We start from the raw sequence: 98116 nt of genomic DNA, 5'->3' as shown, positions 1-98116 counted from the left end.
GGGTGGGCTCTTGGGGGGGGCTTGTTTTTTTGTTGGGCTTGTTTTTGTTTTTGGGTCTACAACACTTGGCCGCGCACAGGCCGGCGGATGGTGTAACTCACGTGCAGCCAACGGGGGATGCGGGCGTCGCGGGGCTCGAGGATGAGTTGGTCGAAAGGCGTGTGAGTGCGCAGGAAGTCGAGATACTTGAGGGCTGTCTCCTCGTTGGGCACAAAGATGTCGGCAGCCTCGCCGAGCAGGTGTTGCGAGCGCGAGACACCGCCCACGGCCCTGTTGAGCGTCTCGCAGCGGTAGCCGCTGGTGATGCGGATGCAGCCGAAACGGCGGCGCAGAGGTTCGAGCACCTCCTCGCAAAGCAGGCGCAGGGCTTCAACGGCGATAGCGGGCGGACGGTTGTCGATGCGCAGGTCTACGGCCGTGGCAGAACGGACAAATTCGCCGAGGCGGAAATGGGGTGAGAGTGGTTGTGAGAGAAATTCTTCGTTGGTCATTCGTTTTTTAGTGGAAAGGTGGTTAATATAAATAATGTCATGGCCCGGGGAGACGAAGCTCCGAAAGCCATGACAAAATTACTGTTTATGCCTCGTTTCACCAAAAAAGTTTACTATACTTCGAAATGTAGACGGGCCGGCGAATGAACGCAGGCAAGCACCGGCGCAGGCAAGGGCAGGCCGATGTAGGCGAAGGAGGGAATCCTACGCCAACGGGGGAAGACCGGAGAAGAAGCGACGGAGGCCGTCAGCCGATGACAGTGACCACGAGACTGCGGGGGCCGCCGTGGTTGCGGAACTCGCAGAAGTAGATGCCCTGCCACGTGCCGAGGTTGAGATGGCCGTCGGTGATGGGGATGGAGAGACTCGCCCCCACAAGCACACTCTTCACATGAGAGGGCATGTCGTCGGGCCCTTCGAGGGTGTGGCGGTAGCGCGGGTCGTTCTCCTTGACGAGCGAGTCGAAGACCGTTTGCATGTCGGTGCGCACGTCGGGGTCGCAGTTTTCGTTGATGGCGAGTCCGCAGCCGGTGTGTTTCACAAAGATGTTGACCAGTCCCGTGCGGGGCAACGGGGGCATGAGCCGCATGAGGCGGGCCGTGACAAGGTGGAAGCCGCGGGGCATGGCGGGCAGGGTGATTTCAAACTGGGTGATAGTGGAATGCAAGGAGGAAAGGGAGTTAAGGGTTAGGAGTTAAGGGTTAGGAGTTAAAGGGAGTTAAGGAGTTAAAGGGAGTTAAGACAATAGCTTTATTGCTTGACTACTCTTGACAGGTGGAGGGGGTAGACTTTAATTTCCCAAAATTCTTTACCTCCTAAAGAGTTAAAACTGCTTTCTCCGCGCCTTTGTGCTCCAACACACTCAAGCCATAAAGCTATTGTCTTTTTTCGCTATCGCTCAAGGAACTTCTCCTAACGAGCGAAGCGAGTGCTAACTCCTTAACTCCCTTTAACTCCTAAAAGTTTCGCAAGCGACTCTTTCTCACCTTCTCGCCAACGGCGTATAGACATTCCGCTTGAGCGTGTTCTTGTAGGCCGGGCGGATGATGCGGCGGCCCTCGAAGTTGAGTTCCTCGATGCGGTGGGCCGTCCAGCCCACGATGCGGGCCATGGCAAAGATGGGCGTGGAAATTTCCTGCGGCAGTCCGATCATCTCATAGATGAAACCGCTGTAGAAGTCGAGGTTGGCACACACGGGCTTTTTCGACTTGCGGAAGTTCATGAGACACTTTTTGCCTTCCTGCTCGATGAGCTTCAAGAACTCGTATTCCTCTTCGCGGCCCTTCTCGCGGGCCAGTTCGCCGGCCAACCGCTTGAGTTCCTCGGCACGCGGATCGCTCATTGTGTAGACGGCGTGGCCGATGCCATAGATGAGTCCCGACTTGTCGTAGGCTTCCTTGGTGAGCATACGGTTGAGATAGGTGTCTATCTCGTCAATGTTTGTCCAGTCTTTTATCTGCTCCTTCAAGTGGTGGAACATGTTGATGGCCTTGATGTTGGCCCCACCGTGGAGCGGCCCTTTGAGCGACCCGATGCCGGCGGCGATGCTCGAATAGGTATCGGTGCGGGTGCTGGAAGTGACGCGCACGGTAAACGTGGAGTTGTTACCGCCGCCGTGCTCGGCCTGAATCACGAGCAGCAGGTCGAGCATACGGGCATCGAGCGAAGTGTAGTCGTCGTTCTTGAGCATGTAGAGAAAGTTCTCGGCCAGACTCAGGTCTTCGCGCGGATGGCCGATGTGCAGACTGCGGCCCTGCACGCTGTGGCGGTAGATGTTGTAGGCGTAGGCCACGATGGTGGGCAGTTTGGCGATGAGCTCGATGGACTGGCGCATGAGATTGTCGCGCGAGATGTCATCGGGGTTGGGGTCGAAGGTGTACATCTCCAGCACGCAGCGCGCCAGAATGTTCATGATGTTGGTGCCCTCAAGGTCGATGAGGTGGACGATGGTGCGGTGGTCGAGCGGCATGTTGTCGTTGAGGAGTTCGCGGAAGGCCGAGAGTTCCTCCTTGTCGGGCAGGTTGCCCGAGAGCAGGAGGTAGGCTATCTCCTCAAAGCCGAACCGCTTCTCTTCGAGCAGGGGCGAAACGAGGTCGTCGAGTTCGTAGCCACGGTAGAAGAGTTTGCCTTCCGTGGGCTGCAATTTGCCGTCGGCGTCGCGCTCGTAGCCCACCACATTGCCGATGTTGGTGAGGCCCACGAGCACACCGGAGCCGTCGTCGTTGCGCAGGCCGCGCTTCACGCCAAACTTGGTGAACTCTTCGGGATCGATCTTGCAGGTGCTCTTCACCGCGTCGCTTAACTTGTATATCAGATATTCTTTTTTCATAAATTATTAAAATTAAAAAAAAAAGCCTCCCCCGACCCCTCCGAAGGAGGGGAGGGCCTCGCGGGACATGGGCTGGTTAAATACTTAGCTTATAGACCCCCCTAAAGGGGGCCACATCCCTGCGAGCAAGTGGATGGCAAAGCCCCCTTTAGGGGGTTGGGGGTCCGTGGGCTGGTGGGGTCCGTGGGTTGGTGGGGTTGTTGGTGGGGTTGTTGGTTGGGTTGTTTGTTGGTTTGCTTCTGGCTGTTCAGCGCACTCCCCGCCTTAAACCACTCTATCTGGGCGGCATTGTAGGTGTGGGTGGCTGCAAGACGGTCTTCGGTGCCGTCGGCATGGCGCAGGATGACGGTGAGCGGGCAGCTGGGAGCGAACTCCGTGAGGCCGACGACCGAGAGAAGGTCGTCCTCGCGTACCTTATTATAATCGTCCTTGTCGGCAAAGGTCAGCGCGAGCATCCCCTGTTTCTTGAGGTTGGTCTCGTGAATGCGGGCGAAACTCTTGGCCAGAATCACCCTCACGCCCAAGAACCGCGGCTCCATGGCTGCATGTTCGCGGCTGCTACCCTCGCCGTAGTTGTCTTCGGCCACGACGATGCTCGACAGCCCCTCCTGCTTGTAGTGTTTGGCGGCGGCGGCGACGGCTTTGTAGTGGCCGTCCAACCGGTCTTTCACACTGCCCGACTCACCGTTGAACGCGTTGACCGCACCCATGAGCAGATTGTCGGAGATGTTTTCGAGGTGGCCGCGAAACTTGAGCCACGGCCCGGCCATCGAGATGTGATCGGTGGTACACTTGCCCTCCACCTTGATGAGCAGCGGCATGTCGAGGAGGTCGTGCCCGTCCCAAGGGGCGAAGGGCGCGAGCCGCTGCAGGCGGTCGGAACCCTCGGCGATGACCACCTCCACATCGCGCCCGTCGGTCGAGGCAGGCACGAAGAGGCCCTCCCGCTCCAAGTCGGCCACGATGCCCTCGGGCGAGGGATGGCCCGAGGCCGCAAACCCACGGGGTGGGAAGTCGAAGCCTTCGGGCTCGTCGAGCATCACGCTGCGCCCTTGGCTGTCGGTGAGCGTGTCGGTGGCGGGATTGAAGTCCAACCGGCCGGCAATGGCCAGTGCCGTGGTGAGCTCCGGACTGCCGATGAAGGCGTAGGTGTTGGGATTGCCGTCGGCCCGTCGGCGGAAGTTGCGGTTGAACGATGTCACGATGGCATTCTTGCGCTCGTTGTCATCGGTGTGCCGCTTCCATTGGCCTATGCAGGGCCCGCAGGCATTGGTCATGATGATGGCCCCCACGCGCTTGAAGTCGTCGAGCAATCCGTCGCGCTCGGCCGTGTAGCGTATCTGTTCCGACCCGGGATTGATGATGAGCTGCCCCTTCATCCCGATGCCCTTCTCCACCACCTGCCGGGCGACGGATGCCGCGCGGGCGAGGTCTTGGTAGCTCGAGTTGGTGCAGGAGCCTACGAGGCCCACCTCCACCGTCATGGGATAGTCGGAGGCCGGCCCCTTGGCCCTCATCTGGCTGATGGGCGTGGCCGCATCGGGCGTGAACGGCCCGTTGAGGTGGGGCTCCACCTGCGAGAGGTCTATCTCCACGAGCTGGTCGTAGAAAGTGGCGGGGTCGGCATATACCTCTCCGTCGGCCCGCAGCTCGTCGGCGTTGCGGGCCGCGAGGGCCGCCACCTCGGTGCGCCCCGTCTTGCGCAGATATTCGTCGGCCCGCTCGTCGTAGGCAAACAGGCTGCACGTGGCTCCCAGTTCGGCACCCATGTTGCAGATGGTGGCCTTGCCCGTGGCCGAGATGGTGGCCGTTCCCTCACCGAAATATTCGAGTATGGCGTTGGTGCCGCCCTTCACGGTGAGCCGGCCCAATATTTCGAGTATCACGTCTTTGGACGAGGCCCAACCCGAGAGCCGGCCCGTGAGATGCACGCCGATGAGCCGGGGCATCTTCAGTTCCCACGGCATACCCGTGAGCACATCCACGGCATCGGCACCGCCCACGCCCACAGCCACCATGCCCAGTCCGCCGGCATTGGGCGTGTGGGAGTCGGTGCCCACCATCATGCCGCCGGGGAACGCATAGTTTTCGAGCACCACCTGATGGATGATGCCGGCTCCGGGGGCCCAGAAGCCGATGCCGTATTTGCGCGACACCGACTGCAAGAAGTCGTACACCTCGCGGTTGGTCTCACGCGCCGCGGCCAGGTCGCGCCCGGCCCCCACATCGGCCCTTATCAGGTGGTCGCAATGCACGGATGCCGGCACGGCCACCTGCGACTTGCCTGCGTTCATAAACTGCAACAGCGCCATCTGCGCCGTGGCGTCTTGCATGGCCACGCGGTCGGGGCGGAAGTCGACATATTCTTCACCTCTTTTATATGGCCGCAGCTGTGCGGGATCGAAAAGGTGGGCCATGAGCACTTTCTCCGCATAGGTGAGCGGCCGCTTGAGCACTGCTCGCGCCTGCGCCACGCGGTCGGAATAGGAAGCATAGAAGCTTCGGATCATTTCAATGTCAAGAATCATCTTATTCACGCTTTTAATGTTTTATTGGGGAGGAGTTAAAAGGAGTTAGCACTCGCTCCGCTCGTTAGGAGAAGTTCCTTGAGCGATAGCGAAAAAAGACAATAGCTTAGCCCCTAAGAGCCCCCGGAAAAGCCTCTAAGAGACCCCCAACCCTCTAAAAGGGGGCTTTGCAAACCTGCTTAAGGGAAACTTTAGCAGGCTTTCTCCCACGAGGCCCTTCCCCTCTCACAGAGGGGGCCGGGGGGAGTCCTCAGTTGCAAAGATAATAATAAAAATTACAAATGCAATGTTTTCTTTCAAAAAAATCGCAATCTGACACCTAAATAGACCCCGAAGTTTGAAAATGACGCATATCTATGCGAAATGTTGTGCGCCTTAACAGTGGGCGGCGGATTTTTGGCGGGGCCGCGCCATTTGCCTTTATTCCGCAGGCAGCGCAGCGATTCGGGGAGCACTCGCAGACCGCATATACATGGAAGAAATCATCGGGCATTTGGAGGAAGACCTCGGGATGATTGTCAAACTATTTGTGCGTTTTCGGCCTTTCAGGCTGCGATATTTGCCACCGGCAGTCCGCTCGGGTGCAAATGGGCTGTTTTTGGTGACACCTACAAAACGCTGACAATCAACCGTTTGAATTTCGTTGACACGATTCCGGGCCCGAAAACAGACTTGAAAGGGCCCAAACGGCCATGAAAAAGGGCCACAGTTGCGCGACGACTGTGGCCCTTTCAGCCTTCAACTGTGGCTCTATTGCAAGTTCGAAGAGCCTGATCGAGAAAACCGCCGGACTTTTCCAGCCGTTTGAAGTCGGCTTCCCGGTGGTCTGAAGCCGCTTCTCCACTCTGGTTGGAGAATTTCTGCGGCTGCGATTTTGTTGATATTATTCGTCCTTACCGCCCCCCAACGAGACCTCCAGTTTCCAGAGTTCCTTGAAGAACCGTCGGCGGTAGAGGATGCCCGCAAGGGTGAGTCCGAAGGGGAAGGCGGCCCAGATGCCCACCAGTCCGAAGCCGCAGACGATGCCGAGCACATAGCCCAAGGGGAGGCACACGAGGAAGTAGGCCACAAAGGCGATGGTGACCATGGGCGAGACGCACGAGATGCCGCGCAGGGCGTTGGCGTAGGTGCATTGCAGGCCGTCGCCAAACTGATAGATGATGAGCGGAATGATGACCGTCGCCACCATGGCCTGCACTTCGGCACTGTCGGAAAACAGACCGCCCAACTGGTGGCGCAGCAGACCCACGGGCACGGTCATGCCAAGGGCGATGGCCGTGACGAGGCGGAAGCCGTCGCTCGTGTTGGCCCGCACGGCTGCCATGTCGTGTTGCCCCATGAAGTGGCTCACGCGGATCGACACGGCTGCCGCCATGCCGTAGTAGATCATGTAGAACAGTTGGGAGATGGTGATCATCACCTGATGGGCGGCCAGCGCCGTGGTGCTGATCCATCCCACCATCACGCTGCTCAGGCTGAAGGCTGCCGTCTCCATGCCCAGTTGCAGGGCCAGCGGCCAGCCCAAGCGGTTCAGTTGGCCGAGGTCGGCCCGGTTGACACGGCCTGCGGCAAAGCCTCTCCGCTGTTCGCGATAGTCACGCCCGGCGAGGGCCGCGCAGCAGAGACCGCCGGCCATGAGCACCCGCGAACCGAGTGTGGCCAGTCCGGCACCCAGAAGGCCCATTTCGGGAAACGGCCCCACGCCATAGATGAGCATCCAGTTGAAGAAGATGTTGAACACGTTGCCCGCTATCATCACCCACATGGGTGTCCGGGTGCGGGTGATACCGTCGAAAAACTGCTTCAGCGTGTTGAACACACCCACGAAGAATATCGAGACGAGGTTGACCAGAAAGTAGGGGCGGATGATGCCAAGCAACTCTTGCGGCTGCCCGATGCGGTGGAGGTTGAAGTAGAGCGCGGTCATCAAGGCCGTGAGCAGCAGTCCCACGAGCAGGTTGGCTGCGAGCGAGTTTTTCACCATGCGCCCTATGGCGGTGTGCTCTTCGCGCCCGTAGAGCCGGCCCACGAGGGGCGTGAGACCGTAGGAGAAACCGAGGTAGAAGAGCAGCACGAGCGCGAAGACGTTGTTCACCAGTCCGGCCGCGGCCAGTTCCTGCGTGCTGTGATGACCTATCATGAGCGTGTCGGCAAAGCCGAGAACGATGGTTCCCAGTTGTCCGATGATGATGGGCAGGCCCAGCGAGGCCAGTTCCCTGTAGTGCGATTGTTGTTCGATTGTTTGCATGTGGGCTGCAAAGGTACGCTTTTTTCTTCATACAAGCCACCTTTCGTCCCGAGTTTTTGCCGTTTCGTCGCCTGTAGCGGGTTTTTTGAAGCCCGCCCTCCGGGGTGGGCGCGGCCTCTGTCGGCAACCGGTCTCTACCCGCGGAAAGGCTGTTGGCAAATGTTAACAGGCTGCCCCTTTGGTTAATAATTACTTATATTCTGCCCGAAAGTATAGATAAATCCGCCGCTGTGAGTATCTTTGTCGACCCCTACCGGCCCCCAACCCCCTGAAGGGGGCTTTCCCATCCACCTGTCCGCAGGAATGCAGCCCCCTTCAGGGGTTGGGGGTCTCTTAGGGATTGGGAGTTGGAGGGCTTGATGAGCTTCTCTTGAGCCCTCTTTCGTTTGCCGTTAAGTAAGCCGAAACGCTGTTTCGGCCCTAACATCATCAATAACAAAACAAAAAACTATGACTGGAAAATGGATTCTGGGCCTTGCAGCCCTCTCCCTTGTGTGTACCACGGCGTGCAGCCGCAAGGGCACTACCGCCGGCCCGCAGGGCGGCGACACCGCCACCTCCGTGGCCGACACGGCCACAGCCGCGGCTCCCGACACGGCCTCAGGCCACGTGACCGAACTCTCGACCGCCCTCTTCAAGCAGCGCGTGAACGACTATGAGAGTCACCCCGGCAAGTGGGTGTTCAAAGGCGACAAGCCTGCCGTGATTGATTTCTACGCCACTTGGTGCAAGCCCTGCATGATGCTCGCACCCGTAGTGGAGTCGATAGCAGCCGAATATGGCGACAAGGTGGATTTCTATAAGGTGGACATCGACCGCGAGCCCGAACTGGCCCGCATCTTCAAGATAGACGCTATCCCCCTGCTGCTCTTCGTGCCCAAAAACGGCGAGCCCCGTCCTTACACGGGGGGGCAGGACAGGGCTTCGGTAGTCAAGATGCTGAAAAGTGTGATGTAACCCGCCGACGGAGACCGTATGCTACACATTGCCATCGTCGGAGGTGGGGCGGCCGGCTTCTTTGCGGCCATAGCGGCCAAGGAGGCCGCGCCCGATGCCTCGGTCACCATCTATGAAAAGGCGGGCCGCGTGCTGGCCAAAGTGGCGGTGTCAGGGGGCGGACGGTGCAACCTCACCAACTCGTTTGAAGGCGTGACCGACCTGCGGCAAGTCTATCCGCGCGGCCACCGGCTCATGAAGCGGCTCTTCCGCGTCTTCGGGCCGGATGATGCCCGGGCGTGGTTTGAGCGGCAGGGCGTGCCCCTCGTGGTGCAGGCCGACCATTGCATCTTCCCCGCCTCGCAAGACTCGCAGAGCGTCATCGATGCCCTCACGGGCCGCGCCCGCCGGCTCGGTGTGGAGGTGGTCACTTCCTGTGCCATGCGCTCCATCGCGCTGCTGCCCGATGATAGGCTGGAGGTGAGTTTCTCCGACGGCCGTGTGCGTACTTTCCACCGCGTGGCCGTCACCACGGGCGGCAGCCCGCGCATTGAAGGCCTGCGCCCGTTGGCCGACTTGGGACTTGAGCTGGAGGCTCCCGTGCCCTCGCTTTTCACGTTCAATATCGCCGATGCCGACTTCCGCAGCCTCATGGGTACGGTGGTCGAGCGCGCCTCGGTCTCCGTCCCCGGTACCAGATTCCGCGCCTCGGGCCCCCTGCTCGTCACCCATTGGGGAGCGAGCGGCCCCGCCGTGCTCCGCCTCTCGTCTCATGCCGCCCGCCATCTGGCCGAACGAGGCTATCGGGTGGCGATGGCCGTCAACTGGATGGGGGAGGGCACCGTGGCCGATGTGGAGGCTGCACTGGCCCGCCTGCTGGCCGACAACCACGCCAAACAGCTCTCGTCGGTGCACCCCGAGGGGCTTACCTCCCGTGTGTGGCTCTTCTTGTTGGGCCGCGCCGGACTGCCTGCCGACAAGCGTTGCGGCGAGGTGGGGCGCAAGCAACTTAACCGGCTGCTGGAGACGCTCACCAACGACCGCTATGCCGTGACGGGTAAGGGGTCCTTCCGCGACGAGTTTGTCACCTGCGGAGGCGTCGCCCTGTCCGGTGTCAACCTCAACACGCTTGAGAGCAAGAACGTGACGGGACTTTTCTTGGCCGGCGAGGTGCTCGATGTGGATGCCGTCACGGGTGGCTTCAACCTGCAGGCCGCATGGACCACGGGCTACGTGGCGGGCCGTAACATGGCACTGTCGGCCACGGATGGCGCTGCCCGAAAACAATAAACTACTGATGGACGAATCACAGACTATCCAACTGCTGGGCCGACACGGCGTGAAACCCACGGCCAACCGCATCGTCATCGCCAAGGCTTTGGCCGCGGCGCACAGTCCGCTGTCGCTCAAAGAACTGGAGGAGACCATTCTCACCATCGACAAGTCGGGCATCTACCGCACGCTCATGCTCTTCCGGGAGCACCATCTCGTGCATGTGCTCGAAGACGGTGACGGCGGCACGAAGTATGAACTCTGTTTCAGTCACGGCGGCGAAGTCGATGACGACGAGCACGTCCACTTCTTCTGCGAGCACTGCCACAAGACCTTCTGCCTCTCCGATACGCCCGTGCCTGCCGTGCCGCTGCCTCCCGGCTATGTCCCCCGCCACGCCACACTCATGGTGAAAGGGCTCTGCCCCGAGTGCGCCCGCAGGGAACGGAGAGGCAACGGGAGCGTGTGATAGCCGACAGAAACAGCTGTCTTGGAGCACGGTGGCGAGGCTATCCGCTTAGAAAGTCTTTTCCAACCAGTGCAGCCCCTTCTCGTCGCGAAGCACGATCTTACCGTCGGAGAAGCTGATGTCGGAATAAGGTTTCCCGAAATGACAAAGCCCCTTGCCGCTGTTGTCCACGATGTAGAAGTCGGGACTGTCTCCCCATTGCCCCAACACTTGGCAGTAGGGAGTGGACGGGCCTTTGTGGTAGAGAAGCATACGATTGTATTCCTTGACCACTTCGAGCCGTTTGTTCACCATGCACACGTTGCCGTCGGCAGCATAGAGCGGATAGGTTTCGCCGTCGGAGACGAGAGCGGTGAAGGTGGTGTCGGCAGCATCGAGCAGATAGAGCGTGTCGGGCACAAAGGTAAGCGACTTGCCCAATCGCTCTTCATCCCATTTCTCGGGCAGCATGTCGAAGGCTAATTGCCGGCCCGTAGTCTTGTCAAACCGGGCCATGAAAGGTTTGCCCGCTGCCGTGCGCCGTCCCCCTTTCAGTCCGTAGCCCTCGTTGAGCATGTAGAGTGTGTCGCCCCGGGTGAAGAGTTGGGCGTGGGCAGCCGTCTTGGCCGGGAAGTCGTAGTGCCACACCTCGTTGAGATGGTGGTCAAGGCAACTCAACTGGTTGCGGTCGGAGAAATAGTAATAGGCGCTGTCGCTCGCCACATTGGACGTGAGCGAAGTGATCACGTTGCCCGATGTGGGAATTATGGCCATCCCCGTGAAGGCCATGCTCAGCACAGCCAGTGCCCCCAGTGCTGCTCCCGTCTTCACATCGGTCACGGCTGTTTTCGACTCATAGTAGTTCAGGCCCCCCGTCTTGATATTGAGCAGGCAGAGGTTGTTGGCCGAGAAAAGCAAGTGGTCAGGGTCTGTGAGGCGGATGTTGTTCCACGTCTCGTTGTTGTGGTGGGGCAGCATCGTTTCCCACAGTTTCTCGCCTGTGGAGAGGCGGAAACACGTGAGCAACTTCGAGTTGAAGTTTTTGTAGCCCAGCATGATGTCGGCCTCAGAATTGATAAAGACAGGCATGGTCCACAGCTTGTATCGGTCTTCGCCTGTGTCAAGGGCATAGAGATGGGTCGTGAGGTGGTCCCATCCGGTTCCGTTGACAGTTTGCAGGATGCCCTTTTCAGAGAAATTGGCTGCGGTGTTTGCATACTTGATCTTCTTGCTCCACAGCGTGTTGCCCGTTCGGAGGTCTATCACGCCATACGTTCCATTGTTCTTGTAATATTTCTTGCCCCGCTCTCGCGTTTGGAAAAACACGTAGGGCCGGTCTTTCACGATATGATAGCGATAGAGGTTGGCCGGCAACGGGAGCGTGTGAGCGGTCTGTGCGCCCGTCTTCAAGGGGAGAAAAGCCGACAGGCAGAGCAGCATGGCGGCTGAAATCATCATTTGTTTCATCGTGTAAACATTGTTTTTGCTGTTTTCTGAAAGACGATGCAAAGTTATGGATATTCCTTCATATACGGGCATAAAGACGCTTTTTTCTATTAAGTTTCTGCCCTGCGTCCGCATAAAACCCTGCGTCCCTGTTGGCAGTCGGGCGGAAAGAACCAGTTATTCCGGCTTTCCGACAGCTCTCCGGGTCCCTGTTCTGTGTGCGTTTTCAGATGTCCCGGTGCTTGTATTCGTTGGGTGTGAGCCCCGTCATGCGCTTGAAATACTTGCAGAAGAAGCTCACGTTGGGGAAGTTCATCTCGTCTGCTATCTGGCGCACGAGGCGGTCGCTGTGTTTCAGTCTCACTTTGGCCCCCGTGACGATGGCATCGTCTATCCACTCCTTGGCGCTGCGCCCGCTCACCTCCTTGATGAGCCGGCCCATGTAGCGGGGCGAGAGACAGAGCGCGGAGGCGTAGAAGTCGATGGTGTGGTGGGTGGCAGCCTGCTCGTTGACCAGTGCGATAAACCGCGTGAAGAGTTGCTGCTCGCGCGAAAATCCTTGCTGCTCGCGCTGTTGTTGCTGCTGCCACAGGTTGTTCACATACCAGAGGAAGGCACTCGCGAGGTGGATCGTCACCTGCGCGTGGCATTCGGTGGTCCGGATGCTTTGGTAGATCAGGCGCAGCAGCTCCTCGGCATACGCCATCTGTCGGGCGTTGAGCCGTAGCCGGAAGTCGCGTTGCCTGCCGTCGAAGGCCGGTGGCAGATGGTCGCCCACGGTGAGATGGAAGAAGTCGTCGGTCATTGTGATGCCCTCCCCCTCAAGGTCGTCCGAAAGATTGTTGGCCTCCACGATGGAGTGGGGGGCGAAAAACATGAGTGTGCCGGCCTCGACGGAGTGCCTGAGCAGGTTGATGGTGGGTGAGGCTGTGCCCCTGCGCACCATGATGAGGCGCATCTCCGGCAGATAGAGCGGCGTGTGGGCGAAGCTGCCCAGCACCGCTTTCGTCACCTTCATTGTCACACCGAGGTTTTCGGTCAAGAGACTGTTCATCTTCGCCACATCGTTGCGGTCGATAATTTCCTTCAGTTGTCCGAGCGTCAAGTGCCGTAAGTTTTCAGTCATGTTGTCCATTTTGTTATATAAGGTGGCCCGTATGAAAAGCTGTCGTATGGCCGACTTCTGTTTGCAAAGATAATAAATTGGCGGCATATCGCCTTGGCGGTATGCCTTTTTTGTACAAAAAGGACATTATTTGGAGGCTATGGATAACGGCGGAATGGATATTTCGGACTATCTTTGCACCATCAACCGTAACAAACGAAATGGTATGAAAAAGGTAACAATCATGTTGGCCTGTTGCCTTGCGGGGCTTTCCGCCTCGGCACAGACGCTCGACGAGTGCCAGCGGGCCGCCGCCGGCAACTATCCGCTGGTGAAGAAATACGACCTCATCAGGCAGACCACCGACCTCACCGTGGCCGGTATCGGCAAGGACTGGCTGCCCCACGTCTCGGCCGAGGCCCGGGCCACGCTCCAGAGCGACGTGCCCACGCTGCCCGATGCGCTCACGCGGATGATGGCGCAGCAGGGCATCGCGACCCGCGGACTGGCAAACGACCAATATAGAATAGGTGTAGACATCAGGCAGACCGTGTATGACGGCGGACAAATCAAAAACCGGAAAGACATTGCGCGGCTGCAAGGCGAAATACAGCAGGCCGGGAACGATGTGGATATGTATGCACTGAGAAAGCGTGTCAATGACCTCTACTTTGGCATCTTGCTCGTAGACGAACAGCTGGCACTCAATGCCGACCTGCAGGCGTTGCTCCTCGCGAGCGAAGAGCGGTTGGCCGCTATGCTCAAAGGGGGTACGGCAGCCCGGAGCGACCTCGACAACGTGCGGGCCGAAAGACTCGGAGCCGTGGAGCAGGCCACCCTGCTCGCTGCCCGTCGGCAGACCCTCACAAGGATGCTTGCCCTCCTCACGGGTCTCGACATCGCCACCCCCGTGCGCCCCGAAGCCATCGCCCCGGCCACGGACAACCGCCGGCCCGAACTGCGGCTCATCGAACGCCGGTTGCAGTTGGCCGACCTTGAGGCGCGGTCGCTCGATGTGGCCCTGCGTCCGCGCCTCGGTCTCTTCGCCCAAGGCTTCTACGGCTATCCCGGCTACGACATGTTCCACGACATGATGAGCCGCCGCTTCTCCCCGGGCGGCATGGTGGGCGTGAGCCTCTCGTGGAACATCGGGGCTCTCTACACCCGCAAGACCGACCGTGCCCGGCTGCTCTGTCGGCGTGCCGACGACGAGAACAGCCGCGAGGTGTTCCTCTTCAACCGCCGGCTGGAGGTGGCCGAACATGACGAGCACATCGCCGCCTACCGCCGGCTGACGGCTGATGACGAGCGCATCGTGGCCCTGCGGAGGGCCGTGAGGGAGGCGGCGGAGTCGAAACTCGCCCATGGCATCATCGACGTGACGGCCCTCCTGAAGGAAATCAACGCCGAGAATGCCGCCCGCCTGCAACGCTCCACCCACGGCCTCGAACTGCTCAAGGCGATGTATGACAGAAGCTACACCACGGGCGGTGAATAGTCTGCCGCCCCCGACCGCCCTCCGGCATCGGCTGTCAGCGGCCCCATCCCTCCATCCAACATCAAAAAAATCATCACGACAATGAAAAAGACCATACGCTTACTGGCAGCAATCCTGCTGCTCACTGCCTGCACGGGCAACGAAAAAGACTACGACGCGACCGGCACCTTCGAGGCCACGGAGACCACCGTGAGCGCCGAGGAGACCGGCCCGTTGCTGCGCTTCGGCGTGAACGAAGGTGACACGCTGCACCAAGGCACCGAGGTGGGACTCATCGACACCACCCAACTCACCCTGCAACTGCGCCAGACGGGGGCCGCACGGGCCGTCTATGCCGCCCAACAGCCCGACATGGCGGCCCAGTTGGCGGCCACGGGCGAACAACTGGCCAAGGCCCGGCGCGAACTGCAACGCTACTCCGAACTCGTGGCCGACGGGGCGGTTCCGGCCAAGACCGCCGACGACGCCCGCAGCGAGGTGAGCGTGCTCGAAAAGCGCATGGCCGCCCTGCGCTCCACGCTGACCGTGCAGACGGCCACGCTCGCCCGCCAGCAGCACACCACCGACACGCAGGCGGCCCAGTTGCGCGACCGGCTGCGCAAGTGCCGCGTCAAGGCGCCGCTCTCGGGCACGGTGCTTGAGAAGTATGCCGAGCCCGGCGAGTTTGTCACCGTGGGCCGGCCGCTCTTCAAGATGGCCGACACGCAGCGCATGTTCCTGCGCGCCTATGTCACCTCGGCCCAACTGTCGAGGGTGAGGTTGGGCGCACGGGTGAAGGTGGTGGCCGACTACGGCGACGGCCACACCCGCAGCTACAATGGCACGGTGGCATGGATCAGTCAGGCGGGCGAGTTTACGCCCAAGACCATCCTCACCGACGACGAGCGTGCCGACCTCGTCTATGCCGTGAAGATAGCCCTCCGCAACGACGGACTGGTGAAGATAGGGATGTACGGCAAGGTGAAACTGACCGACTGACACGCCATGAACGAACAGAGAGACTATGCCGTAGAAGTGGTCGGGGCGGGCAAGCATTACGGCTCCGTGCAGGCCCTCGACGGGGTGAACTTCGCTGTGGAGCGGGGCGAGGTGTTCGGGCTGATAGGCCCCGACGGGTCGGGCAAGACCACCCTCTTCCGCCTCATGGCCACCCTGCTGAGCCCCGATGCCGGACGGGTGAGCATCGACGGGTTCGACACCGTGACCGCCCGGGCCGCCATCCGCCGCCGCGTGGGCTACATGCCGGGCCGCTTCTCCCTCTACCATGACCTCACCGTGGAGGAAAACCTCCGCTTCTTCGCCACCCTCTACGGCACCACCGTTGAGGCCGGCTACGACGGCATACGCGCCATCTACTCGCAGATAGAGCGGTTCAGAGACCGCCGGGCCGGTGCGCTCTCGGGCGGCATGAAGCAGAAGCTGGCCCTCAGCTGCGCCCTCATACACCGCCCGAGCGTGCTCCTGCTCGACGAGCCCACCACGGGCGTAGACCCCGTGAGCCGCAAGGAACTTTGGGACATGCTCGCCACGCTCAAGGAACGGGGCATCACCATCGTCGTTGCCACACCCTATCTCGACGAGGTGGGCCGCTGCGGGCGCGTGGCCTTCCTCCGCGAAGGGCGGCTGGCCGGCATCGGCACGCCCGGCGAGGTGCTCGCCCGTTTCCGCGACATCTTCTGTCCCGAGCCCCTTGCACCAGTGGCCCATGCCGATGAGGCCGACCGGCCGGTGATAGAGGTGGAGCATCTGGTGAAGGCTTTCGGCACGTTCAGGGCCGTCGACGACATCAGCTTCAGCGTGAGGCGGGGCGAGATATTCGGTTTTCTCGGGGCCAACGGCGCAGGAAAGACGACTGCCATGCACATCCTCACCGGACTGGACCGCCCCACGGCCGGCCGCGCCCGGGTGCTGGGCTACGACGTGGCCACCCACAGCGAGCAGGTGAAACGCCGCATCGGCTACATGAGCCAGCGTTTCTCGCTCTATGAAGACCTCACCGTGGCCGAGAACATACGCCTCTTCGGGGGCATCTACGGCATGACCGACCGTGCCATCGGCGAGAAGACCGACCGCCTGCTCACCCGTCTGGGCATGGCCGACCGCCGCGACACTGTGGTGAAGTCGCTGCCGCCGGGATGGAAACAGCGGCTCGCCTTCTCGGTGAGCATCTTCCACGAGCCCGGCATCGTGTTTCTCGACGAGCCCACGGGCGGCGTAGACCCTGCCACGCGCCGGCAGTTCTGGCAGCTCATCCACGACGCGGCGCAGCGCGGCATCACCGTCTTCGTGACCACCCACTACATGGATGAGGCCGAATATTGCGACCGCCTGTCGATCATGGTGGACGGCAGAATCACGGCTCTGGGCACGCCCGCCCAACTGAAGGCGCGCTACGGACTGCCCGACATGGACAGCGTGTTCACCCACTTGGCCCGCGAAGCCACGCGCGGCACCTGACCCTCAAAACGACCAACGACAACGATGAAGACCTTTCTATCCTTTGTAGGCAAAGAGACCCGCCACATCGTGCGCGACCGCCGCACGATGCTCATCCTCTTCGGGATGCCCGTGATGATGATGTTGCTGCTGGGTTTTGCCGTGCGCACAGATGTGAAGGAGGTGCGCACGGTGGTGGTCACGGCCTCGGCCGACCATCTCACGCGCCGGCTGGTGGCCGAACTGGCTGCCACGGAGCACTTCACCCTTGTGGGCACGGCCCCCACGGCGGCCTCGGCCGAGCGGCTCATACGCTGCCAACGGGCCGACATGGCCGTGGTGTTCTCGCCCTCGTTTGCCGCCCGTCTGGCCAAGGGCGAGGGGCGCGTGCAGCTCATCACCGACGGGGCCGACCCCAACATGGCGCGGCAATACACCAACTATGCCCGCAGCATCTTCATGCAGGCTCTCGCCGGCGGGCGCGCAGCCGGGGCCGGGGCGGGGCTGCCGGTGAGCGTGAAGATGCTCTACAACCCCGAGATGCAGTCGGCCTACAACTTCGTGCCGGGCATCATGGGCATGTTGCTGATGATAGTGTGCGCGCTGATGACAAGCGTGAGCATCGTTAGGGAGAAGGAGCGGGGCACGATGGAGCTGCTCCTCGTGAGTCCGGTGCGCCCGCTGACGGTGATTGTGGCCAAGGCCGTGCCCTACATGGTGCTCTCGCTGGTGGTGCTGACGGCCATCCTGCTCATGTCCCACTATGTGCTGGCCGTGCCCCTGTCGGGTTCGCTGTTTTGGATATTCGCCGTGTCGGCCCTCTACATCCTGCTTGCCCTCGTGCTCGGTCTGCTCATCAGCAACGTGGCCAAGACCCAGATCGAGGCACTGCTCGTGTCGGCCATGGTGCTGCTCATGCCCTGTCTGCTGCTCAGCGGCATGATTTTCCCCGTGGAGAGTATGCCGCCCGTGCTGCAATGGGTGGCCCACGCCGTGCCCACCACCTATTATATAAGGGCCATGCGCAAGCTGATGATCATGGGCGTGGGGGTGGAGAATGTGCTCACGGAGGTGGCCGTGCTGGCAGGGATGGTATTAGGCCTGGCGGCCCTAAACATCTACAGACCCCCCAACCCCCCTAAAGGGGGGCTCCATCCCTGCGAACAGGTGGATGGCAAAGCCCCCCTTTAGGGGGGATGGGGGGTCTGTGGGTGGCTGTGTGAGGTTTGTGCCCTATAGTCAGAAACTCATTTCAATTTCGAAAAAGCCTGACACGCCATTTCCCCCACATCCATCTCTCCGCGCAAAATGATTCGCCTTATTGGTCCCATCCGCCCCCTCAAAATTCTCAAATGGCCCGACCGACATTGCAAAACGGCCACAGTGAGAAGCTCAAAGAGGCCGAATAAGAAGCTCAAAGAGCCCCTTTCGCAAGGTTGGAAAGCCCCCTTTAGGGGGTTGGGGGTCTCTCATTAGGTGGTTTGGGGGTCTCTCGTTAGTCGGTTGGGGGTCTCTTTATAAAAAAAGGAAAACGCCCTCGCGCTTTCCTTGCTGATGCAAAGATACAACATTTTGCGGCCGATTGCAAATGTGACACGAAAAGAGTTTACGTTTCGGGGCTGTTGCAGGCCTCACAGACTGAAAATATATGGTGCTGAAATATCTTATACGCAAAGAACTGATACAGCTATGGCGCAACGGGTTTCTGCCGCGGTTGGTCGTCCTGTTTCCCGTGATGGTGATGGGCGTGATGCCGTGGATCATGACCATGGAGGTGAGAAACGTGCGCGTGAGCGTGGTAGACAACGACCGCTCCACGTTGAGCAGCCGTCTCGTACACAGCATCGAGGCCAGCCGCTACTTCGTGTTCCACGCCCGGCGGGCCTCCTATGCCGAGGCCCTGGCCGACATTGAGCGCAGCGCAGCCGATGTGGTGGTGAGCATTCCGCCCCACTACGGGCGCGACGTGGAGCGGGGCGGCCGGCCTCAGATACTCCTTGCAGCCAATGCGGCCAACGCCACCAAGGGGGCGATGGGCACGGCCTATCTCACACAGATGGTCACGGCACAGGCGGGTCCGGCTGCAGCGGATGCCGGAAAGTGGGTGAGCGAACTCTACCTCTACAACAAGCACCTCGACTACAAGGTGTTCATGATACCCGCGCTCATGGCGATGGTGCTCGTGATGATGTGCGGATTTCTGCCCGCGCTCAACATCGTGGGCGAGAAGGAGACGGGCACCATCGAGCAGATCAACGTCACACCCGTGAGCAAGTGGAGTTTTATCTTGGCCAAACTCATCCCCTACTGGGCCATCGCCCTGCTCGTGGTCACGCTCTGCTTCCTGCTCTCGTGGGCCGTCTACGGCATCACGTGCAGGGGCAACATCCTCTGGCTCTACGTGCTCACGGCGTTGCTGGCGCTGGTGATGAGTGGGATAGGGCTCACGGTGTCCAACTACAGCGACACGATGCAGCAGGCGGTGTTTGTGATGTGGTTTTGTGTGGTGTGCTTCATGCTGCTCAGCGGCCTCTACACGCCCGTGCGCTCCATGCCCGACTGGGCGCAGATGCTCGTCACGCTCAATCCGCTGCACTATTTCATCGACGCCATGCGTTCGGTCTTTGTGCGCGGCAGCGACTTCGGAGACATCCGCACCGAGGTGGCCGCGCTGGCCCTCTTTGCTCTCGTGGCGGATGCGTGGGCGGTGGCGAGCTATCGGAAGGTGAGGAGGTAGAAATTAGGAGTTAAAGGGAGATTTTTCTTAGGAGTTAAAGGGAGTTAAGGAGTTAAAGGGAGTTAAGACAATAGTTTTGTCGCTTATTAAATTGCCATTGTGCAAGCAATAAAGCCGCTGTCTTAACTCCCTTTAACTCCTTAACTCCCTTTAACTCCTAAAAAAATACTCCTAAAAAAAATACTCCTAAAATAATCTTCCCACCACGTGTCCCAGTAGCACGGCTGCAAAGCCCACGGCCAAGCTGCCCGTCACGTAGGCGATGGGCATGAGCAGGCTGTCGCCTTTGGCAAGGGTGGAAGTCTCGTTGATGAAGGTGGAAAAAGTGGTGAAGCCCCCGCAGAAGCCTGTGGTGAGCAGCAGACGGGTGGCGGGAGAGGCATGGGAGGCGATGGAAGGCATGGCTGTGAACAGGCCGATGAGGAAACAGCCGGCCACATTCACCACGAAAGTGCCCACGGGAAAAGCCCCCGGCAGCCATAGCAACATGAGTCTTGAAACGGCATAGCGCAGGCTTCCGCCGAAGAAGCTGCCTATGCCGACGGTGAGAAGTTCTTTCATCTGTCGGTGTCGGTAAGGTTCAGAGTATCACCGCCGTGCCGCTCACTGTCACCATAAGCATGGTGCCGCTCTGCCCCACGGTCTCATAGTCGATGTCGATGCCCACCACGGCATTGGCTCCGAGAGATTGCGCGCGCTCCGACATCTCCCTCATGGCGGTGTCTTTGGCCTCGCGCAGCACCTTCTCGTAGCTGTTGCTGCGACCGCCCACAAAGTCGCGGATGCCGGCAAAAAAGTCTTTCACGAAGTTGGCACCGATGATGGTTTCACCCGTCACCACGCCTTTATATTCTCTGATGGGATGACCCTCAAGGGTCGGAGTTGTACTGAGTATCATGCGTTTGATTCTTGATGGTTTGTCGTCCGCCGCCGTCGGTGGCTGCAGACCGGGTGCAATATTACGAATAAAAATCGGAAAAACGGCCGTCGGCAGGGCGGAAAATGCCGTTTCTGCATTTCTTGCTCCTCAACCTCCGAGAAACACCATGAGTCCGCCGAGCACGATGTACATCAGCGCGTAGGGGATGGCCGAGAGCATGATTTCGCCGTCTTTGCCCTGCATGTTGCACGAGGCCGTGGCAATGGCTATCGACTGGGGCGAAATCATCTTGCCACCCGTGGCCCCGGTGGTGTTGGAAGCCACCAGCCAGTTGGTCTGGCCGCCCTCCATGCCATAGAAAGAGCCTTGTCCGGTCATGCCCAACTGGTGGGCCACATTGGCCTGCAGCTTGGCAAAGAGGATGTTAGACGACGTGTCGGAGCCCGTCACAAACGTGCCGATGGCCCCGATGAGCGGGGCGAAAAGGGGATAGAAGGAGCCCGTGACAGCCACCAGACCCTCGGCGATGGCCCCTATCATGCCGCAATAGTTCATCACCGAAGCCAGCGAGATGAGCGACACGATGGTGACGATGGTGTTGCGCAGGTTGACGGTGGTGCGCGCCAAGATCGCCATCAGCCGCCCGAAGCCGAGCCCTTGGATGAGTCCGCCGATGGTCGCACCGAGGAAGAGCATCAGTCCGGCGTTGGAAATCCACCCGAACTTGAACGTAGACCCGATGACGGGCAGCGTCACCCTCGACACGAGGTGGCTCTTGAGAAAGTCGTTGACCGGCGGACAGAGAGCTCCGCTCAACAGGATGAAAAGTAGGATGAAGAGGTAGACGCTCCACGCCCGCAGCGTCTCGGAGAGCGTGAAAGAGTGGGAGGGAGCCGTCGTGCCGGCTACGGTCTGTCTGTCGTCGGTCACGGCTGTGGCAGCCTTTCTCCGTGCAAAGAGCCGGGCGTAGGCGATGATGGCCGCGATGGCGGCGATGCTTCCGATGATGGCCGGTGTCTCCGCCCCCAGATAGCGGGCGCAGAGATACTGCACGGAGAGCGACACAGTGCCCGTCCACACGGCCAGCGCGATGTTTTTGCCGATGGCCTTGCGGTCGGTGATCATGAGGATGACAAACGGCAGTAGGATGAACAGCGGCGAGAGCTGAATCACGGCAAAGGCCGAGGTTTCGCAGATGGCCTCCGCAGAGGCAGCCCCGCCCGGTGCCACCTCGTTGCAGAGCGTGGTCACGGGCACGCCCACGGCTCCGAATCCCGTGGCCACGGTGTTGCCGATGAGGGCCACGAGAGCCGAAAACATGGGCTTGAAACCGAGTCCGATGAGGATGGCTGCCGGAATGGCCACCGCCGTGCCGAAGCCCGCCATGCCCTCAAGCAGTCCGCCGAAGCCCCACACGAGCATGAGCACGAGGATGCCGCGGTCGTCGGTAAACGAGGTGAACTGGGCCTTGATGACCTCTATCTGTCTGCTCTCCACGAGTATGTTGTAGCTGTAGATGGCCATGAGGATGATGAGCAGGATGGGGAACACGGCCTTCAGCGCGCCCTCGACCACGCTCCACCCCACCACGGCCGCCGCGGACCCCGGATGGTGGGGCATCATGTCGAGAGCCGGAGCCGCCGTGAGCGCCAGCAGGATGGTGGCGATGAGGGTGACGAACGCGCTCTTGTGGCCGGCCATCTTCAGGCCGAGCATCAAAACGAAGAGCAGCAGAATGGGGATAATGGAGATAAGGGCACTCATGGGCTGTCAAGGTTTATGGATTGTTGTCGTTGGGTTGTTGTCTCTTGTTCATGGCGGTCTCCGGCCGGCCCGGTTTCTGTCCGCGCCGCCGAAGGTTTGTTGCAAATATACGATTAAATTCCGGAAACCGGCGTTTTTCTTCCTTGTTTTTTATGTCACCGATATGGAGAGAGGGGCGATTTCCGCTCCCAGCCTGCCCTGCCGCAAAGGCCAATGTTCCTCTGTTATTCTGTCTCTTGCCCCCATTTCGTTTCTTTTTTTCGTCTCCAACGCTTTCGTATATCAAAAATAATACGTATATTTGCAGGGTTTATGAACGGCCCGAAACGCTTAGAACGCAAATAAACGGCCTTAGACGCGATTTCAATAAAACAAAAGAGAATAAATTAAATGGATGAAAATCTGACGATCGATCACGATCGCATTCTTAAAATCAACATCGAGGAGGAGATGAAGTCCTCCTACATCGACTACTCCATGTCGGTGATTGTGGCCCGTGCCCTCCCCGATGTGCGCGACGGTTTCAAGCCCGTACACCGCCGCATACTCTACGGTATGCTCGGCATCGGCAACACCAGTGACAAACCCTACAAGAAGTGCGCGCGCGTTGTGGGTGAGGTGCTGGGTAAATACCACCCCCACGGCGACTCGTCGGTGTATGGGGCACTGGTGCGCATGGGGCAAGACTGGAACATGCGCTACACGCTTGTCGACGGACAGGGTAACTTCGGCTCCGTGGACGGCGACTCTCCGGCGGCCATGCGTTACACCGAGTGCCGCCTCTCGAAGATGGGAGAGCACGTGATGGACGACCTTGAGAAGGACACCGTGGACATGACCAACAACTTCGACGACACGCTCACGGAGCCGTCGGTGATGCCCACGAAGATACCCAACCTGCTGGTCAACGGCGGCAACGGCATCGCCGTGGGTATGGCCACCAACATGCCCACGCACAATCTGGGCGAGGTGATCGACGGCTGCTGCGCCTACATCGACAATCCCGAGATAGACTTGGAGGGCCTCATGCACTACATCAAGGCCCCCGACTTCCCCACGGGTGCATATATATATGGTATACAGGGCGTGAAAGACGCCTACGAGACGGGCCGTGGCCGCGTGGTGATGCGCGCCAAGGCAGAGATAGAGAGCGACGAGAGCCACGACAAGATCGTCATCACCGAGATACCCTACGGGGTGAACAAGGCCCAGCTCATTGAGTATATCGCCGAACTGGTGAAGGACGGCAAGATAGACGGCATCTCCAACGCCAACGACGAGAGCGGCCGGCAGGGTATGCGCATCGTGATAGACGTGAAGCGCGACGCCAACGCCAATGTCATCTTGAACAAGCTCTTCAAGATGACGGCCCTGCAAAGTGCCTTCTCGGTGAACAACATCGCGCTGGTCAACGGCCGCCCGCGGCTGCTCAGTCTCAAGGAGTGTGTGAAATACTTTGTGGAGCACCGCCACGACGTGACCATACGCCGCACCAAGTATGACCTCCGCAAGGCGCAGGAGCGGGCGCATATCCTCGAAGGGCTCATCATCGCCTGCGACAACATCGACGAGGTGGTGCACATCATCAGGGCGAGCAAGACACCGGCCGACGCGCAGCGCAACCTCGAAGAGCGTTTCAACCTCGACGAACTGCAATCGAAGGCCATCGTGGACATGCGTCTCTCGCAGCTCACGGGGCTGCGCATGGATCAGCTGCACGCCGAATACGAGGAGCTGGAGCGCATGATCGACTACTACAACCGCATACTCAACGACCCCGAGCTCTGCAAGCAGGTAATGAAAGACGAGTTGCAGGAAGTGAAGGAGAAGTATGGCGACCCACGCCGCACCGAAATCAAATACTCCTCGGAGGAGTTCAACCCCGAAGACTTCTATCCCAACGATCCGGTGGTGATCACCGTGAGCCACATGGGCTACATCAAGCGCACACCGCTCTCCGAGTTCCGCGAGCAGGCCCGCGGCGGAGTGGGCTCCAAGGGGGCCCGCCACCGCGAGCAGGACTTCACCGAGTATATCTATCCTGCCACCATGCACCAGACGATGCTCTTCTTCACCAAGAAAGGGCGCTGCTACTGGCTCAAGTGCTACGAGATACCCGAAGGCGACCGCAACTCCAAGGGCCGCGCCATACAGAACCTGCTCAATATCGAGGGCGATGATCAGGTGAATGCCTTCCTGCGGCTGCGCGGACTCGACGACGAGGAGTTCATCAACTCCCACTATGTGGTGTTCGCCACGAAGAACGGCACGGTGAAGAAAACATTGCTCGAAGCCTACTCCCGTCCGCGGGCCAACGGCGTGATAGCCATCAACATCGTTGAAGGCGACGAGGTGGTGGATGTGCGTCTCACCAACGGCAACAACGAACTCATCATCGCCAACCGCAACGGCAGGGCCGTGCGTTTCCACGAGAGCACCATCCGCACCATGGGCCGCGTGTCGACCGGTGTGCGCGGCATGCGCCTCGACGAGGGCGACGATGCCGTGGTGGGCATGATTGTGGTCAACGACTCGGAGACGGAAAACGTGATGGTGGTGAGCGAGAACGGCTACGGCAAACGCTCGCAGGTGGAAGACTACCGCATCACCAACCGAGGCGGAAAGGGCGTGAAGACGCTCGCCGTGACCGAGAAGACCGGAAGACTGGTGGCCATCAAGAACGTCACCGATGACAACGATCTCATGATCATCAACAAGAGCGGCGTGGTGATTCGCCTCGCCGTGGCCGACTGCCGCGTCATGGGGCGTGCCACGCAGGGCGTGAGACTCATCAATCTGGCCAAGAAAAACGATGTCATTGCCAGCGTGTGCAAGGTGATGAGCAGCGAACTCGAGGCCACCGTTGAGGAGGAAAGCCGTGCCCAGTGGGCCAAGAAGAGTGACGAAATCAGGCAGGATGCCACGGCCGACGGGTCCGGCGGCACTGCCGGAGAGGACGATCCGGACGAAGACGAGGGCAACGGGGGCGAAGCTCCGCTCGTAGACTTCGGCGGAGAAGATGACAACAATGAATAAACTGCACGGTTCCGGTGCCTTCCCCAACCTCGGGGAGGGGCACCGGAATGTGTTATCGGAAGAAAATCAATATAACTTTAAACTACAGAAAGATGAAAAAGTTAATGTTCGCTGCCATGATGATACTCAGTACATCGGCAGCATTTGCCGGAGACAGCGATGCCTTGAAGGCTATCATGAAGGCCAAAACCTATGCAGAAGCCGATGCGCTGCTCAAGCAGAATCTCAGCGCGCTGGCTACTGACGCCGAGCGCGCCAAAGCCTACAACAAGCTCGTTGACCTCGCCTTGGAGAAGTACAACAAGGAGTCTACCGTCCTCACCCAAAACCAGATGAACGCCCAGATGGGCATCAAGGGCAAAGACCAGGCCTTCGACACGCTGGGCATGTACAATGCCGCCACCGAGGCCCTGCAGGCCGGACTGGAGTGTGACAAGTACGACCAGAAGCCCGATGCCAAGGGCAAGGTGAAGCCCCGCTTCGCCGCAGCCAACAACACCCGTCTGTGGGGCGTGCGCGCGCAGCTCGTCAACGCCGGACAGGAGGCTGCCCAGAAGGGCAAGGATGCCGACGTGCTGAAGTATTGGGGCACCTTCCTCGACACCAACGACGCTCCGCTCTTTGCCTCGCAGGACAAGAGTTCGCAGAAAGAATACTTCGGACAGGTGGCCCTTTTCACCGCCCAGTATGCCTTCCAGGCCAAGGACAAGGAGCGTGCCGGCCGCTATTGCGACCTCGCCATGAAAGATCCCGAGCAGGCCGACCGTGCGCTGGGCATCAAGTTGCTCGTGATGCGCGACGGACTGAAGACGAAGGCCGACTCCGTGAAGTTCGTTGACGAGCTCAAGGCACTCTATGCACAGAAGCCCGACAACGGTGTGGTGCTCGAGTCGCTGGCCAACCTCTATTCGGCCATGGGCCAGAAAGACGCGCAAGTTCAGCTCCTCGATGAGGCCATCGCCAAGAATCCGAAAAACTTCGTGGCCCTCTTCCTCAAGGGACAGAATGCCATCACGGCCAACAATGCCAACGAAGCCATCAAATATCTCAAGCAGGCTGCCGAGCTCCAGCCCGAAAACGCCCTCGTGCTCACCTATCTCGGTGCTTGTCTCAACGTGAAGGCTGCCGACCAGCAGGATCCCAATGGCCGCAAGGTGGTCTACACCGAGGCACTGAAATATCTCGACAAGGCCAAGCAGCTCGACCCGCAGCGCAATCAGGCCAACTGGGCCTACAACCGCTATCAGGCCTGCTACGGTCTTTATGGGGCCGACGCTCCCGAAACCAAGGCTGCCGAAGCCGAGAGCAAGAACTAAGGCGGATGCTTGAACCGCCGCCCTGCGCGGCGACACCGCCACCGGACTGACGGCGCGGGCGTGGCCTATCCTCCATGTCCGCCCACTGTCTCCTCTTTATATAAAAGCCATGCGGGGCGTCAATGAGAGACGCCGGCATGGCTTTTCGCGTATAAACCCTTTGGGTTGGGGTAGGGAGGAGGCACGGGAGAGGCGGTGTTTTGGCAAATTGTCAGCTGCATTTCAGTAAAAAGATAAAAGTATTTCGGCAGGATTACGCTAATATCTCGGCGAGTTGACAGCAGTCTCCTGCCCCCGTCTTTGCCTCTTTGGAACTGTCCGATTTTTTCCTCATCGATTTGCATTTCGCCGATTTTGGTTGTATCTTTGCAGTAGCAAGGGGAGCGCGCAAGTGCTCCCTTTTTTTAGGCCACCACTCACCAAAAAGTCCCCAAACCAGCCCCAAACCACCTAACGAGATACCCCCAACCCCCTAAAGGGGGCTTTTCAACCTTGCAAAAGGGGCTCTTTGAGCTTCTCGTTCGGCCTCTTTTGGCTTTTCACTACGGCTCTTTTGCGCGGTCGTTTGGGCCGAGTGAGAAAATTCGTAGGCCGGATGTGGCGAATAAAACGGATAATATGGAGTGGATAGCGGAGCGGGAAGAAATGCCGTGTAAGGCTTTTTCTCGACCTTGGTAAGTTTTGTGCTATATGCTGACAAGCGGCAAGTGAGACCAAATAGATCTGCTTAGTACGAATGTAGGTTGTGAGAAAAAATTCGCTTCATTCGAAAAATTCGCCGACAAAGATATTCCTCGGCGAATTATCCGAATGATGCGAATGTCGGGTGTGAAAGGAAATTCGCTTCATCCGCTTCTTTCACCGCCCCGGAATATCCGCCTACGGATGAGCCGACATTGCCCGAAATTATTCCAGTTTGTAATTTTTCCGATTTCTTGCGGCAATAGCAAAAAATAATTTTTATATTTGCACCATGACAATCTATATTTATGAAAGCCTATGAACAATTTTAATGCAGAAAAGCCCCTTGCCCCGGCGCAGCAAGGGAGCGGCGGTGACGACTCACGTTTTGACCGCCAGCGCCGCATCATCGGAGCCATCTTCGGCCCCATCTGCGCCATCCTCGTGTGGATTACTCCCATTGCCGGCCTCTCGCCGGAGGCCCACAAGTTGCTCGCCATCATCACCCTCGTGGGCCTGTGGTGGATCACCGAGCCCGTGCCCATCCCCGTGACCTCGCTCATCGGGCCCACGCTGTGCGTGGTGTTTGGCGTGGTGAAGATGAAAGAAGCCTTCGCCCCCTTCGCCAACCCCATGATATTCCTCTTCATGGGCGGTTTCATGATAGCCAAGGCCATGATGGTGAACGGGCTCGACAAGCGCATCGCCTACGGCATCATGTCGATGAAGTGGGTGGGCGACAGTCCGCGACGCATCTTTCTGGCCGTCGGACTGGCCTGCGCCCTGTGCTCGGGCTGGATCAGCAACACGGCCACGGCGGCCATGATGTTTCCCATAGCACTGGGACTGCTCGAAGCCATCAGCGAGATGATGGCCGCCAACGGCAAGCCCATCAACCTCAAAACCTACAAGTATGCCACGGGGCTGATGCTCATGACGGCCTACGCCTGCTCCATAGGCGGTGTGCTCACGCCCATAGGTACGCCCCCGAACATCATCATGCTCGGATTCCTCAGTGAGCTGGCCGATGTCCATGTCTCCTTCTTCCAATGGATGGTGTGGGGCTTCGTGGCCATGGTGGCTTATTTCATCATCGCCTACGTGATTCTGGTGAGGATGTTCCCCGCCGATGTAGACCACATTGAGGGTGCGCAGAAGTTTATCGGCGAGAAGAAAAAAGGGCTGGGCCGATGGACGCGTGCACAGAAGAACACGCTCTTCGCTTTCCTCGTGGCCGTGACGCTGTGGGTCATGCCGGGCATCCTGAGCATCGCTTTGGGCACCGATAGCGAGATACTCAACAACTACAACCGCCTCTTCCCCGAGGCCGTGGCTGCCATGGTGGGGGCCCTGTTGCTCTTCCTCATCCCCGTGGACACCAAGCAGCACAAGATGACGCTCGACTGGAAAGACGCCGTGGCCGGCGTGGAGTGGGGCACACTGTTGCTCTTCGGCGGCGGACTGGCTATCGGCGGCATGATGTATGCCACCGGTCTCTCGGGATGGATAGGCGACCAGATAATCAACTTCATGGGCGGCAAACCCTCCGAACTGCTGCTCGTGGCGGTGTTCTGTGTGATGTCGCTGCTGCTCTCCGAACTCACTTCCCACACGGCTGCCACCAACATGATAGGTCCGTTGGCCATCGGCGCGGCCGTCACGGCAGGTTTCAGTCCCATTCCCGTGGCTGTGGGTGTGGCCCTCTCGGCTTCGTTGGGCTTCATGCTCCCTGTGTCCACGCCGCCCAACGCCATCGTCTATGCGAGCGGCTACATTCCCATCACCAAGATGATCAAGACCGGTGTCTACATCGACTTCATCGGCATTGCCATCGTCACCATCCCCGTAGCCCTTTATCTCGTAGGGCTGATAGTTAGGTGATAGGTGATAGGTGTTAGGTGATGGGTGGTGGGTGATGGGTGTTAATGAAATCCTGCGAGGTAAAGACGGTTGTTCCTACCGCAGCTGAAGTTCTCCACAGTCCCCCTCTAAGGATTTCATTAACACCCACCACCTAACACCTATCACCTAACACCCATCACCTTTTCTTCCTAATCTTTTGATTATTACGGTCTTTTTTCTTACCTTTGTGCGCTGAAAGTATTAACAATCAAAAAATAGGATAAAGCAATGAAAGCATTTGTATTCCCGGGACAGGGATCGCAGTTCGTGGGCATGGGTAAGGACCTCTACGAAAACAACGCATTGGCGAAGGAACTGTTTGACAAGGCCGACGAGATACTCGGTTTCAAGATCACCGACATCATGTTTGCCGGTACCGACGAGCAGCTCAAGCAGACCAATGTCACGCAGCCTGCCGTGTTCCTCCACAGTGTGATCTCCGCACTCTGTCTGGGCGATGACTTCAAGCCCGCTATGGTGGCCGGCCACTCGCTGGGCGAGTTCTCCGCCCTCGTGGCCGCCGGCGCACTGAGCTTTGAAGACGGATTGAAGCTGGTGGCCGCCCGTGCCAACGCCATGCAGAAGGCCTGTGAGGCCAACCCCGGAACGATGGCTGCCATTATCGGCCTGAGCGACGAGAAGGTGGAGGAAGTGTGCAGTGAGGTGTCTGCCAACGGCCAAATCGTGGTGGCAGCCAACTACAACTGCCCCGGTCAGCTCGTCATCTCGGGCAACGTGGAGGCCGTCAATGCCGCTTGCGAAAAATTGAAAGAGGCCGGTGCCAAGCGTGCGCTGCCGCTGAAGGTGGGCGGTGCGTTCCACTCTCCGCTCATGCAGCCGGCCAAGGACGAGCTGCAAGCCGCTATCGAGCAGACCGAGTTTGCCGCTCCGAGCTGCCCCGTCTATCAGAATGTGGATGCCAAGGCCCACACCGATGCAGCCGAAATCAAGGCCAATCTCACCGCGCAGCTCACCAGCCCCGTGCGCTGGACAGCCAGTGTGCAGGCCATGATAGCCGACGGTGCCGACGATTTCACCGAGTGCGGACCGGGCAAAGCCCTGCAAGGCATGATTGGCCGCATCGACAAGAATGTAGCGGTGAAGGGAATCTAAGTTGACGAGTTGACGAGTGGACAAGTAGACGAGTTGCTTGCTCTGAAAGGGAGGGGCGGCTCGTCGACTTGTCTATTTGTCTGCTTTCCGCAACTGATAACTTGTTTACTTGTCTACTTGTCTACTTGTTCACTCGTCAACTCGACCGACCGTTCACCCGTCAACTAAACTCGACTTAACTCATGATTATTTATCAGATACTCACCCGCCTGTTCGGCAATCGCAACACCACCCGCAAGGCGTGGGGCACGATGGCCGAGAACGGCAGTGGGAAGATGAACAACTTTGATGCCGCCACCCTCAAGCGCATCCGCCGGCAGGGAGTGACCCACGTGTGGTTTACGGGCATCATCCGCCACGCCTCACAGACTGACTATTCGGCCTGCGGCATCCCCCGGCAGCACGCCCGGGTGGTGAAAGGCCGGGCCGGTTCACCCTATGCCATAACAGACTATTATGATGTGGACCCCGACTTGGCCACCGATGTGCCCCGGCGCATGGAAGAGTGGGAGGCCCTCGTCGACCGCGTACACAAGGCCGACATGAAAGTGATTCTCGACTTTGTGCCCAACCACGTGGCCCGCGAATACCGCTCGGTGTGCCGGCCGCAGGGCGTGCGCGACCTCGGAGAGGACGACGACCAAAACATGCACTTCTCTCCGCGCAACAACTTCTACTACTGTTGGGGGCGGCCGTTGTGCCTCGACGGCATCAATTCCGGTTCCGGCGACGATGCCGAACCCTATACCGAGGTGCCCGCCAAGGCCACGGGCAACGACCTCTTCGACAACCATCCGGGACAGAACGACTGGTATGAGACCGTGAAACTCAACTACGGCGTTGACTATTGCGACGCCGGAGGCCGCTCGGAACATTTCGACCCCGTGCCCGACACGTGGCTGAAGATGGCCGACATACTGCTTTTCTGGGCCGCAAAGGGTGTCGACGGCTTCCGTTGCGACATGGCCGAGATGGTGCCCACGGCTTTCTGGACTTATGTCACGGCCCGTCTGAAGGCCGCCCATCCCGGACTTGTCTTCATCGGCGAGGTCTACGACCCCACGCAATACCGGGCCTACATCGCCTCGGGCTTCGACTATCTCTACGACAAGGTGGGCATGTACGACTGCCTGCGCGACATCATCTGTGGTCGCCGGCCCACGACCGACATCACCGCCCAGTGGCAGTCGACCGACGACATACGCGACCACATGCTCTATTTCCTCGAAAACCACGACGAGCAGCGCATCGCCTCAGATTTCTTCGCCGGCGATGCCCGCAAGGGATTGCCGGCCCACATCGTGAGCTGCTTGCTGCAAACCAATCCCTACATGCTCTATGCCGGACAGGAGTTTGGCGAGCGGGGTATGGACAGCGAGGGCTTCAGCGGGCGCGACGGGCGCACCACCATCTTCGACTATTGGAGTCTCGACACGCTCAACCACGGCTTTTACGACTCCCGGCAGCTCTCTCGCGACGAGCGGGAACTGAACGCCGCCTACACCGCCGTGATGCGTATGGCCGGTGAGGAGCGCGCCGCCCGCGAGGGAAAAACCTTCGACCTGATGTATGTCAACCCCTCGTTGGCCGACAACCGCTTTGCCTTCTTGCGCAAGGCCGGCAACGAACTGCTCTTTGTGGCGGTCAACTTCGGCGACAGCATGTCCTCCTGCGCCGTGCGGATTCCCGCCCACGCCTTCGACTTCATGGAATTGTCAGAGGGCGAATGGGAGGCCGAAGAACTGCTCACCCGTCATCACCGCCGGCTCGTCTTCAAGCGCGAAGGGGCTGTGGAGGTGGATGTGCCGGCCCACGGAGGTGTCATCTATAAAATTATAATATCCGATAAAGACATGAACGAAGACTTGATTCTCAACGGGCACAACAAGGATGAGTTCCCTCCCGCCCACACGGCCGAGCATCTGCTCAACCGGCTGATGATGCGCATGTTCGGTTGCGAGCGTTCGCGCAATGCTCACATCGAGCGCAAGAAGAGCAAAATCAGCTATGTGCTCGACCACAAGCCCACCCGCAAGGAGGAGAAAGCCATCGCCGACGAGATGAACCGGCTCATCGCTGAAGATCTCCCCGTGACCTACGAGATGGTGGATCGTGACCATATTCCCGAAGGGGTGACGCTCGACCGCCTGCCCGACACGGCCGGCGAAAAGCTCCGGTTGGTGCGCATCGGCGACTACGATGTGTGCCCCTGCATTGGCAAGCACGTGCGCTCCACCGGTCAGATAGGCCGCTTCGAGCTGCTCGGCACCAACTGGGATCAAGACACGATGACCTTCCGCATCCGTTTCAAGATAGTATGATGGGGGAGAGGAGTTATTTTGGGAGTTAAAGGGAGTTAAGGAGTGAAAGGGAGTTAAGACAATAGCTTTATTGCCGATGACATGCGGGAAGACATAAACTATAAAACTGTTGTCTTAACTCCCTTTCACTCCTTAACTCCCCAAAGAATCTCCCATTAACTTCCATCTTCTCGTATGGACTTGGCAATAAAGCTGTTGTCTTAACTCCCTTTAACTCCTTAACTCCCTTTAACTCCTAAAAAACATGTACAGACCTTCCCCAAACGACTACGACCACTACCGTGTGGACGAAAAGGCACCGCTGCTGGAGTGGTTGCTCGCCAACGTCAAAGGCGAGAGCCGGTCTAAAATCAAGGCTACGCTCAAGGGGCGCGGCATCAAGGTGAACGGCAAGCAGACCACCCGCTTCGACTATCCGCTCGAACCGGGCATGAAAATCAGCGTGAGCAGGAACAAGCGCAACGACACGTTCCGAAGCCGCTATGTGCGACTGGTCTATGAAGACCGCCACATTGTGGTGTTGGAAAAGGCCGTGGGCATCCTCTCGATGGCTGCCGGCCACTCGTCGCTCAACGTGAAAAAAGTGCTTGACGACTACTTCAAGAAGACGCGCCAAAAGTGTACGGCCCATGTGGTTCACCGCCTCGACCGCGACACCAGCGGCCTGATGATCTACGCCAAGAGCAAGGAGATAGAGCAGATGCTCGAACACGACTGGCATCATGTGGTCTACGACCGCCGCTATGTGGCAGTCGTCTCGGGCGAGGTGTACGACGACGAAGGCACCATCGCCAACTGGCTGAAAGACAACAAGGCCTACGTCACCTATTCGTCGCCCGTGGACAACGGCGGGAAGTATGCCGTCACCCACTTTCATGTGCTCCGCCGCACCACCGACCACAGTCTGGTGGAATACCGGCTCGAGACGGGCCGCAAGAATCAGATACGCGTCCACTCGGCCGACATGGGCCACCCCGTGTGCGGCGACATCAAATATGGCAATGGCGACGACCCGCTCCACCGCCTCTGTCTCCACGCCTACGTGCTCTGTTTCTACCATCCCGTGACCCACGAGCGCATGGAGTTTGACACGCCCGTGCCCTCTGCCTTCCTCTCGCTCTTCAAATAGGGCGGGGCGGGGGTGGGGCGGTTGCACCCGCCAATGCCCCTCGACATCCATTCATATCACTTCCATGACATCCAATTTCGCCTATTACACCTTTGCCCTCGTCGCTCTGATTGTGGGCTTTTTCATCATCAAGAAAGTCACCACCTGTCTCTTCAAGACCCTTGTGGCCCTCATCGTGCTGGCCGTTCTCGCCGCCGTCTACTGGCTGTATTTCACGTGACAACCCCGTTTTTACCCCATTCAGATGATAAAAACGGGCGAGAACGTGCGATTGTCGAATATTTTTCGTATGTTTGTAGCCGGATAGCTTGGCGGCAGACATGCCTGCAAGCTGTCGCCATGTATAAATGGATAATGTATCACATAGAATGGAGAAGGAAAACGACATACAGCAGCCGCCGCAGCCGGCAGAGGCCGCCGCTTCCCGATACAGCGACTACACCGTGCTCACTTCGCGCGGCATCCACCGTTTTGTGAAGTGTCGCAAGGGCGACCGGTGGGTGGTGCTCAAGGGGCTGAAGCCCGAATACAGGGAGAAACCGCAGTGCGTCGCCCTGTTGAAGAAGGAATACAAGACAGCCCACGCGCTCGACCACGCGGGGCTGGTGAAATATCAGGCACTGGTAGACGACGACCGCTACGGGCCGTGTATCGAACTCGAATGCGTCGATGGGCGTTCGCTGGCCGACTATCTGCGCGAGGCCCACACCACCGAAGAGAAGTTGGCCGTGGTGCAGGAGCTGGCCGATGTACTCTCCTACGTGCATGGCCGCGGTGTGGTACACCTCGGTCTGAAACCCTCCAACATCTATATCACCAAGCAGGGCAACCACGTCAAGCTCAGCGACTTTCGGATTGTTGCCGCCGACAGCTTGAAAGAACCCGTCGGTGTGTTGAAGTACATGGCACCCGAGGTGAAAGACGGCACGATGACCGTGGATGCCCGGGCCGACATCTATTCGCTCGGCATGTTGCTGCGCGACTTCGCCCTACCTGCCGACTATGCCCCCGTGGCCGACAAGTGTTGCAGCTTCGGGCGCAACGAACGCTACATGGATGCCGCTTCCGTGGTGGAAGCCCTTTACAGCGACCGGAGCCACGGCGGTTCGAAAAAGATCGTGGGCATCGTCGCAGCCATCGCGGTGGTCATCGGCCTGCTAGTTTTCGTGTTTTTCACCGGCCGCGGCAGTCACAGCGACAGTGCCAATCCGGCATCCGTGACGAGCGTGGCCGACAGTGCGCAATCTCCCTCCGAGTCCCCCGCCGGTCCCTCCACAACCTCTGCCGAGGCTTCTGCCCGGACGGAAAATGCCGCCCCCGTGGCCGTCGCCAACAAGTTCGGATTCCTCGAACAGTTGAAGCCGGCCCTCTACCGCGACCTCGACAAGCTGTTCCAACCCTGCCTCGACCGCAAGGCCGAAGGGGCCGATGAAGCCGAGATGCAGCAGGCCAAGGCCCGGTTGCAGGGCAGGATAAAGCGTTACTACAAAGGACTGGTGGGTACGCTCGGCCGTCTCGACAGCGAGCAGCGGGCAGCTTTCGACAAGACATTCGCCGACTACGTGGCCCGGAAGAAAGCCGAACTTTAGCGGCTTGCCGCCACCACTCGCCCCGACAACACAGCGGGCGGACACCGATGCAAGGTGTCCGCCCGCTTTTTTTGACCATTTATTTTGTCTTTCGAGCTATTTATTGTACTTTTGCAGCTAAAGACTAAGCACTTATATAATTATGTACAGAACAAAGACATGCGGAGAGCTGCGCCTCTCCGACGCCGGCACGGAAGTGACCTTGGCCGGCTGGGTTCAGCGTTCGCGCAAGATGGGCGGCATGACGTTCGTCGACCTGCGCGACCGTTACGGCATCACACAGCTCGTGTTCAACGAAGCCGACAACCGGGCACTCTGTGAAGAGGCCAACAAGTTGGGCCGCGAATACTGCGTTCAGGTCAAGGGCCGTGTGAGCGAGCGGCAGAGCAAAAACCCGAATATGGACACGGGCGACATCGAGATAATCGTCTCCGCGCTCACGGTGCTCTCGCCGAGTCTCACCCCCCCGTTCACCATCGAAGACAATACCGACGGCGGAGACGACATCCGCATGAAATACCGCTACCTCGACATTCGCCGCGCCGCCGTGCGCAAGAATCTCGAGCTGCGCCACCGCATGACCATCCTCATACGCAACTTCCTCGACTCGCGCCAGTTCATGGAGGTGGAGACCCCCATCCTCATCGGCAGCACGCCCGAAGGGGCCCGCGATTTCGTGGTGCCTTCGCGCATGAATCCCGGCCAGTTCTATGCCCTGCCGCAGAGTCCGCAGACCCTCAAGCAGCTCCTCATGGTGGCCGGCGTGGACCGTTACTTCCAGATAGCCAAGTGTTTCCGCGACGAAGACCTGCGGGCCGACCGCCAGCCCGAGTTCACACAGATAGACTGCGAAATGTCGTTTGTGGAGCAGGAAGACGTGCTCAACATCTTCGAAGACATGGCCCGCCATCTCTTCAAGGAGATTCGCGGCGTGGAATTGCCCCCGTTGGAGCGCATGAAGTGGCACGATGCCATGCGCCGCTATGGTTCTGACAAACCCGACGTGCGCTTCGGCATGGAGTTTGTCGAGTTGAAGGAGGCTTTTGCCGGCAAGGGAGCGTTCTCCGTGTTCGACGAGGCAGCCTACATCGGCGGCATCTGCGTGCCCGGTTGTGCCGATTACAGCCGCAAGCAGCTCAACGAGCTCACCGACTTCGTGAAGCGTCCGCAGGTGGGTGCCAAGGGACTGGTGTTCATCAAGTATCAGGCCGACGGCACGGTGAAGAGCTCCATCGACAAGTTCTATTCGCCCGAGGTGCTGGCCGAAATCAAACAGACCATGGGAGCCAAAGACGGCGATCTCGTGCTCATCCTCTCCGGCGACAATGCCAACAAGACCCGTGTGCAGCTCTGCTCGCTCCGCTTGGAGATGGGCGACCGCTTGGGGTTGCGTGACAAGAATGTGTTCAAGTGTCTGTGGATAGTCGACTTCCCCCTCTTCGAGTGGAGCGACGAGGAGCAGCGCCTCATGGCCACGCACCATCCGTTCACCATGCCCAACCCCGACGACCTGCCGTTGCTCGACGAGCATCCCGAGCAGGTGCGCGCCGTGGCCTACGACTTTGTGTGCAACGGCATCGAGGTGGGCGGCGGTTCGCTCCGTATCCACGACACCCGCTTGCAGGAGAAGATGTTTGAGGTGCTCGGTTTCACGCCGGAGCGTGCCGAGGCCCAGTTCGGTTTCCTGATGAACGCCTTTAAGTATGGCGCACCGCCCCATGCCGGCCTGGCCTTCGGTCTCGACCGTTTCGTGAGCATCTTGGCCGGTCTCGACTCCATCCGCGACTGCATCGCCTTCCCGAAAAACAACTCCGGCCGCGATGTGATGCTCGATGCCCCCGGCCCCATCGACCAGAAGCAGCTCGACGAGTTGCAGCTGAAGCTGGTGGAAAGCCCCCTAAGTTAGGGGGGGTGGGGGTCTGAACAAGAGGACAATATCCACTCCTCCCCCCAGCTTTCCAAGCGCGAAATATTGGAGTGAGGGGGGAGACTCTATAATCTACAATAGGGACAGTGCCTTGATGCGCTGTCCCTATTTTTTTGTTTTCTGTAGAATAAGAATGGGCGTATTTCCCCATCCGTCGTGCCTTTTCGGAGGTGCTGCAAGCGGCAGACCGCGAGAAGCCACAAAAGGCTCGTGGCTTCCCTGTCCCAGCTGTCAGTTGGCCCACGTGACAGAGGTGTAGGGCGACAGGTCGGGAAGGTCGGGGAGGGAGATCCAAGTTTTGTCGGCCCCGTTGTATTCGGCGACAGAGGCTTTCCCGTTTGTGATGGTGAGCACGGTGAAACGACCGGGACGGTCGGTGCGGCAGGTGATGGAAACCACCTTGCCGGGCTGGGTGGCAAACGGCTCCTGCAGGTGTGGAGACTCCTTGTCGAGCAGGCAGAAGCGGCTGCCACCTTTGGCCGACGGGGAAGAAATGACATAGCCTGCCAGCCTTGGTTGCGACTTGCCACCGGGCACGCTGAAGGAGAACGGGATGAGGGCTTCGGCCTCGATTTCGTCGAGCACGCGGAATCCTTTGCGGATGTGGAACAGTACGGGCACCCATTTCCCCGCGCCTTTGTCGGCAGAGAGGAAGACGGTCCCGCTTTCGGGGTCGAACACGCCGGCGTAGGTGCCGAACTGTCGCGCGGATAGCCCGGCCGGCAACTCAAAGGCCCGCAGCTTTTCCACAACCGACGTGCGTGTGGCGTAATTGCTCTGCTCCGGTTGCCTGAGAGAAGTGCTCAAATTATATTTGCCCGGTGCTTTCTCCTGAATGGAGACGAAGTATCCTGTGTTGGTCACCGCCAATGATAGCGTATTAAAGGAGGGATTGAGAGGGCTCCATTCACCGGTGCAGAAGTCGAAGAAGAACGGCTGTTGCACGCCATCGGCCTTGGCCAGACCGCACAGCCCGTAAGTTTTTTCGAGGTTGATGATGGAGTGGAAGTCCGGATGCGCGCTCATGTCCCATTTCGTCGCGGCATTCCCCTTGCCCTGCGTCCATACCGTCTCTATCGTGTTGCGACCGGGATTGACGCCATACAGTCTGAAGTCTTTGGGTGTCTGTCCGTCGGCCACCAGCAGTTCGCCCAAGGTCATTCTGTCGGCTGCTCTCTGCAAGATGATCCTGACGCGGGACTCCGGCTTGCGGTAGGGCATCAGGAAGCTGATGCCATTCGGCTTTGCTTCGATGATTTTTGCATAATTGTTCATGCCGGAACCTTCGGGAAATGACGGGTCGCCCGTGTCCCAACGGAAGTCAAGCGTCACGTAATCGCCGGTTTGGAATCCCTCGCCATAGAGGTGTATCGTGTCTCCCGGGTTCACTTTCCGGCCCGCTTCCCTCACTCCGGCGTTGGTCACCAGTTGCTTCTCTGCCGGCTCGTACTCTTCCTTGTGGCTGCAAGCGTTCAAGGCAAGAAGAAGCGGTGTCGCGATTAGAAAAAACAGTCTATTCTTCATCATATCAGGTATATATATAAAGAGGTGAAAGGGTAAAGGGGTGAGATGTCTGCAAAAATAGTGAAATGGGCTGGAAAATGCAAGCGTTTTCGCGGAAAAATGCAAGGGAAATGGTAAAATATGGGGATGGTTTCGGCGGAATCTTAGCCGTCGGCGAGGAAAACTTCTCCGTGTGGGAATCCTTTCCGCACCCGCCACTTGGGGGCGTTTCGCTTCGCGGGGTCGGCCCGATTGTCGGCCGTCGTGCCGTGTGAGGTTTTGTGCGGGATGTCTGCACCACCCGTGCAGAGGCTTTGCACGCCGCGTGCAACAGCCATGCAAGGCCGGTGCAGCGGCCATGCACCGGTCCGTCGGCAAAGGGGTGGGAGGGCGGTCGGGCCGACAAGCCATACCGCCTTCGGCCATCGGAGCAGGAGAAAATTAAATTCCACTTTGTTGATAAATAATTTTGCAGTTCGCCCGAATAATGCTAACTTTGCCCATATTTTATATAAAATAGACTAATAATGGAATATCAAGAGACGGAAATCAAGGGTGTCTGGATCATGACGCCCAAGGTATTCGAGGATCGGCGCGGTTACTTCTTCGAGGCATGGAAGAAGGCCGAGTTTGAAGAACATGTGGGCAAGGTGGATTTCATTCAGGACAACGAGTCGAAGTCGAGCTTCGGCGTGTTGCGCGGCCTTCACTATCAGACGGGCGACTACGCGCAGGCCAAGCTTGTGCGGGTGATCAAAGGTCGGGTGCTCGATGTGGCCGTGGATCTGCGCAAGAGCAGTCCCACGTTTGGCCGTCATGTGGCTGTGGAGCTCTCCGAGGAAAACAAGCGTCAATTTTTCATTCCCCGCGGTTTCGCCCACGGTTTCTTGGTGCTCAGCGAGGAGGCCGTCTTCACTTACAAGGTGGACAATGCCTATGCTCCGCAGCACGAAGCCGGCATACGTTGGGACGACGAGCAGGTGGCCATCAAGTGGCCCATCGACCCGGGCGACGTGGTGACGAGCGATAAAGACCTCAAGGCCCCGGCCCTCAAAGATGCCGAGGTGTTTGAATAAAGAGCGTGTTTGAACGACGAGAGTGTTTTTTGAAAATAATCCTAACTGAACTTTCGCGTGTTTAGTAGGAGTTGAAGAAACGAGGGGAAACCTCGTGACAGACAGAGAAAAAGAATCGGACTTGGGGCATGATGTCCCAATACCTTTAGGCAATGAAGCCGCTGTCTCTACCTCCTAACGAGCGGAGCGAGTGCTAACTCTTTTTTTTCGCCATCGCTCAAGGAAACTTCTCCCTTAACTCCTAAAATATCATTCTTGCGAAACTTAAACATTATAATAAGATGAATATAGCAGTAGTAGGCACCGGATATGTGGGCCTCGTGTCGGGCACATGTTTTGCCGACACCGGTGTCAACGTGACATGCGTCGATGTAGACAGTAAGAAAATCGAGCGGCTCGAACAGGGTGACATCCCCATCTACGAGCCCGGACTCGACGAACTGGTGATGAAAAACGTGAAGGCCGGCCGCCTGAAGTTCACCACTTCGCTGGCCGACATCATCAACGAACAAGACATCGTGTTCTCAGCCGTGGGCACGCCTCCCGACGAAGACGGCAGCGCCGACCTGCGCTACGTGTTGCAGGTGGCCAAGACGATAGGCGAAAACCTCAATAGATATCTTGTGGTGGTCACCAAGAGTACCGTGCCCGTGGGCACGGCCCGCAAGGTGAAGGCGGCCATACAGGCCGAACTCGACCGCCGCGGAGTCGACGTGAAGTTCGATGTGGCCAGCAATCCCGAGTTTCTCAAGGAGGGCAACGCCATCAAAGACTTCATGAGCCCCGACCGCGTGGTGGTGGGCGTGGAGAGCGAGCGGGCGCAGAAGATGCTCACAAGGCTCTACAAACCCTTCCTGCTCAACAACTTCCGGGTGATTTTCATGGACATTCCTTCGGCCGAGATGACCAAGTATGCCGCCAACTCGATGCTGGCCACACGCATCTCGTTCATGAACGACATAGCCAATCTCTGCGAGCGCGTGGGCGCCGATGTGAGCATGGTGCGCGCGGGCATAGGCAGCGACACACGCATAGGGCGCAAGTTCCTCTATGCCGGTTGCGGCTATGGCGGCAGCTGTTTCCCGAAAGACGTGAAGGCCCTCATCAAGACAGCCGACGACAGCGGCTACTCCATGGAGGTGCTCAAGGCCGTGGAGCGCGTCAACGAGCGGCAGAAGAGCGTCCTCTTCGACAAACTCGTGAAGGCTCTCGGCGGCCTGCAGGCCCTTGAAGGCAAGCACATCGCCCTGTGGGGCCTCTCCTTCAAGCCCGAGACCGACGACATGCGCGAGTCCACCGCTCTGGTGATGATCGACCGGCTCCTCGCCGCCGGCTGCCGGCTGCGCGTCTACGACCCCGTGGCCATGGACGAGTGCCGCCGGCGCATGGCCCTCAAAGCCGCCGCGGGTGAGGAGGAACGCCGGCGCGTGGAGCGCATCGTCTATGCCAAAGACATGTATGATGCCACGCTCGACGCCGACGCACTGCTGCTCCTCACCGAGTGGAAAGAGTTCAGACTGCCCAGTTGGGATGTCATTGGCAAGGCCATGACCGGCCGGCTGGTGATAGATGGTCGCAACATCTTCGATGCCGACGAACTTGAAGAAGCCGGTTTCGAATATCACTGCATAGGGCGATGACACGTTTCAGACTCGGTTTCGTCCTCTTGTCCGTCCTCCTCGTGGCAGTCCTTGTGGGGTGCCGCCGGACGGCTGGCGGTAAGGCCTCCTTGCCGCAAGAGGATCTCAGGGCCAAGCAGATGCTGCAAGGCATCTGGCTGAACGATGCCGAGGGCGATGTCTCCTTTATGGCCAAGGGCGACACCATCTTCTATCCCGACTCCACCAGCCAGCCGGTGCGCTTTGCCATCTATGGCGACACGCTGGTGCTGAGCGCGGCCGGCGAGTCGAAATACCCCATCGTGAAGCAGGCTCCCCACCTGTTTGTGTTCAAAAACCAAAATGGCGATGTGGTGAAACTCGTCAAGAGCGAAGACCCCGACGACCGTTATGCCTTTGAGGAGCGGCGGCCCGTGGCCCTCAACCAGAACCGGCTCATCAAGCGCGACACCGTGGTCACGCTCGGCGGCGAGAAATATCACAGCTACACGCAGGTGAACCCGACGACCTATAAGGTGGTCAAGTCGTCTTACAACGACGATGGCGTGGCCGTGGACAATGTTTATCACGACAACATCGTGCACGTGAGCGTGTTCAACGGTGCGCGCAAGGTCTACTCCGGCGATTTCCGCAAGCAGGCTTTCGTCCGCCTTGTGCCTGCCGACTATCTTTCGCAAAGCGTGTTGAGCGACATCACCTTCACCCGCATCGATGCCTCCGGCCTCCACTATGCGGCCACGCTCTGCATCCCCGACAGTCCCAGCAGCTTCGTCGTCGAACTGCTCATCTCGCCCGCCGGCCGGCTCACCATGCGCGTGGCCGACAACTGAAACCGGGCCGCCCCCGCCATCACCCATATCGGAAAAGCCATATCCTGCCTCGCCAACGAGGCAGGATATGGCTTTTTTAGGGTGCTGCGGTTGACCGGAATCGGCTTCCGCAGGGGGGCGGGAAAGACCGATCGGCACGTGTCTATTTGAAAAGCTGCGGGGCAAAGATGAGCAGATACTGCCGCCAGTTGCTCCACAAGTGGCCGCGTGAAGACTCGTGGTATTCGTATTTGGTGCCGGCCTTGTCGAGGCATTTCATAAGGTCGAGGTTGAACGGATAGAGGCGGTCGGCTTTACCCATCCCTATCCAGTAGAGCTTGACCCCTTGTTTGTACTGCTCTGCCAACTTCCGGTCTAAGTCGCGGTAGACGGGGATATTCCAGTTGATGCCCTTGAAATCGACACCGGCAGAGAACAAGCCGATGTAGTCGAAGAGCTCCGGGAAATTGGCCGAAATCATCATCGTGTAGAATCCTCCCATAGACAGGCCGGCCAAGGCTCGGTGAGCTTTGTCGGGCAGGGTGCGGTAGTGGTTGTCAACGTAGTTCACGATTTGCGGAAAGGTGGCTTCAAACTTGCCGGCCTTGTAGTCGGGCAGCGTGTTGGTCATCACGGGCATGTAGCTCAGGTTCTCACTCGTCTCTCCGGCCTCGGCCTGTTTGCTCGGGTTGCCATTGGGCATCACCACGATCATCGGCTCCACCTTGCCCTCTGCAATGAGGTTGTCCATCACGCGATTGACAAATCCCAGGTCGCTCCATGCCATCTCGTCACCACCGCTACCATGCATGAGATAGAGCACGGGGTAGTTTTTGTTATCCTTGTCGTAGGATGGCGGGAGATAGATCACCATGCGCCGGTTGTTCTGGTACAGCCCTTGACATTGATACCAGACAGTCTGCATTGTGCCATGAGGGACATCATGCACCTGATAGTAATCGGCAGGCCCGTGGCCAACGAAAAAGATGCTGAACACATTGCCTACATCACGGCGGGTGAACGGGTTGTGCGGGTCGAGGCCGATGACCCCGTCAATGTCGAAGCGATAGGTGTACATCTCCGAGGGGAGCACCGGAGTGGTGTACTCCCAGAGGCCCTCTTTGCCTTTTTTCATGGTTCCCACACCGTCATTGGCCTCCCAGTCGCCCTTCACGCTGACGCTCTTTGCCTTGGGCGCATTGAGACGGAAAGTCACGGTGTTGTCACTGTTCACTTGTGGAGAGATGATTTTCTCTGCCCTGAATCCGATGTTTTGTTGTGCCTGGGCGATGATTGCCACAGTGCAGAACACGACTGCTAAAATACTTTTGAGTTTCATATTGCGATGGTTTAAGAAGTGATTAAAATCTGATGGTTGCCGAGAGCATGGTCTGGAACGGCAGGATGTAGTTGCCCGTCAGCATGTAGCCTGCAAACTGGGAGCCGTCTTCGACCGTGTCGGAACTTGGGATTACGCCCTGCGCTCCGGTCTGTCCGAGGAAGTTGGTCATGTTGGCCGTGAAGGTCACATGGTCGTTGAGCACATAGCTTGCGCCGGCAAACGTTTCCCACCGTCCGTTGAAATAGATGGAGTTGGCCACATTGACATACTGCTTGCTGTAATAGCGCAGGTTGGCCCACACTGCGAACTTCCCGAAACTGTATCTCGGATCGAACTCGACAATGACTTTCGACTGCTTGGTGACCATCGAGTTGTCGAAACTGTAGCTCTTGTTGAAAGCGGTGAAACTGTAGCCGGTGTACTTTGGCGATTGCAGGGTGAAGCGGCCATGAAGCGTGAATCCCTTGACAGGATGGAACATGGCATCGGTGGTCCAGCCGATAGTTCGTATGCCACCGGAGAAGTTTACCATTTCCGGAGTCTGTGACAAGTCGTCGTTATTGGTCACCACAATTCGCCCGTAGTCATGTCCTCGCATGGCGTAGGTGAAGGCCGAGACGAGTTCCATCCATGGCCGGTTATAGAAGATGCCCGCTTGGCCCACGATGTAAGGCCGGTGAGTGTAGTGGGGAACGCCCGTACCCGAATATCCTTCCAAGTGGCGGTATTGGGTGAGGAAGTTGGCTTCAGCTGTCAATCCGAAATCGGAAGTGATATTGTATTTCGGGGCGATAGAGACCGCATAGTTGAGTCCGTCGGTCGTATGGTTTTCAGTGGCTACGGTCTTGCCGGCGGCATTTTGTGCACCGATATAGAAGCCGTTGAAGCGGGCGAAGGGAATCAAGTCTACGTTGGCGTGAAAGTATTCCAGGCGGAGCCCGTAGACCATGCGGAACCGGTCAGATGGTGTCCATGTGTCCATGATGTAGGCGGCCAGTTTGTTCTCTGTGCCTTTGTCGTATTCCGAACTGCCGTTGAAATTTTCGTAGGCGGAACTGTTCTTTCCGTAAATCAGTTTGCGCGGGTTGGGAGCCACCTCATGATAATAGGTAGTGGTGCTTCGGGCATAGTCGATATAGGTGTACCACTCGTTGAGGCCCAATGCCCAGTCGTGCTTCAATGTCTTCTTGATGAGTTCGCCCGTGAAGAAAGCGTCGGTGACGCGGGAATCATTCAATTGTGCCACTCGCTTCTGCACGGCTCCCGTGTATTTTTCGCCTGTGTCGGCATATCGTGCATCTATGTTGTCCTTTGCCGTGATGATGCCGTTGGCCGTCTGGTCGCCCGTCCCCAAATCGGCCGTAGACACTTTGGCGCGGAGCGACAGGCTCATACCGTCCGCCAATGGCTTCGTGAAGCTGATGCAGCCTTCATGGACATAGGAGCCGTAAGCACTGTATAAGCCCACTTGCTTGTGTTCTCCCGTTCTTACATCAAGATATTCCATCGTGCCGTCGACGGGCAAGTAGGAATCGCGGCCAATGCGAAAGCCGGGAACATTCTTCACGCCCCCCTTTCCGTCCCAGATGAACGGGGCGTAGTTGGCTGCTATCGTGAGGTTGTGGACATCGGTAAACTTGTAAAGGAAAGAAAGTTGAGAGCCGTCGTTCCAGCGTTTTGTCAGGCCACCGGTGTAGAATTGTGCCCGGTCGCTATACTTGGTAAAGCGGAGCGAGAAACTACCCGGGTCGAAGTTGTTGTATGCACTTAATGTGTAATACCAGCCCTTGCCCAATGGTCCGGATAGATTGAGGTCGAAATTCTGTGCGCCGAAAGTGTTGACACCATAGTTGACTTTGCCCTTGAACTTGTCTCCGCCCAGTTCCGGCCATGAATCCACGCCGTAGCCGATTTCTCCATCCTTGACAGCCACTTGCGGCATGGTCATCAGTCCTCTTTTGGCCAGAAGCTGCTCGTTGCGCCAATGGTTGCTTGTCGTGTTGGGCCAATAGTAGTACACGGCAGGAAGACCGTTGAAGGAGACGGCCGTATAATTCATGGGAAGTCCGATCTCGATTTGTCTTGGCTCTGTCGTGCTTTTGGCATTGAGCATCACACCACGGTCAGAAGATTCAGCAATGGAGTCTTTTTTGTTCTGTGCAGTGAGCGTAACGGTAGAAAGGAGAAAGGCCGTGCATATCAATGCGTTTCTCTCTAAGTGAAATTTAATTTCCATCTTACTTCAAGTTTTTAGTTATAACGGTTGTTGATTGAGTTCCGAATGCAAAATTAGCGGATATTGTCGGGAGCTACAACCGATATACTTCAAAAAACAGTTTTGAAAAATGGAAGTGCCTGTGTGTCAAGTTCTTGCAGAGTGATGGATATACTTGGAATATACTGTCATATACCCTTTGTGCTCCGGCAGGAAGCCTTTCCCAGCAGGGATTTCCTCTACAAAGAAGGCTACATGTCGTTTGGGGTGGCCGACCTGGAATAGTGAATGGCCTTGATTCTGGCATAGATCGTATCCTTCTCCAAGTCGGAGATGTTAAACAGGATGTTCTTGTATCGTTTCACGGTGTTCACCGAATAGCCGAGACACTGCGCAATATCCGTGTTCCGGTCTATGCCCAATCGGATCAGGGCCACGATGCGCATTTCGGGAGTCAAGGTTTCGGGTGCCGGAGGCTGCTGGCGGGCATCTGTCTTGAGGAGCGCATTAAACTGGGTGACAAAATCAGGAAACAGTGTGAGCACAATCTTGTCAAATTGTGTATGTGCTCCGATGCTACTTGCCTTCTCGTCATTTACTATCATCTTGATGCCGAGATAGTCATGTGAGGCGAGTTTGTACCTTATCAGCTTCTTCATCTTGGCGATGTCCGTGCGTATGTCTGCCGTGTTCATGATGACTTGTCCGAGGATGGCCGCCTTGATGGTATTTGCCTCGCGCAGTTCTTCGTTGATGACGGATATTTTGAGGTTGGTGTCTACCAACTGTTCATTCTGCCGTATGATGACTTCCGATTTCTCATTCATCTCCTCGTTCTGCTCGACGATGATTCTATTCTTTTCATGCAGCCGGCGATTTTGTTTCCGGATGTAGACTTGCAGGCCAATCATCACGATGATGCTGACCGATAGTAGGATAAGCGCCATGGTCAGAATCTTTCGCTGATAGCTGATTTCCTCGTGCTGAATCTGATTGATGTGAGGGTAGAATTTCGAACTCTCCGAAATGCGGTATCTGGAGCCGAAGGCTTGGGCGTTTTGCATACTGATGGAACTGTATCTGTAGGCATGTTTGGGATGCCCCATAAACAGGAGCATCTCTGCCAGTTTCCGCAGTGCCGGATATTCATAGGACCCTTGCCTGATCTCGAGAATAGCAGACAGACAGATGTCGTTGGCAGCCTTTTCAAATTCTCCGGCCCCCATCTCCATGAACCCCAGATTGCCCAGATGGTAAGCGTATTCTTCCGATTGGGGATGCAGCTTGGTCAACAACAATGCCGCGTAGCCCATCGCCTCCTTATATCGTTTGCAGTGGAAGGCATATTCCATGTAAAACTTGATTCTGGTGGGATCAGAGACGGGAAGATGCCCTTCCGCCCATTCTATGACCTTTTTCATCCTTTGCGAATACGGGTCGTTGTCACTGATGTCGTACAGCCGGTTGTAGAGCCCTTCTTCAAACGCCAAGTCGAGCTCCTGTTCCTGATATAGCGTATAAGCGTAAAGATGCAGGTTGCCGGAGCGGATGGCTGCAAGCTGGTCTTCACTTTCCTTGAAAAATCCTCCTTTCATGCAGATTCTTGCCTGTGCTAGCATGGCCAATGCCCGATGTCTGTCGTTGCCCGTGTGCTGAGATTCGTTGAGTGCGCGGCTGGCGTAGGCGTAGCAGGAGTCTATGCTGATGATGGAATATTTATCCTGTAGCTGCATATAGAGCGCGTAGCGTCTATGAGGGGTCTTGCAGGAGCTTAGTTTTGCTTTCAGCGCCTCAATCTGCCTCAACCTTTTTTGATGATAAGCGTCGGCTTTCTCCAACTCATTGTCAAGGGCCATCAGTTTCGGTTTCATGTTCTGCCACACGATTTCTTTGTTGGGAGTTTTATCCCAAGCCTCCTGTGCCCACGTGTTGTTATAGGACGCAAGTGTGGCTATCGGACACCATAGTGCGATGAACGATAAGAGAATATGGCGGTTTCGTTTCATGTGCGGGTAATGGAAATTAGAAGTTGTCTACAAGATTGCGGCCGGTGAGTAGAAGTTCTGATGGCTTATACTTCCCTAATTGGTAGAATGAAAGGTATCGTATGATGCACGGAAAACACAGTCAGGTGGCAGCAACGATTTTACAAACCAGTGTGAAATGCCATGGATCAACTGCTCTCTGCCATGATTGCAAAATTATGAAAAATCCTAATATCTTCCAAACAATCCTCTCTTTTTTAAACAGCCGGACTGCTGAAGAGGGGCTTTCCGGGTTCTGCCTTTCCGGCCCTATCAATATATTGTGGAGAGATGTTCGGACAGAATATTTTGTTAAACCATTTTTTCGTTTTCGGCCTCTGTGCTTGCGATATTTGCAGCCGACAACCCGCTCGGGTGCAAATACGCGATTTTAGCGGCTTTTTCAAAACGCTGATAATCAGCCGTTTGAATTTTACTGACACATATTGAAGGCCGAAAACGGGGCTGAAAGGGCCCAAACGAGCTTGCGAAATGGCCACAGTTGCAGCACAACTGTGGCCATTTCGGTTTCCAACTGTGGCTCTTTTGTCTTTTCCTGATTTCACTTGTCAGATTTCATTCTGTTTTACTGTTCAACTTGTCAAAATTATCTCTTCCTTACAGATTTGCTTGACATGACTTTGCTGTCTGTACAGTCTGACTTGTCAGGCCTCATTTCCATCCCCCAAGATGGAACATGATGGAACCGGGCCCACCATCCACAGGCCAAAGGTAGCAGTTTTCTTCCAATTCGTCAAGTTTCACCTGTCTTTCTTCCAGAGATTCCTTCCGGGATCTTCTCCACGGTAGACCTCCATGGGCCTCTTCATGCCGATGCTCATGTGCGGCCTCAAGGTGTTGTGGAACTCTATGGCGTTGCCTATTTCCAGTTTGGCCCTCCCGTAGTCCTGATACATGTCCTGTAGGCAGATATGCTCGTTCTTGAGTATTCCGTTCTGCCTCTCGGCCACGGCGTTGTCCGTCGGTGCATGGCTCTCTGTCATGCTGATCCGTATATGGTGTTCCATGAGCGTGCTGACATACAGCAGGCAGGCATACTGGGAGCCCCTGTCCGAATGGTGTATCGTGCCGCACAGGTTGCCTCCCCCGGCCGTCCGTATAGCCATCAGAAGGGCCTTTGTGGCATTGGCCGCCTCCATGTTCTCAGACAGGCACCAGCCTATGATGGCGTGGGAGTACACGTCTGATACAAGATGCAGGTAGAGCACGTCCCCTTTGATCCAAACGTATGTGATGTCAGACACCCACACCTGGTTGACACGCCCCACCTGAAGGCCTTTCATAAGATTGGGATACTTCCTGTAGGGGTGGGCCGAGTCGGTCGTCCTCCTCCGCTTGGGGCGGGCCAGTGTCAGGCCTTCCGCTGCGAGGAACCGCAGGAAGGAGTCGCGCCCGCGCGTCACCTCCGGCCCCAGTTCGGCCTTCAGGATGACATGGAGTTTTACGCCCCCAAGGCGCGGCCATCTCCATCGGTAGTACTCCACGCAGGACACAAGCAGCTTGCGGCGCTGACGCTCCGAGACGACTCTGCCATGACGCGCATAGTACCATTGGCGGTTCTTGCCAAACAGTCCGCAGAGGAGCCCGACATTCAACCGGGGGAACTCCTCCCGCAGCGCCTCTACTGTCTGGCACCACCTTTTTTTAATATCGAGATGCCCTCCTCCTGCTCGGCAATCTGTATCATCTTCTCGAAGGCACGGCTGCGCAGCTTCTCCAGCTCCAGCGCGCGCTCCAGATCGGAGATGCGGTTCCGGAGGATTTCCTCATTGCTCAGCTTCGTCTCTTGATGCTCCATACGGTAGGATGAAATCACTTCCGAGGGCAAAGATAATGCTTTTGAGTCGACCGGCCAACGTTTGAGCCATTGGTGGATGGAATTCCCGTCAACATTCCATTTACGGCCCATGGCGGCCTGGCTGCCCCCATGAGTGTAATAATCACTAAGAACCTGAAGCTTGAAAACTTCACTGTAAACTCTTGGACTTTTACGTTTTGTCATATTTCTTTGATTTAAAAGGTGGATGAAATATGACAAGCTAAAGCCGGTTAAGACATTTCGCAAGTTCGATGGGCCTGAATGAGAAAGGCAGTGGGCTTTTCCGGCGGTTTAAGGCCGACTTTTCACCCTGGTTGGAGAGTTTTTGTGGAGGTGATTTTGTTAATACGATTCGCCACCATCCGGCATCGGGAATTGGTTGTATATTCACAAAAACAAGTGTGCATCAGGACTCAGGTCTTGATGCACGCTTGTTTCTGTGGCGTGTGCCTGCGTTCTTAAGTCCGGAGATTCCGCTTTCTTGCGTTCGGCGGAAATGGACACACACCTTGTTTAGGAAGTTATCTGTTCGCGCAGAGGTCTGCGCTGTCTGTTGTCGGGGTTTCCCCGTGGGGGGATTTCCTGTCCGGCAGCTTACTTGCCGCTGAACATGTTGTTGTTCACATTGATGGCCTGAGCGGCTACTGCTACAACTACTGCCAATACAATCATCATCGTTACCATAATCTTTTTACCTTTTGTGAGGGCTCAATCCCTCGTTACTTCATCTGTTATCCTTTGTTTTACGATGCAAAGATACTGTTGTTTGCGCACACGGGCAAATCTTTTCCCCTCTTTTGTTCATTCTCTGCGTTTTCCTTGTCCTATATCAAGAATGCAGGAGTAGAGCGGGGGCGGATATGAAGTTCCTGCGATCCGGTAAGCCGAAATAGCGTTTCGGCCCTTCCCCTCTGTCTTTACTCTTTACCTTCCCCTCTGTCAAAAAACATGCGATATTTTTTGCAAGTAAGAAATATTTATGTATCTTTGCACATAAATAAGTGGCAGAAGGGCATTTCTTCTTGTCCACAATGATATTACGACCATCAGAAAGCACTGCGAGCATCACGGAGGCTAATGAGAAATTAAAAGGATTATTGCCGGCTTCGGCTACCGGCATTGCCACGTAAACATGTTGATCGTTGACCTTTGTCATCCATCGCGGCAGTGTCGTTTCATCCCATCTTTTTTCTCTTGCATCGTGCTCAGAAGTGGAGGCTATCCGTTGTCGGTCACACCGCTGAAAGCGCATCAGCTTGCAGCGGAGGGCGAGTTGTCTTCTCTTGTCTTGTGTGGAAACCGACTGGCGGAAAAGTCCCCTTGTTTTTCCCTTTAACTGCAAGTAGAATGGCGAAAAAGAAAAAGTCACCTATGATCAATCTGTCCGATTTCTTCGACACTCTCGGTTTTAGAATGTCGGAAAGTGAGGAAGAGAGTCCGGGTGTGCCGAAAATACTTCCCGCAGTGGGCAAAACAAAGAAATTTTCCATAGCTTCGGAAAAGGGACTTTGGCAGAAAATGGAAACCTGTCTGGACAAGTTGCCTGAAATTTATAGTGACGATGAGGGGAGATCGTATGAACTGCCCCCTCTCCTTGACAACACCCGGCAGCCCTCTCTCTATGTGCTTTATATCACTATCGAGGGGTGTCCCGTCAAGACATGGCGTCGCCTGCAAGTGCCTTCTACGATCCGTCTCATCCATTTGGCCCATATCATCATCCGTGCGTTTGGTTGGGCGGGGTACCATCTTTATCAGTTCACCAAGGGCTCGAACTTCTATAAGTTGCCCTATCGTCTGTCTGATGCCCCAGTGGATGCCGATGACCCATTCTTAGCCACCATGCAACCCTATCTTCGTAAGGAGTATGACATGTGTCATGTCACCCTCGGCGAAGTGCTTGCAGCTAAAGGTGAAAAAATGAAATTTGAATATGATTTCGGTGACAGTTGGATCCATCAAGTCAGCCTGTCGTCCATATCGTCTGCCCCTGATGCCCCCTTGTCCATAAGAGTGATTTCCGGCAAAGGCCCCTGTCCTCCCGAAGACTGTGGCGGCGTGTGGGGCTATGCCGAACTGCTTGAAAATCCTACCGGTGAACTCGCCCAATACCACGTTTTTGCCCCCACCGAAACCTTCAACCTCGAAGATGCCGACTTCTTCGTCCAAGAATATTTGGAGGAGGTGGAGGAAGGAAAGGTGTAAGAGCAATGTTTTTGATGCCTATAATATGGGCCTTTATATGATTAAAATACATGATTGAAAACAAGCGAATCGCAAAAAATACACTTCTTCTTTATTTTCAGATGACACTGGTGATGCTCGTGGGTTTGTACACATCTCGTGTCATTTTGCGAGTGTTGGGAGCTTCCGATTATGGCCTTTATAATGTTGTTGGAGGAGTTGTAACAATGTTTGCTTTCCTGAATGGCTCTTTATCTGCAGGAACGACCCGTTTTATTGCTTATGAATTGGGGAGAAAAGATGTAGAACAGTTAAAAAAGGTTTTCAATGTGACTTTTGTCTCCCACCTTGTTGTTTCATTCATTGCATTTCTTTTGGCAGAGACGATCGGACTATGGTTTTTGAACACCCAGATGTCTTTTCCTGCTGATAGGACTTTTGCTGTGAATGTTGTTTATCAATTTTCTATTTTCTCATTAATATTGCTACTAACGCAGACTCCTTTTGATGCAGATATAATGGCACATGAAAAAATGAATGTTTATGCTTATGTCAGCGTTATTGGTGCCGGTCTTAAACTATTAATGGTATTGTTGCTCGTACTTAATTCCACTTTAGATAATTTAGTCCTTTATAGCATTCTTACATTCCTGACAGGGATGATAACACTGATAGTCACTAGAAGTTATTGTTACAAGCATTTTGAAGAATCAGGATGGCAATTTTGTAGAGATATAAAACTTTACAGAGAAATATTATCTTTTTCCGGTTGGAATATAATTGGTGGTACTACAATGATTTTTCAAGGGCAAGGGGTAAACATTCTCTTGAATATATTTTTTGGTCCTGTGGTTAATGCGGCTAGGGCAATTAGCTATCAACTACAGGGAATTTTTTCTCAGTTGAGCAATAATTTTATGTCGGCAGTAACACCTCAAATAACTAAGAGTTATGCTGTTAAAGAATATAGGGATATGCTATATCTCATGACAGAAAGCTCAAAAATGTCCTTTTTCCTACTGCTTGTTTTTTTATTGCCAATGATGTTTAAGATCAATTATGTTTTAAAGCTATGGCTTTCTAATGTACCGGAACAAGCAGATACTTTCGCTGTATTAGTTCTTGCGACACTACTTGTCCGGGCAACCTCGACCTCTGTCGTTATGGGAATCCGTGCAACGGGTAATATTAAGCGATTAAATCTTTACGCCAATGGTTTGGGGTTGCTTTCAATTTTGCTTATTTTCATTCTTTTCAAAATGTCTTTTCCTGCTATCACTGCCTTTTGGATGCTTTTGGCTTTTGCTATTATTACCAATATCGCGGAATTGATAGTATTGAAGATAGAGTTGCCGATATTTCAAATATATAACTATTTAGTGTCTGTATTCGGGCGTTGTTTTTTCATTTGCCTGATTGCTGTTCCACTCAATTATCTTTTGTTCTCCGTCTGCCGTGACAGTTTAGGCTATTTTTTGCTTTATTATAGTGCAGCAGTTCTTATAAACGGGTTGGTTGTTTTCTATGGAGGATATAATAAAACTTTTCGAGAAAAGATATTTGCAGCAGTGGTAGGTAAAATCAAAAACTATTTATAATATGCGCATAGGTATTATTACTTTTCATGCTTCACATAACTATGGTTCAAATTTGCAGGCTTGGGCACTGCAGACTTATCTTGAAAAGCGGGGGCATCAAGTCGAAATAATTAACTATCGTTCGTTTATACAAAAGTCAATATATTTCAAGCCATTTGATTTCAGCAGCCGTTATTGGTATAAGTATTCATTGCTGTCAAGCATGAAACGCTTGCTGTTATACCCTTCGAGTTTTAAAGGTATAACTAAAAAATGGAATCTTTTTGAAGATTTCCTTAAAAAAGAATTAAATTTGACTTGTGAGTATAATACCCGGGAACAACTCTGCAATGCTTCTTTTAATTATGACTTAGTAATAGCAGGGAGTGACCAGATATGGAATTATACCAATGAAACGTCATCCGTCTTTTTTTTAGACTTCTTGGATCCGGCCATTAAGCGGATATCTTATGCACCATCGCTAGGCCCTACTCCAGAGCGTGTGCCGATTGACTACCTGAAGAGGTATCTGTGTGGTTTTAATGCAGTGTCTGTAAGAGAGGAGAGATCTAAAGAATACCTTATAAGTAATCAGATTATAGATAATTGTGAGGTGGTCTGCGATCCTACATTTTTGCTTGATGCAGAAGATTATGAATCGCTCATTAGTGATGAACCTCTAATAAAAGAGCCTTATATTTTTTTCTATTCACCGACTAACTTGAAACCTTCTTATTTTGAAATAGCCAATAAACTGGGAAAGGATATGGGGTTACCTGTCTATACGGATAGGGCCTATTATCCTAAGGATATTAATAAATATCCATATATCCGCAATTCCTTTGAAGTCGGACCTAAAGAATTTCTTAATCTTGTGAAGAATGCTGTTTGTACAATTGGCAGTTCTTTTCATTTAGCAGCTTTTTCTATATTATTAAAAAAAGACTTTTATACGATAAATGGTGATAAAGATAGTCGGACAAATAATTTGTTGTCTAAATTGGGATTGCTAAATAGAGTTATCAGTCTTTCTAAACCAACTTTGTATGAACATAAATCTATAAATTATTCAGTTGGAATTGTTGAACAAGTAGGATCTTATCGAAAAAAATCATTAGAGTTTATTCATAAATATGTGTAAGAAAGAGCAGGGTAGCCAAATCCGAATTGATTCTATCCGTATCCCATGGTTGGATAATGCTAAAGGGCTTGGAATATTGTGTGTGATGTTTTGCCATGTAAGTTGGGGAGTTTTAGATAACCCTAATAACCTAATAGAACATTTTATCAATACTTTTTTCATGTATCTGTTTTTCATGGTTAGTGGATATGTGTCTTATCATTCGTTTTTTCGCTTAAACACTTGGGGACAATTACTTAGGTTGAAAAATTATTCTCTTCTCTTCCCCTTATTCTTTATAGGTATTCCTAAGATAATTTTACAAGATTATTATGAGCAAGGCGTTTTACAGCGGAATCCATTTGTAACGATGATAGTCGATCCAATGATGCGAGGTTATTGGTTCCTTTGGTATTTATTTATCATTCGACTCTTAGGAAAAATATTTAAACTTGTGATTGAATATGCACAAATTCATTTGTCTCGAACAATGAGAATTATTTTATATATTCTTCTTACATGTATTGGTCTGGTATTGATTAAATATTTCCAATATTATCCATTATTCTTTTTAATCGGATTTCTATTGCACCATAAAGATTATCTGAATGTACTAAAAACGAGTGATAATATTGTTGGCACTGCTTTTATGTTTTTTCTAATAGGCTTCATTATATGCGAAATATCTGATATGCAGATTTGGTTTGTCAGAAAATTTTTATTAGGATTGCTTTTTACCCCAATTGTATTTATATGGGCTTCGCATACAGGAACTGATAGTATGCTTGAAAAGGTTTTTAATTTATTGGGACGCTATAGTTTAGAAATATATGTTTTACATTATTTCTTTTTGATTGGATTATTAGACTCTTCTTTAATTCAAAATTTAAATATGCCAGAGCAAGGATTCTTATTAAATTTATTGTTCTATTTAATGATTAGTATTGCTTTAATCGTTTTTTCACTCTCTGTCGCAAGAGTAATTCATTATAACAAGCTATTAGAATTACTGTTGTTTGGTAAAGTTAAATAAATTATTTAATACAATTTTCATATATTATGATATCTAAAATTATACATTATACGTGGTTCAGTGGCGAGGAAATGCCTTCTGATGTCAAACGTTGTATGGAATCTTGGCGAAAGATTATGCCGGAATATGAGTTGCGGAAATGGGATATGGAGTCATTAAAGGAAATAGATTCTGTATTCTTAAAAGAAGCATTACAAGAACGAAAATGGGCATACGCTGCTGATTTTGTGCGGCTATATGCAGTTTATCATTATGGTGGCATCTATTTAGATACAGATGTGCAGGTGTATAAACCTTTTGATAGATTTCTTCAAGATAAGGCCTTTATCGGAAAAGAATCGTCCATCCACTTTGGTAAAATAGGTTCCTATCAAGGGCTCTCATCCCATTGTTTTGGTGCCGAGAAAGGTCATCCATTTATTAAAAGTTGTCTTGATTATTACCAAGATAGGCATTTTATCACTTCTTCAGTCAAAGAATTACCGAATGAATTGAGGCAAAATATTGTAACATTGCCGTTTATTCAAGCATTGATTGGAAACCAGATAGGGTATAATTGGAATCCTTCTTTTCAGCAGGAGCAAAGTTTAGAACATGGACTAAAAATCTATCCAGCTTATTTCTTTGATCCTTTCCAGGGAAAGACTGTAAACAGGTCGAAGTCTTATTGTTTGCATCTTGCAGTGGGAAGTTGGAGAGAAAACTATTCATGTGGAAAAACGAAAAACACCCTTGTGGAAAGGCTTATTATAAGAGTGTTAGGGAGCATTTTTCATAGAATGCATTACTGCCTGATAAAATTTAGTTGAGATTGTTTTGTATGTTTACCTATAATCTACCAAATGAAGATATTTCTTGTTTGTAACTCTCTTGGCGAAGGAGGGGCAGAAAGAGTCCATGTAAACCTGGCCAATGGTTTTGTTCAGCGAGGGCATGAAGTGTGGCTTGTTGTTGATTTAACGAAAAAGGCCACTTATCCGGTTGACGAACGTGTGCGGTTGTTGCAACTCTTCCCACCGAAAAATAATAAAATATTAAAGTGGGGAGGTGCTATTTTTAAATTGAGAAAATATTTAAGGAAGTATAAGCCGGATGTCGTTATTGGAAACATGAGAGCTTGTTCTTTGCTATCAATGTTTTCGGCCATTGGACTTAATGTACCTGTGGTGATGACAATTCATCATGCTTTAGAGAGCATGACTTACAAATTAAGTAGAATAGATTATATTTTAGACAGATTTACCCCATGTCTTTATGCAGCAACAACTCTTCTTACAGAACCGGATAGAGAATTGATGTTTCACAAATATCATAATACGAAGAAAATTTATGTAATACCTAACCCTTTAAGTTTTGCTCCATTAAAAGATCGTATCGTTTCAAAAGAAAATTTTGTATTAGCAGCAGGAAGAATAGATCAATGGCAATGTAAGGGTTGGGATATTTTAATTCGGGCGTGGGGAAAGGTTTGCCAATCTCTGGAATTAAAGGAAAATACTAATCAAACAATCACTGATAGAGCGAAAAAGGAAGAGAGGCAAGTTGAGTGGAGATTAAAAATAGCCGGTAACGGAAGTCAGAATACATTTGACATGCTTAGAAATATGGCCAGAGAAAATGGTGTAGAAGATAAAATAGATTTCCTTGGCTATCAATCAGACATGCTTAGTTTGTATCAAAAAGCAGCGATTTTTTGCCTAAGTAGTAGGAGTGAGGGACTCCCAATGGTGTTAATTGAAGCCATGAGCCAAGGGTGTGCACCAGTAGCGACAGACTTTAAAGGAAGGACTCAGAGCATAATTACCAATGAAAGTCAGGGGTTCTTGTGCAAACCAGAAGATGTGGAAGACTTGGCTCTTAAGTTAATTAAAATGATATGTGATGATGTTATGCGTAAAGAAATACAGCAATGCGCTTTAAAGCGAGCATCTTTTTATGAAACTAAAAATATCATAATGATGTGGGAACAGTTGTTTAAAGAAATATCTTAACAATGTCATTTGTTACTGCCCTAACATTATTTATTGGTTTATATCTCTTTTCCGGTTTTCTAGACCGGGTAAGAGGGGTGCGGCAATTGGGAATATTGCTCATTCTCTTTTTGATTTTCACATTAATGGTGGGAAGTCGGAATCCGGTATATTGGATAGACTCTTATGCTTATGCCTATTCGTTTCATGAAACGACAAATACATTAAGTACTTTTTCGTTTAATGATAAATTTTATGCTTATTCAGAAAAAGGATATTATCTTCTCTGTGTAATAGCAAAAACGATTGCGGACGACACTTTTTTCTATTTTACATTTATTGCGGCTTTATCACTTTTCTTCGTTTTTTACTCTTTAAAAAAATACTCATTGTTCCCAGTTTTGGGGCTATGTATTTATACGGCTCGATTTATGATGGCAAGAGATATGAATCAAATGCGTGCCGGTCTTGCCATTGCAATTATTATTGCTGCAACTACTTTTATAGCCAAGAAAGAGTATTTGAAATATATCATAATTTGCATACTGGCCTCCTACATACATACTAGTATTTTAATAGCAATCCCTTTGATCTTGTTTAATATGCTGCCAATACGGAAAATTCATATCTTATGCGGTCTTGCCCTTGCTTTCTTAGCCGCAGGTTTCTTGGGAGGTACCATTAAACAGGTTATTTCTAATTTTGATTTTGTACAGGAATTGGCAAAAGATTATATTACAGAGGGAAGCGAAAATGCATGGAGTAATGATTTGTCTAACCCTATGATTTATTATCAAACCATAATATTATTGATATTTACTTATGGAGAGAAAACATTCGTGAGGTTAACGAAGTATTATTATACGATAAGGAATGCTTATTTTTATAGTACGTTATTGCTGATTGTGCTTTGCGTTTATGGAACAGTTGCCGGGAGAACTTCAACTATTTTTGCGACTTACGAGATAGTAATTTTACCTTTAATTATTAGAGCTACAAAAAAAGAATATAGGGTTATACCATCGTTATTGGTTTTAGGGATATTGATTGTATTCTTTATTAGGAATTTCAATTGATTGAGGAAGTAATTGCTTATGAGTACGTTTACAATATTGACAACGACCTATAATAGGGCTAACTTCTTGGAGAGGTTATATAGGTCTTTATCGGAACAGACATTTAAGGATTTTGTTTGGCTAATTATAGACGATGGATCTATAGATGAAACATATAATTATATATGTTCATTGGTGCAGAAACCTTTTGGTACTTTTTCCGAGAAGGGCGAATTTCTTGGTAAATGCGATGCCGGATTTATGATAGAATACCATTATCAGGAAAATGCGGGCAAGACCAGAGCACTTAAATATGGTTTTGAAATAATACAGACTCCATATATGGTGGATATTGACGATGATGATGAAATGACACCTAATTGTTTGGAGACTTTCTATGAAGAATGGATTAAGATAAAGAGGCTGAATATCTCTAATATAGTGGCAATTAGGGCATTGGCAATAGATATAATGGGCAATGTGTCTGGAAAGTATAATCCTCAAAGCGATGTGGGGTATATTGATTCGAATTTTCTCGAAATGGAATGGTGCAGAAATAAGCACTTTGAGAATATAACATGTAGAGATATGGGGTTAGTGAATCAAGTAAAGATGTTTAATGATGATGGTAAATGGTTATATGATAAAGTTAAACTTGTACATGAATCCTTGTTTTGGAATAGGTTGGCAAGGCAATATGACACCAGATATGTTTTTATCCCTCTAAGAATCTATCACTCCGATAGTGGTAATTACACAAAGGCCGTTTTTACCAAACAAAAGTGTATAAACTATGTTTTTTCCATATATAATATAATAAATGAGCTTGACGAACTCCAGTATAAGAATTTCTATAGGTTTTTAATCTTGATATGCGAGTATATGACATGCGGTTTTGCATTGGGGATTAGAATTAATCAATTGTTAAATGCTTTGCATAGGAGAAGTAATAGGTTCTTTTGTGTGCTGGTTATGGTACCGGCTTGGTTAGTCAGCTTAAAAATAAGAAGCGGGTTTCATAAACTCTGAGGAACTCGTATAGTTAAAAGGAACGCTTATCAATGAGAATATCTTTTATTACTTCTACTTTACATTCCGGAGGGAGTGAAAGAGTCATGTCGTTGTTGGCTAATTCTTTTGCCAATCGTGGAAATGAGGTGGAGATCATCTGTCTGAACAAACATCTGGTCTTCTATCCCATAGACGAAAAAGTCAAAGTATGGTTTGCAGAGGAAGAGACCCGGAGCCGGTCTATCATGAAGAAGATGGTTTGGCTGCGCAGGCATGTCAAGGAGCGGAAGCCCGATGTAGTGATAGCTTTCATGCTTGAGGTGTTCTGCGCCACGCTGGCCTCTTTGATAGGCATGAGGGTGCCGGTAGTCTCGTCGGAGCGAATAGACCCTCATTTCTTCGGAAAGGCAAAAGGTTTCTTGAGATGGGTGCTTCTGCGCAGGACGGCACACTTGGTGGTACAGACTGAGCGCATCAAGGAGTTTTACTCTCCCCGTTTGCAGGCAAGGACCACCATCATTCGGAATCCGGTTACCGGTAAAGTCTTTTCACTTCCGGAAGTGGACAAGGAGAACAGAATTATCGCTGTAGGACGATTGGCATACCAGAAAAACTATCCGATGATGTTTCGTGCTTTCCGGAAGGTTTCGGAGCATTTCCCTCAATACAAACTATGCGTATATGGCGATGGTCCCCAACGTTCAGAGATAGAGGCCGGGATAGCAGCTATCGGGATGGAAGACAAGATAGTGTTGGCAGGGAAGTCGGATAAGATTATTGAGGAAATGAACCGCTCGAAGCTTTTTGTCATGTCAAGCGACTATGAAGGTATGAGCAATGCCCTGTTGGAAGCCATTTGCGTGGGACTACCGGTCATATCCACCGATGTGTCGGGTGCAAGCGATTTGATAGAACAAGGCATAAACGGCTTTGTCACACCGATTGGAGACGAGGAAGCGTTTTCTCTCGCACTCGAAAAGCTGTTGGGCGATGAAAAACTGATGTACACAATGGGTGAGAATAACCGCCGGAAAGCCGGCGACTTTAGAGAAGACCGCATTGTCGATCAATGGGCTTCATTAATAACACATGTAGTGGAAGGAGGAGAGAGAGTATGACAATATCTGTATTGATGTCCGTTTACAAGTCGGAAAGGCCGGAGTTCCTTGCCCAAGCCTTAAAAAGCGTCTGGGAAGAACAAACTTGCAAGCCGGCACAGATCGTGCTGATAGAAGACGGCCCTTTGACGGCTGGTCTTTATACTGTCATCGACCGCTATAAGGATATTCTCGGTGACAGAATGTGCATCTGCCGGAATGAAACCAACCAAGGACTGACCAAGTCGCTTAATATTGGGCTGCGGCAGGTTACCTCAGAGCTGGTGGCCCGCATGGACAGCGACGACAGGGCTGCACCGAGGCGGTTTGAAAGGCAGGCGGCCTTTCTGGAGCAGCATCCTGATATCGACATTGTGGGAGGTTTTTTGCAGGAGTTTGACACACAGCACGAGTGTCTGAATGTCCGTCACTATCCTTTGACACCTCAAGAGGCCCGGAAGTATATTGTCAAGGCCTCGCCACTGGCTCATCCTGCTGTGATGATGCGTCGGCGCATTTTCCAAAGCGGACTGAAATATGACGAGCGTTATCCGACCAGTCAGGACATACAGCTCTGGTTTGACGCGCTCATGGCCGGCTACCAAATAGCCAATATCCCCCAGGTGGTGTTGTATTTCCGTAGGGAAGGAGATGTGTTCAAACGGCGGAGCAGAGCAAAAGCCAAAAATGAGTTTAAAATCTATATGAAAGGCATCTATCGGATGAAAGGACTTATGACGTTGTCATATAAATATCCCATTGCACGATACGTGTTTCGAAATCTGCCTACTGCCTGGGTCAAGTGCATCTATGGCAGCCGGTTGAGAAACAGGGTGCTGGAACAAAAACAATGAGAGTATGTGTGGAATTTGCGGCTATATAGACGAAAAACTGTCTCTGGAGACGACTACGGAGATGGTGGCCATGATGAAGCATCGGGGGCCCGACCATCAGGAAGCCAGAAACTATCCCCGAAACGACTGTAGCTTGGGACACGCCCGGCTGTCGATTATCGACCTTTCCGATGCAGCCAACCAACCCATGGAATATGCAGGATTGGCCATTGTCTTCAATGGGGAAGTGTACAATTTTAAGGACATCAGGCATGAACTGGAGAAGTGCGGACATCATTTCCTGTTGGATTCAGACACCGAGGTCATCCTCCATGCCTATAAAGAGTGGGGAGATAAATGTGTGGACAAGTTTGTCGGCATGTTTGCTTTCGCTATCTTGGACACAGCCTCTAATGAGTTAACCCTTTTCAGGGACAGGGCCGGCGTGAAGCCCCTTTATTATTATGTGAAAGATGGTGTTTTCCTCTTCGCGAGCGAACTGAAAGCGTTTTACAAATATCCGGCTTTTGTCAAGTCCCTTGACCATCATGCTGCCGCATTGTATTTTAAATACGGTTATGTGCCGGCCCCCTACGCCATCTTCAAGAACACATTTAAGCTACGAGCCGGTCATATTCTCAAATATAACATTTCGGATCGGACATTCCGAATAACCAAATATTGGGATGTGCTGGACTACTACCAGCAACCGCGACTGGACATTTCTTACGAGACGGCAAAAGAAGAGATGGAGAGGATCCTACGCTCGGCATTCAACTATCGCATGATATCTGATGTGCCCGTGGGTATCTTCTTGAGCGGGGGATATGACAGCACCGGTTTGGCGGCCATCTTACAGGCAGATCGCACGGAGAGGCTGAAAACCTTTACCATAGGTTTTCCCACCGGTACCAATGAAGCACCTGCGGCCCGGGAAATCGCGGCACTGCTGGGTACGGAACACACGGAATATATTTGCACGGAAAAGGAGTGTAAGGAGATTATTCCCGAGCTGCCCTTCTTCTTTGATGAACCCTTTGCCGACAATTCGGCTGTACCCACGATTTTAGTTAGCCGGGTAGCCGGGGAAAAAGTGAAAGTGGCATTGTCGGCCGATGGTGGGGATGAGACCTTTGCGGGATATAACAGATATGCCGGTCTGGCAAGTGTCATGAAATATATGAGATTGCTTAAAGGCCTTAGAGGTAACGGCATGTCTCATGTCGTCAATACCTTGACCGAAGCATTAGCCCGTCCTTACTCTTTCTTGCACGAAAAAGGCGAGACGCTGGCCGCTATCCTACGTACTCCGCAGGCTTTCAGGACGGCCGTGGCCACCGAAGGAGGTTCTTATAGTACATTGGCCAAATCGGTCTACGGAGAGTTGTTGAGGCTGCCTTATCCTATTCCGGTTTTCATGCCGGATGAGCGTATGTTTGGCGATGCCATATCGGTGGCGATGGCAATGGATTATATCAACTACATGGCTGATGACATTTTGGTGAAAGTCGATAGGGCGGCCATGTCCGTCTCGCTCGAAAGCAGGGAGCCGCTTATCGATCACCGAATCATAGAGTTTGCAGCACGCCTGCCCTTGAACTATAAATTTAAGGATGGTGTACAGAAACGTATCTACCGCGACATTGTCTACAAATATATTCCCAAACGAATGCTCGACCGGCCCAAGACCGGATTTATGATGCCTGTCGACGGTTGGTTGCGCTCCGACTTGAAATATTTGATAGAGGAGCATATCAATGACCGAGCACTTGACATGGAGATTTTCAATGCAACGAATGTGCTGAAGATCAAAGATCTGTTTTATGACAGCAAACTCGGTCATGAGAATAAAGTGATATGGCGATTATTGATGTTTCAAATGTGGAAAGAAAAAAACATGTAGCATTGTCTTTGTAATGCTTATATCGGAAAAACTAAAAAGCACAGGAAGATATGTAAATGACACTTCGATTATGAGGTGCGATTTTTCCAACAAATAAAAGTTATTTAGAGAAAATATGTGTGGTATTATTGGATATATAGACAAAGCTCCTTCCGTTGAATTAGGATTACAAATGGCTAAAGCACTGAAGCATCGTGGGCCTGATCATCAAGGCGCAAAATTATATGCTCAGAATCATTGTTGCTTAGCTCATGCACGGCTTTCTATTATTGATTTACGAGCGGCAGCTAATCAACCGATGGAATATGGTAATCTGGCTATTGTGTTCAATGGTGAGATTTATAATTTTAAAGAAATAAAAGAAGAACTTAAGAGGCTTGGCCATCAGTTCATGTTAGATTCCGATACGGAGGTTATTCTTCATGCTTATGAAGAATGGGGAACTTCTTGTGTTAATCATTTTATCGGGATGTTTGCTTTTGCAATTTTAGATCAAGAAGCTAATGAGTTGATTCTTTTTAGGGATAGGGCAGGGGTAAAGCCACTGTATTATTATGAACACGAAAACTGTTTCATGTTTGCAAGTGAGCTAAAGGCATTATATCCCCATCCTGATTTTCACAAGGAGCTTGACCTTGAAGGCGTAGCATTGTATTTTAAGTTTGGTTATATTCCTACTCCTTTTTCCATTTTTAAAGGTGTTAAAAAGTTGCCACCGGGCACTTACTTAAAATATTCTATTTCGACTCGCACTTGTGAGATATTTAATTATTGGAATGTGCTTGACTATTATACACTTCCTAAATTGACATTAACTTATGAAGAAGCAAAAGAACAATTGGAAACAATATTGAAGTCTGCTTGTAATTATAGAATGGTATCCGATGTTCCTGTAGGTGTTTTTTTAAGTGGAGGATATGATAGTGTAGGTGTAACAGCTCTATTACAAAATGAGCGGACAGAAAGGTTGAAAACGTTTACTATTGGTTTCCCTATTGGTAATAATGAAGCACCTATAGCAAAAGAGATTGCTCACTTGTTAGGGACTGACCATACTGAATATATTTGTACTCCAGATGATTGTAAAGGTATAATTCCAGATTTACCATATTTTTATGATGAACCTTTTGCTGACAACTCTGCTATACCTACGATTTTAGTGAGCAAGTTGGCAAGGAGGCAAGTCAAAGTAGCTTTGTCAGCAGATGCAGGAGATGAGATTTTTGCAGGATATAATAGTTATACGTCTTTAGAAAAACAGCTAAAATATTTAAAGACTGTAGTTAAAAGTGATTTGTTGTCTAACTTGTTTATGCAAATAAGTAAAATAACAAACCCATATTCGTTTTTGAGGGAGAAAAGCGAATGTTTTGCCAAACTTTTTAAATATGAAGATTATCATCGTATTTCTGTTGCATTTGAGGGAGGGGGCTCTCTTATGCAATCACTTTTTTCTAAGATAATAAATCTTCCTTATCCATCTCCATCATTTTTGCAAGATGAACGTTTAATAAAAGAGCCAATTTCTATAGCACAAGTTATTGACTATTTGAATTATCTTCCTAACAATATATTGGTAAAGGTAGACCGAGCCACGATGTCTGTTTCTCTTGAAGGCAGAGAGCCTCTCCTTGATCATCGTATCATAGAATTTGCGGCACAATTGCCAGAGGAATATAAATATTTGGATGGAAACAAAAAGAGGATATTTAAAGATGTAGTTAATAAATATGTCCCTAAAGAGATTATGGATCGACCTAAAACAGGTTTTAGTATGCCCATAAATAATTGGCTTAAAGATGATTTAAGGTTCTTGGTTGAAGATAATTTAAATGATTCTATGGATAAATCATTCTTTAATACTCGCTTTATTTCACAGTTGAAAGAATTATTTTATGCTGGTAAATTGGGCCATGAAGAAAAAACGATATGGAGATTGATAGAATTCCAGTTATGGCATAAGCAAAACATGTCAAATTGATAATTAAGTAAAGTGGATTATCGATTAAAGTAGAATGCGAGATACATTGATAGCAGGAGTGACCATACAAAAACAATTCACACTACTGATACGGTGTGGATTGTGGGAGTCTATACCTAAGCTATGTGATTTTAAGGATAATGTAGATTGGAACCGCATTGTGGATTTGGCCCGTCAACAGACGATGGTAGGTGTCATGACCGAGGCAATGGTTAAGTTGCCCCCTGCTTTGCGCCCGCCGAAGCCCATCTATTTCAATGTCATAGCAACCACTTCGGAGATAGAGAAGGAGAACAAGCGGATGAATGCGTTTGCCTCGTTGCTCATGGGGGAGTTGCGGAAGAAAGGGATCGACTCTTTGTTGCTGAAAGGGCAGGGAGTGGGACAATGCTATCCCAATCCGCTCCATCGCCAGTCGGGCGATATAGATTTGCTGATTACCGATTACGAACAGTATCGGCAGGCAAAGCAGCTCATGGCAAAGGTGGCCGAAGACGGCGGCGAGGCGGCAACGAGGTTGCACTCGGTGTACACGACAAATGGAATGGTGATAGAGTTGCATGGCAACTTCCGTTTTTCTATCTGTCCGCGCTGTTCCCGTCATCTGCAAGCTTGGACAGACGAACGGCTTAGCCGGCCCGGCCGACCTCTGTCGATAGGGGATGGTGAAACGATACAGGTGCCCCCCGTACAATTCGATGCTGTCTTCATTTTTGGCCACATGCTGCAACACTATATGACCGGTGGGGTGGGGCTGCGTCAAATCGTAGACTGGATGCTCTTCGTGTCAAGTCATGTTTCGGATACAGGGAAAGGAGATGAAGGTCTTCTTATTGATGTAGAAGTGCTGAAAAGCGATCTTGAGTTTCTCGGTCTGATGAAATTCTGGAAATACTTTGCCGCCTTGGCTGTAGACTTCTTAGGGTGTCCGAAAGAGCGTATGCCGTTTTATGAGGATAATCTCAGGAAGAAAGGCGAACTGCTGCTGGACAGTATTTTCAAGACCGGAAATTTCGGAACATTGCAGAAGGAAAAGCAAATGTCTATGGGCTCCAACAAATGGGTTAAGAAAATCGACACGGCCATGGGGCAGCTGCCGGTTTATTGGAGAGCAGGAAAGCTGTTTCCCAAAGAGTCTGTGTATTGTTTCCTTCGCTATGCGAGAGATACGTTAAAAGGTGGATAAACAAAAACTCGGATATGGACGAACTACAAAAAACTTTCTGTCAGTTGTTTGGCGAAACGGGAAAAACCTTTCGCGTTTTTGCCCCTTACCGTGTGTGTCCCCTTGGTGCCCATGTCGACCACCAACACGGATTAGTGAGCGGATTTGCCATCAATTCGGGGATAGATTTCCTCCTTGCCCCCACCGATACGGGTAGAATAGAAATGGCCTCGCTCTCTTTTTCCGGTTTGATGACGTTTGCCGCCGATCGGCCGATCGGTTTGGACGACCGGCAAGGCAACTGGGGAGACTATCTGCGGGGGGCTGTCTATGCCCTTCAGGCAGATTTCACCTTGAGGCGAGGGCTCCGCGGTGTCATCAAGGGTTCGATGCCCATAGGCGGTGTGTCAAGTTCGGCCGCCCTGCTTTGCGGTATGGTGATGGCTTTGGCCGAGGTTAATGAGCTCTCGCTCAGCAAGATGCAGGTCATCAACTATGCCTCTGTTGCAGAGAGAATGTTTGTCGGCCTGAACAATGGCATTCTGGATCAAGCCTGTGTCGTGTTGTGTGAAAAAGACAAACTGTTGTTTTTAGATACCGAGACTTCCGACTACAAGCTGATTCCATATACCGGCTGTCGACAGTTTAAAGTGGCTGTCATCTTTTCCGGTGTGACCCGAAAGCTGACGGGAACGGACTATAATCTTCGGGTATCGGAATGCAGAACGGCGGCATGGATAGCCCAAGCCTATAATGGAGACCGGCTGAAAGAGCTGCAAGACACCCGGTTGCGCGACTTGCCTCAAGCGATATTCCACCAATATGACGGGAATATGCCCGAGCGTTTTGCCCGGCGGGCAAGACATTTTTACTCGGAATGTGAGCGTGTGGAGCGAGGAGTTGAAGCGTGGAAACGGGGTGATATCGAAAGTTTCGGGCAGCTGATGTTCGAGTCATGCGACAGTTCGCGCTATCAGTATGAGTGTGGCTCCGAAGAGTTGTGCGCGTTGGAAGATATTGCCCGGGAGACAGACGGCATCTATGGCGGCCGGTTTTCCGGTGCCGGTTTCAAGGGAGCCTTCATTGCATTGGCAGACCCGGCCAAGACCGAGTCGATACGCGGGCATGTTGCCGAGAAATATCTGGCTCGTTTCCCGAAATATAGGGATTCGTTTGCGATGTTCTTCTGCGACACATGCGATGGAGTGTCTGTTGCCGAGATAGCTCCAAACAATCAATAGCAACTTAAATAACTTATTATCATCAGATGAAGATATTAGTAACGGGAGCCGCAGGATTTATCGGTTCCAAAACAGCAATGATGCTGGCCGAAAGAGGCGATGAAGTGATTGGCATTGACAATGTCAATGAGTATTATGATGTGCGGCTTAAATATGGCCGACTGAGCCACCTGTTGGGCATCTGCCATGACACGGGCGAACCCTACACCGACCTTCCCTTCGGTGTGTATTACCATAGCAGGCGCTTTCCCAATTTCAAATTCTTGCGAATGGGCATCGACGACCGCACGGCGATGGAAAACCTCTTCAATGAGGAGAAATTCGACAAGGTGATGAATCTGGCTGCCCAGGCCGGCGTCAGATATTCCATACAGAATCCTTACAGTTATATGAATTCCAACATGGTGGGATTTATGAACGTCTTGGAGTGTTGCCGCAATTACCATGTAAGATACTTGGTCTTTGCGTCTTCCAGTTCGGTGTATGGCCTGAACACCAAAGTCCCCTTCTCCGAAACCGACAGTGTGGGTACTCCTGTGAGTCTCTATGCCGCCAGCAAGCGGGCCAATGAATTGATGGCCCATGCCTATTGCAAACTCTACGGACTGAAGGCGACAGGACTTCGCTACTTCACTGTCTATGGCCCATGGGGACGGCCGGACATGGCTCCCATCAAGTTTACCAAACTCATCATGAGCGGCTCTTCCATCGATGTGTATAACAACGGCAATCTGAGCCGTGATTTCACCTATATCGATGACATCGTGAACGGAACGCTTCAAGTGATAGACAAAGAGCCCGTGGCCGAAGCGTGCCCGAACGGGATTCCTTTCACCTTATATAATATTGGGTGCTCCCATCCCGTGAAGCTCATGGATTTCATCAACGAAATAGAGCAGGCCATCGGCATCGAGGCACGCAAAAACTTCTTGCCCATGCAGCCCGGTGACGTGTATCAGACATACGCCGACACCACACGCCTCGAAACGGAAGTGGGCTACAAACCTTCCGTGTCGCTTCACAAGGGCATCGGACTGTTGGCAGAGTGGTACATGAGTGACCTCAATCCGCTTAAATAAACACTTTAATCAATCTGATGAAGACCATCATTGTTGCAGCCGGATATGCCACGCGTCTCTATCCGCTCACAGAGAATTTTCCTAAACCGCTGCTCAAAATAGGCGACAATACCATCCTTGGCAGACTTCTTGACGATGTGGACCGCATTGACGGTCTGTCCGGACATGTCATCGTGACCAATCATAAGTTTGCCGCAGCCTTTGAAGAGTGGCGGGCCACAACCCATTACAGGAAACCTATCACCATTGTAGACGACGGCACGCTGACCAACGATACCCGCCTTGGAGCGGTGAACGACCTGTTGTTGGCCATCGACCGGTGCGACATAGACGAAGATATCATGGTGCTGGCAGCTGACAACATCTTGGAATTCAGCCTTCAGGGATTCGTGGATTTCTTTAAGGAGAAAGATTCGTCGGTCATCATGTGCCATTACGAGCCCAGTATCGAGCGCCTGCAACGCACGGGTGTCATCACTGTAGATGCCGACATGCGCGTGATTGAGATGCAGGAGAAGCCGCGAGTGCCCGTCAGCCATTGGGCAGTCCCGCCATTCTACATTTATAGAAAAGAAGACTTGCCGCTTATCCGTGACAGCATCAACTGCGGTTGCGGATGTGACGCTCCCGGCAATCTTGCCCATTATCTCGTAGACAAGACCACTGTCCATGCATGGCAGATGCCCGGCCGGCGCGTGGACATCGGCTCGCTCGACTCGTTGCAGGAAGCCCGAGAGCGGTATGAAGTCCAAAAGAAGGGGTGATATATCCTCGGAGTCATCTCTTTTCGCCCGCCACATAGCCCACGATGCCGGCCACGATGAGCAGCAGTGAGAGGGCGAGCAGCCAGTTGTGGCCATCGAGACTGAAGGCCACGTATGCCACTTCCAGTGCCACCCCCAGATATACAAGTGGGAGACCGGCGCGGCCCAAGAGTCTTTTCATATTGACTTTCATGACAGGTGAAAACTTTGTTGCAGGCAAAAGTAGGAAAAATATTTGGCTGAACCAAAAAAAAGTGGTACTTTTGCACCGCATTTGTCGGAAGAGGCTTCAGACCGTCGACCGCCGGTGCAACGAATTTTTTAATTATCATTATTTATTAGTAGTATGAATCAATACGAAACCGTTTTCATTTTGACTCCCGTTTTGTCTGATGAACAGATGAAGGAAACGGTCGCTAAGTTCAAGAAGCTGCTCACCGACAATGGTGCTGAGCTCGTGAGCGAGGAGACCTGGGGGCTGAAGAAGTTGGCCTACAACATTCAGAAGAAGACTTCGGGCTTCTACTGCCTGTTCGAGTTCAAGGCCGAACCCTCCGTCATCGAGAAACTCGAGACCGGCTTCCGCCGCGAAGAGAAAGTGATCCGTTACATGACAGTTAAACTTGACAAGTATTCAGTTGCGTATGCCGAGAAGCGCCGCGCTAAGTACGCTAAACTACAGGAGGCTTAATCATGGCAGAGCAGAAGAAACCGGAAGTTCGTTATCTCAACGCACCTTCCATCGACACCAAGAAGAAGAAGTATTGCCGTTTCAAGAAGAGCGGCATCAAGTATATCGACTACAAGGATCCCGAGTTCCTCAAGAAGTTCTTGAACGAGCAGGGCAAGATCCTTCCCCGTCGTATCACCGGAACATCTCTGAAGTATCAGCGTCGTGTGGCACAGGCCGTTAAGCGTGCCCGCCAGATAGCACTGCTTCCTTATGTAGCCGATTTGATGAAATAATTAAAGAGGAGGATACACAATGGAATTAATACTGAAAGAAGATATCATCGGTCTTGGATACAAGAACGATATTGTGAATGTCAAGAGCGGCTACGGTCGTAACTATCTCATCCCCCAAGGCAAGGCTATCATCGCCTCTGCAAGCAACAAGAAAGTGCTTGCTGAGAACCTGAAGCAGCAGGCCCACAAGTTGGCCGCCCTCAAGGCTGCCGCCGAAGAGCGTGGCAAGGCCCTTGAAAATGTTGCTCTTGAGATTGAGGCTAAGGTGAGTGCCACCGGCCAGCTCTATGGCTCTGTGAATGCGGCTACCGTTGCTGCCGAACTCGCCAAGAAGGGCATTGAGGTGGACCGCAAGATCATCACCATGCACGACATCAAGAAGGTGGGCGACTTCGAGGCTGTGGTTCACTTCCACAAGGAGGTTGAGGTGAGGATTCCCGTTCGGGTCGTTGCCGAAAACGTTCCCGTGGCTGCCCCCGTTGAGGAGGCTCCGGTAGAAGCTCCCGCTGCCGCAGAGGTGGTAGAGGAAGAGGCTCCCGCCGCAGAGTAAATCTACAAAAGACAAGATTTTCGCACTGTAAAGCAAATCTATGATAAAGTCCCGGATGCCGGAAACGGTGTCTGGGCTTTATGTTTTTGGCCCCACCATCTAAAGGGAGCCGTCTTCCTGTTGTGGAAAGTCAATGTGCTTTGATAGTGCGGATAGTAAGTGGGGGAGACATTTAAAAATAGCCATGGAAACAATAAAGGTAGATGCAGATGGCCACCACCAAGACACTGATGATGGTAAGTATTGCCATCAACATGCTTTTGCCCTTTTTGATTAGTCTCTTTTTTCTCTGCACTCTGTGAAAATATTTTGGAAGTCTCCAAATGTTTTCGGCTTAAATTTTTAATTTATGGGAATCTGTTCTCTGATTTATCTTCAACCATATAGGCCATTGGCATGGTTGGGCATATTGAGCTCTTGTTCGGGGATGCCGGTTTTGTCGTTTATTGGCATTGGAGGGAGGATGGACACCCTTCCGCAATGAAGATGGGGCGGGAGGCCATGGTGAAGAGATAGGCAACCGTCAGCAGCCGATTCGTGGCAAGGGGCGGGCCGCATGAGCCTTCGATGGGGTGTTGGAGGGCCGCCTCATAAGTGTAAAACTATTTGCCCGGTTTCGCGCCTTGTGCTTGCGATATTTTCCAGCAATGATTCTGCGGCTGCCTGTACACGAATTTCAGCGAAGCACCTAATCCCCTGTCGTTCAGTGGTTTGAGTTTTCTTGACATCCCGATGGGGCTTGATGAGGATGCCAAACGGGCCGTTCGGGCCGTTAAAAGGGGCTGTTCGGGCGACTTGTTCGGGCTCTGTGGCATTCTTGTTTGGCCTATTTGGGCGTGTGACTGTAGCCCTTTTGCACGCTTGAAGAGCCCAAACTATAAAACCGGTAGGTTTTTTCAGTGGTCTGGAGTCGACTTGCCACTTTGGTTGGAGCTTTTCGGCAGATGCGTTTTTGTTGATATTATTCGCAACGATGCAACATTTTGCGGAGCCCCCTTTCCTCTATTTCATATAGGCGTGTGACCAAATGCATGTATTCATTTCCCTGTCAAATACCGATAGTCCCATAAAGGCACTCCTTCCACTGGAGGGCCGTGAGACTTCCTCTCCCCCTCCCACACCATCTTCAAGAATAAAAAAAGAAAAAATATACCAACGTATCAGTATTTTTGTGTATATTTGTAGCCATAGTATTTATTGTTTCATTATCTATTTTTTTATTCGTATGAGAAAATCTATACTCTTGGCCTTTGCCACATTCCTGACGCTTGCAGTGCAAGCGCAAACGGCAGAAATTATCAGTCTTACGGCTGAAGTAGACGGCAAGACACGCACGCTTGGTTTCGGCAGCGGTTCGATAGCTCCCAACACCGTGTCCATCGACTGGGGAGACGGAACCGTTGTGGAGGGGAAAACCATCATGGCCACCTACGACGGTTATAACGCTACCGAGATCACCGGTACGCCCACGGGCGGCGGACATATCAAGGTGTATGCCACAGGGCCCATTGTCTTCTTCGACTGCATTTCGAGAATCGATGCTGCGGGTGTCACAGAACTTGATGTGACCCGGGCCACTGACTTGGAGGAGCTGAATGCCAACGGCAATAAGTTGACCACGCTTGACTTGTCGAAGAACACCAAGATGACCAAAGCCCTGCTCAACAACAATGCGTTGACAAGTGTCGTTTTGCAGCCGGCACTGACCAATCTTAATCTGCAGAACAACAAGCTCACAAGTTTTGACGGTACACAGGTGCCCAATCTCAAAACGCTCTATTTGAGCAATAACAGCATCAGTACGCTCGACTTGTCTCACAACACATCTCTTGCCAGCGTTTATCTGCTCAACATGGGATTGACAAGTATCAACCTCGGGGCCAACAAGACATCGAAATTGTATTTGAGTGTGAACAACAATAAACTGACCACGCTCGACTTGACCGAACTCACCGGTTTGGAGCAGGGCCGACTTTTTGCCATGAACAATGAGTTGAGGGAAGTGAAATACACCGCCATCGGTACGGCCAATCTGAGTAAAAACCGACTGACACTGGCCACCATCCCCACGGAGAATATCAAAACCCTTACCTACGCTCCACAGAAGGAGATGGAAATAAGCGACATCGACAAGACCATCGATCTCTCTGCGCAGAACAATATCAAGGGATTGGCCGCCACCCCTCAGACCACTACCTATACGTGGATGAGCGAGGAGGGCAACCGGCTCACAGCAGGCACCGACTATACCGAAGAGGACGGCAAATTCACGTTTATCAAAGAGCAGGCCACGCCGGTGTATTGCATGATGACTTCGCAGGCTTTTCCCAAGTTTACGGGGACTAATGTGTTCAGGACCAAGGCTGTGAAGGTATTGGCCGCCACGGGCATCAGTGCCGCCCATGCAGCCGCCCATGCAGCCAAGGCCGATGTCTACGCTCTTGACGGCCGGCTTCTCGAGAAGAATGCCGATGTCAACTCGTTGACCCAAGGCACCTATATCGTGCGGCAAGGCGACAAGGTGATGAAAATCGTAGTGAAATAGTTTTTAGGAGCAGTTTGGGGAGTTAAGGGGGGAATGCTCTCTCCTTAACTTCTAAAATAAAGAGACTTAAATTGACTTCAATGAAGATAAGAAGCTTTGCCCTCTCGGCTTTTCTGCTGTTGGGCATGGGCACGGTGAGCGCACAGCTCATAGCCCCCGATGCAGCCAAATATAAAACCAGTGTGGAACCCATGCTGAAAACCACTTGGGGGCAGGGCGCACCCTATAACAGCCTGTGTCCCACCAAGGTGAACAAAATCACGAAAAAGGAGCAGCATTGCCCCGTAGGTTGCGTGGCTTTGGCCTTGGGGCAAATCATGTATTATCATGCCTATCCCAAGATGGGCAAGGGCCGGAATGCCTACAAGTCGTTTTTCGACAAAGACAGTGTCATCGCCGAATTTGGAAAGACGGAATATAAATGGGAGAAAATGTTGACCGCCTATCCTTTCAACTACACCGGTGAGAGCGTGAAAGCTGTAGCCACCTTGCTCTTTCACTGCGGTGTGGCTGTGGGCATGATCTATCAGCTCGGTGGGAGTTCGGCTTTTGCCTACAGCAATATTCCCCGCGACATGATTGATTATTTCCGTTACGAGCCTGACGGAATACGCTATCTGAGCCGCCAAAACTACACCAAGGTGGAGTGGATGGAGCTTATCTACAATGAACTTTCCAACGGCCGCCCCATTTTCTATTCCGGCAACAGCGACTCGCAGGGTGGGCACGCTTGGGTGCTTGACGGATATAATGAGAAGGGCGAGGTACACATCAACTGGGGATGGAAGGGAAAAGACAACGGCTATTTCGATCCCGACCTCGATGTGGATGACAAGACGCTTGACTTCAAGCATCATCAGGCGATGATCATTGGCATCAAACCGCCGTCTGCCACTGCCATCACTGCTCCCACTGTCCAAAAGTCTGCTTCCTCCGGTGAGGGTGAAATCATTGGCATTTACGGCATTGACGGGACGCGCCGGCCACAACTCGGCAAGGGTGTTAATATCATCAGGTATGCTGACGGAAGTGTTAGGAAGGTGAGAAAGTAGAGAAAAGCCTCACCCCCGGCCCCTCTCTAAGGGGGAAGGGAGTGATGTGCCCATAAACGGTGACCGTGTCGTATGGAAGGTTTATGGGAAATGGACTTGTTTTTGTTTCTATGTTGCTTTTTATTGGGGCAACATAGAAATATAAAGTATAGGAAAAAGCAGAAAAGAGTAGGGGCAGTGCTTTATGCCTGCCCGCACATTTCATGGAAACGTTCCCAGTTCTCATGCCTTTGCCGGAATCATGGTTTGGGATACGATTTTTCAAATCGTGCGGACAGGCATGAAGCACTGCCCCTGTATTTTTCTTTTGTGTTGTTTCTTACCTTTTTATGACTTTGCGCGTCTTGTCTCCTTCTTTCACGATGTAGACTCCTTTGGGCAGACGGCTTGTAGCCTTGTTGTTGCCCAGTAATTGCCCATTTACACTGTAGACCTCGGTCTTTATGCCGGCTTTGTTGGTCGCGGGGGTGGTGATGCCCGTTGTCTCCTGCTTGGGAGTCGTCACCTTGATGCCGTGGATGTAGATGGTGTCGCGGGTGCCCGACTGGAACCAGATGTAGATGGGTTTGTCCGACTGGATGGTCGTGGCGTCGCTGCCATTGTTCAGTTTCTCGATGCCCGTCCACTGCTGATGGCCTTTGGGCAAGCGTTTAAATACGCTCATATACTTTGCTGAGATCACTTTCCAACCGTCGGCAGATGATAAGTCATAAGAGGCGGCTACTTTATTCATGTCTGCCAGTGGATTGGTGGTGGCCACGATGCGAGCCATCACCTTGCTGCTGCAGGAATAGTCTATGGACAGTGTGGAGCACGAAGGCAGGCATATCACGAAGCCGCCGCCATTGGGTACGGAGTTTGCACTGGAGGGCTGCAGCACAATGGCTCCCTTGCGGAAACCGGCAGAGCCTGTCTCACCGTCAGTTCCTACACCCACAATGTCGGCATCAACTACCGTTGGGGGATAGTCCGGTGTTTGATCGGCATAGACCATCTGCACCAATTTGGCTTCTTGCCCCTGCATCACTTTATAAGGTGTCTCGTCGATCAGGCCCACAAAGCGTGCGTTGCTGTCTTGATTGTCAAACCACAACCATCCGTCTGCTGTCGGGAAAAGGTTGTATTCTGCGGCGTATGCTCCTGTGAAAGAGGCCAATGCCAGTACGAAAGTAAAAATCTTCTTCATTGTTGATATGGTTATTGTTTAATGGAGTTAAAGGAGTTGTCGGAAATTGGGGGAAGGAGTTGAAGGCAACAACACGATGGCTTGAACCTTTGGGGAGTTAAAGGGAAAATCCCTTTAACTCCTAAAGTCTTTACACCTCTTTCCATCCCGGATTCTGATCAATCCCCTGATATTTGATTTCGCTCCAAGGAATGGGGAAGTAATATTCCTTCGCATCAAACACTCTGATGCGTCCGGGGAAACGATTGAGATTGCTGATGGTGTATTTCGTCACACCCTTGTTCACGTCGATGCGCATAGCCTTCAGCGGATTCTTGGAACCGTTGAGCTTGGTTTCTGCGTTGCCCCAGCGGAAGTGGTCCCAGTAGCTCGTTTCCTCGAAAGCCAACTCCACCCTGCGCTCGTTCACAATCTGCTCCCACGTGATGCCGGTGTAAGCGTCCATGTGTACGCGCATTCTCACTTGGTTGACCAACTGTAGGGCCTTCTGCTCATCGCCCAAGCGGAAAGCCACCTCGGCTCTGTCGAGCAAGGCCTCGGCATAACGCCAGATGATGTAATTCTGCTTGCTGGCGTAGGTTCCGTTGTCGTCGATGGACTGCGTCTCGTCCACGAACTTACCCAGATAGTAGCCCGTGCGGCTGTAGGCGGCTGAGGTAGATGTGCCGTAAGGTTTCAGGTCTGCTCCCGCCACCTTGTCGGTATAGTGCAAGTCCATGACATGCTTGTGGTAAGTGCAACCGTCGTAGAGAATATTGGCATAGAAGCGGTAGTCGCGGTTTTCGTAGGGCTTGGTTGCGTCGTAGGTGGCCCCGTCTCTCATGCCATATTCGTCCACGTGGTTTTGAGTGGGCGTATAGGCAGCCGTCGTGCCGGTGAACGAAGGAGCTGCCGCATCGCGGTCGAGTTTGTGGCCGAACTTGTTGGCGTAGTCGCCATCGTTGGAGTGCTGCACTTCGAGGATAGATTCTTGGCTGTTCTTCGTTAGGAAAATCTTCCGGTACTCGTCCTTGATGTCGGCCTGAGTGGTTGCCGCGATGGGAATGAGTGAATAGGCGTTCAGTGCGAAAAGCGCATCATAGGCCGCTTGGGCTTTCTGCAACATCTCCTTGCTTGCGTCGCCGGTGAATCCCAGATAGCCTTTGTCCTTGTTTTGGAACACTTCGCTTGAGGCCCAAAGATAGGTCTTGGCTTTCAGCATGAGGGCAGCGCCTTTGGTGATGCGCCCGCTCTCACTCAAGGCGTATGTCGTGGGAAGCAGCTCGGCCGCCTTGTCGGCGTCGGCTACGATGAAGTCCACCATCTGCTCATACGATGCCCGGGGAAATACCTCTTTCTGCTGAAGCGGGTCGTAGGGGTGGTCTATGAGCAACACGCCCCCGAATCGTCGCCAAAGCATGTAGTAATAGTAGGCTCTGAAGAAATGAGCCTCACCCTCCAGTCGCTGCTTCTGCGCGGCATCGGGCACTTTGTCCTTGTTGACCAGAAAGGTGTTGATGTACTGCAACTGTGTGTAGTAGGCTGCCCATCGGTTGGCGGCATACCGCGTGATGCTTTCCTCGTTGCCTTTCAAAATGTCTCCGTAGCCGGCATTGAACCAATCGGATTTGCCCACCGTCAGCTGGTCGCCAAACCATGGGAGGTAGTAGCGTGAGACACTTTTGAGCAGTGTCGAACTGGGCACGTAGATGCTGAAACCACTGCTCATCTCCCGATACCAAGTGTTGGCATACTCGTCGACCAGCTGGCTGTTGGTCCAAGTCGCCTCGTCGGAAATCTTGTCCAGGGGTGCGTCGTCAAACAGACTGTTGCAAGCCGTCAGTGAGAGCGAAGCCACGGCCCCCAATATCCATATTTTAATCTTCATCATGGGTAGTCTTGATTTAGAATCCTAAGTTTAGTGTTACGCCGTATGACCGTTGGATGGGATAGCCGCGAAGCGATTCGGGATCCATATCCTCCAGATTGCTGATGGTAAAGAGGTTGCTGGCCTGCACGGCTATGCTGGCTGTTGAGAGGCCTATGTGTTTCAGCATGGCAGCCGGGAAAGCATAGCCCACGTTGAGCATCTTCAGGCGCATGAAGTTGCAATCCTGTATCCAGAAGGTGGAAGCCTTGCGGTTGTTGTCATTGGTGGTGGCAAACTTGATGCGTGGATAGCGGGCGTTGGGGGTGTCTTCTGTCCATGTCTCCGTGAGGTGATATTGCTGGAATTTCTGCAACGTGCCATTGTCGAGCGTGTAATACTCATTGATGTTCTGCTTATAGCCGAACTCGCCCTGAAACAGCACGTTGAGGAAAAAGCCCTTGTAGGAGGTTCCGAGTCTGAGTGCGAAGTCCATGTCGGGATACGATGAGTTTTTCACATAGATGCGGTCTTTGGAGTCGAGCACGTGGTCGCCGTTTTGGTCTACATATTTAATGTCGCCCGGTTCCAGTGTGGCGTTGCCCTGTCCGTCTTGGTCCACATCGTGGTGGTCTATTTCTTCCTGGCTCTTGAAGATGCCGGCTGCCTGATACATCGTCCACACCATGCTACTGGTACCCTTGCGGCGCAGGTTGGGCAACTGTTTGCTCTCGTCTCCGAAGTCCAGATACTTGTCGGCCGACTTGCTCAGTGTGATGCCCACATTATATTTCAGTTTGCCCACAGTGTTCTTGTGGTTCACCGTGAGGTCCCATCCCCAGGCCTTGAGCTTGGCGAAGTTGACACTGGGCACATTGCCTTCCACACCCGTAGAAGGGGGATAGAGGTAGTTGGGAGCCGACGTAATCTTGTCGGTCTCATAGCGGAGGAAGGTTTCGAACGTGATGCCTATCCTGCCGTCCCACAGTCCGATGTCGGTGCCGACGTTCCAGTCGTGCGTCTTGCCCCAAGTGAGGTTGGGATTAGGGTAGCCGCCGGTGGTCAGGCCGATGCCCGGCGTGAAGTTGCCGCCGATGTCATAGCCCCGGTTGGGCGACTCCATGTAGGTTTTCAGGTAGGAGTAGCTGTTCACCAATCCGTCGTTGCCCAGCCATCCGGTCGATGCACGGAACTTCAGATTGGAGATGGCATTCTGTTTCCAACTGCGGAAGAAGCCCTCATTGCTCACCACCCATGCTCCGGAGAGTGAGGGGAAGAAGCCCCAACGCTTGCCCGGCCGGAAGTTGTTGGAACCGTCGACACGGAAACTGAATTCCGCGAAATATTTGTTGGCGTAACCATATTTGGCGCGTCCGATGACCGAGGCCCGCTGATTGCGGAACTCGTTGCCCACGAGGTTTGCTTTCTGTGCGGTGCCCATGGTTTCGGGGAAGATACTTTTGTCGAGATTGACGCCGTTCATAAACTGGTTATGCGTGCGCTGGTAGTTGGCAATGAGCGTCCCCTCGACATCGTGTTTGGCCGAAAACGTGTGATTGTAGTTGAGTCCTGCCTCGTAGAGTTGGCTCTCGAAGAACCCGTCGTTTTGTCTCAGTGTCACCTTGGCCGTGGGATACACGGTGTTAGGGTCGGTGGTGTAGGTGTCTTTGTCGGCATCGTAGGTATAGAGAGTCACGGGCTTGTTGAAAGTCGACTCCACGGTGTTGTTGTCGTCGAAAGTGCTCCGCACGTAGGCCGACAGTCCTTTCACCCACGGCAATTCCCAGTTCAGATTCACCGTGATGGTGTTCATCTTGGTCTTGTCTGTGATGTAGCCGCCCAGTCCGTTGATATTGATAAGCGGGTTGCCGCCATTGATGCTGGCCAGTTGTCCGTTGGTGAAACGTGTCACCTGCAAGGGCGAATAGGCGTAGGCCGAGTTCAGTGTGGTGTAGCTGCTGTTCTTGGAGTTGGTGCGCGTGCCGCTCATGTCTACCGCCAGTGTGAGCCGCTTCGAGAGTTTGGCATCCAATTTGGCCATGTAGTTCAGACGTCGGCGGCCCACACCGCTGTAGAGTCCCTTCGAGTCGGCATAACCGAAAGACAGATAGTAGTTCAAACCGTCGTTGCCGCCGCTGGCCGAGAGGCTGTGGGTCATCGTGTGGCCGTGTGTCTTGAGGTGGCTCAGCAGGTCTTCGTCACCATATACATTCGGGTTGGAGTGGTTTTTGATTTGCTCCAACTGTTCGTCGGTGTACTTTTCGACAGTCGTTCCCGGTGTGTTGTCCACGGCCCGGTTACGCAGCAGGGCAAACTCGTAGCCGTTGAGGAACTTAGGCAGATGGGTGGCCTCCTGCATGTTGCTCTGTCCGCGATAGCTGATGCGCACTTTTTTGTTGCCGGTGGCGCGTTTGGTCTTTACCAATATCACACCGTTGGCAGCGCGTGAGCCATAGACGGCGGCCGCAGCGGCATCTTTCAAGATGGTCACGCTCTCAATGTCGTCGGGGCTGAGATCGGAGAGGCGCATTTCGCCGTCGGAGGTGTTGGTGCCAAACCGGGGCACACCATCGATGACCAGCAGTGGCGCACTGTTGATACCGCGGATGTGGATGGATGCCTCTTTGGCCGTGCTGGGGTCGCCGGTGGTTTGCATCACCTGTAGACCGGCCACCTGTCCGGTGATCGACTGGTCGAGGTTGGCCGTGGGTATCATCAGGATGTCTTCGGCCTTGATGGCCTCCACGGAGCCTGTGATGGCTGCCTTTTTCTGAAGACCGTAGCCCACGACCACGATCTCGTCAAGATTCTGAGCGTCGTCGCTCATGCTGATGCTGATGTTTGTCTGGTCTTTGCCCACCTTGGTTTCCTTCGACTTGTAGCCGATGTAGGAAACCACCAGCACGGGCGAAGCGGCATCTCGACGGATGGAAAACTCGCCGTTGATATCAGTCACGGTCATGATCTTGGTGCCCTTCCAGCAAATTTGGGCACCGATGAGAGCTTCGCCGCCGGCATCAAGCACCCGGCCTTTGACGACATCGGCCCGGGCCGGCGTTGTGGTCTGCGCCCAAGCAGTGCTTGCCGATAGCAGCACTGCAAAGAGTAGATACAGAAAAAGTCTCTTGCTCATGTTGGTATGGTTGTTTTGTTTGTTGTTTTATAAAGATTTGGCGGGACTTCCCGGAAGCCGGGGGAGTTGCGAAAAACAGCCTTATAGCCTGAGTCTGGCCGGCAGCGAGGGTTGGACGATTGCCTTTTTCCGCTTCCCCCGGGAAACTTTCTCCTTTAAATTCCCACTCCTTTAATTCTTCTCGCCTTTCAGTCCTTGGCCAAAGCCTTCTCTATTTGCAATATCTGATAGGCGTAGAAGTCGCGTGTGAGTCCCACAGCTGTGCGCTGATAGACGCGATACTTTCGCAGCACCTCTTTCAGTCGGCCCAGCATCACGGCTCCCATTTCGGTTTTTGTGAGTGTGGAGGTGCCTATGTTTATCCGGAAGAAGCTGTCGTCTCCCACGTGGCAGAAGTCTTCTGCCGCGTCATCGCATGCTGCAAACGTCTTGCTGCCCTTGGCTGCTGCGTCTGCGCCAAGTCCCGAACTCTTGAGCATCTGGGCAATGGCCGCACTTTCGAGTTGTTGCTCGGCATGCGACAACCGGCCCTGCTTGGGGGCGATGAACAGCCCGTTGGTGAGATCGTTGAGATAGTCTTCCAGCCGGTAGTTGGCCACTGCATCGAAGCGTCCGCCTTCGCGCACCCGATAGAGCACCGCGGCATTCATGATGGAGGAGACGATCTGTGAGCGCAACTTCTCGTTGATGTTGAGATCCACCTGCAGTTTCTGTATAAGACTCTTGGGGGTAAGCCAGGCATCGTAGGTGCGAAGCTGGTTGAGAAGCCAGTTCAGCGCAGCCTTCTGCCGGGCTTTGCTAACGTATATTTTGGCTGCGGGCCGGTTGTCTCCCTGCCGAATCTCCTTGTATTTGATGCCCCCGATGTAAGGCACCACATGTTTCAGGTAGCGGCCATACTGCTTGGTCACCTCCATATAGGTCTTCTCCATCTGGTCGTAGCGTTCGCCTTTTTCCATCGTCCAGTCCTCAAAATGCTTCATGAGCAGTTTCAGGTTGCTGATGCCGTAGCTGCCGGCCTTGAGGTGGTCGTTGCCCAAATCTTCGGTCAGGCAGGTGGGGTCTATGATGGAGAATAGCTGTTGTGCACCGAATTCATACATCGGGTCGGCCGCCTTCTCCTCTATCCATCGGTCGAGGGTTGGCTTTTCGGCCTCGGGAGTCTTGGCATCCTTGATGAGGCGATACCCCCAGTTGATGGCATAGATGTCGTAAACGCCGAGGTCGGGCGGTGTCAGCTTCACGCCGCGCTCCATGTCGCCGGGCTGTGCCACATAGTTGTTGCGGGCGTAGTCCATGATGCTGGGTGTGGTGCCATACTTTTGGGTGAAGGCCGGGTCGCGCAACTTCTCCACGGGGTAGGAGTAGCTGGCCCCCATGTTGTGCATCAGTCCGAGCGTGTGGCCCACCTCATGGGAGGCCGCATAGCGTATGGACTCGCGCATCACATCGTCGTCAAACTTGGCCCGGCGCACCCGCGGATCCACGGCCCCGGTCTGCACAAAACGCCAGTTGTGCAGCAGCGACACGATGTTGTGATACCAGATGACATCGGCCGAAAGTATTTCTCCCGTGCGCGGGTCCACATAACTGGGCCCCATGGCGTTGGCCGTCTCCGTGGCCACGTAGCGGAAGCAGTTGTAGCGCATGTCGTCGGGATTGAACGTGGAGTCGTTTTTGGGATAGTCGAGTGCCCGGACGACATTTTTGAAGCCGGCCGCTTCAAAGGCTTTGTTCCACACCAGGATGCCCTCCTTGATGGTTTCGCGCCACTTGTCGGGGAAAGCCGAGTCTACATAGAATACGATGGGCTTTTCCGGTTCCACCAGTTCCCCGGCAAAATAGCGGTCCATGTCTTCCTTTTTGGGCAGAATGCGCCAGCGGTTGATGATGGTCCGTTCCTCGATGCGATCTTTGTCGGAGGAGAATATGTTTTTGTCGTTGTAGAAGAAGCCCACGCGGTTGTCTTTATAGCGTATGGGCATGGCAGAGGCCTCGGGCAAGGCAAAGAGCGAGCGGTGGACAATGACCGAGTAGGGTTTCTGTATCACGCCCGTCGTCTGGTAGCTCAAGAGACTTTCTATCTCGATGTTCATGGGGAACGACTGGGCCGAGACAAATCCCGAGGCTTCCGCCTGGAACGTGCCCTTGATGCCATCCGTGCCTCCCATCAGCTTGGCTATGGGCGAAGTCTCCTTGAGCGGGGAGATGCTGCGCTCATTACTGCAGAAAAATTTGCTCACGTTGATGAGCACCCTTTTGCCTTCTTGGGCCACAATCTTGAAACCTGCCAACACGGGATCGAGGTTGTTGCGGTTGAAGGCGGGCACTATCGGGTCGGTGGGACTGACTGAGTTGAAGGTCATCACCTTTTTCATATATACGTTGCGCCCGTCAGAAGAAAAGCTGATGGGGAAGGGCTGCACGTTCATCTGTCCGGCCACATAGTCTCTGCCGTCGCTCGTCGAGGCTATGCGGCTGGCCAGCATGTAGGTCTTGTCAAAGACACTGTCGGGCAACTCGAAGTAGAGTTCGCCCTTGGCCTTGTTGAAATAAAGGGTGAAAAGCCCCGGATGTTTCTTACAGCCTTTCACCATCTTCTTGATGGTGTTAGCAGAGTCGGCGCTATGCACGGGCAAAGAAATCTTAGGTGTCTTCTTCTTTGCCGGCACGGGCATAGCTGTGGTCAGCAGCACTAATGAAACTGCGAGAACCTTGCTGTGGTAATGGTGAGTCATGTATGTTAAGTCTCGTTTGTCTTAAAATGGAGTGGAGGAGCAACCGCCCGTAGACGGGGCCTTTTTCGTTCTCCTGTGCGCCCGCACTTTGCAAAGTTATATAAAAATCACGAATTTTTAAAAACTTACCATAATATTATTGCAAATATAAGCATAAATTCCCACTCTGCAAGTTTTTTATGTGTTTTTTGTTACTGATATTGGGCACTTTCGCCCTCCCAAACACTTAAAGTTTGTAAAAAAATAACGTTATACTAAACTTTATCCTTAAATTTGCATCAGATTCAGTAGAGTCTTTTTCCCGCACGCAAGTGGGCGGCCGTGACAAGCGGTCGGGGCACGGATGCGGCGGAAAGGCTAAGTAACAGAAAAAGAATCCCGGAAAAAACGAAAGAAAAACAAACTAAATGTAGGAGAAAATGACAATGAAGAAAATAATGCTGGCCCTGACGCTGCTCATCGCTGTGGCAGCCACGGCATCGGCTCAGGCCGAAATCAAGTTTGACAAGCTCACGCACAACTTCGGTACATTCAACGAAGCTGACCCGAGTCAGAAGGCTGTCTTCACGTTCACCAACGTGGGCGACCAACCGCTGGTCATCAATCAGGCGGTGGCCAGTTGCGGTTGCACGGTGCCCAACTACACCAAGCAGCCCATCGCCCCGGGACAGAAGGGGCAAATCAGCATCACCTACGATGGTAAGGGACGCTTCCCCGGTCACTTCAAAAAGACCGTCACCGTGCGCACCAATGGTAAGGTGGAACTCACCCGCCTCTATGTGGAGGGCGTGATGGAGGAGAAGAAGTAAAAAGCCTCACTCCTCCCGGTATCTCTCCGAGAGAGGGGAGGGGGATATGCCATGGGCGGATGGTGGCGAATGATATTGACAAAAACACCTCCGCCAAAATTCTTCAACCAGCATGGGAAGCCGGCTTAAAGTAACCGAAAAAGTCTGCAGATTTCCCTATTCGGGTTCTTCGAATGTGTGAAAGAGCCACACCGGAGAGACAAAAGGGCCGCAGTTGCATCGCAACTGCGGCCCTTTTGCAAGCCCGTTTGGGCTTTTTCAGACCTGTTTTTGACTCCGGTTTTGTGTTGGTAAAATTCAAACGGCTGATTGTCAGCACTTTGCAGATGCCGCCAAAATCGCGCATTTGTGCCCGGATGGGCTGTCCGTTGCGAATATCGCAAGCAGAGAGCCCGAAAAGAGACAATTAGTTTGACATTCTCTTATTGCTTCAGAAGAGGCTGCCTATCTGGTAGACGGCAGCCGACACCACCCATGCCAGCACGGTGGTGTAGCCGGCGGCGAAGAGTGCCCACCGCCAGCTGCCCGTCTCGCCCTTGATGGCTGCGATGGTGGCGATGCAGGGGAAGTAGAGCAGCACGAAGAGCAGGAAGGCGTAGGCCGAGAGCGGCGTGATGCCGTCGGCGAGCATCTTGCGGCGCAAGATGGTGTATTTCTCCGAGTCGGAAGCCTCGAAGCTGTCGTCGTCGGAGAAGCTGTCGTCGTGGCTGTAGAGCACGCCCATCGTGGAAGCCACGATCTCTTTCGCCCCCACGCCGGCCACGAGTCCCACGTCGAGTTTCCAGTCGAAGCCCTGCGGACGGAACACCGGTTCGATGGCCTTGCCTATGCGCCCGATGTAGCTCTGCTCCTGCTGGGCCTGCGAGTCGAGCCGGGAGTCGTGGGGGAAGTAGCCCAGCGCCCACACGATGATGCTCGCCACGAGGATGATGCCGCCCATCTTCTTGAGATATTGCTTGCCTTTCTCCCACGTGTGGCGGCCGATGGCTTTCCAGGTGGGGAAGCGGTAGGGCGGCAGTTCCATGACAAAGGGCGTGTCTTCGCCCCTGACCACAAACGTGGTGAACAGCCGGCTCATCACCACGGCCATGAGGATGCCTATGAGATAGAGCGAAATCATCACCGTGGAGCGGTATTGTGCCGAGAAGAACGTGCCGATGATCATGATGTAGATGGGCAGCCGGGCCGAACAACTCATGAGCGGCAGGATGAGCATTGTGACCAGTCGGCTGCGCCGGCTCTCGATGGTGCGCGTGGCCATCACGGCCGGCACGTTGCAGCCGAAGCCCATGATGAGGGGGATGAACGACTTGCCGTGGAGCCCCATCTTGTGCATCAGCTTGTCCATGATGAAGGCTGCGCGGGCCATGTAGCCCGAGTCTTCCATGAAAGAGATGAAGGCGTAGAGGATGAGTATCTGCGGCAGGAACACGATCACGGCTCCCACACCACCTATCACGCCATCGGCGAGCATGTCTTTGAGCGGTCCGTCGGGCAGTGTGGCACTCACCATGCGGCCCACCCAGCCCACGCCGGCCTCTATCCAGTCCATGGGATACTGGCCCACGGAGAATGTCACCTCGAACATGAGCCATATCAGGGCGATGAATATAGGAAATCCGAGATACTTGTTGGTGATGATGCGGTCGAGAAGATGGGTGGTCTGGTAGGTGTCCTTCTTCTGCCCCGTGGCATATTCCGCCTCTTGCAACGCCCCATGTATGAAGCCGTATTTGGCATCCATGATGGCCGTCTCGCAGTCTTCGCCCGTCTCCTCCTTCACGCGCCCGGCCGCCTTGTCGCGCTCGGCCATGATGGCGGCCGCGGTGGGCAGGGTGGCGATGTAGGCCTCCGCGTCGCGGTCGTTCTCGAGCAGTTTGATGGCCAGATAGCGGGTGGAGTATCGCTGCCGCAGGTTGGCGTCGGTCTTGAGATAGTGCTGTATGCCGGCGATGCCGTCTTCTATCTCGTGTCCGTGGTTGATGTGTATGTGGCGGTAGTGCGGGGCCTCGTCCTCGTTGGCCTCGTAGAGGTCTATCACCGCGCGGAACAGCTCTTCCACGCCGCGCCCCGAGGTGAACACCGTGGGCACCATCGGCACCCCGAAGAGGCTGCTCAGCTTGTTGTAGTCCACGTTGTCGCCCCGCTCCTCGGTCTCGTCAAACATGTTCAGGGCGCACACCATGCGCAGGTGCATGTCGATGAGCTGCGTGGTGAGGTAGAGGTTGCGCTCGAGGTTGGACGTGTCTATCACGTTGATTACCACGTCGGGTGTCTTCTCGATGATTTGCTTGCGCACGTAGAGTTCCTCGGGCGAGTAGGCCGAGAGCGAGTAAGTGCCCGGCAGGTCCACGAGGTTGAACGTGTAGCCGTGGTATTCAGCGTGACCCTCCTTTGCGTCCACGGTCACACCCGAGTAGTTGCCCACCCGTTCGTGCGCCCCGGAGACGAAGTTGAAGAGCGAAGTCTTTCCGCAGTTGGGGTTGCCCACCAGTGCCACGTTGATTATATGCTGCTTGCGCAGTGCTGCGTCTTTCAGCAGGCGTTCGCTCACGGGGCCGTCGTCGGGCACGGCGTGCGGCAGTTTCTCCTTCTTGCCGTCGGCCTTTTCCGCCCCTTGCTCCATGTTTCTCGCCTCCTCGGGTGTCACCACCTCTATCTGTTCGGCTTCGCTGTGGCGCAGCGAAACCTCATATCCCATGATTTTGTATTTCACGGGATCTTGCAGCGGTGCGTTGAGCAACACCTCCACGGTCTTGCCCTTGATGAATCCCATCTCGATGATGCGCTTGCGGAAACCGCCGTGTCCCGCCACTTTCACGATGACACCCCGTTCGCCGGTTTTGAGTTCTGAAAGTTTCATGTTTTTGTCCTTCCGGTCTTGTTCTGTCTGTTTTCATGCAAAGGTACGAAAAATAAGCGGCACGGCGGAGATAAAACTCCGTATTTCTGATGGCAATACCTACAAATGGGGAGTGGCAAAAGCGTTGATTTTCTAAAAACTTTAGGTTTTTACAATGATTTTCCTTATATTTGCAACTGCTAAAAACAACATCTATGAAACAAATTGTATTATTATTGAGTTTGGTGCTCATGCTGGTGTTGCCGGCATCGGCCAAACAACGCAGGCAGCTGTGGCCCGATGGCACACCGATGGCAGCATGGTTCAGTGACACCGCCAAGGTGGATGTGGGGAAACTCGGCCGCCAGTATGTGATTACCGACTATGGAGTGAAGGCCGACAGTATGCTTGTGCAGACGGAGGCCATTCAGGCTGTGATAGACCGGGCGGCGGCCGACGGGGGCGGCGTGGTGGTGGTGCCGCGCGGCACCTTCCGGAGCGGTGCGCTCTTCTTCCGGCCCGGCACCCATCTGCATCTGCCCGAGGGTGCGCGCCTCAAGGGCAGCGACCGCATCGCCCACTTCCCCGTGCTCACCACCCGTTTTGAGGGCGAAACATGCAAGTATTTCGCCGCGCTGGTCAACGCCGACGGGGTGGACGGATTCACCATCACCGGCCGTGGAACCATCGACGGCAGCGGTTTCTACTACTGGCAGGAGTTTTGGATTCGCCGGCAGTGGAATCCGCAGTGTACCAACAAGGATGCCCAGCGGCCGCGGCTGGTTTATATCTCCAACTGCTCCAATGTCACCGTGCAGGATGTGCATCTCGTGAACAGCCCCGTGTGGACTAACCACCTCTATCGTTGCGACCACGTGCGCTATCTCGACTGCCACATCTATGCGCCCACCAACGGGCCCGTGAAGGCTCCCAGCAGTGATGCCATCGACATCGATGTGTGCCACGACGTGCTCATCCGCGGATGCTACATGAATGTGAACGACGACGCGGTGGTGCTCAAGGGCGGCAAGGGAACGTTTGCCGACCGCGATTCCACCAACGGCGCCAACAGCAACATCCTCATCGAGAACTGCCGCTACGGCACCGTACACGGGTGTCTCACGCTGGGCAGCGAGAGCCTTCACGACCGCAACGTGATCTTGCGCAACTGCCATGCCGAGAATGCCAACCGGGTGTTGTGGCTCAAGATGCGCCCCGACACGCCGCAGCACTACGAGTATGTCACCGTCGAGGGCATGACGGGCCGCACGGGCAGCTTCCTCGTGGTGCGCCCGTGGACGCAGTTCTTCAAGCCGCAGAAGCGCGACGACATGCCGCTGAGCCGGTGCAACAACATCGTGATGAGGAATGTCAGGATGGCGTGCCGCAACTTCTTCGATGTGGGCAAGAGCGACAAATATGCGCTGACTGATTTTACCTTTAAGGACATTGACGTGACCGACGAGAAAAACGCTTTCGACAAAGCCCTCATCGAGCGCACCGTGACGGAGCGGCTGGTCATCAACGGAGAGAAGAGATAGCCTTCCGCCCCGTGTCCGGGGGTGTCCGGCATCCGGCGGGGAGGCCCCTGGAGCGTTGTCAAACTATTTGTCCGTTTTCGGCCTCTCTGCTTGCGATATTTGCAGCCGACGGCACTCCCGGCTGCAAATCGGCGATTTTGGCGACATCTCCAAGGCGCTGACAATCAGTAGCTTGAATTTTGTTGACACAAATTTGAGCCCGAAAACGGCTCTGAAAAGGCCCCATCGGGCTTGCAAAAGGGGCACGGTTGCACGCCAAGATAATTTCAAAATGTATCAACAAGCTACCTTATTATGCAAACTGAATAGTTAACAATTTGGAAACGAGTGGGCTACTCCAAGTTGCTGTTTTCTGCCTAAAAAAGAACGCTTATTGTTCTACTTGCAAAGGTAATACTTTTTTGCCGAATAACAAACGTTTTTTTTTGTGCGAAAAGGTATAAAAGAATGAGCATCTCTCAGGTATGTGTTGTCTTGCGATGCACCTGAGAGGGCTTATTATCTTTTAGTTCAATAACTGTTGGCCTTAATTCTGATGCAAGTGGTTGCTAACTTTTTTCTTAAACAGGAAATAGGCCTAAATCCAATTGTCTGTTTTTGGGAGGCGCAAAGACTCCAATAATCAAATAAGGATCGGGAGCTTTCCTTTTATGCCACTCGTATGAAGTACCTAAAAATAGATAAATATCTCTTTTCGCCATATTTTCATATTTCTCGATAACTTTCCGAACAGCACTTTCTTCACTTTTATCTTGCCGAATGCAGTTCCTATATAAAGCTCCAATTTCCCAATCCTCAATCATAAGGGTACGCTTTATTCCATCTTCCGTAACAAACTCGTAACTGAATTTGTAAGGTATCTTCTCTGCAAATTGAAAAGAATCCTTTATATCCTGTTTATCTTCAAAGATGTTCATTTGAAGCATTTCTGCTTGACATTTTGCTTTGAGTTTTGACAATTTGTCGGCATACTTTTCCATACTCTTGCCTTCATCTTTCTTTCTCAGATCACAACATACTACACGGTTCACGCGTGTAGGTTTCAATACGGCTAAAGAGATTTTGTTCTGTGCCGTCAAGTCAAGAAGTTCACTCATATTCGTGAATACGGTCTTGTTTTTCAGAACCCATTGAAGTCTTAAATTCCAATCTATCCCTTTGCCTTTTTTGCCAAGGATATTCGTGTCGGTCTTAAGAGTATCAATATTATAGATATGGTAACTTTCCGGTCTGCTGTCTTGAATCCTTTTCTCCACATCTACCTCTATCCACTGCCATTTGTGATAACGAGGCGCATCATTATCCGCATAAATCACCCGGTAGGGAATAGGAAAAATTCTTATCCATGAGCCATCTTCACGAAACCCTGCCGTACATACCGTTTCGAGATGTTTTTCCGATAAAGAAGGATAAGTCATTACAGATACCAATATCCGCATAATCATAGTAAAATCTCTTGGAAATCATAGGTTGCATTCGACAATCCCATCAAGGCCTTTGCCACTCGTGTACGATGACATTGTCTTGGATCTTTCTCAAAACAGGTGAGACAGACCCTTTTTTCCTTGTCTAAAACAGAACGCACATATAATAATGCATCCCAATTCTGCTTTAGTGAGGTTTGCTCATATGCTTCAAACAGACGGTCGTAGTCCTCTTGAGTATTTAGTGCTTTCCTGTTTTCAGACTCTATGCCTAACGCAGGTATATGTATGTATTTGATTCCCACGCCTTCACAGGCTTTTTGCAGGATCGCCTTGGAAAAACCATATTTCATGCTGAACGCATTCTTCCTGACATCGCATAAAACCCTAATATCATTGCATATGAGTTGCTTCAAGTATTTTTCAAGGGTAAATCCTTCATAGCCAATAGTCATCAATACTGACGAACTGCGTTTGTACCGTTCCCTACACTCCCTGACTTTTTCCATTTCTTTCTGTGTCAGCAAGTGTTGGGCTATTGTACTGTTGATTGCAGTAAATGGGTTTGTTCGATATGTATAGGCAATCAACTCATTTTGAGTCATATTGCCGTATAATTTACAAACTTCACGAATAGCCTGAGCATCAAACAAATCCAAATCCCTGATAAAATGAGTTTCATGTAAAGGATGATACAGGCTGTCTTTCCTTTCTATTTTCTCTATATCCAAATATCCCTGCTTGGATAAAGCCACTAAATCCTGATTGGCCTGAAAAGAGAAACAACCGTATTTATAAGGAACAAAATCAAAGGCTTTCTCGCCAACCTGCTTTCGCGTAAAAAGGAATAGATATTTCTGCATACTCTTTGCAGAAACATCCTTACCGAGTGTTTCAAGCAATGCCAAAATAACTTTCCTTCTATAATACATAACTTGCATATTCTTGGGCAAAGTTACAAATTATTCTTAATAAAGCCAACGATGTCGGTAATTTTTATAGAATGTATATCTATAATGGCTATTTTATAGCAGGGGGCTATGCAAACCATAGCAATTTTACCGTCATTATATTGGCCTAAGTTTACGTTGTTGTGTGTTGAGCCATGCGGTGGAAGAGATAAATTACAATCCTCTCTCTCGTTTCTTCTTTCTGTTGGCTTGGTTTCTGCCCCGGCGGCCGGCGCATCGCGGGCATGAAAAAAGAGAAGCAACCGACCTTTGCTGCCGGTTGCTTCTCTTTTTTCCATGAGAGCGGTAAGAACGTGGTTCTTACTTGATTTCGATTTCTTCCTTCATGTCGATAAACTGCCGTTTTTTGTCGTAGAACTCGTATTGCAGGAACGCGAGCTTCTGGGAAGGCACCACGCTGATGCCGAATCCGTACTTCAACTGCCACTTGCGTTTCAGGGAGAAAACGCCCTGATTGATGTAGGCGGCCACGTAGGGATGCACGTGCAGCGAGAACGTGGAGATGCCGATCTTGTTGACCAGTCGGTCGATTTTGCCTTCCAGCTGGTCGGTGAAGAGGATGGAGGAGCGTATCTTTCCCGTGCCGTTGCAGGTGGGGCAGGTCTCTTCCACATTCACATCCATGGCCGGACGCACGCGCTGCCGGGTGATCTGCATCAACCCGAACTTGCTCAGTGGCAGAATGTTGTGCTTGGCACGGTCTTTCTGCATGTTCTTGCACATGCGCTCGTAGAGCATCTGTCGGTCTTCAGCCAGATTCATGTCGATGAAGTCCACGACGATGATTCCGCCCATGTCTCTCAGCCGCAGTTGCCGGGCCAGTTCGTCGGCCGCCCCGAGGTTCACATCCAGGGCATTGGCTTCCTGCCCTTTCTGTCGGGTGCGGTTGCCGCTGTTCACATCCACCACGTGCAGGGCCTCGGTGTGCTCGATGATGAGGTAGGCCCCATGCTTGTAGTTGATGGTCTTGCCGAAGCTCGCCTTGATCTGCTTGGTGATGTTGAAGTTGTCGAAGATGGGCAGTTTGCCGGTGTAAAGCTTCACGATGTCCGCCTTCTCAGGGGCTATCAGCGAGACATAGTGCTTCACCTCGTTCATCACTCCCTCGTCGTTCACGTAGATGTTTTCGTAGGTGGGGTCGAAGAGGTCGCGCAGCAGGGCCACGGCTCTGCCCGTCTCTTCGAACACGAGTTGCGGGCGTTTCTGGGTCTTCTGCACCTTCACGATGGCGTCTTCCCAGCGCTGGTTGAGCACCTTCAGTTCGGCGTCGAGCTCAGCCACCCTCTTGCCCTCGGCCACCGTGCGCACGATGACGCCGCAGTTCTTGGGTTTGATGCTGTGGATGAGCTGCTTGAGGCGTGCGCGCTCTTCGCCGCTCTTGATTTTGGTGGAAACCGAAACTTTATCCCCAAAGGGGATGAGCACCAAGTAGCGGCCAGCGAAGGAGAGTTCTCCCGTGAGGCGCGGGCCTTTGGTGGAAATAGGTTCTTTGACGATCTGCACCATCACCTCCTGCCCCGGTTGGAGGGGTTGGGTGATGCTTCCGGCCTTGTCGAGGTCAGGCAGACGGGTGGCTTTGGCAAAGGGATAAAGTTTCTTGCGGTCGCTCTGCACCTGCTTGAAATACTTCTGGTAGGAGTTGAACTGGCTTCCCAGGTCGAGATAATGAAGAAAGGCATCGCGCTCATAGCCTACGTCTACAAAACAGGCATTCAGTCCGGGCATGAGCTTCTTGACCTTTGCCATGTAGATGTTGCCGACGGTGAAAGAGGCCTGTCGGGGCTCGTTCTGATATTCCACCAGTTGCTTGTCTTCGAGCAGGGCTATGGAAATTTCGTCTTGTCGGACATCGATTACTACTTCGCTTGTCATTTCTTGCTTGTTTTAATACTTGTTGCGGCGTGTTTCATTTTCACGCGCCTTGAATGAAAAGGGGCATGTCAACGAATCGTGCTCGATTGGCTGACACGCCCCTCAGTCTGAATAGACTGATGAGCAGTAAGCGTGCTTACTTGCTCTTATGTCTGTTCTTGCGCAGTCTCTTCTTACGCTTGTGAGTGGCCATCTTGTGACCCTTCTTTTTCTTTCCGTTTGGCATAATTTTGAAATTTTAATATTGTTTGATTTTGATTCTGATTCGCTTTCGGGTCCATGCTCCGCCATGCGGTTCACTCGCCTCTCATCTGCTCCACCAGACTCTTGGCGGGCTTGAAACTGGGCAGATCGTGGGCGGCGATGGTGATGGTGGTGTTTTTGGAGATGTTGCGGGCGGTTTTGGCAGCACGGTGTTTGATGATGAAACTGCCGAAGCCACGCAGGAATACGCTCTCTTTCTTCAGAAGGTGGTTCTTGACACTTTCCATGAAGGCTTCCACCACGGCTGTCACTTCTCTCTTGGAAAGGCCGGTCGCCATGGCAACCTCGCTGATGATTTCTGCTTTAGTCATACTTCGTTTTTATCTTTTTTGTCTGAATTATCTTTATTCTCATTCGAATCGGTGTGCAAAGATACAAGTTTTTATCGAAACTAAAAAATGTTAGCCTGCTTTTTTTCAGTATTTTTGTCGATATAACTCGTTGGTTGTCTTGATATTAGTGAGCGGGTGGAAAAGGGTAAAGGGAGTTGGAGGAGTTGAAGGCAGCAGCTTCACGCTGACCATCAAGTTATGAGATCGGTGTCTTTGACTCTTCCAACTCCTTTTAACTTCCCATCGCGTGTCTAATAGTCCGTCACGGGAAACATGTAGAACTGGCGGTTGATGTCGAAGTCGAACATCCATTGGTCCACAGTGACACCGTCGCTGAGGGCCTTGATTTCGAGTGTGTGAAGACCTTTGGGCACACGGAAGTTGAACGACACGACGGTCTGTCCGCGCAACAGGTCGGCGGTGGCGATGCGCGTGTAGGTGGTCTGTGTCTGCGTGCCGTCGATGCTCACTTGGTAGTTTGTGCCGCTGCGCGGGATAGTGGCCACCCTCACCACGGCCGGGTTGTCTTCCTTGGCCATGAATGTGTAGCGCACCACTCCGCCTCGTGGCAGCCTCACGGCATTCATGCTGTGGCCCGTCATGGGCTGCCTTGCCGTGCCTGCCGAGGCCGAGGAGTAGGCTGCCGCATTGAGGGCCACGGTGCTGCCGAGCTGTGCGGGCAGCGGTTGCAGTTCCGGCTGTTCGTCGGTGGCATATTGTTTCACCTGCTTGTCGGTGAGCTTGCCCGGCAGTTTGGGCATCGGGGTGGGGCGTCGGTTGCCCATTCGGGCGTTGAGCTCCTTGAGCCTGTCGTAGGCGCGCAGACTGTTGGCTGCGGCGGCCAGTGCCTCGTGGTCTCGGTAGAAGAGTCCGGGCCGGGCGATGTTGCGGGCCTCCTGTGCCTGCAAGTTCATCTCCACGGTGATGGCTGCTGCGGTCACGGGATATTTGATGGTGGCTTCGTAGGCGGTCTTTCGCTCGCGGTCGATGGTGCCATCCACGCTGTCGAGGCGTCTGGCAAGACTCTTGTAGGCGGCGATGTAGCGTTCGAGTTCGTTGCCGAACTCTCCTTCGTTGAAGTCGGCATACTCCAGCAGTTCGGGTTTGCAGATGCCCGTGAGCCGGTAGTAGTCGGTCATCAGGGGCATGAGCTTCTGTGCCGCCACGTCGCCAAAGAGGCCGGCGAGCCATGTCCGGTAGCGGTTGGTGAGCCGGTCGCTGCCCGCGGGGGTGTGGCTCCAGGCCATGTCGGCAAAGAGTTGCAGGGCAAAGTCGGCGCAGGTTGGGCGGTGGATGCGCACGAGCCACGGCCGGCGGTCGGCTGTCCGTGCCGCGCGGTCGAGCTGGTCGGCCACGATGCCGGGTTGTGGGGTTGAGAGCGAGAGCTCGTGGGAGGCGTCGCCGATGTAGGCCAAGTCGAGTGTCTCGGCTCCCTCACACTGGCGGGCGGTGGCAATGTCCACGCCTTGCTCTTGGGCAAAGTGCCTGAACGCTTTGCCCGTGGCGTGGTGCTCGGTGTGGCTGTCGGGCACGAGGGTGTTGAGCCGCAGGCGCAGCATCAGGCGGAAGAGCTTGCGGTAGTCGTCATTGTCGAAGTCGCGGCGCGTGTTGCTGAAGGGTTGCAGGGCGCGCACGGCGGTGACCGGCCATTGGAGTATCTCCGTTTTGCTGTCCATGCTGAGGGTGCGCCGTCGCTCGGGGGGCAGTCCGGTCTCCGTCCAGGGCGACACGCCTGCCTGTCGCGAGAGTTCGAGCAGTCCGTAGGCCGTGCCCCGGGCATCGCTGCCGGCCACCACGATATTCTGCCCGCGCAGCCCGATGTAGAAGGCTTCGGGACGGGCTATAAACTTGTTGATGGGCACGTGCAGGGCTGTGAGTTGCTTGAATTCCTTGTTGTCAAGCAGGTCAAGCTGGAAAATCACGATCTGGCCGTTGCTTTTCTCTTGGGCATTGCGGCCTGTGACGGCTGTCATGTCGGCCGAAAACAGGTCGATGGCTTGTTCCACCACGGGCGAGAGTTTCTTCTGCCGGACATAGCTCACGTGCTGCCGGCCGTCAAACCAATAGACGTTGGCGGCAGGGAGGGTGGCGGCTGTCGCACAGAGGAGGAGGGAGAAAAGGAGTCGTATCTTCATTTTCGGTGTATTCTTGTTGTTCCCGGCAAAGTTACTGAAAATCAGCCACACACGGAAATTTATTAGTTTTTATTTGTAAATTCACCCGAATATCGGTACTTTTGCACCTATAATTAATTATACAAACATGACATTATATCCCAAACTCATCACAGATGCCTTGGCCACTGTGATTTATCCCGGCACGAAGAAGAGCATCATCGAGAGCGAGATGCTGGCCGACCAGCCTGCCGTGGCAGGTATGAAAACTTCGTTCACACTGATATTTCCCCGCGAAACCGATCCTTTCCTCAAGTCTACGCTGAAGGCTGCCGAGGCGGCCATCCACTATCATGTGGGCCCTGAGGTGGAGGTGGAAATCACCACCGAGTTCAAGTCGGCCCCCCGGCCGGAGGTGGGCAAGTTGCTGCCGCAGGTGAAAAACATCATCGCCGTGAGTTCGGGCAAGGGTGGAGTGGGCAAGAGCACCGTCTCGGCCAACCTCGCCATCGCCTTGGCGCGTCTGGGGTATAAGGTGGGACTGCTCGACACCGACATCTTCGGCCCGTCCATGCCCAAGATGTTCGGCGTGGAGGATGTGCGCCCCTACGCCGTCGAGAAGGATGGCCGGCAGCTCATCGAACCTGTCGAGAAGTATGGGGTGAAGTTGCTCAGCATCGGCTTCTTCGTCAATCCCGAAACGGCAACACTCTGGCGGGGCGGCATGGCCACGTCGGCGCTCAAGCAACTCATCGCCGATGCCGACTGGGGCGAACTCGATTATTTCATCCTCGACACTCCTCCGGGCACGAGCGACATCCATCTCACGCTGCTCCAGACGCTGGCCATCACGGGGGCGGTCATCGTGAGCACGCCGCAGAGTGTGGCACTTGCCGACGCGCGCAAGGGCATTGATATGTACCGCAACGACAAGGTCAACGTGCCCATCCTCGGACTGGTGGAGAACATGGCGTGGTTTACGCCCGCCGAACTGCCGGAAAACCGCTACTACATCTTCGGCAAAGACGGCTGCAAGAAGTTGGCCGAGGAGATGGGGTGCCCGCTGCTGGCGCAGATACCCATCGTGCAGAGCATCTGCGAGAAGGGGGATGCGGGCACGCCGGCGGCTCTCGACGTGAACACGGTCACGGGACAGGCTTTCCTCAATCTGGGGCAGGCGGTGGTCACTGTCACCAATCGGCGCAACAAGGAGCAAGCTCCCACGCGGATTGTCGGCGTGGAGTGAGGGGGCGCGGGTAGGCTCTTTTCGCGCCGTTTTGGTCTCCAAATGGCGTGAAAAGGGGTAAAAAGTTCCTTCAGCCATACAGAATGTCTCTTTGGCCAAATGCCATTTGCGCGTTTATGGCTACCTTTGCCATTGGAAAAGAGACAATCCTGCGGGCTTTCTCTCTTTCTTTGAAAACGTTGGATGAAATTCTACTATCGTGAAAGAGCGGCAATATGTTTTGCCCTTGTCTCGGAAGAATTGATATAAACCAAAACACTACTGGCGTAGAGCCAGCATAAGTTCTCTTTTTAAGTTAATTTTCAAGTGCCGGACTCTGTGAAGAATCCGGCACTTTTTCATGTGTCCCGAGTCAGCGGATTTTTTCCGGCAGATGACACACTACTGTGTATCCCGAGCCTTCTGGGTCCGGGGTGGGCCAAATGGGCCTCTTGTCCTTCGCTCCCTCCCTACAGGAAGGGCCGGGGTGGGCCTCCTTTGGGGAAGAAGATTCAGGCGGATAGATGAGTGTCAAACTATTTGGTCGTTTTCGGCTTCTCTGCTTGCGATATTTGTAACGGGCGGCCCACTCGGTGCAAATAAACGATTTTTGGCGGTGTTATCAAAGTGCTGACAATCAGTGGTTTGAATTTTGCTGACACGTATTTGGTACCGAAAACGGGCCTGAAAGAGCCCAAACGGACTTGCAAAAGAGGCACTGTTGCGACGTGGCTGTAGCCTTTTCAGCTTTCAAGTGTGGCTCTTTCGCAAGCTCAAAAGGCCCGAAAGAGAACAACCATAGGTTTTCCCGATGGCCTGAAGCCGGTTTTCCGTTCCGGATGAGGAGTTTTGGCGAATGCGTTTTTGTTAGTATTATTCACTGCAATCCGCTGTCTTGCAGAGATTCCTTTCACCGATTTTGGTTGGTGTGGCCAATACATATACTCATTTCCCCCGTCCAATATCTACCGTTCCTCATTGGCCCTATCAAAATCTCATCAAGTTTAAATGACCTTGCAGAGGGGCAGATTTCGCCCCATGCCAGAAATGTAAAGTCCCCTTAGGGAGTAGGAGGCTGTTTTCCCTTCTCGTGCGCGTGTAAATAATATAAGGTGTATTTTTATATAAAACAG

At 53.2% G+C, this 98116-nt stretch carries 74 protein-coding genes; 44 read left to right on the top strand and 30 right to left on the bottom strand.

Annotated elements, in window-relative coordinates; genetic code table 11:
• Positions 1-56 precede the first annotated feature (56 nt).
• The 5 genes from HMPREF6485_RS11325 to HMPREF6485_RS11305 form a co-directional block, all read right to left on the bottom strand.
• On the bottom strand, positions 57-491 hold the full coding sequence (locus HMPREF6485_RS11325; RefSeq protein WP_004346650.1) for a D-Ala-D-Ala carboxypeptidase family metallohydrolase: 435 nt from the start codon (positions 489-491) through the stop codon (positions 57-59).
• Between the two features lie 247 nt (positions 492-738).
• Positions 739-1116, bottom strand: coding sequence for a secondary thiamine-phosphate synthase enzyme YjbQ (locus HMPREF6485_RS11320; RefSeq protein ID WP_007410659.1), 378 nt, complete (start codon positions 1114-1116; stop codon positions 739-741).
• 357 nt (positions 1117-1473) lie between these two features.
• On the bottom strand, positions 1474-2820 hold the full coding sequence (locus tag HMPREF6485_RS11315) for a citrate/2-methylcitrate synthase (protein ID WP_004343143.1): 1347 nt from the start codon (positions 2818-2820) through the stop codon (positions 1474-1476).
• 101 nt (positions 2821-2921) lie between these two features.
• Positions 2922-5348, bottom strand: a complete 2427-nt coding sequence (locus HMPREF6485_RS11310) for an aconitate hydratase (RefSeq protein WP_004346649.1) — start codon at positions 5346-5348, stop codon at positions 2922-2924.
• Positions 5349-6231: 883 nt separating this feature from the next.
• Positions 6232-7596, bottom strand: coding sequence for an MATE family efflux transporter (locus HMPREF6485_RS11305; protein ID WP_004346647.1), 1365 nt, complete (start codon positions 7594-7596; stop codon positions 6232-6234).
• A 450-nt stretch (positions 7597-8046) separates the two neighbouring features.
• Here HMPREF6485_RS11305 and HMPREF6485_RS11295 point away from each other — a divergent pair, with 450 nt between their 5' ends.
• The 3 genes from HMPREF6485_RS11295 to HMPREF6485_RS11285 are packed head-to-tail and all read left to right on the top strand — an operon-like array spanning position 8047 to position 10273.
• The gene (locus HMPREF6485_RS11295; protein ID WP_004346644.1) at positions 8047-8553 is read left to right on the top strand and encodes a thioredoxin family protein; all 507 of its coding nucleotides are present in this window, start codon (positions 8047-8049) and stop codon (positions 8551-8553) included.
• Between the two features lie 18 nt (positions 8554-8571).
• Positions 8572-9822: an aminoacetone oxidase family FAD-binding enzyme gene (locus tag HMPREF6485_RS11290; protein WP_004346643.1), complete on the top strand. Its 1251-nt coding sequence runs from the start codon at positions 8572-8574 to the stop codon at positions 9820-9822.
• A 7-nt stretch (positions 9823-9829) separates the two neighbouring features.
• Positions 9830-10273, top strand: a complete 444-nt coding sequence (locus tag HMPREF6485_RS11285; protein WP_004343634.1) for a Fur family transcriptional regulator — start codon at positions 9830-9832, stop codon at positions 10271-10273.
• A gap of 48 nt (positions 10274-10321) precedes the next feature.
• Here HMPREF6485_RS11285 and HMPREF6485_RS11280 read toward each other — a convergent pair whose 3' ends face one another.
• Complete coding sequence (locus HMPREF6485_RS11280) at positions 10322-11719, bottom strand: hypothetical protein (protein WP_248622306.1); 1398 nt, start codon at positions 11717-11719, stop codon at positions 10322-10324.
• 205 nt (positions 11720-11924) lie between these two features.
• Complete coding sequence (locus HMPREF6485_RS11275; RefSeq protein ID WP_044126430.1) at positions 11925-12824, bottom strand: helix-turn-helix domain-containing protein; 900 nt, start codon at positions 12822-12824, stop codon at positions 11925-11927.
• A gap of 205 nt (positions 12825-13029) precedes the next feature.
• Here HMPREF6485_RS11275 and HMPREF6485_RS11270 point away from each other — a divergent pair, with 205 nt between their 5' ends.
• The 5 genes from HMPREF6485_RS11270 to HMPREF6485_RS11250 all read left to right on the top strand — a co-directional run bounded on the left by HMPREF6485_RS11270 (position 13030) and on the right by HMPREF6485_RS11250 (position 19474).
• Entirely contained in the window at positions 13030-14301 is a 1272-nt protein-coding gene (locus HMPREF6485_RS11270) for a TolC family protein (RefSeq protein ID WP_044126429.1), read from the top strand.
• Positions 14302-14382: 81 nt separating this feature from the next.
• Complete coding sequence (locus HMPREF6485_RS11265; RefSeq protein ID WP_004346637.1) at positions 14383-15279, top strand: HlyD family secretion protein; 897 nt, start codon at positions 14383-14385, stop codon at positions 15277-15279.
• A gap of 6 nt (positions 15280-15285) precedes the next feature.
• Positions 15286-16758: an ATP-binding cassette domain-containing protein gene (locus HMPREF6485_RS11260; RefSeq protein ID WP_004346636.1), complete on the top strand. Its 1473-nt coding sequence runs from the start codon at positions 15286-15288 to the stop codon at positions 16756-16758.
• A gap of 24 nt (positions 16759-16782) precedes the next feature.
• The gene (locus HMPREF6485_RS11255) at positions 16783-17928 is read left to right on the top strand and encodes an ABC transporter permease (RefSeq protein ID WP_004346635.1); all 1146 of its coding nucleotides are present in this window, start codon (positions 16783-16785) and stop codon (positions 17926-17928) included.
• Between the two features lie 457 nt (positions 17929-18385).
• Positions 18386-19474, top strand: a complete 1089-nt coding sequence (locus HMPREF6485_RS11250) for an ABC transporter permease (RefSeq protein ID WP_004346633.1) — start codon at positions 18386-18388, stop codon at positions 19472-19474.
• A gap of 186 nt (positions 19475-19660) precedes the next feature.
• On the opposite strand, the gene crcB is transcribed toward HMPREF6485_RS11250, so the two are convergent.
• The 3 genes from crcB to HMPREF6485_RS11235 form a co-directional block, all read right to left on the bottom strand.
• On the bottom strand, positions 19661-20035 hold the full coding sequence (gene crcB / locus HMPREF6485_RS11245; protein WP_004343488.1) for a fluoride efflux transporter CrcB: 375 nt from the start codon (positions 20033-20035) through the stop codon (positions 19661-19663).
• Between the two features lie 19 nt (positions 20036-20054).
• On the bottom strand, positions 20055-20372 hold the full coding sequence (locus HMPREF6485_RS11240) for a heavy metal-binding domain-containing protein (RefSeq protein WP_004343487.1): 318 nt from the start codon (positions 20370-20372) through the stop codon (positions 20055-20057).
• Between the two features lie 129 nt (positions 20373-20501).
• Positions 20502-22118, bottom strand: a complete 1617-nt coding sequence (locus tag HMPREF6485_RS11235) for an L-lactate permease (protein ID WP_004346632.1) — start codon at positions 22116-22118, stop codon at positions 20502-20504.
• 390 nt (positions 22119-22508) lie between these two features.
• Between HMPREF6485_RS11235 and gyrA the strand changes: the two genes are divergently transcribed.
• From gyrA to aspS, 9 genes are all read left to right on the top strand, one after another.
• Positions 22509-25154 carry a DNA gyrase subunit A gene (gene gyrA / locus HMPREF6485_RS11225; RefSeq protein ID WP_004346630.1) on the top strand — a complete coding sequence of 882 codons (2646 nt, stop codon included), beginning with the start codon at positions 22509-22511 and terminating at the stop codon, positions 25152-25154.
• 92 nt (positions 25155-25246) lie between these two features.
• Positions 25247-26470: a hypothetical protein gene (locus HMPREF6485_RS11220; protein WP_248622304.1), complete on the top strand. Its 1224-nt coding sequence runs from the start codon at positions 25247-25249 to the stop codon at positions 26468-26470.
• A 999-nt stretch (positions 26471-27469) separates the two neighbouring features.
• Positions 27470-29032 (top strand): SLC13 family permease, encoded by a 1563-nt coding sequence (locus HMPREF6485_RS11205; protein WP_004346627.1) that lies wholly within the window; start codon positions 27470-27472, stop codon positions 29030-29032.
• Between the two features lie 249 nt (positions 29033-29281).
• Positions 29282-30166 (top strand): ACP S-malonyltransferase, encoded by an 885-nt coding sequence (gene fabD / locus HMPREF6485_RS11200; RefSeq protein WP_004346626.1) that lies wholly within the window; start codon positions 29282-29284, stop codon positions 30164-30166.
• A 182-nt stretch (positions 30167-30348) separates the two neighbouring features.
• The gene (locus tag HMPREF6485_RS11195) at positions 30349-32487 is read left to right on the top strand and encodes an alpha-amylase family glycosyl hydrolase (RefSeq protein WP_004346624.1); all 2139 of its coding nucleotides are present in this window, start codon (positions 30349-30351) and stop codon (positions 32485-32487) included.
• A gap of 244 nt (positions 32488-32731) precedes the next feature.
• Positions 32732-33616 carry an RluA family pseudouridine synthase gene (locus HMPREF6485_RS11190; RefSeq protein ID WP_004343471.1) on the top strand — a complete coding sequence of 295 codons (885 nt, stop codon included), beginning with the start codon at positions 32732-32734 and terminating at the stop codon, positions 33614-33616.
• Positions 33617-33680: 64 nt separating this feature from the next.
• Positions 33681-33836, top strand: coding sequence for a hypothetical protein (locus tag HMPREF6485_RS11185; protein ID WP_007412115.1), 156 nt, complete (start codon positions 33681-33683; stop codon positions 33834-33836).
• 127 nt (positions 33837-33963) lie between these two features.
• Positions 33964-35205 (top strand): serine/threonine protein kinase, encoded by a 1242-nt coding sequence (locus tag HMPREF6485_RS11180; RefSeq protein ID WP_248622302.1) that lies wholly within the window; start codon positions 33964-33966, stop codon positions 35203-35205.
• Positions 35206-35347: 142 nt separating this feature from the next.
• A complete protein-coding gene (gene aspS / locus HMPREF6485_RS11175) occupies positions 35348-37111 on the top strand; it encodes an aspartate--tRNA ligase (RefSeq protein WP_004346621.1) in 1764 nt (587 codons plus the stop codon).
• 252 nt (positions 37112-37363) lie between these two features.
• Here the strand turns inward: aspS and HMPREF6485_RS11170 are convergent, their stop codons facing one another.
• Together HMPREF6485_RS11170 and HMPREF6485_RS14260 are read right to left on the bottom strand one after the other, a co-directional pair.
• Complete coding sequence (locus HMPREF6485_RS11170) at positions 37364-38659, bottom strand: WD40-like domain containing protein (protein WP_004346620.1); 1296 nt, start codon at positions 38657-38659, stop codon at positions 37364-37366.
• 140 nt (positions 38660-38799) lie between these two features.
• Positions 38800-38973, bottom strand: coding sequence for a hypothetical protein (locus HMPREF6485_RS14260; protein ID WP_181792986.1), 174 nt, complete (start codon positions 38971-38973; stop codon positions 38800-38802).
• 189 nt (positions 38974-39162) lie between these two features.
• On the opposite strand from HMPREF6485_RS14260, the gene rfbC reads away from it, so the two are divergent.
• The 3 genes from rfbC to HMPREF6485_RS11155 all read left to right on the top strand — a co-directional run bounded on the left by rfbC (position 39163) and on the right by HMPREF6485_RS11155 (position 42160).
• The gene (rfbC, locus tag HMPREF6485_RS11165; RefSeq protein ID WP_004343464.1) at positions 39163-39711 is read left to right on the top strand and encodes a dTDP-4-dehydrorhamnose 3,5-epimerase; all 549 of its coding nucleotides are present in this window, start codon (positions 39163-39165) and stop codon (positions 39709-39711) included.
• Positions 39712-39992: 281 nt separating this feature from the next.
• Positions 39993-41351, top strand: a complete 1359-nt coding sequence (locus tag HMPREF6485_RS11160) for a UDP-glucose dehydrogenase family protein (protein ID WP_004346617.1) — start codon at positions 39993-39995, stop codon at positions 41349-41351.
• Positions 41348-42160 carry a DUF4738 domain-containing protein gene (locus HMPREF6485_RS11155; protein ID WP_004342580.1) on the top strand — a complete coding sequence of 271 codons (813 nt, stop codon included), beginning with the start codon at positions 41348-41350 and terminating at the stop codon, positions 42158-42160. Before HMPREF6485_RS11160 ends, HMPREF6485_RS11155 begins: the two co-directional genes overlap by 4 nt.
• 142 nt (positions 42161-42302) lie before the next feature.
• Here the strand turns inward: HMPREF6485_RS11155 and HMPREF6485_RS11150 are convergent, their stop codons facing one another.
• From HMPREF6485_RS11150 to HMPREF6485_RS14030, 6 genes are all read right to left on the bottom strand, one after another.
• A complete protein-coding gene (locus HMPREF6485_RS11150; RefSeq protein WP_004346616.1) occupies positions 42303-43478 on the bottom strand; it encodes an esterase in 1176 nt (391 codons plus the stop codon).
• A gap of 22 nt (positions 43479-43500) precedes the next feature.
• On the bottom strand, positions 43501-45717 hold the full coding sequence (locus HMPREF6485_RS11145) for a TonB-dependent receptor (RefSeq protein ID WP_004346614.1): 2217 nt from the start codon (positions 45715-45717) through the stop codon (positions 43501-43503).
• A gap of 230 nt (positions 45718-45947) precedes the next feature.
• A complete protein-coding gene (locus HMPREF6485_RS11140; protein WP_004346612.1) occupies positions 45948-47702 on the bottom strand; it encodes a DUF6377 domain-containing protein in 1755 nt (584 codons plus the stop codon).
• 779 nt (positions 47703-48481) lie between these two features.
• On the bottom strand, positions 48482-49357 hold the full coding sequence (locus HMPREF6485_RS11135; protein ID WP_248622340.1) for an IS3 family transposase: 876 nt from the start codon (positions 49355-49357) through the stop codon (positions 48482-48484).
• Between the two features lie 5 nt (positions 49358-49362).
• Complete coding sequence (locus tag HMPREF6485_RS14400; RefSeq protein ID WP_004346610.1) at positions 49363-49743, bottom strand: hypothetical protein; 381 nt, start codon at positions 49741-49743, stop codon at positions 49363-49365.
• Positions 49744-50389: 646 nt separating this feature from the next.
• A complete protein-coding gene (locus tag HMPREF6485_RS14030) occupies positions 50390-50716 on the bottom strand; it encodes a hypothetical protein (protein ID WP_004346609.1) in 327 nt (108 codons plus the stop codon).
• A gap of 191 nt (positions 50717-50907) precedes the next feature.
• Here HMPREF6485_RS14030 and HMPREF6485_RS13175 point away from each other — a divergent pair, with 191 nt between their 5' ends.
• The 16 genes from HMPREF6485_RS13175 to HMPREF6485_RS11045 all read left to right on the top strand — a co-directional run bounded on the left by HMPREF6485_RS13175 (position 50908) and on the right by HMPREF6485_RS11045 (position 69573).
• The gene (locus HMPREF6485_RS13175) at positions 50908-51765 is read left to right on the top strand and encodes a plasmid pRiA4b ORF-3 family protein (RefSeq protein ID WP_004346608.1); all 858 of its coding nucleotides are present in this window, start codon (positions 50908-50910) and stop codon (positions 51763-51765) included.
• A 50-nt stretch (positions 51766-51815) separates the two neighbouring features.
• The gene (locus HMPREF6485_RS11115) at positions 51816-53342 is read left to right on the top strand and encodes an MATE family efflux transporter (protein ID WP_004346607.1); all 1527 of its coding nucleotides are present in this window, start codon (positions 51816-51818) and stop codon (positions 53340-53342) included.
• A gap of 1 nt (position 53343) precedes the next feature.
• Entirely contained in the window at positions 53344-54462 is a 1119-nt protein-coding gene (locus tag HMPREF6485_RS11110; protein WP_004346606.1) for a polysaccharide pyruvyl transferase family protein, read from the top strand.
• Positions 54455-55474, top strand: coding sequence for an acyltransferase family protein (locus HMPREF6485_RS11105; protein ID WP_004346605.1), 1020 nt, complete (start codon positions 54455-54457; stop codon positions 55472-55474). Before HMPREF6485_RS11110 ends, HMPREF6485_RS11105 begins: the two co-directional genes overlap by 8 nt.
• A gap of 26 nt (positions 55475-55500) precedes the next feature.
• Positions 55501-56283: a glycosyltransferase family 32 protein gene (locus tag HMPREF6485_RS13170; RefSeq protein ID WP_004346604.1), complete on the top strand. Its 783-nt coding sequence runs from the start codon at positions 55501-55503 to the stop codon at positions 56281-56283.
• Positions 56284-56316: 33 nt separating this feature from the next.
• Entirely contained in the window at positions 56317-57465 is a 1149-nt protein-coding gene (locus HMPREF6485_RS11095) for a glycosyltransferase (protein WP_004346602.1), read from the top strand.
• A gap of 2 nt (positions 57466-57467) precedes the next feature.
• A complete protein-coding gene (locus HMPREF6485_RS11090; RefSeq protein WP_004346601.1) occupies positions 57468-58520 on the top strand; it encodes an EpsG family protein in 1053 nt (350 codons plus the stop codon).
• Between the two features lie 36 nt (positions 58521-58556).
• Positions 58557-59528: a glycosyltransferase family 2 protein gene (locus HMPREF6485_RS11085; protein ID WP_169310386.1), complete on the top strand. Its 972-nt coding sequence runs from the start codon at positions 58557-58559 to the stop codon at positions 59526-59528.
• Between the two features lie 32 nt (positions 59529-59560).
• The gene (locus tag HMPREF6485_RS11080; RefSeq protein WP_082231332.1) at positions 59561-60628 is read left to right on the top strand and encodes a glycosyltransferase family 4 protein; all 1068 of its coding nucleotides are present in this window, start codon (positions 59561-59563) and stop codon (positions 60626-60628) included.
• The gene (locus HMPREF6485_RS11075; RefSeq protein ID WP_004346598.1) at positions 60625-61461 is read left to right on the top strand and encodes a glycosyltransferase; all 837 of its coding nucleotides are present in this window, start codon (positions 60625-60627) and stop codon (positions 61459-61461) included. The genes HMPREF6485_RS11080 and HMPREF6485_RS11075 overlap by 4 nt, the downstream gene beginning before the upstream one ends.
• 4 nt (positions 61462-61465) lie before the next feature.
• On the top strand, positions 61466-63343 hold the full coding sequence (gene asnB / locus HMPREF6485_RS11070) for an asparagine synthase (glutamine-hydrolyzing) (protein ID WP_004346597.1): 1878 nt from the start codon (positions 61466-61468) through the stop codon (positions 63341-63343).
• 115 nt (positions 63344-63458) lie between these two features.
• Positions 63459-65324, top strand: a complete 1866-nt coding sequence (gene asnB / locus HMPREF6485_RS11065; protein ID WP_004346596.1) for an asparagine synthase (glutamine-hydrolyzing) — start codon at positions 63459-63461, stop codon at positions 65322-65324.
• Positions 65325-65358: 34 nt separating this feature from the next.
• Complete coding sequence (locus HMPREF6485_RS11060; protein WP_004346595.1) at positions 65359-66510, top strand: nucleotidyltransferase family protein; 1152 nt, start codon at positions 65359-65361, stop codon at positions 66508-66510.
• Positions 66511-66524: 14 nt separating this feature from the next.
• Positions 66525-67730 (top strand): galactokinase, encoded by a 1206-nt coding sequence (locus HMPREF6485_RS11055; RefSeq protein WP_004346593.1) that lies wholly within the window; start codon positions 66525-66527, stop codon positions 67728-67730.
• Positions 67731-67756: 26 nt separating this feature from the next.
• Positions 67757-68809 carry an NAD-dependent epimerase/dehydratase family protein gene (locus HMPREF6485_RS11050; RefSeq protein WP_004342606.1) on the top strand — a complete coding sequence of 351 codons (1053 nt, stop codon included), beginning with the start codon at positions 67757-67759 and terminating at the stop codon, positions 68807-68809.
• A 17-nt stretch (positions 68810-68826) separates the two neighbouring features.
• Positions 68827-69573: a nucleotidyltransferase family protein gene (locus HMPREF6485_RS11045; RefSeq protein WP_004346592.1), complete on the top strand. Its 747-nt coding sequence runs from the start codon at positions 68827-68829 to the stop codon at positions 69571-69573.
• A 13-nt stretch (positions 69574-69586) separates the two neighbouring features.
• Here HMPREF6485_RS11045 and HMPREF6485_RS14025 read toward each other — a convergent pair whose 3' ends face one another.
• Positions 69587-69754, bottom strand: coding sequence for a hypothetical protein (locus tag HMPREF6485_RS14025; protein ID WP_155814409.1), 168 nt, complete (start codon positions 69752-69754; stop codon positions 69587-69589).
• Between the two features lie 165 nt (positions 69755-69919).
• On the opposite strand from HMPREF6485_RS14025, the gene rpsF reads away from it, so the two are divergent.
• The 5 genes from rpsF (at position 69920) to HMPREF6485_RS11015 (ending at position 74686) form a co-directional block, all read left to right on the top strand.
• On the top strand, positions 69920-70264 hold the full coding sequence (rpsF, locus tag HMPREF6485_RS11035; RefSeq protein ID WP_004342612.1) for a 30S ribosomal protein S6: 345 nt from the start codon (positions 69920-69922) through the stop codon (positions 70262-70264).
• 2 nt (positions 70265-70266) lie between these two features.
• On the top strand, positions 70267-70539 hold the full coding sequence (rpsR, locus tag HMPREF6485_RS11030; RefSeq protein ID WP_004342615.1) for a 30S ribosomal protein S18: 273 nt from the start codon (positions 70267-70269) through the stop codon (positions 70537-70539).
• A gap of 19 nt (positions 70540-70558) precedes the next feature.
• Positions 70559-71089, top strand: coding sequence for a 50S ribosomal protein L9 (gene rplI, locus HMPREF6485_RS11025; RefSeq protein ID WP_004342617.1), 531 nt, complete (start codon positions 70559-70561; stop codon positions 71087-71089).
• Between the two features lie 1225 nt (positions 71090-72314).
• Positions 72315-73634: a leucine-rich repeat domain-containing protein gene (locus HMPREF6485_RS11020; RefSeq protein WP_004346583.1), complete on the top strand. Its 1320-nt coding sequence runs from the start codon at positions 72315-72317 to the stop codon at positions 73632-73634.
• A gap of 80 nt (positions 73635-73714) precedes the next feature.
• Positions 73715-74686, top strand: a complete 972-nt coding sequence (locus HMPREF6485_RS11015) for a C10 family peptidase (RefSeq protein WP_004346582.1) — start codon at positions 73715-73717, stop codon at positions 74684-74686.
• Between the two features lie 319 nt (positions 74687-75005).
• On the opposite strand, the gene HMPREF6485_RS11010 is transcribed toward HMPREF6485_RS11015, so the two are convergent.
• From HMPREF6485_RS11010 to HMPREF6485_RS10995, 4 genes are all read right to left on the bottom strand, one after another.
• On the bottom strand, positions 75006-75872 hold the full coding sequence (locus HMPREF6485_RS11010; RefSeq protein WP_004346581.1) for a T9SS type A sorting domain-containing protein: 867 nt from the start codon (positions 75870-75872) through the stop codon (positions 75006-75008).
• 130 nt (positions 75873-76002) lie between these two features.
• On the bottom strand, positions 76003-77742 hold the full coding sequence (locus tag HMPREF6485_RS11005; protein WP_004346580.1) for a RagB/SusD family nutrient uptake outer membrane protein: 1740 nt from the start codon (positions 77740-77742) through the stop codon (positions 76003-76005).
• Positions 77743-77755: 13 nt separating this feature from the next.
• Complete coding sequence (locus HMPREF6485_RS11000) at positions 77756-80851, bottom strand: SusC/RagA family TonB-linked outer membrane protein (RefSeq protein WP_004346578.1); 3096 nt, start codon at positions 80849-80851, stop codon at positions 77756-77758.
• Between the two features lie 188 nt (positions 80852-81039).
• Positions 81040-83589, bottom strand: a complete 2550-nt coding sequence (locus HMPREF6485_RS10995) for a zinc-dependent metalloprotease (RefSeq protein WP_004346576.1) — start codon at positions 83587-83589, stop codon at positions 81040-81042.
• Between the two features lie 425 nt (positions 83590-84014).
• On the opposite strand from HMPREF6485_RS10995, the gene HMPREF6485_RS10990 reads away from it, so the two are divergent.
• Positions 84015-84398: a DUF1573 domain-containing protein gene (locus tag HMPREF6485_RS10990; protein ID WP_007411780.1), complete on the top strand. Its 384-nt coding sequence runs from the start codon at positions 84015-84017 to the stop codon at positions 84396-84398.
• A gap of 430 nt (positions 84399-84828) precedes the next feature.
• Here HMPREF6485_RS10990 and feoB read toward each other — a convergent pair whose 3' ends face one another.
• Positions 84829-87261: a ferrous iron transport protein B gene (feoB, locus tag HMPREF6485_RS10985; protein WP_004346572.1), complete on the bottom strand. Its 2433-nt coding sequence runs from the start codon at positions 87259-87261 to the stop codon at positions 84829-84831.
• 194 nt (positions 87262-87455) lie between these two features.
• Between feoB and HMPREF6485_RS10980 the strand changes: the two genes are divergently transcribed.
• Positions 87456-88781, top strand: a complete 1326-nt coding sequence (locus HMPREF6485_RS10980) for a rhamnogalacturonidase (protein WP_004346566.1) — start codon at positions 87456-87458, stop codon at positions 88779-88781.
• Between the two features lie 560 nt (positions 88782-89341).
• On the opposite strand, the gene HMPREF6485_RS10975 is transcribed toward HMPREF6485_RS10980, so the two are convergent.
• The 6 genes from HMPREF6485_RS10975 to HMPREF6485_RS10950 form a co-directional block, all read right to left on the bottom strand.
• Positions 89342-90226 (bottom strand): hypothetical protein, encoded by an 885-nt coding sequence (locus HMPREF6485_RS10975; RefSeq protein WP_004346561.1) that lies wholly within the window; start codon positions 90224-90226, stop codon positions 89342-89344.
• Entirely contained in the window at positions 90223-91146 is a 924-nt protein-coding gene (locus tag HMPREF6485_RS10970; protein WP_004346558.1) for a DUF488 domain-containing protein, read from the bottom strand. The genes HMPREF6485_RS10975 and HMPREF6485_RS10970 overlap by 4 nt, the downstream gene beginning before the upstream one ends.
• A gap of 14 nt (positions 91147-91160) precedes the next feature.
• Positions 91161-91454: a hypothetical protein gene (locus HMPREF6485_RS10965; RefSeq protein ID WP_004346556.1), complete on the bottom strand. Its 294-nt coding sequence runs from the start codon at positions 91452-91454 to the stop codon at positions 91161-91163.
• 22 nt (positions 91455-91476) lie between these two features.
• Positions 91477-93048 carry an Rne/Rng family ribonuclease gene (locus tag HMPREF6485_RS10960; protein WP_004346555.1) on the bottom strand — a complete coding sequence of 524 codons (1572 nt, stop codon included), beginning with the start codon at positions 93046-93048 and terminating at the stop codon, positions 91477-91479.
• Between the two features lie 296 nt (positions 93049-93344).
• Entirely contained in the window at positions 93345-93623 is a 279-nt protein-coding gene (locus tag HMPREF6485_RS10955) for an HU family DNA-binding protein (protein ID WP_004342638.1), read from the bottom strand.
• Between the two features lie 272 nt (positions 93624-93895).
• Complete coding sequence (locus tag HMPREF6485_RS10950; protein WP_248622300.1) at positions 93896-95779, bottom strand: glycosyl hydrolase 115 family protein; 1884 nt, start codon at positions 95777-95779, stop codon at positions 93896-93898.
• A 127-nt stretch (positions 95780-95906) separates the two neighbouring features.
• On the opposite strand from HMPREF6485_RS10950, the gene HMPREF6485_RS10945 reads away from it, so the two are divergent.
• Positions 95907-97004 carry an Mrp/NBP35 family ATP-binding protein gene (locus tag HMPREF6485_RS10945; protein ID WP_004346553.1) on the top strand — a complete coding sequence of 366 codons (1098 nt, stop codon included), beginning with the start codon at positions 95907-95909 and terminating at the stop codon, positions 97002-97004.
• Positions 97005-98116: the final 1112 nt, after the last annotated feature.

It is taken from the genome of Segatella buccae ATCC 33574, from assembly GCF_000184945.1.
Classification (GTDB): Bacteria; Bacteroidota; Bacteroidia; order Bacteroidales; family Bacteroidaceae; genus Prevotella; species Prevotella buccae.
This window is presented reverse-complemented; position numbering and strand designations above follow the sequence as displayed.

What these genes read in the sequence shown, in the direction of transcription:
- HMPREF6485_RS11325 (WP_004346650.1), bottom strand. Translation starts at nt 491, where the DNA reads ATGACCAACGAAGAATTTCTCTCACAACCACTCTCACCCCATTTCCGC.
- HMPREF6485_RS11320 (WP_007410659.1), bottom strand. Translation starts at nt 1,116, where the DNA reads ATGCCCCGCGGCTTCCACCTTGTCACGGCCCGCCTCATGCGGCTCATG.
- HMPREF6485_RS11315 (WP_004343143.1), bottom strand. Translation starts at nt 2,820, where the DNA reads ATGAAAAAAGAATATCTGATATACAAGTTAAGCGACGCGGTGAAGAGC.
- HMPREF6485_RS11310 (WP_004346649.1), bottom strand. Translation starts at nt 5,348, where the DNA reads ATGATTCTTGACATTGAAATGATCCGAAGCTTCTATGCTTCCTATTCC.
- HMPREF6485_RS11305 (WP_004346647.1), bottom strand. Translation starts at nt 7,596, where the DNA reads ATGCAAACAATCGAACAACAATCGCACTACAGGGAACTGGCCTCGCTG.
- HMPREF6485_RS11295 (WP_004346644.1), top strand. Translation starts at nt 8,047, where the DNA reads ATGACTGGAAAATGGATTCTGGGCCTTGCAGCCCTCTCCCTTGTGTGT.
- HMPREF6485_RS11290 (WP_004346643.1), top strand. Translation starts at nt 8,572, where the DNA reads ATGCTACACATTGCCATCGTCGGAGGTGGGGCGGCCGGCTTCTTTGCG.
- HMPREF6485_RS11285 (WP_004343634.1), top strand. Translation starts at nt 9,830, where the DNA reads ATGGACGAATCACAGACTATCCAACTGCTGGGCCGACACGGCGTGAAA.
- HMPREF6485_RS11280 (WP_248622306.1), bottom strand. Translation starts at nt 11,719, where the DNA reads ATGAAACAAATGATGATTTCAGCCGCCATGCTGCTCTGCCTGTCGGCT.
- HMPREF6485_RS11275 (WP_044126430.1), bottom strand. Translation starts at nt 12,824, where the DNA reads ATGACTGAAAACTTACGGCACTTGACGCTCGGACAACTGAAGGAAATT.
- HMPREF6485_RS11270 (WP_044126429.1), top strand. Translation starts at nt 13,030, where the DNA reads ATGAAAAAGGTAACAATCATGTTGGCCTGTTGCCTTGCGGGGCTTTCC.
- HMPREF6485_RS11265 (WP_004346637.1), top strand. Translation starts at nt 14,383, where the DNA reads ATGAAAAAGACCATACGCTTACTGGCAGCAATCCTGCTGCTCACTGCC.
- HMPREF6485_RS11260 (WP_004346636.1), top strand. Translation starts at nt 15,286, where the DNA reads ATGAACGAACAGAGAGACTATGCCGTAGAAGTGGTCGGGGCGGGCAAG.
- HMPREF6485_RS11255 (WP_004346635.1), top strand. Translation starts at nt 16,783, where the DNA reads ATGAAGACCTTTCTATCCTTTGTAGGCAAAGAGACCCGCCACATCGTG.
- HMPREF6485_RS11250 (WP_004346633.1), top strand. Translation starts at nt 18,386, where the DNA reads ATGGTGCTGAAATATCTTATACGCAAAGAACTGATACAGCTATGGCGC.
- crcB (WP_004343488.1), bottom strand. Translation starts at nt 20,035, where the DNA reads ATGAAAGAACTTCTCACCGTCGGCATAGGCAGCTTCTTCGGCGGAAGC.
- HMPREF6485_RS11240 (WP_004343487.1), bottom strand. Translation starts at nt 20,372, where the DNA reads ATGATACTCAGTACAACTCCGACCCTTGAGGGTCATCCCATCAGAGAA.
- HMPREF6485_RS11235 (WP_004346632.1), bottom strand. Translation starts at nt 22,118, where the DNA reads ATGAGTGCCCTTATCTCCATTATCCCCATTCTGCTGCTCTTCGTTTTG.
- gyrA (WP_004346630.1), top strand. Translation starts at nt 22,509, where the DNA reads ATGGATGAAAATCTGACGATCGATCACGATCGCATTCTTAAAATCAAC.
- HMPREF6485_RS11220 (WP_248622304.1), top strand. Translation starts at nt 25,247, where the DNA reads ATGAAAAAGTTAATGTTCGCTGCCATGATGATACTCAGTACATCGGCA.
- HMPREF6485_RS11205 (WP_004346627.1), top strand. Translation starts at nt 27,470, where the DNA reads ATGAACAATTTTAATGCAGAAAAGCCCCTTGCCCCGGCGCAGCAAGGG.
- fabD (WP_004346626.1), top strand. Translation starts at nt 29,282, where the DNA reads ATGAAAGCATTTGTATTCCCGGGACAGGGATCGCAGTTCGTGGGCATG.
- HMPREF6485_RS11195 (WP_004346624.1), top strand. Translation starts at nt 30,349, where the DNA reads ATGATTATTTATCAGATACTCACCCGCCTGTTCGGCAATCGCAACACC.
- HMPREF6485_RS11190 (WP_004343471.1), top strand. Translation starts at nt 32,732, where the DNA reads ATGTACAGACCTTCCCCAAACGACTACGACCACTACCGTGTGGACGAA.
- HMPREF6485_RS11185 (WP_007412115.1), top strand. Translation starts at nt 33,681, where the DNA reads ATGACATCCAATTTCGCCTATTACACCTTTGCCCTCGTCGCTCTGATT.
- HMPREF6485_RS11180 (WP_248622302.1), top strand. Translation starts at nt 33,964, where the DNA reads ATGGATAATGTATCACATAGAATGGAGAAGGAAAACGACATACAGCAG.
- aspS (WP_004346621.1), top strand. Translation starts at nt 35,348, where the DNA reads ATGTACAGAACAAAGACATGCGGAGAGCTGCGCCTCTCCGACGCCGGC.
- HMPREF6485_RS11170 (WP_004346620.1), bottom strand. Translation starts at nt 38,659, where the DNA reads ATGATGAAGAATAGACTGTTTTTTCTAATCGCGACACCGCTTCTTCTT.
- HMPREF6485_RS14260 (WP_181792986.1), bottom strand. Translation starts at nt 38,973, where the DNA reads ATGGCTGTTGCACGCGGCGTGCAAAGCCTCTGCACGGGTGGTGCAGAC.
- rfbC (WP_004343464.1), top strand. Translation starts at nt 39,163, where the DNA reads ATGGAATATCAAGAGACGGAAATCAAGGGTGTCTGGATCATGACGCCC.
- HMPREF6485_RS11160 (WP_004346617.1), top strand. Translation starts at nt 39,993, where the DNA reads ATGAATATAGCAGTAGTAGGCACCGGATATGTGGGCCTCGTGTCGGGC.
- HMPREF6485_RS11155 (WP_004342580.1), top strand. Translation starts at nt 41,348, where the DNA reads ATGACACGTTTCAGACTCGGTTTCGTCCTCTTGTCCGTCCTCCTCGTG.
- HMPREF6485_RS11150 (WP_004346616.1), bottom strand. Translation starts at nt 43,478, where the DNA reads ATGAAACTCAAAAGTATTTTAGCAGTCGTGTTCTGCACTGTGGCAATC.
- HMPREF6485_RS11145 (WP_004346614.1), bottom strand. Translation starts at nt 45,717, where the DNA reads ATGGAAATTAAATTTCACTTAGAGAGAAACGCATTGATATGCACGGCC.
- HMPREF6485_RS11140 (WP_004346612.1), bottom strand. Translation starts at nt 47,702, where the DNA reads ATGAAACGAAACCGCCATATTCTCTTATCGTTCATCGCACTATGGTGT.
- HMPREF6485_RS14400 (WP_004346610.1), bottom strand. Translation starts at nt 49,743, where the DNA reads ATGACAAAACGTAAAAGTCCAAGAGTTTACAGTGAAGTTTTCAAGCTT.
- HMPREF6485_RS14030 (WP_004346609.1), bottom strand. Translation starts at nt 50,716, where the DNA reads ATGACAAAGGTCAACGATCAACATGTTTACGTGGCAATGCCGGTAGCC.
- HMPREF6485_RS13175 (WP_004346608.1), top strand. Translation starts at nt 50,908, where the DNA reads ATGGCGAAAAAGAAAAAGTCACCTATGATCAATCTGTCCGATTTCTTC.
- HMPREF6485_RS11115 (WP_004346607.1), top strand. Translation starts at nt 51,816, where the DNA reads ATGATTGAAAACAAGCGAATCGCAAAAAATACACTTCTTCTTTATTTT.
- HMPREF6485_RS11110 (WP_004346606.1), top strand. Translation starts at nt 53,344, where the DNA reads ATGCGCATAGGTATTATTACTTTTCATGCTTCACATAACTATGGTTCA.
- HMPREF6485_RS11105 (WP_004346605.1), top strand. Translation starts at nt 54,455, where the DNA reads ATGTGTAAGAAAGAGCAGGGTAGCCAAATCCGAATTGATTCTATCCGT.
- HMPREF6485_RS13170 (WP_004346604.1), top strand. Translation starts at nt 55,501, where the DNA reads ATGATATCTAAAATTATACATTATACGTGGTTCAGTGGCGAGGAAATG.
- HMPREF6485_RS11095 (WP_004346602.1), top strand. Translation starts at nt 56,317, where the DNA reads ATGAAGATATTTCTTGTTTGTAACTCTCTTGGCGAAGGAGGGGCAGAA.
- HMPREF6485_RS11090 (WP_004346601.1), top strand. Translation starts at nt 57,468, where the DNA reads ATGTCATTTGTTACTGCCCTAACATTATTTATTGGTTTATATCTCTTT.
- HMPREF6485_RS11080 (WP_082231332.1), top strand. Translation starts at nt 59,561, where the DNA reads ATGAGAATATCTTTTATTACTTCTACTTTACATTCCGGAGGGAGTGAA.
- HMPREF6485_RS11075 (WP_004346598.1), top strand. Translation starts at nt 60,625, where the DNA reads ATGACAATATCTGTATTGATGTCCGTTTACAAGTCGGAAAGGCCGGAG.
- asnB (WP_004346597.1), top strand. Translation starts at nt 61,466, where the DNA reads ATGTGTGGAATTTGCGGCTATATAGACGAAAAACTGTCTCTGGAGACG.
- asnB (WP_004346596.1), top strand. Translation starts at nt 63,459, where the DNA reads ATGTGTGGTATTATTGGATATATAGACAAAGCTCCTTCCGTTGAATTA.
- HMPREF6485_RS11060 (WP_004346595.1), top strand. Translation starts at nt 65,359, where the DNA reads ATGCGAGATACATTGATAGCAGGAGTGACCATACAAAAACAATTCACA.
- HMPREF6485_RS11055 (WP_004346593.1), top strand. Translation starts at nt 66,525, where the DNA reads ATGGACGAACTACAAAAAACTTTCTGTCAGTTGTTTGGCGAAACGGGA.
- HMPREF6485_RS11050 (WP_004342606.1), top strand. Translation starts at nt 67,757, where the DNA reads ATGAAGATATTAGTAACGGGAGCCGCAGGATTTATCGGTTCCAAAACA.
- HMPREF6485_RS11045 (WP_004346592.1), top strand. Translation starts at nt 68,827, where the DNA reads ATGAAGACCATCATTGTTGCAGCCGGATATGCCACGCGTCTCTATCCG.
- HMPREF6485_RS14025 (WP_155814409.1), bottom strand. Translation starts at nt 69,754, where the DNA reads ATGAAAAGACTCTTGGGCCGCGCCGGTCTCCCACTTGTATATCTGGGG.
- rpsF (WP_004342612.1), top strand. Translation starts at nt 69,920, where the DNA reads ATGAATCAATACGAAACCGTTTTCATTTTGACTCCCGTTTTGTCTGAT.
- rpsR (WP_004342615.1), top strand. Translation starts at nt 70,267, where the DNA reads ATGGCAGAGCAGAAGAAACCGGAAGTTCGTTATCTCAACGCACCTTCC.
- rplI (WP_004342617.1), top strand. Translation starts at nt 70,559, where the DNA reads ATGGAATTAATACTGAAAGAAGATATCATCGGTCTTGGATACAAGAAC.
- HMPREF6485_RS11020 (WP_004346583.1), top strand. Translation starts at nt 72,315, where the DNA reads ATGAGAAAATCTATACTCTTGGCCTTTGCCACATTCCTGACGCTTGCA.
- HMPREF6485_RS11015 (WP_004346582.1), top strand. Translation starts at nt 73,715, where the DNA reads ATGAAGATAAGAAGCTTTGCCCTCTCGGCTTTTCTGCTGTTGGGCATG.
- HMPREF6485_RS11010 (WP_004346581.1), bottom strand. Translation starts at nt 75,872, where the DNA reads ATGAAGAAGATTTTTACTTTCGTACTGGCATTGGCCTCTTTCACAGGA.
- HMPREF6485_RS11005 (WP_004346580.1), bottom strand. Translation starts at nt 77,742, where the DNA reads ATGATGAAGATTAAAATATGGATATTGGGGGCCGTGGCTTCGCTCTCA.
- HMPREF6485_RS11000 (WP_004346578.1), bottom strand. Translation starts at nt 80,851, where the DNA reads ATGAGCAAGAGACTTTTTCTGTATCTACTCTTTGCAGTGCTGCTATCG.
- HMPREF6485_RS10995 (WP_004346576.1), bottom strand. Translation starts at nt 83,589, where the DNA reads ATGACTCACCATTACCACAGCAAGGTTCTCGCAGTTTCATTAGTGCTG.
- HMPREF6485_RS10990 (WP_007411780.1), top strand. Translation starts at nt 84,015, where the DNA reads ATGAAGAAAATAATGCTGGCCCTGACGCTGCTCATCGCTGTGGCAGCC.
- feoB (WP_004346572.1), bottom strand. Translation starts at nt 87,261, where the DNA reads ATGAAACTTTCAGAACTCAAAACCGGCGAACGGGGTGTCATCGTGAAA.
- HMPREF6485_RS10980 (WP_004346566.1), top strand. Translation starts at nt 87,456, where the DNA reads ATGAAACAAATTGTATTATTATTGAGTTTGGTGCTCATGCTGGTGTTG.
- HMPREF6485_RS10975 (WP_004346561.1), bottom strand. Translation starts at nt 90,226, where the DNA reads ATGATTATGCGGATATTGGTATCTGTAATGACTTATCCTTCTTTATCG.
- HMPREF6485_RS10970 (WP_004346558.1), bottom strand. Translation starts at nt 91,146, where the DNA reads ATGCAAGTTATGTATTATAGAAGGAAAGTTATTTTGGCATTGCTTGAA.
- HMPREF6485_RS10965 (WP_004346556.1), bottom strand. Translation starts at nt 91,454, where the DNA reads ATGGAAAAAAGAGAAGCAACCGGCAGCAAAGGTCGGTTGCTTCTCTTT.
- HMPREF6485_RS10960 (WP_004346555.1), bottom strand. Translation starts at nt 93,048, where the DNA reads ATGACAAGCGAAGTAGTAATCGATGTCCGACAAGACGAAATTTCCATA.
- HMPREF6485_RS10955 (WP_004342638.1), bottom strand. Translation starts at nt 93,623, where the DNA reads ATGACTAAAGCAGAAATCATCAGCGAGGTTGCCATGGCGACCGGCCTT.
- HMPREF6485_RS10950 (WP_248622300.1), bottom strand. Translation starts at nt 95,779, where the DNA reads ATGAAGATACGACTCCTTTTCTCCCTCCTCCTCTGTGCGACAGCCGCC.
- HMPREF6485_RS10945 (WP_004346553.1), top strand. Translation starts at nt 95,907, where the DNA reads ATGACATTATATCCCAAACTCATCACAGATGCCTTGGCCACTGTGATT.